Annotated in this window: 100 protein-coding genes, 4 tRNA genes, 1 other RNA gene and 1 riboswitch (1 of these 106 running past the window's edge); of the genes, 63 read left to right on the forward strand and 42 right to left on the reverse strand. The window is 36.1% G+C overall.

Annotation, left to right across the window (positions count from 1 at the left end):
• Positions 1-288: 288 nt before the first annotated feature.
• The 12 genes from CWS31_RS06875 to CWS31_RS06930 all read left to right on the forward strand — a co-directional run bounded on the left by CWS31_RS06875 (position 289) and on the right by CWS31_RS06930 (position 14,055).
• Positions 289-543, forward strand: a complete 255-nt coding sequence (locus CWS31_RS06875) for a helix-turn-helix transcriptional regulator (RefSeq protein ID WP_101345411.1) — start codon at positions 289-291, stop codon at positions 541-543.
• Entirely contained in the window at positions 540-1,751 is a 1,212-nt protein-coding gene (locus tag CWS31_RS06880) for a type II toxin-antitoxin system HipA family toxin (RefSeq protein WP_101345412.1), read from the forward strand. The genes CWS31_RS06875 and CWS31_RS06880 overlap by 4 nt, the downstream gene beginning before the upstream one ends.
• A gap of 1,020 nt (positions 1,752-2,771) precedes the next feature.
• Positions 2,772-3,938, forward strand: a complete 1,167-nt coding sequence (locus CWS31_RS06885; RefSeq protein ID WP_101345413.1) for a nucleotide sugar dehydrogenase — start codon at positions 2,772-2,774, stop codon at positions 3,936-3,938.
• A gap of 85 nt (positions 3,939-4,023) precedes the next feature.
• The gene (locus tag CWS31_RS06890) at positions 4,024-5,028 is read left to right on the forward strand and encodes an NAD-dependent epimerase (protein WP_101345414.1); all 1,005 of its coding nucleotides are present in this window, start codon (positions 4,024-4,026) and stop codon (positions 5,026-5,028) included.
• 624 nt (positions 5,029-5,652) lie between these two features.
• Positions 5,653-6,093 (forward strand): REP-associated tyrosine transposase, encoded by a 441-nt coding sequence (locus CWS31_RS06895; protein WP_101345415.1) that lies wholly within the window; start codon positions 5,653-5,655, stop codon positions 6,091-6,093.
• 227 nt (positions 6,094-6,320) lie between these two features.
• On the forward strand, positions 6,321-7,778 hold the full coding sequence (locus CWS31_RS06900) for an MBL fold metallo-hydrolase RNA specificity domain-containing protein (RefSeq protein ID WP_101345416.1): 1,458 nt from the start codon (positions 6,321-6,323) through the stop codon (positions 7,776-7,778).
• 140 nt (positions 7,779-7,918) lie between these two features.
• The gene (locus tag CWS31_RS06905) at positions 7,919-9,862 is read left to right on the forward strand and encodes a polysaccharide biosynthesis protein (protein ID WP_101345417.1); all 1,944 of its coding nucleotides are present in this window, start codon (positions 7,919-7,921) and stop codon (positions 9,860-9,862) included.
• A gap of 362 nt (positions 9,863-10,224) precedes the next feature.
• Entirely contained in the window at positions 10,225-10,815 is a 591-nt protein-coding gene (petA, locus tag CWS31_RS06910) for a ubiquinol-cytochrome c reductase iron-sulfur subunit (RefSeq protein ID WP_101345418.1), read from the forward strand.
• Positions 10,815-12,092, forward strand: a complete 1,278-nt coding sequence (locus CWS31_RS06915) for a cytochrome b (RefSeq protein ID WP_101345419.1) — start codon at positions 10,815-10,817, stop codon at positions 12,090-12,092. The genes petA and CWS31_RS06915 overlap by 1 nt, the downstream gene beginning before the upstream one ends.
• Positions 12,092-12,802, forward strand: a complete 711-nt coding sequence (locus CWS31_RS06920; protein WP_101345420.1) for a cytochrome c1 — start codon at positions 12,092-12,094, stop codon at positions 12,800-12,802. The genes CWS31_RS06915 and CWS31_RS06920 overlap by 1 nt, the downstream gene beginning before the upstream one ends.
• A 132-nt stretch (positions 12,803-12,934) precedes the next feature.
• Positions 12,935-13,576, forward strand: coding sequence for a stringent starvation protein SspA (gene sspA, locus CWS31_RS06925; protein ID WP_101345421.1), 642 nt, complete (start codon positions 12,935-12,937; stop codon positions 13,574-13,576).
• Positions 13,576-14,055, forward strand: coding sequence for a ClpXP protease specificity-enhancing factor (locus CWS31_RS06930; RefSeq protein ID WP_101345422.1), 480 nt, complete (start codon positions 13,576-13,578; stop codon positions 14,053-14,055). The genes sspA and CWS31_RS06930 overlap by 1 nt, the downstream gene beginning before the upstream one ends.
• Positions 14,056-14,245: 190 nt before the next feature.
• Here the strand turns inward: CWS31_RS06930 and CWS31_RS06935 are convergent, their stop codons facing one another.
• From CWS31_RS06935 to CWS31_RS06950, 4 genes are all read right to left on the reverse strand, one after another.
• Entirely contained in the window at positions 14,246-14,857 is a 612-nt protein-coding gene (locus tag CWS31_RS06935) for a BON domain-containing protein (RefSeq protein WP_101345423.1), read from the reverse strand.
• A complete protein-coding gene (locus tag CWS31_RS06940; protein WP_101345424.1) occupies positions 14,858-15,448 on the reverse strand; it encodes a phosphoheptose isomerase in 591 nt (196 codons plus the stop codon).
• Positions 15,449-15,770: 322 nt separating this feature from the next.
• A complete protein-coding gene (locus CWS31_RS06945; RefSeq protein ID WP_342780223.1) occupies positions 15,771-16,190 on the reverse strand; it encodes a YraN family protein in 420 nt (139 codons plus the stop codon).
• Positions 16,177-18,249 carry a penicillin-binding protein activator gene (locus tag CWS31_RS06950; RefSeq protein WP_246143411.1) on the reverse strand — a complete coding sequence of 691 codons (2,073 nt, stop codon included), beginning with the start codon at positions 18,247-18,249 and terminating at the stop codon, positions 16,177-16,179. Before CWS31_RS06950 ends, CWS31_RS06945 begins: the two co-directional genes overlap by 14 nt.
• Positions 18,250-18,349: 100 nt before the next feature.
• Between CWS31_RS06950 and rsmI the strand changes: the two genes are divergently transcribed.
• The 5 genes from rsmI (at position 18,350) to CWS31_RS06975 (ending at position 24,794) form a co-directional block, all read left to right on the forward strand.
• A complete protein-coding gene (gene rsmI, locus CWS31_RS06955) occupies positions 18,350-19,201 on the forward strand; it encodes a 16S rRNA (cytidine(1402)-2'-O)-methyltransferase (RefSeq protein WP_101345425.1) in 852 nt (283 codons plus the stop codon).
• 153 nt (positions 19,202-19,354) lie between these two features.
• Positions 19,355-19,797, forward strand: an RNA gene (gene rnpB, locus CWS31_RS06960) — RNase P RNA component class A.
• A 322-nt stretch (positions 19,798-20,119) separates the two neighbouring features.
• On the forward strand, positions 20,120-21,826 hold the full coding sequence (locus tag CWS31_RS06965; RefSeq protein WP_170252803.1) for a DUF3258 domain-containing protein: 1,707 nt from the start codon (positions 20,120-20,122) through the stop codon (positions 21,824-21,826).
• A 20-nt stretch (positions 21,827-21,846) separates the two neighbouring features.
• Entirely contained in the window at positions 21,847-23,004 is a 1,158-nt protein-coding gene (locus CWS31_RS06970) for a hypothetical protein (protein ID WP_101345427.1), read from the forward strand.
• A 446-nt stretch (positions 23,005-23,450) separates the two neighbouring features.
• Positions 23,451-24,794, forward strand: a complete 1,344-nt coding sequence (locus CWS31_RS06975) for a DUF726 domain-containing protein (protein WP_101345428.1) — start codon at positions 23,451-23,453, stop codon at positions 24,792-24,794.
• A gap of 169 nt (positions 24,795-24,963) precedes the next feature.
• Here the strand turns inward: CWS31_RS06975 and CWS31_RS06980 are convergent, their stop codons facing one another.
• The 3 genes from CWS31_RS06980 to CWS31_RS06990 form a co-directional block, all read right to left on the reverse strand.
• Positions 24,964-25,374: a DUF2787 family protein gene (locus CWS31_RS06980; RefSeq protein WP_101345429.1), complete on the reverse strand. Its 411-nt coding sequence runs from the start codon at positions 25,372-25,374 to the stop codon at positions 24,964-24,966.
• Between the two features lie 82 nt (positions 25,375-25,456).
• Positions 25,457-25,879: a DUF6641 family protein gene (locus tag CWS31_RS06985; RefSeq protein ID WP_101345430.1), complete on the reverse strand. Its 423-nt coding sequence runs from the start codon at positions 25,877-25,879 to the stop codon at positions 25,457-25,459.
• Positions 25,880-25,947: 68 nt separating this feature from the next.
• Complete coding sequence (locus tag CWS31_RS06990; RefSeq protein ID WP_170252804.1) at positions 25,948-27,969, reverse strand: AAA family ATPase; 2,022 nt, start codon at positions 27,967-27,969, stop codon at positions 25,948-25,950.
• Between the two features lie 145 nt (positions 27,970-28,114).
• Between CWS31_RS06990 and CWS31_RS06995 the strand changes: the two genes are divergently transcribed.
• The 4 genes from CWS31_RS06995 to CWS31_RS17990 all read left to right on the forward strand — a co-directional run bounded on the left by CWS31_RS06995 (position 28,115) and on the right by CWS31_RS17990 (position 30,594).
• The gene (locus tag CWS31_RS06995) at positions 28,115-28,606 is read left to right on the forward strand and encodes a hypothetical protein (protein WP_101345432.1); all 492 of its coding nucleotides are present in this window, start codon (positions 28,115-28,117) and stop codon (positions 28,604-28,606) included.
• A gap of 95 nt (positions 28,607-28,701) precedes the next feature.
• Positions 28,702-28,905 (forward strand): hypothetical protein, encoded by a 204-nt coding sequence (locus tag CWS31_RS07000; RefSeq protein WP_101345433.1) that lies wholly within the window; start codon positions 28,702-28,704, stop codon positions 28,903-28,905.
• Between the two features lie 530 nt (positions 28,906-29,435).
• Positions 29,436-30,365, forward strand: a complete 930-nt coding sequence (locus tag CWS31_RS07005; RefSeq protein WP_101345434.1) for a hypothetical protein — start codon at positions 29,436-29,438, stop codon at positions 30,363-30,365.
• 55 nt (positions 30,366-30,420) lie between these two features.
• Positions 30,421-30,594: an endonuclease gene (locus CWS31_RS17990; protein ID WP_148747741.1), complete on the forward strand. Its 174-nt coding sequence runs from the start codon at positions 30,421-30,423 to the stop codon at positions 30,592-30,594.
• 140 nt (positions 30,595-30,734) lie between these two features.
• Here the strand turns inward: CWS31_RS17990 and CWS31_RS07015 are convergent, their stop codons facing one another.
• Positions 30,735-31,289: a hypothetical protein gene (locus tag CWS31_RS07015; protein WP_101345435.1), complete on the reverse strand. Its 555-nt coding sequence runs from the start codon at positions 31,287-31,289 to the stop codon at positions 30,735-30,737.
• Positions 31,290-31,419: 130 nt separating this feature from the next.
• On the opposite strand from CWS31_RS07015, the gene CWS31_RS07020 reads away from it, so the two are divergent.
• Complete coding sequence (locus CWS31_RS07020) at positions 31,420-31,806, forward strand: hypothetical protein (RefSeq protein WP_101345436.1); 387 nt, start codon at positions 31,420-31,422, stop codon at positions 31,804-31,806.
• Between the two features lie 114 nt (positions 31,807-31,920).
• Here CWS31_RS07020 and CWS31_RS07025 read toward each other — a convergent pair whose 3' ends face one another.
• Positions 31,921-33,330 carry a hypothetical protein gene (locus tag CWS31_RS07025; protein ID WP_101345437.1) on the reverse strand — a complete coding sequence of 470 codons (1,410 nt, stop codon included), beginning with the start codon at positions 33,328-33,330 and terminating at the stop codon, positions 31,921-31,923.
• A gap of 263 nt (positions 33,331-33,593) precedes the next feature.
• On the opposite strand from CWS31_RS07025, the gene CWS31_RS07030 reads away from it, so the two are divergent.
• The 4 genes from CWS31_RS07030 to CWS31_RS07045 all read left to right on the forward strand — a co-directional run bounded on the left by CWS31_RS07030 (position 33,594) and on the right by CWS31_RS07045 (position 36,558).
• The gene (locus CWS31_RS07030) at positions 33,594-34,184 is read left to right on the forward strand and encodes a hypothetical protein (protein ID WP_101345438.1); all 591 of its coding nucleotides are present in this window, start codon (positions 33,594-33,596) and stop codon (positions 34,182-34,184) included.
• Positions 34,185-34,551: 367 nt separating this feature from the next.
• A complete protein-coding gene (locus CWS31_RS07035) occupies positions 34,552-34,935 on the forward strand; it encodes a hypothetical protein (protein WP_101345439.1) in 384 nt (127 codons plus the stop codon).
• Between the two features lie 53 nt (positions 34,936-34,988).
• A complete protein-coding gene (locus tag CWS31_RS07040; RefSeq protein ID WP_101345440.1) occupies positions 34,989-35,276 on the forward strand; it encodes a hypothetical protein in 288 nt (95 codons plus the stop codon).
• A 61-nt stretch (positions 35,277-35,337) separates the two neighbouring features.
• Positions 35,338-36,558: a PDDEXK-like family protein gene (locus tag CWS31_RS07045; RefSeq protein WP_101345441.1), complete on the forward strand. Its 1,221-nt coding sequence runs from the start codon at positions 35,338-35,340 to the stop codon at positions 36,556-36,558.
• 182 nt (positions 36,559-36,740) lie between these two features.
• On the opposite strand, the gene CWS31_RS07050 is transcribed toward CWS31_RS07045, so the two are convergent.
• Positions 36,741-37,286 carry a recombinase family protein gene (locus tag CWS31_RS07050; protein WP_101345442.1) on the reverse strand — a complete coding sequence of 182 codons (546 nt, stop codon included), beginning with the start codon at positions 37,284-37,286 and terminating at the stop codon, positions 36,741-36,743.
• A gap of 394 nt (positions 37,287-37,680) precedes the next feature.
• Positions 37,681-38,289, reverse strand: coding sequence for a hypothetical protein (locus tag CWS31_RS07055; protein ID WP_101345443.1), 609 nt, complete (start codon positions 38,287-38,289; stop codon positions 37,681-37,683).
• 70 nt (positions 38,290-38,359) lie between these two features.
• Here CWS31_RS07055 and CWS31_RS07060 point away from each other — a divergent pair, with 70 nt between their 5' ends.
• Positions 38,360-39,196 carry a macro domain-containing protein gene (locus tag CWS31_RS07060; protein ID WP_148747742.1) on the forward strand — a complete coding sequence of 279 codons (837 nt, stop codon included), beginning with the start codon at positions 38,360-38,362 and terminating at the stop codon, positions 39,194-39,196.
• Position 39,197: 1 nt separating this feature from the next.
• Positions 39,198-39,593, forward strand: a complete 396-nt coding sequence (locus CWS31_RS07065; protein ID WP_101345445.1) for an adenylyltransferase/cytidyltransferase family protein — start codon at positions 39,198-39,200, stop codon at positions 39,591-39,593.
• Positions 39,594-39,885: 292 nt separating this feature from the next.
• On the opposite strand, the gene CWS31_RS07070 is transcribed toward CWS31_RS07065, so the two are convergent.
• Positions 39,886-40,449: a hypothetical protein gene (locus CWS31_RS07070; protein WP_101345446.1), complete on the reverse strand. Its 564-nt coding sequence runs from the start codon at positions 40,447-40,449 to the stop codon at positions 39,886-39,888.
• 402 nt (positions 40,450-40,851) lie between these two features.
• Here CWS31_RS07070 and CWS31_RS07075 point away from each other — a divergent pair, with 402 nt between their 5' ends.
• The 4 genes from CWS31_RS07075 to CWS31_RS07090 all read left to right on the forward strand — a co-directional run bounded on the left by CWS31_RS07075 (position 40,852) and on the right by CWS31_RS07090 (position 45,337).
• The gene (locus tag CWS31_RS07075) at positions 40,852-41,694 is read left to right on the forward strand and encodes a hypothetical protein (protein WP_101345447.1); all 843 of its coding nucleotides are present in this window, start codon (positions 40,852-40,854) and stop codon (positions 41,692-41,694) included.
• A gap of 365 nt (positions 41,695-42,059) precedes the next feature.
• A tRNA-Asp gene (locus CWS31_RS07080) sits at positions 42,060-42,136 on the forward strand.
• Positions 42,137-42,311: 175 nt separating this feature from the next.
• Entirely contained in the window at positions 42,312-44,027 is a 1,716-nt protein-coding gene (locus CWS31_RS07085) for an AAA family ATPase (protein ID WP_101345448.1), read from the forward strand.
• Positions 44,028-44,035: 8 nt separating this feature from the next.
• Positions 44,036-45,337, forward strand: a complete 1,302-nt coding sequence (locus tag CWS31_RS07090; RefSeq protein WP_101345449.1) for an LlaJI family restriction endonuclease — start codon at positions 44,036-44,038, stop codon at positions 45,335-45,337.
• On the opposite strand, the gene dcm is transcribed toward CWS31_RS07090, so the two are convergent.
• From dcm to CWS31_RS07110, 4 genes are all read right to left on the reverse strand, one after another.
• Positions 45,334-46,626, reverse strand: a complete 1,293-nt coding sequence (gene dcm / locus CWS31_RS07095; protein ID WP_170252806.1) for a DNA (cytosine-5-)-methyltransferase — start codon at positions 46,624-46,626, stop codon at positions 45,334-45,336. The genes CWS31_RS07090 and dcm overlap by 4 nt on opposite strands.
• A gap of 207 nt (positions 46,627-46,833) precedes the next feature.
• Positions 46,834-46,908: transfer RNA gene (locus tag CWS31_RS07100), tRNA-Gln, on the reverse strand.
• 30 nt (positions 46,909-46,938) lie between these two features.
• A tRNA-Leu gene (locus tag CWS31_RS07105) sits at positions 46,939-47,023 on the reverse strand.
• A gap of 65 nt (positions 47,024-47,088) precedes the next feature.
• Positions 47,089-47,165 (reverse strand) — tRNA-Met (locus tag CWS31_RS07110).
• 548 nt (positions 47,166-47,713) lie between these two features.
• On the opposite strand from CWS31_RS07110, the gene CWS31_RS07115 reads away from it, so the two are divergent.
• The 11 genes from CWS31_RS07115 (at position 47,714) to CWS31_RS07165 (ending at position 67,016) form a co-directional block, all read left to right on the forward strand.
• A complete protein-coding gene (locus CWS31_RS07115) occupies positions 47,714-49,939 on the forward strand; it encodes a PDC sensor domain-containing protein (protein WP_101345450.1) in 2,226 nt (741 codons plus the stop codon).
• A 140-nt stretch (positions 49,940-50,079) separates the two neighbouring features.
• The gene (locus CWS31_RS07120) at positions 50,080-53,421 is read left to right on the forward strand and encodes a PAS domain S-box protein (RefSeq protein ID WP_101345451.1); all 3,342 of its coding nucleotides are present in this window, start codon (positions 50,080-50,082) and stop codon (positions 53,419-53,421) included.
• Between the two features lie 3 nt (positions 53,422-53,424).
• The gene (locus tag CWS31_RS07125; RefSeq protein ID WP_101345452.1) at positions 53,425-54,420 is read left to right on the forward strand and encodes a response regulator; all 996 of its coding nucleotides are present in this window, start codon (positions 53,425-53,427) and stop codon (positions 54,418-54,420) included.
• A gap of 46 nt (positions 54,421-54,466) precedes the next feature.
• The gene (locus CWS31_RS07130; RefSeq protein WP_101345453.1) at positions 54,467-54,940 is read left to right on the forward strand and encodes a hypothetical protein; all 474 of its coding nucleotides are present in this window, start codon (positions 54,467-54,469) and stop codon (positions 54,938-54,940) included.
• 90 nt (positions 54,941-55,030) lie between these two features.
• Positions 55,031-55,765, forward strand: a complete 735-nt coding sequence (locus tag CWS31_RS07135) for a 16S rRNA pseudouridine(516) synthase (protein ID WP_101345454.1) — start codon at positions 55,031-55,033, stop codon at positions 55,763-55,765.
• A 536-nt stretch (positions 55,766-56,301) separates the two neighbouring features.
• Entirely contained in the window at positions 56,302-56,616 is a 315-nt protein-coding gene (locus tag CWS31_RS07140; RefSeq protein ID WP_101345455.1) for a hypothetical protein, read from the forward strand.
• Positions 56,617-56,697: 81 nt separating this feature from the next.
• Positions 56,698-59,301 (forward strand): sensor domain-containing phosphodiesterase, encoded by a 2,604-nt coding sequence (locus CWS31_RS07145; RefSeq protein ID WP_170252808.1) that lies wholly within the window; start codon positions 56,698-56,700, stop codon positions 59,299-59,301.
• 332 nt (positions 59,302-59,633) lie between these two features.
• Entirely contained in the window at positions 59,634-63,488 is a 3,855-nt protein-coding gene (gene putA, locus CWS31_RS07150) for a bifunctional proline dehydrogenase/L-glutamate gamma-semialdehyde dehydrogenase PutA (protein WP_101345457.1), read from the forward strand.
• 125 nt (positions 63,489-63,613) lie between these two features.
• Positions 63,614-64,456 (forward strand): HDOD domain-containing protein, encoded by an 843-nt coding sequence (locus tag CWS31_RS07155; protein WP_101345458.1) that lies wholly within the window; start codon positions 63,614-63,616, stop codon positions 64,454-64,456.
• A 169-nt stretch (positions 64,457-64,625) separates the two neighbouring features.
• Entirely contained in the window at positions 64,626-66,050 is a 1,425-nt protein-coding gene (locus CWS31_RS07160) for a sodium-dependent transporter (protein WP_101345459.1), read from the forward strand.
• Between the two features lie 66 nt (positions 66,051-66,116).
• Complete coding sequence (locus CWS31_RS07165) at positions 66,117-67,016, forward strand: class I SAM-dependent methyltransferase (RefSeq protein WP_101345460.1); 900 nt, start codon at positions 66,117-66,119, stop codon at positions 67,014-67,016.
• Here the strand turns inward: CWS31_RS07165 and CWS31_RS07170 are convergent, their stop codons facing one another.
• Positions 67,017-67,970 carry a DNA ligase gene (locus tag CWS31_RS07170; RefSeq protein WP_246143413.1) on the reverse strand — a complete coding sequence of 318 codons (954 nt, stop codon included), beginning with the start codon at positions 67,968-67,970 and terminating at the stop codon, positions 67,017-67,019.
• Positions 67,971-68,118: 148 nt separating this feature from the next.
• On the opposite strand from CWS31_RS07170, the gene CWS31_RS07175 reads away from it, so the two are divergent.
• The gene (locus CWS31_RS07175; RefSeq protein WP_246143415.1) at positions 68,119-68,685 is read left to right on the forward strand and encodes a hypothetical protein; all 567 of its coding nucleotides are present in this window, start codon (positions 68,119-68,121) and stop codon (positions 68,683-68,685) included.
• Between the two features lie 145 nt (positions 68,686-68,830).
• On the opposite strand, the gene CWS31_RS07180 is transcribed toward CWS31_RS07175, so the two are convergent.
• Positions 68,831-69,538, reverse strand: coding sequence for a DUF3581 family protein (locus CWS31_RS07180; protein ID WP_101345462.1), 708 nt, complete (start codon positions 69,536-69,538; stop codon positions 68,831-68,833).
• 132 nt (positions 69,539-69,670) lie between these two features.
• Positions 69,671-69,976 carry a GIY-YIG nuclease family protein gene (locus CWS31_RS07185; protein WP_101345463.1) on the reverse strand — a complete coding sequence of 102 codons (306 nt, stop codon included), beginning with the start codon at positions 69,974-69,976 and terminating at the stop codon, positions 69,671-69,673.
• Between the two features lie 59 nt (positions 69,977-70,035).
• Between CWS31_RS07185 and arfB the strand changes: the two genes are divergently transcribed.
• The 3 genes from arfB (at position 70,036) to CWS31_RS07200 (ending at position 72,382) form a co-directional block, all read left to right on the forward strand.
• Positions 70,036-70,449, forward strand: coding sequence for an alternative ribosome rescue aminoacyl-tRNA hydrolase ArfB (gene arfB / locus CWS31_RS07190; protein WP_101345464.1), 414 nt, complete (start codon positions 70,036-70,038; stop codon positions 70,447-70,449).
• A gap of 88 nt (positions 70,450-70,537) precedes the next feature.
• Positions 70,538-71,389 (forward strand): DUF2797 domain-containing protein, encoded by an 852-nt coding sequence (locus CWS31_RS07195; RefSeq protein WP_101345465.1) that lies wholly within the window; start codon positions 70,538-70,540, stop codon positions 71,387-71,389.
• A 141-nt stretch (positions 71,390-71,530) separates the two neighbouring features.
• A complete protein-coding gene (locus CWS31_RS07200; protein WP_101345466.1) occupies positions 71,531-72,382 on the forward strand; it encodes an HDOD domain-containing protein in 852 nt (283 codons plus the stop codon).
• 124 nt (positions 72,383-72,506) lie between these two features.
• Here the strand turns inward: CWS31_RS07200 and CWS31_RS07205 are convergent, their stop codons facing one another.
• Together CWS31_RS07205 and CWS31_RS07210 are read right to left on the reverse strand one after the other, a co-directional pair.
• Entirely contained in the window at positions 72,507-74,180 is a 1,674-nt protein-coding gene (locus CWS31_RS07205; RefSeq protein WP_101345467.1) for an FAD-binding protein, read from the reverse strand.
• Positions 74,181-74,199: 19 nt separating this feature from the next.
• Positions 74,200-74,994: a PEP-CTERM/exosortase system-associated acyltransferase gene (locus CWS31_RS07210; protein WP_101345468.1), complete on the reverse strand. Its 795-nt coding sequence runs from the start codon at positions 74,992-74,994 to the stop codon at positions 74,200-74,202.
• Positions 74,995-75,284: 290 nt separating this feature from the next.
• Here CWS31_RS07210 and CWS31_RS07215 point away from each other — a divergent pair, with 290 nt between their 5' ends.
• Positions 75,285-76,052 carry a S1 family peptidase gene (locus CWS31_RS07215; protein ID WP_101345469.1) on the forward strand — a complete coding sequence of 256 codons (768 nt, stop codon included), beginning with the start codon at positions 75,285-75,287 and terminating at the stop codon, positions 76,050-76,052.
• Positions 76,053-76,249: 197 nt separating this feature from the next.
• Here the strand turns inward: CWS31_RS07215 and CWS31_RS07220 are convergent, their stop codons facing one another.
• The 3 genes from CWS31_RS07220 to gpmI all read right to left on the reverse strand — a co-directional run bounded on the left by CWS31_RS07220 (position 76,250) and on the right by gpmI (position 80,094).
• Positions 76,250-76,987 carry a divergent polysaccharide deacetylase family protein gene (locus CWS31_RS07220; RefSeq protein WP_101345470.1) on the reverse strand — a complete coding sequence of 246 codons (738 nt, stop codon included), beginning with the start codon at positions 76,985-76,987 and terminating at the stop codon, positions 76,250-76,252.
• A gap of 248 nt (positions 76,988-77,235) precedes the next feature.
• Positions 77,236-78,354 carry a murein hydrolase activator EnvC family protein gene (locus CWS31_RS07225; RefSeq protein WP_246143419.1) on the reverse strand — a complete coding sequence of 373 codons (1,119 nt, stop codon included), beginning with the start codon at positions 78,352-78,354 and terminating at the stop codon, positions 77,236-77,238.
• A gap of 177 nt (positions 78,355-78,531) precedes the next feature.
• Positions 78,532-80,094, reverse strand: a complete 1,563-nt coding sequence (gene gpmI, locus CWS31_RS07230; RefSeq protein ID WP_101345583.1) for a 2,3-bisphosphoglycerate-independent phosphoglycerate mutase — start codon at positions 80,092-80,094, stop codon at positions 78,532-78,534.
• 201 nt (positions 80,095-80,295) lie between these two features.
• On the opposite strand from gpmI, the gene CWS31_RS07235 reads away from it, so the two are divergent.
• The 4 genes from CWS31_RS07235 (at position 80,296) to gpsA (ending at position 82,799) form a co-directional block, all read left to right on the forward strand.
• A complete protein-coding gene (locus CWS31_RS07235; RefSeq protein ID WP_101345472.1) occupies positions 80,296-80,721 on the forward strand; it encodes a rhodanese-like domain-containing protein in 426 nt (141 codons plus the stop codon).
• Positions 80,722-80,769: 48 nt separating this feature from the next.
• Positions 80,770-81,027, forward strand: a complete 258-nt coding sequence (grxC, locus tag CWS31_RS07240) for a glutaredoxin 3 (RefSeq protein ID WP_101345473.1) — start codon at positions 80,770-80,772, stop codon at positions 81,025-81,027.
• Between the two features lie 82 nt (positions 81,028-81,109).
• Positions 81,110-81,601 carry a protein-export chaperone SecB gene (gene secB / locus CWS31_RS07245; protein WP_101345474.1) on the forward strand — a complete coding sequence of 164 codons (492 nt, stop codon included), beginning with the start codon at positions 81,110-81,112 and terminating at the stop codon, positions 81,599-81,601.
• A 193-nt stretch (positions 81,602-81,794) separates the two neighbouring features.
• Positions 81,795-82,799: an NAD(P)H-dependent glycerol-3-phosphate dehydrogenase gene (gpsA, locus tag CWS31_RS07250; protein WP_101345475.1), complete on the forward strand. Its 1,005-nt coding sequence runs from the start codon at positions 81,795-81,797 to the stop codon at positions 82,797-82,799.
• A gap of 103 nt (positions 82,800-82,902) precedes the next feature.
• Here the strand turns inward: gpsA and trmL are convergent, their stop codons facing one another.
• A complete protein-coding gene (gene trmL / locus CWS31_RS07255; protein ID WP_101345476.1) occupies positions 82,903-83,367 on the reverse strand; it encodes a tRNA (uridine(34)/cytosine(34)/5-carboxymethylaminomethyluridine(34)-2'-O)-methyltransferase TrmL in 465 nt (154 codons plus the stop codon).
• Between the two features lie 263 nt (positions 83,368-83,630).
• Between trmL and CWS31_RS07260 the strand changes: the two genes are divergently transcribed.
• The gene (locus CWS31_RS07260; protein ID WP_101345477.1) at positions 83,631-84,539 is read left to right on the forward strand and encodes a cation diffusion facilitator family transporter; all 909 of its coding nucleotides are present in this window, start codon (positions 83,631-83,633) and stop codon (positions 84,537-84,539) included.
• 24 nt (positions 84,540-84,563) lie between these two features.
• Here the strand turns inward: CWS31_RS07260 and CWS31_RS07265 are convergent, their stop codons facing one another.
• From CWS31_RS07265 to rsgA, 5 genes are all read right to left on the reverse strand, one after another.
• Positions 84,564-85,595 carry an alpha/beta fold hydrolase gene (locus CWS31_RS07265; protein ID WP_101345478.1) on the reverse strand — a complete coding sequence of 344 codons (1,032 nt, stop codon included), beginning with the start codon at positions 85,593-85,595 and terminating at the stop codon, positions 84,564-84,566.
• 88 nt (positions 85,596-85,683) lie between these two features.
• Complete coding sequence (locus CWS31_RS07270; RefSeq protein WP_101345479.1) at positions 85,684-87,711, reverse strand: M56 family metallopeptidase; 2,028 nt, start codon at positions 87,709-87,711, stop codon at positions 85,684-85,686.
• 12 nt (positions 87,712-87,723) lie between these two features.
• Positions 87,724-88,104 (reverse strand): BlaI/MecI/CopY family transcriptional regulator, encoded by a 381-nt coding sequence (locus CWS31_RS07275; protein ID WP_101345480.1) that lies wholly within the window; start codon positions 88,102-88,104, stop codon positions 87,724-87,726.
• A 379-nt stretch (positions 88,105-88,483) separates the two neighbouring features.
• On the reverse strand, positions 88,484-89,371 hold the full coding sequence (gene asd / locus CWS31_RS07280) for an archaetidylserine decarboxylase (RefSeq protein WP_246143421.1): 888 nt from the start codon (positions 89,369-89,371) through the stop codon (positions 88,484-88,486).
• Between the two features lie 10 nt (positions 89,372-89,381).
• Positions 89,382-90,443 (reverse strand): small ribosomal subunit biogenesis GTPase RsgA, encoded by a 1,062-nt coding sequence (gene rsgA, locus CWS31_RS07285; protein WP_101345482.1) that lies wholly within the window; start codon positions 90,441-90,443, stop codon positions 89,382-89,384.
• A gap of 136 nt (positions 90,444-90,579) precedes the next feature.
• On the opposite strand from rsgA, the gene orn reads away from it, so the two are divergent.
• From orn to CWS31_RS07300, 3 genes are all read left to right on the forward strand, one after another.
• Entirely contained in the window at positions 90,580-91,149 is a 570-nt protein-coding gene (gene orn / locus CWS31_RS07290) for an oligoribonuclease (protein ID WP_101345483.1), read from the forward strand.
• 514 nt (positions 91,150-91,663) lie between these two features.
• Positions 91,664-91,746, reverse strand: a riboswitch (cyclic di-GMP riboswitch).
• Between the two features lie 307 nt (positions 91,747-92,053).
• Positions 92,054-93,973: a hypothetical protein gene (locus tag CWS31_RS07295; protein ID WP_101345484.1), complete on the forward strand. Its 1,920-nt coding sequence runs from the start codon at positions 92,054-92,056 to the stop codon at positions 93,971-93,973.
• 86 nt (positions 93,974-94,059) lie between these two features.
• Positions 94,060-95,673 carry an EAL domain-containing protein gene (locus CWS31_RS07300; protein WP_101345485.1) on the forward strand — a complete coding sequence of 538 codons (1,614 nt, stop codon included), beginning with the start codon at positions 94,060-94,062 and terminating at the stop codon, positions 95,671-95,673.
• A gap of 327 nt (positions 95,674-96,000) precedes the next feature.
• On the opposite strand, the gene rraA is transcribed toward CWS31_RS07300, so the two are convergent.
• On the reverse strand, positions 96,001-96,486 hold the full coding sequence (gene rraA / locus CWS31_RS07305; protein ID WP_101345486.1) for a ribonuclease E activity regulator RraA: 486 nt from the start codon (positions 96,484-96,486) through the stop codon (positions 96,001-96,003).
• Between the two features lie 558 nt (positions 96,487-97,044).
• Here rraA and CWS31_RS07310 point away from each other — a divergent pair.
• A complete protein-coding gene (locus CWS31_RS07310; protein WP_101345487.1) occupies positions 97,045-98,904 on the forward strand; it encodes a methyl-accepting chemotaxis protein in 1,860 nt (619 codons plus the stop codon).
• Positions 98,905-99,096: 192 nt separating this feature from the next.
• Here CWS31_RS07310 and CWS31_RS07315 read toward each other — a convergent pair whose 3' ends face one another.
• From CWS31_RS07315 to priA, 5 genes are all read right to left on the reverse strand, one after another.
• On the reverse strand, positions 99,097-99,483 hold the full coding sequence (locus CWS31_RS07315; RefSeq protein ID WP_101345488.1) for a gamma-butyrobetaine hydroxylase family protein: 387 nt from the start codon (positions 99,481-99,483) through the stop codon (positions 99,097-99,099).
• Between the two features lie 88 nt (positions 99,484-99,571).
• Complete coding sequence (gene hslU / locus CWS31_RS07320) at positions 99,572-100,903, reverse strand: ATP-dependent protease ATPase subunit HslU (protein WP_101345489.1); 1,332 nt, start codon at positions 100,901-100,903, stop codon at positions 99,572-99,574.
• A gap of 97 nt (positions 100,904-101,000) precedes the next feature.
• A complete protein-coding gene (hslV, locus tag CWS31_RS07325; RefSeq protein WP_101345490.1) occupies positions 101,001-101,519 on the reverse strand; it encodes an ATP-dependent protease subunit HslV in 519 nt (172 codons plus the stop codon).
• A 327-nt stretch (positions 101,520-101,846) separates the two neighbouring features.
• Positions 101,847-102,434 (reverse strand): SPOR domain-containing protein, encoded by a 588-nt coding sequence (locus CWS31_RS07330; RefSeq protein WP_101345491.1) that lies wholly within the window; start codon positions 102,432-102,434, stop codon positions 101,847-101,849.
• A gap of 156 nt (positions 102,435-102,590) precedes the next feature.
• Complete coding sequence (gene priA, locus CWS31_RS07335; RefSeq protein ID WP_101345492.1) at positions 102,591-104,801, reverse strand: primosomal protein N'; 2,211 nt, start codon at positions 104,799-104,801, stop codon at positions 102,591-102,593.
• A 315-nt stretch (positions 104,802-105,116) separates the two neighbouring features.
• Here priA and rpmE point away from each other — a divergent pair, with 315 nt between their 5' ends.
• The 3 genes from rpmE to CWS31_RS07350 all read left to right on the forward strand — a co-directional run bounded on the left by rpmE (position 105,117) and on the right by CWS31_RS07350 (position 107,696).
• Entirely contained in the window at positions 105,117-105,329 is a 213-nt protein-coding gene (gene rpmE / locus CWS31_RS07340; protein WP_101345493.1) for a 50S ribosomal protein L31, read from the forward strand.
• 563 nt (positions 105,330-105,892) lie between these two features.
• Positions 105,893-107,266 (forward strand): replicative DNA helicase, encoded by a 1,374-nt coding sequence (dnaB, locus tag CWS31_RS07345; protein ID WP_101345584.1) that lies wholly within the window; start codon positions 105,893-105,895, stop codon positions 107,264-107,266.
• 151 nt (positions 107,267-107,417) lie between these two features.
• Positions 107,418-107,696 carry a hypothetical protein gene (locus CWS31_RS07350; protein WP_101345494.1) on the forward strand — a complete coding sequence of 93 codons (279 nt, stop codon included), beginning with the start codon at positions 107,418-107,420 and terminating at the stop codon, positions 107,694-107,696.
• A gap of 11 nt (positions 107,697-107,707) precedes the next feature.
• Here CWS31_RS07350 and CWS31_RS07355 read toward each other — a convergent pair whose 3' ends face one another.
• The 5 genes from CWS31_RS07355 to CWS31_RS07375 all read right to left on the reverse strand — a co-directional run bounded on the left by CWS31_RS07355 (position 107,708) and on the right by CWS31_RS07375 (position 111,196).
• Positions 107,708-108,127 carry a secondary thiamine-phosphate synthase enzyme YjbQ gene (locus CWS31_RS07355; RefSeq protein ID WP_101345495.1) on the reverse strand — a complete coding sequence of 140 codons (420 nt, stop codon included), beginning with the start codon at positions 108,125-108,127 and terminating at the stop codon, positions 107,708-107,710.
• A gap of 174 nt (positions 108,128-108,301) precedes the next feature.
• The gene (gene purU / locus CWS31_RS07360; protein ID WP_101345496.1) at positions 108,302-109,162 is read right to left on the reverse strand and encodes a formyltetrahydrofolate deformylase; all 861 of its coding nucleotides are present in this window, start codon (positions 109,160-109,162) and stop codon (positions 108,302-108,304) included.
• Between the two features lie 134 nt (positions 109,163-109,296).
• Positions 109,297-109,524 (reverse strand): VF530 family protein, encoded by a 228-nt coding sequence (locus CWS31_RS07365; protein ID WP_101345497.1) that lies wholly within the window; start codon positions 109,522-109,524, stop codon positions 109,297-109,299.
• Between the two features lie 129 nt (positions 109,525-109,653).
• Positions 109,654-110,382, reverse strand: a complete 729-nt coding sequence (locus tag CWS31_RS07370; RefSeq protein ID WP_101345498.1) for a glutathione peroxidase — start codon at positions 110,380-110,382, stop codon at positions 109,654-109,656.
• Positions 110,383-110,863: 481 nt separating this feature from the next.
• On the reverse strand, positions 110,864-111,196 hold the full coding sequence (locus CWS31_RS07375) for a hypothetical protein (RefSeq protein ID WP_246143431.1): 333 nt from the start codon (positions 111,194-111,196) through the stop codon (positions 110,864-110,866).
• Positions 111,197-111,385: 189 nt separating this feature from the next.
• Here CWS31_RS07375 and ccoG point away from each other — a divergent pair, with 189 nt between their 5' ends.
• The 3 genes from ccoG to CWS31_RS07390 all read left to right on the forward strand — a co-directional run bounded on the left by ccoG (position 111,386) and on the right by CWS31_RS07390 (position 114,540).
• Positions 111,386-112,849, forward strand: coding sequence for a cytochrome c oxidase accessory protein CcoG (ccoG, locus tag CWS31_RS07380; RefSeq protein ID WP_101345500.1), 1,464 nt, complete (start codon positions 111,386-111,388; stop codon positions 112,847-112,849).
• A complete protein-coding gene (locus CWS31_RS07385; protein ID WP_101345501.1) occupies positions 112,849-113,835 on the forward strand; it encodes a serine/threonine protein kinase in 987 nt (328 codons plus the stop codon). Before ccoG ends, CWS31_RS07385 begins: the two co-directional genes overlap by 1 nt.
• A gap of 63 nt (positions 113,836-113,898) precedes the next feature.
• Entirely contained in the window at positions 113,899-114,540 is a 642-nt protein-coding gene (locus CWS31_RS07390) for a thiol:disulfide interchange protein DsbA/DsbL (RefSeq protein ID WP_101345502.1), read from the forward strand.
• 160 nt (positions 114,541-114,700) lie between these two features.
• On the opposite strand, the gene CWS31_RS07395 is transcribed toward CWS31_RS07390, so the two are convergent.
• Positions 114,701-115,343, reverse strand: partial view of a trypsin-like peptidase domain-containing protein gene (locus CWS31_RS07395; protein WP_101345503.1) — the 3' portion only. It continues 428 nt past the right edge of the window; only the last 643 of its 1,071 coding nucleotides appear in the window; its start codon lies beyond the right edge, outside the window — the gene reads right to left on this strand; the stop codon is at positions 114,701-114,703.

Consider the following 115,343-nt stretch of genomic DNA (forward strand, 5'->3'; position numbering starts at 1 on the left):
GGTTGCCTTGCAAGCGAACAGGTTTTAGAAATATTTGTTCGCCTGAAGGCAGGTTTCATTAGGTCGCCTGCAGGGCAGCCTCCTACAGGTGGGGTTGATGTGTTTTTGTTGGAGGTCGCCTGTAGGAATGCTTAAACTCGAAAGATAAAGTGCGAATAAATTCGCCCCTACAATACAAAATTTATTAGTTATATCACCATAAGGTTAACATATTTTAACTTTATGGTTTGTTTTGGGCTTTAAGTTAATATATATTAACATTTATGACTGGGAGTGAGGGGATATAACATGGCATGGTACGATGGAAAAGCGCTGGCGTTACGACGTAAAGAAAAACAATTAACCCAAAATGACATCTCTAAGCTCAGTGGCTTAAGTCGCAACCAAATTATTGCCATGGAGAAAGGTCTTTTTACGGGCGGGATCAAATATTTGTATAAATACCTCGATACGTTAGGTCTTGAGATAACAATAACACCCAAGGTAAATCATCGACCTCAACTGCATGAGCTGGCAAGCTTGTTTGATGAGGATAGTGAATGAATGAATTACCAGAAAAAATCAAACATATTAATATTAATGCTTTCAATAAAGAAGCTGGCGCACTGATCCAGCCAGGCCATTTTGATTTTACCTATACTTGTGAAAACCCTGTTTCTATCACAATGGATTGTCACCCAAAAACGCATACGTATGGTGCTATGCATCCAATATTTGAACAAAATTTACCAGAAGGTTATGTTCGCCGTTATATCAGTCAAAAATTGATGAAGCACGCCACCGTTAATGACATGTACTTGCTTGCACTGCAAGGTAATAAAGGCATAGGTCATCTTTCATACACAAGTTTGATTAAACGTAATGAAGTAGAACAACTTAATCTCAATGACATCATTACGTGGCAAGGCAAAGATAGTTTATTTGGTACGTTATTAGACAAGTATTATCTAAATGGGCTAGTTTCTGGTGTACAGCCTAAAGTACTGATAAATGCCAATAACGATACCAACAAGTCGATGGAAAAATCGGTGTTTCATCAAAATGATTTTATTGTCAAAACCTTTGATGATGAATTTCCTTTACTTACTGTTAATGAGTACGTTTGTATGGAAGCTGCTCGTGCGTGTCACCTTGGGCCTTCACAGTGCTGGATCTCGAATGATATGAACTCATTTATTACTGAACGTTTTGATGACACTGTAAACAAAACGCTAGCAGTCGAGGATTTTACGGTGCTTATGGGGAGATCTGGCGATGAAAAATATAGATCTAGTTATGAAAACGTATTGAAAGCGACAAGGATTTTTACTAATTCACAAGCCCAGGTACAGAGGATGTATACCTACATTGTATTTAACTGCCTGATCGGTAATGGCGATGCTCACCTTAAGAATTTTGCGATCCAATATGATAACTCAAGAAATAATATACAATTGACACCTCCTTATGACATTACTCACACATTGATCTACGGCACGGTCGACAATAAGATGGCCTTAAAAATGGAAGGTGTTAAAACATTTCCTGATCGTAAGCGACTGGTAAAATTAGGTATCAATGAGCGAGTCGATAAGCCAGAACGTATTATTGAATACATTGCAGGCACTATCCGTGACTTCCTCGAGCAATCCCCAGAGGTTGGTATGGTGCCTGAGTTAAAATCTTCTATATTGCGTTCAGTACATACGGGCACATCGTTGCATTATTCAACGCAAGGCTTTATTCACGATAAACAGCGGAAGTTTACATAATACCAATGCCACTAATTAAGAGATCTTTTATAGCGGTCTAAATACCCAATAACATCGTTGCTTTCAATCTTGCAAGCGAACAGGTTTTAGAAATATTGGGGCGTCTGCAGGCAGGTTTCATTAGGTCGCCTGCAAGGCAGCCTCCTACAGGTGAGGTTGGTGTGTTTTTGTAGGAGGTTGCCTTGCAAGCGAGCAGGTTTTCGAAATATTGGGTCACCTGTAGGGTAAGGTTTTATTAGGTCGCCTGCAAGGCAGCCTCTTACGGGTGGGGTTGGTGTGTTTGGTAGGAGGTTGCCTTGCAAGCGAACAGGTTTTAGAAATATTGGTTCGCCTGAAGGCAGGTTACATTAGGTCGCCTGCAGGGCAGCCTCCTACAGGTGGAATTGATGTGTTTTGTAGGAGGTTGCCTTGCAAGCGAACAGGTTTTAGAAATATTGGGTCACCTGTAGGGTAGGTTTTATTAGGTCGCCTGCAAGGCAGCCTCCTACAGGCGGGGTTGGTGTGTTTTTGTAGGAGGTTGCCTTGCAAGCGGACAGGTTTGAAAAATATTGGGGTCGCCTGTAGGCAGGTTTCATTAGGTCGCCTGCAGGGCAGCCTCCTACAGGTGGGGTTGGTATGTTTTGTAGGTCGCCTGCAGGGCAGCCTCCTACAGGTGAGGTTGGTGTGTTTTTGTAGGAGGTTGCCTTGCAAGCGAACAGGTTTTAGAAATATTGGTTCGCCTGAAGGCAGGTTACATTAGGTCGCCTGCAGGGCAGCCTCCTACAATTTAGGGCTTTATATTCGGTGTCGGGCTAAAGTCCAACCTACAAAGATACGGCGGTAATTGATATTGCGCGAATAAATATTGTCTAAAGGGAGTTTATAATACCTCCTTATCAATGAGGCTATTTATTCTTATTCTTAGGGGAAAATATCATCTATTTATTTTTCAGATATTGTTATTTATGATACTCTCACAGCCATAAACCGTAAGTGCCAGTAGGCTGTTTACAATACTAAATATTATATAGAGATGGATTTATGAAAATTGCTATTGCTGGCACAGGTTATGTTGGCCTGTCTAATGCTATGTTATTGGCGCAACACAATGAAGTGATTGCCGTTGATATTATTCCTGAAAAAATTGAATTACTTAATTCTGGCAAATCGCCTATTGAAGATAGTGAAATATCTGATTTTTTAACTAATCATAAATTAAACTTTAAAGCGACGTTAGATAAAGAGTTAGCTTATGCCGGTGCTGATTATGTAATTATTGCTACGCCTACCGATTATGATCCTGAAACTAATTACTTCAACACTTCATCAGTTGAAGCTGTTATTAAAGATGTAATGGCGATCAATCCATCAGCATGCATGGTAATTAAATCAACGGTTCCTGTTGGTTATACTGCTCGTGTTCGTGAAGAGTTAGGTTGTGATGGTTTAATTTTTTCACCTGAATTTTTACGTGAGGGTAAAGCGCTTTACGATAACCTACATCCTTCTCGCGTTATTGTTGGTGAAGACTCTGAACGTGCGCTTATTTTTGCGAATCTTTTAGTTGAAGGGGCGTGGAAAAAAGATATCGATGTTTTATTTGTTCGCTCAACAGAAGCAGAAGCGGTTAAATTATTCTCTAATACCTATTTAGCTATGCGTGTCTCTTATTTCAATGAGCTTGATACTTATGCTGAAGTTCACGGTTTAGATTCTCGTCATATTATTGAAGGCGTTAGTTTAGACCCACGTATTGGTGCTCATTATAATAATCCTTCATTTGGTTATGGCGGCTATTGTTTACCTAAAGATACCAAGCAGTTGCGTGCAAACTACAAAGATGTACCTAATAATATTATTGGTGCCATTGTTGATGCTAATAGTACCCGTAAAGATTTTATTGCGGACTCAATTATTGGTCGTAACCCTAAAGTTGTTGGCATATATCGTTTGATTATGAAATCAGGCTCAGATAATTTTAGAGCCTCTTCAATACAAGGGATCATGAAACGCATCAAAGCCAAAGGCATTGAAGTTGTAATATTTGAACCAGTAATGAAAGAAGATGAATTTTTTAGTTCTAAAGTGATTAAAGATTTAGCTGAGTTTAAAGTCATGTCTGATGTAATTGTTTCAAACCGTATGGTTGATGAGTTAACAGACGTTGTTGATAAAGTTTATACACGCGATTTATTTGGCAGCGATTAAGTAAAATTAAAGCATGGCGATTCTCCTTGTAGCCGACGTATTCTAGTTTTAGGTATTCGCGCTCAGGTGATTTTTAGGAAATAAGATGAAATATTTGGTAACAGGTGCTGCAGGTTTTATTGGTAGTGCTGTGGTTGAACGTTTATGTGCTGCAGGGCATGATGTTGTTGGCATTGATAATATTAATGATTATTACGATGTTAACTTAAAATTAGCGCGTTTAAAGCGTATTGAACATGCTAATTTTACTTTTATAAAAATAGATCTAGCTGATCGTGAAGCTATGGCTGATTTATTTGTTACTCAACAGTTTGATAAAGTTATTCATTTGGCAGCACAAGCTGGCGTTCGTTATTCTATTGAAAATCCAATGGCGTATGCAGACAGTAACTTAATTGGTCATTTAACCATTTTAGAGGGCTGTAGAAACAACAAAGTTAAGCATTTAGTGTATGCATCATCTTCTTCTGTTTATGGCTTAAATGGTAAAGTTCCATTTGCTACGTCTGATACCGTTGATCATCCTGTTTCGCTGTATGCAGCTACTAAAAAATCTAATGAGTTGATGGCGCACAGTTATTCGCATTTATATGATATTCCAACTACGGGTTTACGCTTTTTTACGGTTTATGGTTCGTGGGGACGTCCTGATATGGCGCCTTATATTTTTACCAAAAAGATTTTAAACGGTGAAACCATTGATATAAATAACAATGGTGATATGTGGCGTGATTTTACCCATGTAGATGACATTGTTGAAGGTGTTATACGTATTGCTGATGTTGTTCCTGAAGCTAATAAAGATTGGACAGTTGAAACGGGTAGCCCAGCAACAAGCTCTGCGCCTTATGCTGTTTATAATATAGGTCATGGCTCACCAATTAGTTTGATGGACTTTGTTAAGGCCATTGAAAATGAACTGGGTATTGAAGCGAAGAAAAACTTCCGTGAAATGCAAGCGGGTGATGTTTATCAAACCTACGCGGATACGCAAGATTTATTTAAAGCTACAGGATATATTCCTAAAATTACCGTTAAAGAAGGTGTGGCAGAATTAATTACTTGGTATAAAGAATTTTATAACGTGTAAACTCATTTTAGGACAAGACATTTTGTAATGCTAAAAAGGCATAATCATTAATAGTGGTTATGCCTTTTTTTGATCTTGCTTTTGTAGGAGGTTGCCTTGCAAGCGAATAGGGTCACGAGAATATATTATTTGGAGTTTTGTAGAAGGCAGCCCTGCTGGCGATCTGTTTAATGGCGTATGGTGTGTTTGTTTAATACAAAAATTTCATTTTTGAGTCACCTGCAGGGCAGCTTCCTACGAGCAGAGATGGTTTTGGTGTTGTTTTGTAGGAGGTTGCCTTGCAAGCGAATAGGGTCATGAGATTATATTATTTGGATTGCCGTAGGAGGCAGCCCTGCTGGCGATGGGTTAAGTGGGGTATGGTGTGTTTGTTTAATGCAACAATTTCATTTTGGGTCACCTGCAGGGCAGCTTCCTACGAGCAGAGATGGTTTTGGTGTTGTTTTGTATGAGGTTGCCTTGCAAGCGAATAGGGTCATGAGATTATATTATTTGGATTGCCGTAGGAGGCAGCCCTGCTGGCGATGTGGTTATAGCGTATGGCATTTTGTTTTTAGCTTTTGTTATTTTTATTTTCTACTACATTTAATATATGGGTAATAGAATAATGCAAGGGATTTGCTGATGACGAATAAACCGGGTTATAAACAGTTACGAAAAGGACGTTCTTCCGAAGTTGGTTCTGCATATCATATAACTTTTGCTGTACACAATCGGCTAAAGCTGTTTTCAAATTTTTATACCGCTCGTTTGTTAATTTCTATCATGCATCGTGAAGATGTTTTGTCAAAATGCGATACGCTTGCTTTTGTGGTAATGCCAGATCATATTCATTGGTTGTTGGTTTTGAAAAGTGGCGGTATATCTGCGTTGGTACAGCAAGTGAAATCATTATTTAGTAAATGTTATGGTCGTAAAATATGGCAGGATGGATTTTATGATCATGGTATCCGTGATGATGAAGCATTAATTAATGTTGCTCGTTATATTGTAGCGAACCCATTAAGAGCAAAAATTGTTTCACAAGTAGGGTGTTACCCACATTGGGATTCAGTTTGGTTGTAGAACAACGGTAGTTTTGGTGTGTTTTGTAGGAGGCAGCCCTGCTGGCGATGTGTTTAATGGCGTATGGTGTATTTGTTTAATGCAAAAATTTATTTTTGGGTCACCTGCAGGGCAGCTTCCTATCGACAGTTTTTCGAATTAAGCTTGAATGTTGGGTGGTTTACTTGTTATAACGTTATGTATCAATTACGAATAGGATATTCGTGTTTTACTAAAAAGGATTTATTATGTATAACTCTCCTCGAATTATTCATCACGGCGCTGTTAATGGTGTAACAGGCTCGTGTCATCAATTAGATATCAATCGTGTAACGAGTATTCTTGTTGATTGTGGTCTTTTTCAAGGTGCTGAGGTTTCAGGCAAGTTTGCTGATAATGGTTTAGCCATTGAGTTTGATATTACTAAAATCAGCGCTTTGATTGTTACTCATTGTCATATCGACCACGTTGGTCGTATTCCTTATTTATTGGCTGCGGGTTTTACTGGCCCTATCTTTTGTACTGAAGCATCAGCTAGTTTGTTGCCTTTAGTGATTGAAGATGCCCTGAAAGTAGGGGTTACTCGTGATAAAACCTTAATTGCGGCGTGTTTAAAGTTACTTAAAAAATTAATTGTTCCCGTTGCGTATAAACAATGGTTTAGTCTTCCCATTAATTCTCTGTCTAACATTAACAGTCATAATACCAATACAACTATCAGTGATTATTCCAACACTCATCTTGAATATCAAACAGCAAAAGCGAAGTTTCAACCTGCAGGACATATTTTAGGATCGGCTTATGTTGAGATTGAACTGAATAAACCACAGAAGCATCGTGTTGTGTTTTCTGGTGATTTAGGTGCTCCCTACGCGCCGTTATTGCCTGCGCCTAAAAGTCCTTATCGTGCAGATACTTTAGTTATTGAATCAACTTACGGTGATAAAAATCATCAGAGTCGAAAACTACGACGACAAAACTTGCAGCGGGTGATTGATAGAGCCGTGACCGACAATGGTGTGGTGCTTATTCCTGCTTTTAGTATTGGCCGCACACAAGAGTTATTGTATGAGTTAGAGCAAATTATTTATCAGCAATCAACTAACCTTATGTGGCAATCAATTGAAGTTATTGTTGATTCGCCTATGGCTGCTAATTTTACCGAGCAATATAAAAAGTTTAAAAAATTATGGGACGATGAAGCTAAACACAAGGTTAAAGCTTGGCGTCATCCACTTAATTTTAGTCAGCTTTATACTATCGGTGATCACAAGCAACACTTGTCGGTAGTCAAGGCGCTAGCTAAGCGTAATAAGCCGGCTATAGTTATTGCCGCTAGTGGTATGTGTGCTGGCGGGCGAATTATGAATTATTTAACGCAATTCATTGGCGATAAAACTACCGATATATTATTTGTGGGTTATCAAGCACAAGGTACACCAGGTCGAGATATCCAAAAATATGCAAGTAAAGAAGGTGGCTATGTGATGCTAGGCGGTAAAAAATGTTATATCAAGGCGGCAGTGCATACCATTAGTGGCTATTCTGCCCATGCCGACCAAGCAGGTTTAATCAATTTTGTTAAACGTATGCGGCATCAACCAAGCCATATTAAAATAGTTCATGGTGACTTAGAGGCTAAAGAAGCGTTACAAAGTTGTTACAGGCGTATGTTATCTAATGCTTTTGTTGAAATTGCCACATAAAGGCTGATGTGAATTAGAGAATGGCATACCTTTTAGAGTGATTTTTAGTTTATAATGGCTCGGTCTTAAGGGATATATAACTGTCTAGGGTTTTAGTTAATTGCTAGTTGAATTGCTAATTAAGTTGTTAAAGGAGTTTTTTGGTGTCTTTGTTGAAGTCTGTTTTAAATTTACCGCGTGTATATAAGCGCATTATTACCGTATTAATTGATTCCGTATTTTTAGTTTGTGCTTTCGGTTTATCTTTAATGTTACGTCTTGACAACGTAGCTCTTGCTTTAACTGAAAATTATTGGCTTGTTTTTGCTTGCGCTTTACCTTTAATTATATTGTCTTTTATTAAGTTAGGCCTTTACCGAGCCGTACTGCGTTATGTAAATATGCAAGCTGTTTGGGCTATTGGGCTGGGTAGTATTATTTCTGCAATGCTACTTATTGGTGTTTCCTTTCTTTTACATATTGGCATTCCCCGTACTGTCCCTTTTATTTTTATGGCGTTATGTTTATTGCTTATTGGCGGCTCCAGAGTTGCTGTACGAGCAATTATTGGACACAAACGTTGGCATAAAAAAACCGCGGTTTTAATTTTTGGTGCAGGCTCTTCAGGTAGACAATTAACAACCGCTTTGTCGCAAGGCGCTGAGTATCATGCCGCCGCATTTGTAGATGATGACGTTGCTTTACAAGGCCATATTATTCATGGCATACAAGTTTACGCACCAAGTGAAATTGAAAGTTTAGTTATTAGAAAAAGAATTAAAAAAATATTATTGGCAATGCCAAGTGCCTCCCGAGATCGTCGTAAACAAGTATTAAATAAAATTGAGCCATTAGGACTTCAGGTATTAACTATTCCTGGTATGGCAGATATTGTTGATGGCAAAGCAAAGCTTGAAGAGTTTAAAGATGTTGGCGTTGAAGATTTATTAGGACGAGATCCCGTTGCCCCAAGAGCTGAATTGATGAATGCCGACATAGCCGGTAAAGTTGTAATGATTACTGGTGCAGGTGGTTCAATTGGCTCTGAGTTGTGTCGACAAATACTTCGTTTAAAGCCTAGTAAAATTGTTTTGTTTGAGCAGTCAGAATTTGCTTTATACACTATTGATAAAGAGCTTAATGAATACAAAGTTACGCATAATCTAAACGTTGAAATTTATCCTTTAATGGGCTCGGTACAACGTGTTAATCGTATTGAAACCGTGATGAAAAGTTTTGCCGTACAAACGGTTTATCATGCCGCAGCTTATAAACATGTACCATTAGTTGAGCATAATGTCGTTGAAGGTGTTAGAAATAACGTCTTTGGTACTTATTACGCTGCGCGTGCAGCAATTCATGCCAAAGTAGAAACCTTTGTACTTATCTCAACAGATAAAGCAGTAAGACCTACTAATATTATGGGTACTACTAAACGTATGGCTGAGTTGGTGTTGCAAGCATTAGCTAAAACTCAGCAATCAACACGTTTTTGTATGGTTCGATTTGGTAATGTTTTAGGCTCTTCTGGTTCTGTTGTGCCTTTATTTAGAAAACAAATTAAAGATGGCGGGCCTGTAACTTTAACCCACCCTGATATTACTCGATATTTCATGACTATTCCTGAAGCTTCGCAACTAGTTATTCAAGCAGGCGCAATGGGTAAAGGCGGTGATGTATTTGTGTTAGATATGGGCGATGCGGTAAAAATTTATGATTTGGCGACTAAAATTATTCGCTTAAGTGGTTTTTCGGTTAAAGATGTTAAAAACCCAAATGGTGATATTGAAATAAAATGCACCGGTTTACGCCCAGGTGAAAAGTTGTATGAAGAATTATTGATTGGCGATAATGTTGAAGGAACTTCTCATGAGCGCATTATGACAGCACATGAAGTAATGCTTGATTGGCAAATATTATCGCCTTTATTAGACCAACTTGATGTTGCTTGTCATGCGTTTGATCATCAGCTTATTCGTGAGTTGTTGTTAAAAGCCCCAACAGGGTTTAATCCAACAGATGGTATTTGTGATTTGGTATGGCAACAAAGCTCAGATAGTCACTCTAAAAGCGCAGATATTATTAATTTAAAAAAATCGCATTAATATTTCAGTAATCAATCTTGAATTGCCTAGTGGTATAACATAGCGATGACGTGGCTTAGCCAAAGTTATTGCTATGTTATTTTTTATACGTTAGTTATTTTAAACTGGCTTTAAACCTTTCCTTTTTTAGGTATTGCTAAATATTTCAAAGTATTTCTACTTTTACACTACCTAACTAGCTTTAGCCCTTGTAAAAAATGGGCTATTTCTTTATGATCAGAAAAATTTTTTTGTCGTTATACCCTTAGTCGGTATAAATTGAACTAACATAATTTTAATCTCTGCTTATTTATCCGGTTATTGCGGTACGTGATAAGCAGTAGTGATCTTTATTTTGTTAGTGTCCTAGTTGGAGAGTATGAATGAGCAATGTGCCTGTAAATAACGGCCGCAGACGCTTCCTAACTGCTGCTACTGCAGTTGTTGGTGGTGCTGGTGTGGTTGGAGCTGCTGTGCCTTTTATTGCTTCCTGGAACCCAAGTGCGCGCGCGAAAGCGGCGGGTGCTCCAGTTGAAGTTAATGTTGGTAAAATGCAGCCTGGTCAATTAATTCGAGCGGAATGGCGTGGTAAGCCAGTCTATATCGTACGTAGATCAGATAAAACACTTGAAGAATTACCTAAGCATGATAACCGCTTACGCGATCCAAGCTCTGAAGAACCACAACAGCCTGACTATGCGGCTAACCCTTACCGTTCAATTAAACCTGAGTATTTAGTTGCTTTAGGTGTTTGTACTCATTTAGGTTGTGCTCCAACTCATCACAATGGCGACTTTGGTGAATTTGTTGAAGGCGTTCCTAACGGTTTCTTCTGTCCGTGTCATGGTAGTACTTATGATATGGCTGGCCGTGTATTTCAAAACGTTCCTGCACCATTAAACTTAATGGTTCCTGAGCATTCTTTTGTTAACGATAACACTATCCTTATTGGTGTTGGTCAAGGAGAAGCGTAATGTTAATGAAATTATTCACCGACTTTATGGGTTGGGTAGACCAACGTTTACCAGTAACTGATGCTTGGAATAAGCATGTTGCTCAGTATCCAGCACCAAAAAACTTTAATATCTGGTATGTTTTCGGCATATTAGCTTCGGTTGTTTTAGTAAACCAAATCCTTACCGGTATTTGGTTAACCATGAACTACGAGCCATCTGGCGCAGGTGCTTTTGCTTCAGTTGAGTACATCATGCGTGATGTAGATTTCGGCTGGTTATTACGTTACATGCATTCAACTGGTGCTTCAGCATTTTTTGTTGTTATCTACTTACACATGATGCGTGGCTTAATGTATGGTTCGTACCAAAAACCACGTGAATTACTGTGGATCTTCGGTATGTTGATCTTCTTAGTATTAATGGCAGAGGCCTTCATGGGCTACTTATTACCTTGGGGTAACATGTCATACTGGGGTGCTCAGGTTATTATCTCACTGTTTGGCGCTGTGCCAATTATTGGTGATGATTTAACGTTATGGATTCGTGGTGATTATGTTATTTCAGGTGCAACTTTAAACCGTTTCTTCGCGTTACATGTTGTTGCTTTACCTTTAGTTATTGTTATTTTAGTGTTTTTACACATTTTAGCGTTACATGAAGTTGGTTCTAATAACCCAGACGGCGTTAACATTAAAAAGCCTAAAGGCAGTGTGAAACCTGAAGATTTAAGTAAGTTTACTTTCCATAAACAATATAGCGGCAAGTACGATATTGTTGATGCGGTACCTTTCCATCCTTATTACACAGTTAAAGATTTAATGGCGATTGTTGGCTTTTTATTCTTATTCTGTTGGGTTATGTTTTTTGCACCAGAAGGTGGTGGTTACTTCATGGAAGCGCCAAACTTTACACCTGCTAACGGTTTAAAAACTCCTGAGCATATTGCCCCAGTTTGGTATTTTGGACCTTTCTATACCATTTTACGTGTTGTTCCTGATAAATTATTAGGTGCCGTTGCTATGTTTGGTGCTATCGTAATGTTGTTCTTATTACCTTGGTTTGACCGTGGTACTGTTAAGTCGGTACGTTTCCGTTCTAAGTGGCATTTAGCTAACTTAATTCAATTTGCTATTTGTTTCATCATTCTTGGTATTTTAGGTACTATGCCTGCAACACCAATTGCAAACTTGATAGGTGTTATTGCAAGCTTCGGTTACTTTGGTTTCTTCATTGCATTATGGTTCTACTCGAAGAACGAAAACACTAAACCAGTACCAGAGAGGGTTTCATACTAATGAAAAAATTAATTTTAGCCTTCACGCTTAGTGTTGCCGCATTACTTTCTGCAACTGCATTTGCTGCTGGCCCTAGCATTCCGTTAGATAAAGCAAACAATGACTTGTCAGATAAAGAGTCTTTGAAAAATGGTTTTAAAACTTACCTTAACTATTGTTTAGGTTGTCACCAGTTGCAATACCAACGCTACAACCGTACGTTTAGCGATTTAGGTATTGATGAAGCTGACGGCATTGCTAACTATATGTATACAGGTGAAAAAGCGGGTGATCATATTACTAACAACATGTCGAAAAAAGATGCGGCAAGTTGGTTTGGTAGTACACCACCTGATTTAACCTTAGAAGCGCGTTTACGTAGTCCTGACTGGATTTATACTTACTTACGTTCTTTTTATATTGATGAGTCACGCCCATTTGGTGTGAACAACACAGTATTTAAAGATGTTGGTATGCCGCACGTATTACAAGGTTTGCAAGGTATCAGTATCAAAGACGAAGACGGCAAATTATCTCCAGCAATGGGTGGTAGTTTAACCGCCGAAGAGTATGATGTGGTAGTACGTGATTTAACTAACTTTTTAGAGTATGTTGGTGAGCCGAATAAACTTGAGCGTAAAGCGATTGGTTATTGGGTACTTGTTTTCTTATTCTTCTTCTTTATTCTTACTTATTTCCTTAAGAAAGAGTTTTGGAAAGACGTACACTAAGTTATTAATACCGTAATTTTCAGGGAAATTTGATAGTAAAAGATCAAATTTCCCTTTGTTAGTTTTTAAGCAATACCACTTTTACTCAGTAAATAAACGCTGAATTTGGTATTCACATGATTTGGAGGCCCTATGGCCGTAGCAGCAAATAAACGCTCTGTAATGACGTTGTTCTCTCATGCAGATGATATGTATAGTCATCAAGCACGCATTGTATTAGCAGAAAAAGGTGTTGGTGTTGATATCAACTTAGTTGATTTAGACAACTTGCCTGAAGATCTATTGGACTTAAACCCATACGGTACAGTACCAACGTTAATCGACCGTGAATTAGCATTATATGAAGCTAAAATTATTGTTGAATATTTAGATGAGCGCTTTCCTCATCCACCATTAATGCCGGTTTACCCTGTTTCACGTGGTCGTAGCCGTTTAATGATGCATCGCATTGAGCAAGACTGGTACAGCCTTACTAAAATCATTTTGACAGGTACTGACGAAGAAGCAGCAAAAGCACGTCAAGAATTAAAAGAAAGCCTGTTAAGTATTGCGCCTATTTTAAATGAAGCACCTTATTTTATGAGTGAAGAGTACAGCTTAGTTGATTGTTATTTAGCACCGTTACTATGGCGTTTACCAGTATTTGGTATTGAACTTGTTGGTCAAGGTTCAAAAGAGCTTAAAACCTACATGTTACGCTTGTTTGAGCGTGAATCGTTTCAAGCATCATTAACAGAAGAAGAACGTGAATTACGCTTTGGTCATCCTGCATAATGGATGATTTAACGCCAAGTTTAATGAGTTCGAATAAGCCTTATTTAGTTAAGGCTTTCTATGAGTGGATTTCAGATAACGATCTAACTCCATATATCATGGTGGACGTTAATGTTTATGGCGTTTTAGTGCCAATGAGTTACGTATCTGACGGGCAAATAGTATTAAATATTGCTGGCTCTGCAGTGGGAAGTATTGCATTAGGTGATAGCACTATTGAGTTTAGTGCTCGTTTTGGCGGTAAATTAGAACACCTTACGGTACCTTACGGTGCTATAGGTGCTATTTATGCTAAAGAAAATGGTGCAGGTACGTCATTTGCTATTGAGCATCCTACTGAGGAAGAAGATGAGGTTACAGTTAAAATAACTGAGAAACCTAAATCACCATTAAGTAGTGTTACCTCTACAGGTAGTGAAAAAGATACCTCGAATAAGCCTAAAAACAAGAGTAAGCCGAGTTTGAAAATTATAAAGTAAACTAGCTATTTAATAGAGTTGGTATAATTTAAAATTTTGTAGCTTTTGTTAGCGTCATCAAAAAATAAACCTATAGATATAATAATATTTATAGGTTTTTTTATGTCTAAAAACCACTTAACTTAATAGTACAGGTAACAAGCTTTAGATTTGTAGATCCTAGATCCTAAAACCTAACTTCTAATTTCTTTTATTTAATATATTCAAAAGCCTTATAAACTCGGCTAACACCATTAATATTTCGGGTGATTTCTACTGCAATATCACCTTCTTCTTTGGTCACTAAACCCATAAGAAAAACTTCAGAGTTCTCAGTGATTACTTTAAAATCAATGGCATTAATTTCGCTGTTAGCCAGCAAGGCAGATTTAACTCTAGAGGTTAACCAAATATCGTTGCTTTTAGTTAAGGCGCTGACATTTTCTCCAATGCGAAGCTGATCATGTATGGTGACTATATCAGGAACTGCTTGTATAGTTTTAATAGCAATTCCTTGCAAGTAAGTGTTTGCGACTTGGCCAACCACCAACACAGTACCATTCATACTTATTACTTGAATATTTGAATTTTTAGTTAATGTTTTTTGTTTATTTATATCATTGTGAGCAGTGATCTCGATGCTCTGATCATCTATTTGTTTACTAAAAGTTCGTCTGTCAGCAATCATAGTTGCTCCAGCAGTGATTGCTACAACAGTGGCAACCGCACAGCCATTAAGAGCAGACATTAACATTAACAAGGCAGCTATACGGGCTATTTTACTCTGACCAAGTTTTAAATGGACTGGTTTTTTGAGCACCATTTAATTCTCACCTTGCGGGAATAAGGTTGTATCAATAATTTCACACAAACTGTGTAATACAATAAGATGCACTTCTTGAATTCGTGAGGTTCTAGCAGATGGAACGCGAATTTCTACATCGTTGTCACCGAGTAAACCAGAAATGTCACCTCCATCAAAACCCGTTAAGGCAATAATAGGCATATCACGAGACACGGCACTTTCAATAGCTTTAATAATATTACGAGAATTACCACTGGTTGAAATGGCTAATAATACATCGCCATTTTGACCTAAGGCACGAATTTGTTTGGAAAAAACTTCATCATATTGATAGTCGTTCGCGATGGCTGTAATAGTTGAAACATCACTATTTAATGATATTGCAGGTAGGCTAGGGCGTTCCGTTTCATACTTATTTAAGAGTTGTGAACAAAAATGTTGTGCGTGCCCTGCAGAGCCGCCGTTGCCACAAGATATGATTTTGTTACCACCTAAAAGACATTGCACCATAATCATGCCTGCTTGTTCTATAGACGGCGCTAAAAGCTCGCTAGCGGCAATTTGTGTTTGTATGCTTTCAGTGAAATTATTTGTGATCTGCTCTAGCATGAAAAACGGACTCCGGGACGATTGTTTGAATTATTTATTGTTGTTAATTTTAAAAAATGAATGTGCTAATTGTAGCGTAAACAACAAACACAGAAATTAAAGATAATTGACTAAAAAAACTGAGTTCGGGATAAGCAAAATTCTACAACAGCCTTAATTACCCGTATTACTGCGTTTTGATAGCTACCAATAACCCGTTTATTAGACGACAATTGGCTTCGCTTTCCTGCCTTGTACTACGAATAATTAAAACTATTGTAAAGGTAAAATCCTAAGTGATTGATATTATTATTCTACTCACTTTCATTATCCCGAACTCAGGTTAAAAAGCATTTTTTAACCAAGTTACCTGTGGTTGATTAATATCACCAACGAGGGCAATCACATCAACCCTGCATGGGGTATTATATTCATTTAAGCCGGCTTGATGCAGATAAAATGTTACGCAATGTTTAATTTTATTTTGTTTGCTAACAGGAATAGCCGCAATTGCCCCACCAAAACTAGTGTTCTTGCGGTATTTTACTTCAACAAAAACTAAGGTTTCACCGTCAAGCATGATTAAGTCAACTTCACCTTGGCGAGCGTGAAAATTTCGAGCAACTGGTGTCATTCCTTGTTGTAGTAAGTATTGCTCAGCAAAAAGTTCAGTTATTTGGCCTTTGTCTGTGCTAGTAACTTGGTTGTTTTTTGATTTTTCATTCCCCAGCTCTTTATTAAATAGTCCTTTATTCCATATCAATGGGTACAACCTTATTGTTTTTATATGCCCCCCAAAGCAAGCTTCGGGTAAGGATATTATTATCACCCATCATTAGTACACCTGTTTGCCCCCAATGTTGCAGGTAAGGGGCTTGTTGCATTAACGGAATTTTGTTGATTAATTGATAGCTGTCATAACCCATAGCAAAAAGTCTTGATAAACCATCAATTCTATTTGGCCAAAGTTCTTGACTTAGATTCGCTAAGCTAGCGTTTTGTTCACCAGGTAATAACCAAGGGATTTCGGTAAACGTTAAGCCTTGTAAGTCACTATTTGTACTGTCATCACTTTGAGTGCTGTGGCTGCGCGAGCTGGCATAAACAGGAATTATTTGCGCGAATGGGCTGATGTTTACTTCAATATAGGGTTTTACTAAACGTGTTTGCTCAGGCGTGCCAACGAGATAAATCATATCTACATCGCGTCTATTTCTGGTTTGAGTTTTTATACTTTGGTTTAAGCTACGCTTTAAAGTGTTAATACGATCTGTACTGTTATCTACAGCTAAACTCGTTTTTATTTTGTTTTGCATCTGAGCGCTTGAGTCATAATAAACCACATCAATCGCTTCACCTGTTGTGAGCTTCCATTGTTTAGCAAAAGCTTGGGCTATACGTTTACTGACAACATTTTGTTGGCTTAATACTATAGGGTGTTTAAAGTTTTGGCGGCTTAGAGTTGCGGCTGCTTGCTTGGCTTCATCTTCCGGTCGCATTGACAGTACAGTGTAATTATTTGCTAAACCAGCCTTTGACGGAATGTTCAACAGTAAGGTGTTATAAGTCTTATTTTGTGGCTGCAAATAACTATTAATGGCATATTCGCTATCAATAGCGGTATTAAAATCGTTAGGGTTAGTAAATAATGGTGCAGATGGCAACTTACTGTCATCAGTATTATTGAATAAGTCAGCACTTGCATTAAGCATATAATCGTTTTGTGCCTGATTAACCGTGCTAGTGTGCATGATGTATTTATCAACGTTCGATTTAAGTAACGGGCCAATCACGTAATCAGTTTTAAGCATAGAAAGTTCATTGGTTAACCCGTACCAATTCACTGTGTTGCTATCAATAAAATGCAATTTCTTGGTTTCATCATTAGCAAAACTTGCCAAAATTCCCTGTTGAATGGCAAGTCCGGCAGACTTTTGTTTACCAGATAACGGGATGATCACCGCGACATTTTCGATAATGCTTAGTTCGAGAGTTTGCGCAATAAGTTGCTTAGCTATGATGTTTGCTGGGTGGAGCTTAAATTGCCCTTGCCACATACGAAGGTGATATTGCAGCTGGTCTTGATTGCCACCAAATTTATTTGCTTTGCTAGTAAGTGCTAACCAACCATCACTATCAGGTGCATTATCTAAAGCAACTAAACTGAGTTGCCATTGTGATAAAGCTTGAAAGCCTTGCCAAATGCTTTCAATTTGCTCTGTTGATTGTGCAGAGCTAGGTGTGGCGGAAAATTCAAGTAATTGGGCGTTTAACGCGGCAATTGGCTGTAAACCTTGCTGATAAGCGGCATGTAATAACCGATAATAAGTCGCAGGCAATATAATTTTGTGGGTTTTAGCGTATTGTTCAATGTGCGTCAATTGCTGGTAGCTTTCAGGATAATAACCTAAATGCTGCAAGCTACTTGCTTTAATTAAACTGAGTTGAACTATTTGATGAGTATAGTTGGGTGTTTTATCGTCTATTAACGGTAGTGTTTTTTCCGCTAACCATAAAGCTTTAGAATAATTTTCTTCTTGATAATAAAGCTTAGTTGCAACAAGTAATTCACTTACAGCAACTTCTGTAGATGCATTTTTAGCTAGCTCAACATGTTGCTCGGCGGTTAAAGAACCAGGCTTTAACGTTATTTTCTCTATTTCCGTAACAGGCGGAAGAGGTGCTTGTTTAGTGCTACAGCTTGACAGCAAGCCAAGTAACAAAGCAGGTAAAATCAACAACTTTAGTTGCTGAGTCGTTCTCGAAAAATAATTTAATTGGCTTGGTTGTAAACGTACCAGTAATAACGCTGTTTTTAACACAATGAAGAAATCCGTGCATATTGCTATCAGTATGGGGTTATAATAAACGCCTACGAAGTGAGTCACAACTAAATCCGCCAAATCAAGTGAAGTAAGTTAAATGAGTGAAACAACGTTAACCCCAGCTACCCTTTATATTGTGGCAACACCTATTGGAAATTTAGGCGACATAAGCCAAAGGGCGATAGATATTTTAACCCAAGTTGATGTGATTGCCTGTGAAGATACTCGTCATACGGGCAAGTTATTGTCGGCATTTTCAATTAAAAACAAAACCATGTCGCTGCATGATCATAATGAAAGACAGCGCCAAGACCAAATCGCGACTATGTTACAAGAAGGCAAAACCATTGCTCTTGTTTCTGATGCGGGTACGCCGTTAATTAGCGATCCAGGTTTTCATATTGTCCGCCATTGTCGCAGCTTAGGCTTGAACGTGTCGCCAATTCCAGGAGCATGTGCGGCTATTTCAGCATTATCGGTTGCAGGCTTACCAACTGATAGGTTTAGTTTTGAGGGATTTTTACCGTCTAAATCAGGCGCTAGACAAGTCACCTTAACTGCTTTAGCTAATGAACCGCGTACTATGGTTTTTTATGATGCACCACGCCGCGCAATTGATACAGTACGAGATATTGTTGCAACACTTGGCGGCGAACGTTATATAGTAATCGCCAGAGAAATAACTAAAACCTTTGAAACTATACATAGCGACACAGCAGAAAACTTTTTAGCTTGGTTAGAGCAAGACGCTAATCAACTTAAAGGCGAAATGGTTTTAATTATTGAAGGCTATAAAGCGGTTGAAGGTGAAATATCAGCGGAAGTTGTTAATACCTTAAAACTATTGTTAGCTGAAATGAAACCAAAAACAGCTTGTGCCATTGCTGCGGAAATATATGGCGTTAAGAAAAATGCGTTATATGAAGTTGCTCTGAGCATGAAATCATAATTAATGTTCTTGTAGGCGGGAACTTTTAGGCGGCTTTTTTTACGAAAGTATTTGCGCAAGTATTTTTTAACGAAAGTAATCGCGGTTTTTTATATTTTCCTCATAGCTAGCGATTAGCATAGACATTCTCGCTGTATAAGGTAAAATGCGCGCCGAGTTGACCAGACAATCGCTGCTTTATCGTTGTATTTTAAATTTCGGTTTGAGATAGACAGATAAGGGGGAGGAAAGTCCGGGCTCCAATGAGCAGGGTGCCAGGTAACGCCTGGGCGGCGTGAGCCGACGACAAGTGCAGCAGAGAGAAGACCGCCGATGGTTATCTTTCGAGATTTCACAGGTAAGGCTGAAAGGGTGCGGTAAGAGCGCACCGGGCGACTGGTAACAGTTCGCAGCAGGGTAAACTCCACCTGGAGCAAGACCAAATAGGGTTTCATGATTATTTAAATTCGTTTGAATAATATAAGCGTGGCTCGCGTGGAAACCGGGTAGGTTGCTTGAGCTATAGAGCGATTTATAGCCTAGACGAATGATTGTCACTTAACTTTATTTCGGTAAAGTAAAGATACAAAACCCGGCTTATACGGTCAACTCAACTATTTTAGTAACCGCTTGATCTATATGAATAGATCAGGCGATTCACTAAAAATCCTCATAAATCAAATGATTAAAGCTAAAATTGGCACACGGTTTGGTACACGGTTTTAGTAATTCACATCAAGTTTTTCATTTCAAAAAGTTCACTTAGGATTATGTTTTGGCATCATTTTTTGCCTGATACGATATCCTCACATTTTAAATATTAATAAGTAAAAAATTGGTACACGGTTTGATACACGGTGACCCATTTAATCTAATTCAATGAAGGTAATTGCAGGCACTAAATATCTTTATATCCGCCGAGAGAGGTTTTATTTTCGAATGAGACTTCCTAAGAGGTTAGGGGTAAGGGAAGTTCGGATTGCATTCAATACTCAAAATTTATCACTGGCATTACAAAAACTTCATCGATATAAACCTTATATTCAACAACTAAAACAGCTTGTTATCACGTCAAAATCATTAGACACTAGTGAAATAAAACCAACGTTGATGAAGATTAAGGACGCTATGCTAAAACAACTTTCGGTTAATGATATTGATGCTGTAATTGCTGAGCTTGAGCAAGGTTACTCTAATGGCGCACATGCAATTAACGTTTTAGGTCAAACAAGTCTGCTCGGAGATGATAATAAGTTCAAAGATGAGTTGTCTTATATTGCTCAAGCAACGGATAACGAAACTCGAACTATTAGATTACAAGAAGTCATAGGCGGTTTGTCAGAAGCTGATAAATGGCCTTTTATGGAAGCGTTATCTTCAATGGCTAAAGTGTTAGTTGGTTTGTCTGGTGATGTTGATGAAAGCGGTGTTAATGAATTGGCTAGGCAGCTACTGTTAAGTAAAGGCTTTGATGCGAATACATCGACGTTAGCATTTCGTGTTTTAGTGAGTAAACTAACCACATCGTCTAAAGTGAAACATGAATTACTACAGACTATTTTCGAAGGTGATGCAACAGCTGAACGTCAACTCCAGCAGCTCTTATCTTCTAATGTAACTAGTCCTGTTTCAGACACACCTCCAGTTAAACCTAAGTCAACTAAACCTTTATTTTCTCAAGTTTACGCTGAATTCTTAGCACTGAAGATTACAAAAGATAAACTCTCTGAGAAAATGCAAAAAAGCTACGAGCGGATGCATATCGTCTGGCTAGCCCTTACTGAAGATAAACCGATTGATACTTATACAAAACAAGACATAGGTCTATTTATTGATAGGTGCTTTGAACTACCTCGGATGAATATCAGTCCATACAATAAAATGTCGTGGAAAGAGCGCCTTAATGTTGATGTGCCTGATGAGCACTTACAATCACCGAAATCAGTTGAGCAATATCATAAGTGGCTAATGGGGATATTTTCTTATGCGAAACGAGACACTATTGCTTACATTACAACATCACCTTGTTATATCAAACGTAACTTTAAAGCGAGAATACGCGGTATTTTCAATGACAGTGAGTTACTGCGTTTGTTAAATTCAGCCAAAAATGAGAATACGCCATGGAAAAAGTGGATTATTTATCTTGGAATATATACAGGCGCAAGACGAGGTGAGTTAGTACAACTTAGAAAAAATGATGTTAAGCATGATGAAGCCACTAACCGTTATTATTTGTTGATAACAGATGATCATGAAAGTCAAAACTTGAAAACGTCTAACTCCAAACGAATCATTCCAATACATAATGCGCTAGTTGACGCTGGTTTTATTGAGTATGTTGAAGGGTGTGAAGATAGAGTCTTTGCAGCTTTGAACAATGTTGAAGTGGTAACAGGTTGGATGCCTCGTCATATGGCTAGTTTAAATATAGCACCAACGAATGAACTTGATCATATTCGATCTTTTCATAGCCTCCGCCATACCTTTATAACTAAGTGTATGAGTGCACCTGAAGTTAATATTAATCTACTTCAACAAGTTGTTGGGCATGAAATTAGTTCATTTGGTATAACGAGTAATTACACGCATAAAGTGACAAACATAAAGAATTTAATCCCGATAATTGATGCGTTTGAAGTGTAATAAAGCTTAAGGATAGAGTGTTGATACGGAAAATATTATTTATACTTTTAACTGGGTTGGCATGTGCCGCTAGCTTAATATTAGCTAACCATTTTGCAGAGGAAAAACTTAATTTACAACCGAAAGTTGCTCAAAGCATTCGGTGGTTCGAGTCCCTATTTTTAAATATTCAAGAAGTAGACGTTGTAGTCATAAAAGCATTAGAAAATAAACAGGAAAATCCTCAACCAAACGGAAATTCAGCAGATGATACAGGGCAGAATTATTCACATGCTGAAGTTGGTAATAGGCCGGTTTGTGTAGATACCTCATTAGGTGAGGTGAAATATAAAAAGGTCGGTAATATTTATACTTGGACGGATGATAATGGTATTTATCATGTTAGTGATAAAGCACCTGACGAAGGGCAATTTGAGTTACTCAGTTACGCAGGTGAGAAAGTTTTTGATTACTTTAATCTGGACTTAAATACTGAAAGCTTACCTTACGACTTCAATCAAAATCTGACTGTAAGGTTGAATAAGGTATTTGAGTTATACGGACAACTACTTGATAGGGATTCATTAAAGAAAGTCGACATCAAACTACATGTTTATCAATCTAAAACTGCTTTTAATCAAATTAAAAAGCAGCATAATATGTCAACCGCAGATAATATTAATGGGTTTTATAGCCACAGTAATAATAAGGCATATCTCTTATTCAGAAGTAACAAACGAACAATGAGAACGGCGGCTCATGAAGCAACACATGCTATTAACCGCGCTATTATTGGTTATACGCCAAGGTGGTTAAATGAAGGGCTTGCTGAATATAGTGAATTTATTCACGTGGTAGGTAACTCAGCTAAAGTTTATCCTAATAGTGATTGGACCAAGAAAAATGTTATATCTAAAGATCCATTACCTTTAAATACTCTATTTTCCGCAACTAGTAGCCAATGGGATTCAGACTTAAGGCAACGTTTGTATGCTACCAGTTGGGCTTTTATTTATTATATGATGGAGCACCCAAAACGGAAGTCTGTGCTCGCGAAACTTATTAAAATTGAACAACAAAACCTATGTAATGTTACGCCTTTAAATGAAGTTGAAGAAAAACTAGGGGTACGACTAAATATATTACAGAACCAATTCTCTCGATGGGCTAGGTCAAAACTAAGGAGACAATCGATATAGTCATTGCTTTGTTACAATGCTGGAATTAGTAGACCTGACGAGTTTAAAATCCAATTTCGAAAGAAATGATGGTTTAATTTGGTCTTGCAGTTCCATTATTAGAAAGCTCTGTTCCTAATTGAATAGGGATTTTTGTTCCAAATTTAATGCGATGATCGAATTACTGTGGTATTTATATTAAATACTTATTCAAGGATAACAAAAAGATACAAGAAATAATACGAATATAGATCGGAATTTAACCCTCAAGTATTTACCTAATAATTAACCAGATGAAAATAATGTCAGAAACAATAAAGAAAATAAAGTTAGATACAACAAGTTATTGCTCATGGTGTTTTGAAAAGACAGAGCATACTTTAGTTGTGCAAAATTTCTTTAAGAGAAATATCTATCAATGTTCAGGGTGTAAAAATAGTACGGTGGAGTGTAGGTATTGTTCACACATGTCAAAAAGTACTCCTAGTGAAGAGACCCTAAAAACCATCAAAAAAGCGCGTCGAATGGATGATAAAGAAGGGAAAATATTAGGGATTATAGGTAAGGCAACTTCTGCTTTTGCAAAGATAGATCAAAGTTGGAACAATGAACTTTGTGCAGAACATGATGGATCTATAGCATCATTTAAATCTTTAACGCTAAGCATTAATGATATTTCAGAGTACGAGACGTTATTTGTTAGAGAACAAAAGAATCTTTTAAAACCAGCTAAGCATGTTGCTTATGCTGGTGCTGGTATTGCAAGTGCAACCGCAATTATAGGTACGGGAGGCGGGGCTGGTGCAGTGGCTGCTGCTATTGGTAATCTTGGTGTATTGGGGGCCGCGGGTACTGGCGCTACCATATCAGGGTTAAGTGGGGCTGCATTGACAAGTGCATCACTTGCTGCGATAGGTGGCTCTGTAGCTGCGGGTACAGTTCTTATTACTGCAAGCGGAGGTGCTTTAGGCGGAGTATTAGGAGGGGTACTCGCAAATAAATTTCATGGTGATGATCCTAGCTTTTGCATAAAAAAATTACGAGATGTTAAAGAATCTGAAGATAAAACTATTTTCATAAATGGTTTTACTCAAAAAAATGAAACTGATTTTCATGACTGGCAAGTCGAACAGCTCTTTTTTGGTTTGAAACATTCTATATACGGAGTAACTTGGGACGCAAAAAGTAATGCAAGTTTGGGAGCTACATTTGCAGGAGGTGTCAGTAAGCAATCTGCAAAAGCAGCTTTTATGGCTTTAGGGAAAAAAGGAGGAGTAAAGGCGGCTACTAAATTGGGAGCTGCTGGTACTATTTTATTTGTTTCTGACTTGATCTCTAATCCATGGCACTCAGCAATGCTTCGCGCCTCTCAAGCTGGAGCTCAGCTAGCTGAAAGTATATCGAGAACATCAGGACAAAAATTTAATCTTGTAGGGCATTCATTAGGTTGTAGGGTTATATACTATGCTTTAGCTGCCTTAGGATCAAAGAAGCATAAATATGTTCACGACGTTATCTTGCTTGGCGGAGCCGTAGGGAAAGATGATGAGAAGGGCTGGATGGATGCAATTTCATCGATAGATGGGAAATTATACAATTGTTATAGTAAGCAAGATATGGTGTTAAACCGGATGTATAAAATAGCAAATGCTAACTTATCTGCACCTATTGGTTATTACCCGATTCCCTTTAATATAGAGAAGATCGTTAATATAGATTGTAGTGATTTCGTTGATTCACATATGTCATGGAAAAGTAATTATGCTGATATTTTGAAGTTGGTATATCCAGACGTTCGAGATAATACTTAATGATTGAAGTACTTTAAAGTCATTTTTTTGAAGGAGTGGTCAGTCATATTGACCACTGTTTTGCGATAAAGCGTGTGGTTTAGGTAAAATATTCTGTAGATCGTTAAATCACACTTTGGTTACTTCATTCGAACATTACTCATAAAAGGTCAGTTATTAAGTAACCTACTTAATCTGCTCGTTTTTGAATGGTAAATACCTTAGATACCATAGCGTAATAAACAAAGTTAGACTCCCATACTTGGAACATCTCTATTGTTTGTTCAATAGGGTATGTTCCGAATAGACTGTTGAAGACTCCAGCATCAAAGTCCCAGTCGAGCTCTTTAGCAAGTTCAGCCATATAGCCACTCCCGACATGACAAAAATCGGTTATATATGAAAATCTCCACTCGTCGCCTTCGTTTTCTAATCGTATTTCAACGGGGTGATAACCACCTCTATCTGCACTATAGTCGGGGTCACGAAAGTTAATCGTTACCGCTTTTTCATTTTCATGTGGCGCAAGCAAGTCGGCAATGTAAAGTGTGAACATTGGACTCATAGGCACATCTAGACCTTCGTGTTTAATTCGAATCATGTTAATTCCTTGGGTTTATGAATATTGATATACGGGTAGGTAAAGCCCCTAACAAAGGGGCGTGGGTTTAGCTAGTATCAAATTACTTTTTCTTAGTTAAATTAGTGGTTACGTTCTCTAATAGCGTATCGAGTTCACCATTAGCAACGGCTTCTATAACTTTTTTAATTGTGGGTACAAGCTCTGATTCCTCACCAATTTGGATACTGAAATTTCCTTTAGATAATTCCAATGGTTTATTACCATACCGAACAGAAAAATATAAAATATTGTCAACTTTAACCCACCATTTAGCGACGTTCTTTTGAATTTTTCGTTTGGTTTTCAATCCTGTTGTTTCATCAAGCTCAAATTTTTCTTTCGTTGGAACGTAAGAGCTATTGTTAATTAATGCCTCAGCCATTTTAAGTTGTACATCAAGGCGGTTGAGTAGTTTTTGCCTTCTTGGGTTACCTGTGTTTTTATTTATGGCAGGGGTTAATGTGAGTGATTTTAAAATACTCATAGTGTTTTCCTTTTAAAGGTTTAGGTTATGGGTGAAGCAATAATGCTTCGGTTAAAAACTTGGTTGGTTTAATTCACAAAGCCGATTGTTTTGGTTTGAGTTTTTCGGTTGTTCTCTTGGATTAAGATGTCTAGGTTTTGATTTTCACTTAACGGCTTTTTATTCATGCGGTTTCGCCTTGAAATAACAGCAAAATCACCGGGCGTTAAGTGCTTTAACTTGGCTAGCTCTTCTTTTATCTGACTTGATAAGCTGCCGACGTTTTCAGTAAATAATGTAAGTACTTGCTTCACTGTTAAGTATTCAAAATTCAATTTGAAATCAAAACGGCGTTGGAGTGCGATGTCGAGATTCTGAGCGTAGTTTGTTGCCGCAAAGACTGTCTGTTCACTACGGTCTAATTGAAGCAGTATTTCGTTCACTAGGACGCGCTCATGATGATTGTGTAGCTCTGAACGAGAAGTTAATACGCTATCTACTTCATCTAAGAAAACAATTGCATCACTATCACTTGCTTGTTTAAACAGCTTGGCAATATTTTGTTCGGCTTCACCCACAAATTTTGACAGTACATCACTAGGTTTAATAGTGATTAACTCTTTCTCTAAAGTCTCCGCAATGTGATGAACTAAAGCACTTTTCCCAGTACCGGGAGGACCAAGTAACAAGCACCGACTACCCGTAAAATTAGTTACCGTATCAATCACCTCGCCAATCTTGGTATGTGAGCCACTAAGATTAATAAATCGTGGGTCGAATTCCATTTCAGGTTTGTAGCTAGTTACCGATGTTTGTAACCCACAGGCGGATAAACACTGCTCAATATGATGGTCTATGCACGGCTCGGCAGCTTTGCCTGTTAAGTGTAATGCTCTAGCTATATTGCTGGCGTTAACCACATGCGCTGGTGTTAAATCAGGAATAGTGGCCAAACTGTTTTTATAATCACTTGATAAGCGAAGACCTTTCAATGGTTTGGCAAGAATATCAGCCTTGATATGTTTCGGTGGTGGCGGTACTTCAATCACATAACTCATCCTACGGATAACCGAATCAGGTAACATTTCTGGATGATTGGTTATCCAAAAGCAGGGCGGAGTATTTGTTTCTAAAACAGCATGAAGCCTATCCTTAGAAACTTTAATTCCATCTAGATATTCAGTGAATACATCTTCGACCTCATCAAGCAGTAAACAAGTTGCTTTATCTGACTCAAACAGGCTTTGCATTAAGCGGTAATGCTGTAAACGCAAATGCGCTACATTCTTGCCTGACGTTAATTCATCCTCTACCCGATATCTATTTTCACCAACCGCTTTAACCGCGACTAATTGAGCCTTTGCAAACTTACTTAGTACCTTAGATAGCTCGGTTTTTCCTGTGCCCGCCACTCCATGAAAAAGTATATTCACGCCAACCGTTTTATTCTCAACCGCTTGTTTTAAATATTCACTGACATAACTCAATTCAAGATGAGGGTAATCGGCAATACTTAATTTAGTGAGGGTAGTTTGGTGATACATTCCATCAAGTAGGTCTGAATAGGTTATTGCAGGTTTGATTAGTAAGTTACTTGCTAGCTTATAAGGCATGATTAACATCGAAAAAAATGAACTGATATCTTGTTCAAATACAGATGTTTTAGCTATTAATTGAATAGCATCAGATAGTTCATCGACTGAAATATTGAGTACTTCAGCGATAATGAACTCAATATCATCAACCCAATGCCTAAGATGCTCTTCAAATAGAGCGTAAAGTCCATCATTAAGCGTAGTTAATACGCATAATCTTAGCAGCGGAATACAGTGTTTCGGCAAATCAAGGGTTGAGGTTATTAAGTTTAAGTTGTGATCTAATGGTATGTCTGTCGGCTGTTTTCTTTTAGCTAATGCTAACGTTTTCTTGAGACTATTTAACTTCTTCTTTGGGCATTTCCCGTAGACCTTCTTAAAAGGTATTCCAGTTATTCTGGTGATAATACTTCGTGGTAAATCATCCAAAAACTCATCATCAAAGACTTCAACCTCTAATATGTTTGAAGCGATAGTTGATGCTAGATATCGCGCATGAGAATGTACTGTATTCATAGCTTTCCTATTTGGTTGCTTTGATACCATTCTAATTTATTTAGTTCCTTGTTTTAATGGAGTTTTCTGACAACCTAATTACGGTTGATGACTCTTGTGCTTAGTAATTTCTAACTAGAAAACAATTAATTACTAGGAAGATGTTATGACAGATAAAAATATAGAGATTGCCCTAAACCTTGATACCTCAAATCTTGGTTTTAACCTATCGCCTCGAGTTAAAGAGCTGCTTGAGGCGGATGTTATTCCTGAAAGTGAATTACTCATTGCGATGTTTATGGCACCCGTTATTGAGCCTAAAGCTTTACTTTCATTTGTTACGTTAGAGATAAATGATATTGCTTGGCAAATATCAGCCTTGGAAGTGTATGAAGTGCAGGGGAGCAATAAAGATGTTGAACGCCTAGGCTATATAGAGTTAGTTCACGCAGGTTGGGATGAGTTGAAAGAAGGACTTTCAAGGGATAAGCTTATTCAGCAGTGGCAGGACGATATAATTTATCAGTTAGATAAACACGGTAAGCTAATACCTAGCTCATATTTCACACAAGAGCACCTTGAACTAATAAAACAGGCAAATGTGTGTTACGCAACTCAACTTGAGGAGCAACTGCTTGAGTTAGTAAGGCAGAACTAAGTTGTGTGCTTGGATAAGTAGAAAGTGTTAGAAGGTAAGGAGGTCTTAGGTTATATATTATATATCATCCCCAATAGAGCCTAGGTAAGGATACTATGCTTCGTTTTTTAATATTTGTACTCACAATTCTGTGTTTTTCTGTACAAGCAGATTACCCAACCAGCTTTCCCAATGCTAAATCAAAAGCAGAAAAAGCTATCTACTTTGATCAACACACAACATTTTATTGTGGCTGTGATTACGTTTTTGATGATGTTAAAGACAGGGATGGTGACGGCAATACTCATGAAACTGAATAATTACATGAGTTATGCCACCCAATTACAACAACAATGCCAGGCATTATCATCTAAAACGGCCACCAAATAACATTTACTGTTGCCACTTAATTGTATTGGGTTTACCACTAATATATTAAGTGATTTTTACATTTAGCCGACATTGGCTTTTGATTAACTAACGACAAAAAATCCGACATTGCGGACGTTGTTAAGTTCACAATAGTGACTGCGTCCAAAGTGTATTTTGAAAAACGTACAGTAGGTTTTTAATTATTGAGAAAGGGGATCTCTGGAGTATACACGTAAAGTTGATATTATTACTGTAAATATGAATTAAGATGAAACATGGCTAAACAAGTGATGAAAAAGAAGCAACTAATGAACCAACGCTTTATAAAGACCATGTTACCCCCTATTCAAGTGATACTTTTATTATGGGTAGTATCGATTTGTTTTTAATAAACCCTAAATCAGCACTTAAATATGCTGTGATAACTGAAGTTGAAGACAGGATTGTTAACGAATAAACCTAAATGGAGACAGTTAAGATGAAAGTTAATGTACCTAAAGACACTGCTTGGATAAAAAATCGTCAACAATTGTGGGACGATGTTTGGGATATTCATTTAAGAAGTGATCCAGAAACTAAAGCAGAAAAAAAAGTAAGTGATGCGCTCAAATATTGGTATTTAGAAGGTGATTTAACGCCCTTGTTAGCTTGCCCCAACAATGATGAAAAATCAGAAGCTTTACGCTTGTCTCTAATTATTCAGCTTTGTCCAATAACAGAAGTTGAGCCCTTCGTTGTATTTCTTCAAGATTATTGTCTTTGGGCGTCAAAAAATAAAGTAAGTTATTGGGGCGATAATCAAGCTAAAAGAGACGAGCGTTTCATCAGTCACTTTTTAACTGTTTATCTAGGAGAAAATCATGATACTAGCAATTCTGTCTTCGAATATATGCTAAAAAGTTTACTGCCAAATGAAGATGGTTACAGTACTTTTCCATTAACTTTAGGGAAAGATAAATGGCAACCAAAGACTCAATTAGCTCTTTGTGATGTAGGAAAAAAAGTTTTAGGGGGAGTACGAAGCTACCTTTTTGATTCTAAAGCTGAGTTTCATCTTTACCAGCACGTTATGGTGGCGCTGCCGTACATCAAGTATATCAAAGATTTAGATGCAAAGTATTTTGATAAAGTAATCGAACAAAGTAAACCATCACGACCTAAGCCACCTCCGGAACCCTTGCATGTTACAGGGGCAGGTCAAAAATCACTGCGAGCAGCATTAGGTAATTTATTAGGGTACAAAAATAGTTATAATCTTTACGATGGTCCGTTGCGTCATAATGATTTGTCTTTTGAGCAGAAGTTGCAAGATTTACTGGCCGAAACGAATATGCCTAGAGAATATGACGAATTACTCAAATTTATTCATATGCATAAAGAAAATTATAAAGATTATTCTGAAGGATAATTAATAAGTTATTTTTTACAGGCTCATAAATAATCCTGCACGAACCTATTTTCATATGATCAAGGAGCATAATGCCCAAATACCATCAAATGAACTTACGATGTATTTATATTGGGATAAATTAGATCCTATCTATGAATGGGAATGTATTAGAAATGACCGAATAGCAAAAGGACAAGGACTTGGTAATTCATTTGTTGACGAGGTATGTAAAGTCAACTTGCCTTAAACCTTAAGCTAATCGGCTCAAGTAATACTTATATCTTATGGACTGTATTTGATAGTCGACCACAACTTAAGGTTATGTCTGAGGTAATATAAAGTCTTTTATTTTGGGCTGATAGGCCCCTTATTAACCTCTTTGAAACCTTATAGGCTTTCCAAGTTACAATAAGGTTTTGAAACAGGGTGCTCGTATACTTCGTCGTTTTCACCACTTGTGGGCTCAAACCCTATTAAAACTAGCTTAAACTCATCATCTACCTCTACGTTAAAAATCATTGGCTCGACAGAGAGAGTTGATGTAATTACCTTGTGAGAGCGAGATACTAAATTTAACAAGCAATAACAGAAGCCACTAATAGAACGTTCGTCAAACGTATCTTTAAATGTTATTTCAAGTTCATATTCTCTGAATTGTGGATCATAATCTATCCATAATGATTCAATACAATTCATTTTTTTTAAGTAAGTCAAAGAGCCTAACACCTTCAACTTATCGTCAATATCGTGCTTAGACGGTTCATAGTAATCGAAGAGTACAGTTAATGAACCTATAATGATCTTCTTGTCACTTGTGTTCAGAGTTAAGGAACCGGTTCCGTCACCTTTCAAATAACGAAAAATATTCTCAATTGGATGGAAATCTATAAATATATTAAAATTCGGCTTAATAGTTAGCTGAAATATAGGTGCTTTAGTCATTTGTATTTTCCTAAAATTTATGTATTAAATTGCTTTCAGAAAGGATAATAATTAATCTGTAATACTATTGTTGTGAAAATTTCCAATACGGAAACTAAAATTAAAAAAATACGATTTAAGTGGGTGTTTTATGTCTAGTTGGTTGATAAAAAAGGAAAAGTTTTTCATTAAGTTTCTGTCGGTTTTAACAGAGGTAAGACAAAATAAAAAAGAAAGTAAATATAAAGCTAAAGCGCAGCATATAGAATTGATATGTTTTTTATTAAAAAGGCATTTAGAGGAAAAAAGCTTAGATTTTAGAGATCAACTCCATATTTGCTCTAAGTTTAAAAAAGCTACGGGAAAATGTATTAGTAAGTCCACGGTGAGTATCGGCTTAAAAATTTTTCATGAATATGAAATTTTATCTTATAAATCGAAAGATGATGCAAGTGGTGAAGATTGTGACTACAAACGACCATTGAAAATTCGATTTAACAATGGAAAATATACTAAAGATTATTATGCGGAAGGTTGAGGTAAATAGAGCTTATAAAGTGGCCGATGTGGTAACTATTTAACTAGACTCAAAAGCAGATATTTATAGTCGTTTTCTCAAGTTGGGAAAGAGCGTCCTTGCTCTAATGAATAACTAGATACTTAGTGTATTTTTTAGCATACGTGGCTTTTGGATTATTCGTTGTAATTTCGTTAACTTCATCTCAATATCGCTAACAACATCCTTGCTATGGAAGTAGAGTTTATAGTCAGGATTAACTAACACTTCATTCAAAGATTTTACCTGTTTGGTCGTCAGCTTCTTTCGCACATTTGCTAGACCGTAACTCACAATTTTAGCTACTATTGAAGGGCTTAACTCTTTAAATGCTAACGGTGAAAAGAACACTAACTTATTAAACGTATGACCTCGTAACTTATGCATATCTTTAACTAGACCGTATTTACTACCTTGTTGGTGAGTGTTGATACGACGCTCAATTTTGGTTATACAATGGACAGAGCTAAGTTCATTAAATAGTTTACGAAATAACTCCTTAACCTTTATTGGTTTATTACCCTTTTTGTTCTTGTGCTGCAAATGCAGGAGTTTTGCATACATACAATAGATGATGGTATGGCTTGAATTTTTATCACCAAGATAAGTACTACCTTGGATTAATTTTCCTATGCCTTCAAACACTTTGCGTTTCAATTTCTTACCGTTGTTGGTACTAGTTGTATCGACTAGTAACATGGGTAAAGGTATTCCCTTGATTAAGAAGTACGGGTCTTTACGAGTCACAGTTGCAGAGGCTTGAAACCCATTATAGTTTCTATCGCCTAGAGCTTCGTAGATGCAATTAAAGAATGTACGAATGTTACGCCAAGGCGTCTCGCTTAGTCGAAATGAAATTAAGCAATCACCTTTACTGCCATGTCTCATACGGTGGAACACAAATGTACCACCTGTTTTAAAACGGTACTCTTTCACTTTACCATATCGTTTTAAGTAACCTTTGTTAGTGTAATGGTTAGCCTCTTTAATCTCTGGATGATAGCTTAGTTCCAGAACTATATTCTTTTGCCATTCAGTAGGAATGCGAAATGTCATTTCAAATTCATCAATACCAGACTCAATATGATTTGCAGGATCTACGAAACTAATTGTCAACATTCGATGCAAGAACATTAAATTGTCTTCTGATAATAAATTATCAAAATCATTTGATTTTAACTTAGGCGACTTTAATGCTTTTTCACGTAAGTGACGGTAATCATCGAATATTGACTGTACACGTTTCCAGTTTTCACAGAATTGATCTTCTCGCCAAAAGTAGTTGTGATATTTGGAATGAAGACTTGCTCGGGCTCTAATAAATTTTGAAGGTGTAGGATCTAAAACTTGATCATTAAAAATAGGTACTAAAGTTTTATTTAATAGATCTATAAAGTTTGTATTACCCTTACCATTGTCTCTACTAGTATTACCTATAGTATTAGTATTAACTATAGTATTATGAGTGTTATCAGTAATACTACCGCCCTTATTTTTGCACTTCATTTTGAAACTCCGTTCAATATCATTGTTTATTGTGTAGCTAATTCAAACTACGTGTATCCCAATAAAACTCTTATTTTCAAACGTTCTATTGTGACTAAAAACTTTTTACAGTTCTCAGCTAGATACGAAATTATGATTATTCAAAAAATAAAAAACTAAAAAGTTTTTAATGAAAAAAAAATCAATTTTCAATCTTGTTTTTCGGTTGTATTAAAAAATGTTTTTCGGTATGTTTTATTAGGGTTTTTAATAGGAGATACTTTATGCCCACCAAACCTAATCAACCGAAAAATCCAAGTGACTGGTTTGACTATGGAGATAAGCTAGTCAAATTGGCTCGCAAAGAATTCGATAAAGGAAATGTCACAAAGAAAGCTGTTAAATACCTAAATCGACTTTTGAAGCAACTTGCCAGCATAAAAGCTAGTGAGCAAAGGGAGTTGTGTCAGATATCAGCTAAACGGATCGAGCGGCACGTTATTGATGGTGGTGCTCTGGAAGGCGAACACATTATTTATGAATTAAATTATTTGGGAATGAATCAACTTTCTTCGTTGTGGAAACGCTTTGGCCGACAAATTGCTGATGCTAAGCATGTGGAAAAATTCTATCCATTTAAAGTCAAAAGGGAGCAAAGACAGTCGTTCGAAGATGCTTGTTTGTTTCTTGTGGATAATAATGAAGAAGTCATAAAAGATAAATATAGGCATACATACAGTAATGAGCTAGATGTGGATGGGCTAAGGTTATGGCTTAATGAAAGTATTGAAGATCGCGAAGGAAAGCATAAGCATAAATATGATATGGAACTTATGTTTCTTATTGAATACGCAATGTGGAAGGCTATGCCTTGATGAGGAATGTCTCAAGTTGAGATGTTTCTAGTTTTATTCGCACCTTGAGTTAGGTATTAAGGGGAAATAATTATTAGGAGAGGGTATTAACGTCAGCTATAACTTGTATCATTTTTTGCAACTTAATATTGTTATTCTTTAAATCAAGATGAAGAAAGCGTTCTTTGTAGCATTCTGTTGATGATATAAAGGTATATTGTAGTATTATCGGTGGTAAACACTTACTTAGTAGCAACTTTATATAAGTTTACTTTTTAAAACTAAACACTAAGGTTTACCAGTAATAACGAATTAGCCACTAAAAGGAACTTTATGAGTATTAGTACAACACTTAGGCCTATACTCCAATGCTGAAAGGTTAAACCGTATGGAATTAATCCCTATTATTAAAGAGTCACTGAAAGAACTAGATTCTAGATCCTATTCCAAGAGATTTATTAAACCAATCAGAGAGAAAGTTAAAGAAATAGCTATGGAGATTGCTGAGTCTGAAAATTGGGCTAATTGGGAAGATAATAAAGTTAGTAATGGGGTCAAAACCGGTGGAAAAATGTTAAACGGTGAGTTCTTAGCTGAATTTTACTTTTCTTATAAACATGATTCATGGAAAAAATCCTCATATTTGGCTGTATTCCAACGAGACGAAAGCAGTGCTGCGGGATATACAATTCAAGCGCATGATCAAGAACTAGTATCAGTCTTTTCATCCGAAGAGGCTATAAAACTATTTCATGATGCCATTCAAATCTAACCATATTATTAAGCCCCTTAATTGGGTACTAGGCGAATATTATAGAGGTGAACATGAATAAAAAGTCACGTAGTGTATCAGCAGCAAGAGAAAGTGCTCAAAGTTCTGAGGTTAATGGGCGTATTTATCTAATTTTATATCGAAATACGAATAGTGACCCAACAGATATATGTCCTTTTTGTGGTGAAAAGCATATTCACGGTAAACCCGATGGGCATAGAGTTAGGCATTGTAATTCAACAGACAGTGATTATGTTATTGGTCGTAAAGCAACTTTTAAAAATAGTGAAGGACAGATCTTTGATTCTGAGAATGGTTATATTTTAAAAAGTAGACGTTAGTTTTAAAAGCATAATAAGGTAGAGTTTTCAAACTACCTTTATTGAAATAGGGTGTAAAGGAATGAACAATACTGATGTAATGAATACTTATAACGTTCGAGAAAAATATAGAGAACTACTGAATAACATTGATTTTGATAAGCTAGAGCTAGGACTTAAACAACCTAATATTTTTCAAATACTTGGTATCGCAAGAGCTGAAATTAGACATTCCAATTTTCTAGGTTGGTTGCTAGACCCAAATGAAAGCCATGGGCTTGGTAAGTTATTTTTAATTAAATTCTTAAGGGGGGTTTCGACTTCACAAGTTGTTACTGATTTAGATGAATTTGATATTGAGAAATTAAATTTTGATACAGTTGAAGTACGGCGGGAATGGAAAAATATTGATTTGCTTTTAATTATTGAGGATAGTGACGACGATAAAGATCTAGTGGTTTGCATAGAGAATAAAGTTGATAGCAAAGACCACTCTGGGCAGTTAAAAACGTATAGAGACGTTATTGATAAAAACTTTAACGATAAGCGAAAAGCTTTTGTTTATTTAACCCCAAGTGGAGAAGAGCCTCTTGTAAAAGCTGAGAGTGAGCATTACGCACTGTATTCCTATGTTGAAATAGTAGAGCAAATTGAGAGCATATTAACTATACACACGGAATCAATAAGCCAGAGTGTTACCAGATATATAATTGATTATATTAGAACAATAAGAAGAGAACTTATGCAAACAGATGAACTGAACCTTCTAGCGGATAAAATATACAGAAATCATAGAGAACTAATAGACTTTGTATTTGAGCATAAAACTGATCTAGCATCGACGATTTACCCAGTATTTGAAAAGAAAATCATTGATTCAGGGTGGGTCATGGGGTCAAAAAACAAAGGGTTTGCTAGGTTCTTAACCCCAAAACTAGCAGGAATAATTCCTAAGCAAGGTAAAGGCTGGACAAATAAAGAAAATTTTTTATTTGAAATAAACTTTAATTGGGCTAAAAACAATGCTGTTTTCAAAGCAGTAATTTCTCCTAGTACGGAAGAGCTTCAGAAGATTTTTATAAAAGCTTTTGAACCTATTAAAGGTTATAAAAAAGCAAAAGGGAAACAGTGGCTTATTAACTTTGACTATTCATGGAGATGGAATATAGAAGATATGGTTGACGTCGAACATAATGATATTTTAAACGGACTTGATGAGCCTTGGAAGGAAATCAGTAAAATTGTTCAAGCAATAGAAAATGCCCTCTTACCTCATCAAGAAGAATTAGAACAATTTTTATGATCATGTAAGATTTGTTGTGTAACACCTTTCAAACGGTCTTCAATCATAAGTCGATTCAAGACCGTTTTTACAATTTCCTATCAACATCGACCAAGTTTATTATGCCTGCTCTATTGCTCTTCACAGTTTAATCATAACACTTTTTATTGTGGTAGCTCATACCTGTAGTGATTAAGTCGTATTTACCTTTTCAAAACATCTATAACTGTTTTTCTGGCGCAACCTATAGTTCGAGCTATCTGTGCCTTATTCATACCTTCAGAAAACAGTTGTTTGATATTGGTATGTAGTTCTTTATTTATCTGTTTGCCCTTATAGCGACCTTTCGCTTTAGCAATTGCTATACCTTCTCGCTGGCGCTCTAAGATCATGGAGCGCTCAAATTGATAAATTCCACCTAACATTGTGAGCATCAGTTGTTGCATTGGGTTGTTGGTGCCATCGAATATAAAGTTTTCTTTATGGAACTTTAGCGTGATCCCATCAGAGTTAAAATCTTTAACTAATCTAAGTAAGTCCTCAGTATTTCTAGCCATTCGGCTAATGTCGTGACAGTGAACGACATCACCTTCTCGGGCATATTCAAGCAACTGCTTAAGTGCAGGACGGTCAACATCTTTGCCACTGCATTTATCTTCAAATATTTTATCTAGCTCAACACTCAATAATTGACGTTCGGTATTTTGATCTACTGACGAAACTCGAATATATCCAATTTGTGCATTCATAAAAGTCACCGTGTAATTAAAGTCTATAAGTCCACAGTAACTGGATATTATATTGATTTCAAAGGTAAAAGTGACACAGTAATTACGGAAGATTATGTGACTATTTTGCGTAAGGTTAAAGTAGGCAGTCCATAGTTGACCGTCTAGAAACCGAGGTGAATTATTTGATGAAAACCAAGATCAATTCCATGGGGAAAACTGGTCATGTGTAGTTGAAACCTATCTAAAGTAAACAGCTTTCAGGTTTGGATGGTAGATTTTAACTTACCGAAAATTAAGGATAATTATGAAAAACCGTGAGTTTTGAGTGTACTTAAAGTTTACGCAGATAAGTTGTGTTTAAAAAGGTAGAGTAATTAGTATTACTTCATGTATTTAGTTACTAGAATCAATTTTATGTAAAACAACTATCCGACAATTGCTCCAGAAAAGGTGACTCTTCTACAATTTTAAAACTAGTAACAGACTCTATATCATTAATACATAATACCGTAGCGTTAGGGTAACTAGACTCTAAGATCAATTCTCTTTGAATTTTTGTTTTAATATATACATTATGTATGAGTGCTTTGTAGCCCAATACTTTGCAAATTTGATTTGTAATAATGCAATCATCCAGCCTTATATCTTTTCTTTTTTTTAATTTTAGATCTCTTCTTTTGCTAAGAGTTTCCAAATTGCTATTAATTACTTTTTCTCTAATACAGTTATATTTTTTTAAATTATTTGTGACTCTTAAATCCAATATATCGCTCTGTTTCATTAATATATTTGCTTCTAATGCCACACCATGATTTATATCAAATGTATTCTTAGACCACTGAAAAGCACTATTGTCTGGTTCTGAAATACCATCTATAAAAAAATATAAGCCGTGTCCGAGCCAATCTTCGGGGGATGACATTATTTTAAAACCATTTTCTAATATGGACTTGGCGTTTTGTATTGATGTACCATGGTATCCTTTAAATTCAACAAGTTGCTTTAGTTCTATGCAGTTCATTTTTAACTCTATCCGATTTGTCTTTTATTCTTTAGCTTTAAAGTATTGGCGAAGAAATATATTCAGTAAATTGGCAGCAATTTTTGCTGTTGGTAGTATTGGAGTATTGACTACTTCATTTAAAGAAATTGTTTTTCATGAGCTTCTAAATTTTTCTACAGGGAAAGATATTGAACCGTCATCAGCTCCAGAAACGTTTTATATTTTACTGGTTACATCAATAGTTTGTGCTGTTGTTTCTCACTTACTTGGGGTAAAAAAAGACCAAGTGTTAGTTTTTGAAAGAGGTACTCTTGAAAGCTTCCAATGTTCAAACTCAATTATCCATTGTTATTTAGGTTCTGTGACTAACATATCAGGAATTGATGTAGTTGTTGCATCAGAGAATACAGACCTTAATCTTGGGAGTATATCAGGTACTTCAGTTTCTGGGCGAATTAGGAAACTAGCTGCCGAGAAAGACATCACTGAAAACTTATTAAAAGATCATTTGTTTGATCATATTCAAGATTGGAAAAATAACCAAAATACCTTAGGACCATACAATTTAGGAACATGTATATTTTCCCCGCCATTTAATGCGCAATTGCATGGAGTAAAATCTATTGTTAATGCCGTTGCAGTTAAAAAAAACCATCACAACACATTTTCGATTGATTACGTGGCTATTGACAATATTATCGAAAAATCTATTACTTATTGTGTTTCAAAGGGGTTTGAAAGTATATTTATCCCCGTTTTCGGTTTAGGCAGCGGAGGTCTTTCTCCAGAAAAATGTATTGATATAACTGTAAAGTCGGTTATCAAACAATTGAATAAAACTGACTATGTGTTAAAAGTTTTTATTGGAGTATATAGAGAAGAGGATTGCTTGGCTCTTTTAAAATCCATTGCAAAGAGTGTGTAATATGCGGATAGGCTACACCTCAGGTGTTTTCGACTTATTTCACTTTGGCCACGAGAATTACTTAACAGAATGTAAACGTTTTTGCGATTATTTGATAGTTGCAGTTGACTCTGATTCCAGAGTAAAAAAAATTAAGGGAGTTCAAAGACCAATTGAATCGGAAGTAATAAGGTTGGGCAATGTGTCTCATCTTTCGGATAAATGCTTTATTAAGAAAAAAGCATCTATTGAGTATATAAAATGCCATAAGCCAGATTTTATCTTTATTCCTGATAACAAAAATGCTGTTATCAACAAATCAATATCAGCCACAACTATTGTAATTCCTTACACATATTCAATATCAACTACTATGGCTATTGAGAGCTTAAAAAATTTAGAAAATAACTCACAGTAACTGTTTAGGTAAATATACGTTGTTTGAAAATTATCACTCGGCTTTGACTTGCTATGTTTCCCCAGTTATCAATGAAGATACTAAAATTAGTGATATAGGTAAACTATCTATGAATTTTCTGATAATACTAATTGATAGAGAAATTACATGATTATGAGCAGGGAATATATTCTCATTAGACTATAGTTGATTGATAATTCAATGCGTCTATTTATAGTTGGCCTAACGCAGACACTCCATTGATAATCCGCTTATTCGGTAGTTGACCTCAATACTGAGTGAAAATATATTATCAATAGCTAAGCTGAACAGCTCCAGACTTAAATAAAAAGTTATCACCTATTAAAAATGGTCTGTGAACCCCTTCGATAATAACATCATTTGGTCTAATCACTTGGAAACACTTTTCGACAGGGTGATCTCCTCTTTTATATAAAATATCGAGGTGAGCTTCACTCGTAAAGTCGATTATTGTGCCATCGCTCAAAGTTAACCAGACGTGTGCTTGGATTGGTTTACTGAAATCAGGTGCTTTTAACTCATTTAAAATATATTGATAAGACATTTGACAATATATGTCGTTTTCAGCCCAATACCTGTCACCTATCGTGATATAAGTTTTGAAGTTGGTTGAGCACCCTAGGAGTCCATTGAGAAGCATGTTAACGGGAACACACTTTCCAGCTAATCGCTCTGAGTTTGTATAGCCATTTTCGTATAATGCCTGAATACAAACTTGTAAGACCTCTTTAATCTCTTCAACAGATAATAGTTCACCAAACTGTATTGACTCAGTTGTTAAAGCCAATTCTTTAGTTTTTGATAAGGCTTCTTGGAATTTAGTTGTGTATACCATTATTATTTCACTTTGCTTTTATAAAACTTGAAAATCACATTCTAGGTTGTTTTTCGTTTATGGACTTTTAACAGTCATTAGAATAATTAAATGAGGATCTTTCTTGTATTGTCACACTTGTATTTTGTAACGTGCAGAGTTCTACTTGGACCTGCACGTTACACTTAATATCTAAGAAAGATAAACCTACGGCAATTTATTTACTTTTAGGTGGATTGTTTCCACGGTTGCCACCAGATTTATTTCCTGTTTTACTTGGTCCATTAACTGGAGTGTTACCTTTAATCATGATATTTTCCTTGTTTTAAATTTATAAGAACACCTTTGTTTTCAGGGCTTGTGTACAGTAACAAAGATGAAAGGGACAGTTCGGGACAGAACTATAATTAAAGGAATTAATTTGTGGATTATTTTAAAGAATTTAAAGTTAAACGAATAAAAGAGCTTCAATCCTCGATTAAACACACAATCGCATTGCTTGGGTGGAGCTTTAAAGATTTTGTGGGTAAATACATGATTGAGACACATGATTATGTTGAAGAGGAAGATATTAATCAGTTTTATGAAACGGTTCGAAAGCAAATTGAACGTGACTCAACTAAGGAAGAACTATTAATTAAGTATCATTCATTTTTATTTGCTACAGAAGAGTATAAACATTTACGAACAATATCGGATAATACTGCAAGCCCCAATAGTTACCCGTTGATGAATATTCCTGAATTAAATTACGATCGATCAACTGATAGAGCACTGAAGGAAGAAGAGCTGTTAGTTATGGGGGTTTCATACGCTGAAAAAATGGGAAGTTGCTGGGACTTCACTATAGTAAAAAATGACTTAGTTACTAAAGGCTCATTAAGTGAATATGAAGAACCTTCATATATTATTTTATATCAGTGTGACTTTGGTTTTAACGGGGGGAGTGGTTGTTATGGTGTAGGAATAATTGAAATTTGGGCAAGAAATAGTGGTTTTGGAGGTTTCTATATTGCTGATAAAAAATGCGAAATTGATTGTGGTGGTGCTAGACTTTCCCATGTTGTTGGAATAAAAAAAGGTGAGCTCATTATTGTTGCCAAAGACTTTGATTCACTAGATCCACAATCCAAACAAACGCTATCAGCCAAAATAGTTTTATCCAGACACCTTAGTGATTCCATGGTTTGGCAGATGAAGAGTAAAGAGTATATTCATAAAAACTTAGGGCTTGATCTTAGTAAATTAGAATCAGGTCATACTTAAACGTGGATAACAAGTATGTCCATTTGAAGTAGCCTTAAACCATACACTTACCAATTGGTTTTAAATGATTCTAACTAGACGAAAACTTTAGAAAAAATTCAATAAACGGCTATTTAGAGAGTGATTTAAATTTACATGACATTTACGAATAAATGGAAAGGGTACGTATAATTAGCTATAAATTTATCAACTTAAATATGAAATCATGTAGTCCTATTTTTATGGTGAGGTAGTTAATTGATAAATAAAGTACTTAAGGATAGATTAAATAACTAATTTTATAGAATAAAGTTGACGTCGAAGCCAACTGGACGTAGTATTCAATCGAATTCAAGCCAATTGTCATTGGTTTTTGTGTTTACTGCGGAGTGGTAGTTCAGTTGGTTAGAATACCGGCCTGTCACGCCGGGGGTCGCGGGTTCGAGTCCCGTCCACTCCGCCACTTAATACAAATTTTTTTATCTACCCTATAGTAACACTTCAATATTTAGTCACCTTGTCCCTAGTAATTCTAATTACTTTTATATTTTTAGAACACTATAATTACCTTAATATTATGGTATGTTTAGGAGTAATAGTTTTAATTTTAAATTTAGATAAATGTACTAAGGGATTCTATGTACTACCTCAATTACTCTGTTGTTGTAAAAGCTTATACAAAATTATTAATAGAACGAGAAAATAAAATAGATAGTGGTATTATTGGTACACTTTTTTTGATGAAAAACTCTCAATACTCTGCAGAAATATCACCTTCTTATAGAATACCCGTTGATGAATCTAGAGTTACTAATGATATAAATCATCTTTTTTCTTTTGTGGATTCCGTAACTACTTCACTTAAACCTGAAACTTTCTTTATTTTATCTGAAGAATATGATGATCAGATATTAGAAATTTTACATAACTCTAAAATAGATATTTTATCTATTGCATGTATTTTACTTCAATCTGAAGAGTTTGAGTCTGAACTTTCTTCTAGTCAGTTAATACAGTATTTTATTGAAAAGTTTCATTTACCAAATATATTTGTTGAGAAATGCTTTGAGATGATTTTAGATTCGATCGAATTAATATTTGTTGAAAATATTGAAACTTCTGAAAACCGCAAAAAGCAATTAGAGGTCATTTTTCCTAACCCAAATCATAAAAATACTATTTCATTTAAAGAAAATAGTGGCAGTTACTGGCAAACCTCAGCAGGAGGTGACTTCGGTAGAGGAGCTTATACTCAGAAAATGAGACCATCAAGTAACTTAAAAGAATTAGTTTTTTTACCTAATGGGGCATTTCAAAAAAAGTTAAGTTACCAAGGTGAACCGGTTAAATCACATATCAATACAAACTCGCTTAATGTACTTTTTTTTGGCCCTTCCGGGACAGGGAAATCTACGGAAGCTAGAAGGGAACTTGTTGATGAAAAAGGTGTTGACGAATTACGAAATTTAACTCAAGTAACTTTTCACCCAGAGTATACATATTCAGATTTCGTAGGTAGCTTAAAACCGGTGACTTTATTTAAAAGGTTAGAAGGAAGTCGTGTATTTGACGCATTTAATGCTGTAGAAGCTAAATATGTCGATTTAGAGCCTATATTGGAGTTCAAATTTGAAGCTGGGCCTTTTATTGAAGCTTGCCTTAATGCTGCAAATAGTGACCCATCAGAGCCCCATGCATTAATAATAGATGAAATTAATAGAGGAAATGTTCCTGAAATTATGGGGGATATTTTTCAGCTATTAGATAGAGAAGAAACAAATAGATCCAATTCAAATAGTGAACTTCAAAAATATATTATGGAGTATTCCAAAACAGATGTATTTAATCGAGGTCTAATAATACCTTCAAATTTATATATTTACGCAACAATAAATCCAGCTGATCAAAACGTGTATCCATTAGATACAGCATTTAAAAGGCGATGGAAACGAAGATATTGGAAGATAAATAGTCAACATTCATCTTGTTCTAATTGGGAACTTTTAATTTGTGGAAAAAAAATATCTTGGTCAAAATTTTTAGATCTAGTAAATAAGCATATTACACATAAATTATATCTATCTGAAGATAAACAGTTAGGACATTTTTTTATTAAATTGTCAGGTAATCCAACATTAGATGAAATTAAAGAAGAAACGCTCAAGGTAATAAGTTACTTGTGGGAAGATATCCCTAAATCTAAAAGAACTCAGATATTTGGTAGCGGAATATTTTCATTTAGTGAAATTCACGATTTACTTATATCGAGTGATGGTATTAATAGTTTATTTACAAAAGCTATTGCGGATGAATTAATGGATTTATCGGAAGAAACTGAATTAGCAGCAGAGTAAATAATATCATGGATTATAAGGATATTTTGATCAAAGTTGATGGTTTAAGTATACAACCTGAAGATAAACTTGATGACAGCCAAATAAATATATTATTGACTCATAAACTGATTACTCAAAGTGTGGACTTAATATATAAAGTGTCTTTTGTGGGCTGTATTGAAGTTAAAGGGAGAGTAATTATATCTCTTCCTTATGGTGTAAGTATTAATCAGTTATCTAGACTTAGTTTTTTGGGGCTAAGGTCATACATTATAAAGATTATTGAGTGTATTCGGATTTTTGAGAGGCACTTCATAGGTGAAAATGAGATTGTTTCTTCAGGAAAAATAGCTGCTTCATTTAGCTTGATTGAAGACTTTGAAGAAAATGGTTTCATTACAAAGTTTATAAAGGAAAATTCTATAAATGGAACGGGATCTATCGATTGGAAGAGAACAATTAAAAAGTTTCAGCCATTTAAAATCAGTGATTCATGGGTTCATAAGAATTTGGTAACTAGGAGCAATACTAATCATGAAAATCATGAACTGATTTTAGTACAGAAATGGGCATTGAATCAGGCTACTAAATATTCCTCACTACTTTCAGATGAACATCAGATACTTGAAGATGAATTAGAGTGTAACTTAAGTCGAGATGAAGTTACTGAAATTGTAATGCGCTTATATCCTAAGAGCAATAAAGATAGGGAAATATATGTATTAGATTTAATACTTCAGCTTTTAGATGAGCAAGAAGGAACTGAGTTTAGTGCAATATATACAAAAAGTTTTAATCTTATTTGGGAAGAAACACTACAACAAGTGTTAGGGCATAACCAGAAATTGAAAGATAAAGCACCTCGGGTTATGTGGAATGATGATCACTCCGTTAACGAAGAATTAGAGATAAAATCAAAACCTACTGGTTCAGCACCTCAAGTGGATATAATTTTTGAAAATGAAGATAGACTCTATATATTTGATGCTAAATATTATGACATTATAAATAATGGTAATAGGCCTGGTTTAACTGATTTATATAAGCAGTTTTATTATGGTGAAGCTTTTAAAGCTATCTTGGGCTTAAGCGATTTACCCGAAAATGGTTTGATATTTCCATGTTATATGCCTAATCAAAATGATTATTTAGTTAAATTTACTGATGTTGAGTATTTAGTCAGGGGAGAAGGATATTTAAATAAAATAACTAAAATACCAGCATATGTAGCATCAATCGAAAAAACTATTGATGCATTTCTTTTCGGACAATCTTTAAAAAAATACCTTTTGGTGGTTACAGGAAGAACTGTTAATCCTTTAAGCTAATTCCCATTGCTATTTATTTTTTCATTAGATAACTCTAAGAGAGTTAACATATCTTTCACAACTGAATCTACTACCGCAACACACACTGAGTTACCTAATTGTTTATATGCCTGAGCATCTGAAACAGGAAATTCTAAATGGTCAGGATATGCTTGTAACCTTAGACATTCTTTTACACTCAAAAATCTTTGGATATCCCATAACTTGGGTCTTCTGTTAGCAATTATTGCAGGAGCATAAGTATCAGAATGAACATAGTATGATTCTTGTATCTGAGTTTTGGCTATATCTCCAATATGAAACCGTAGGGTTTTGTCTGGTTTTAAGTATGAAAAAACCCCATGCCTACCTTTTTTCGTATGCGCCTCATAGCGAGAATTGTCATGTTTAACTCGACCATTAGAGTAATTTTTCATGTTATCAAAATGAAATTTAATTTTTTGTTTTTCTGCACTTTTAATTTCTAAATGAGGGTTAGAATTATCTTGCATATCTAAAATAGTTTTTAAAGTTGTTTTTTTTGATTTGTTTCCTGTATTGAGTTGGAATGATTTGGACTCTTTAGTAATTAAGTCATTTCTTATACCGACACAAAACCACCTTTCTCTATATTGAGGAATATTAAAATGATAACTATTAATAATATCATCAAATAATGTATAACCTATCTCATGAAGAGAGTCCCTTATCGTTTTTAATGTTTCGCCTTTATTATGTGATTTCAAGCCTTTTACATTTTCAAGGATTAATGCTTTAGGCATATGGTGAGACAAAATTTTAGCTACGTGGAAGAATAATGTTCCTCGAGTTTTATCCTCAAACCCTTCATTTCTCCCCGCATAACTAAAGGGCTGACAGGGAAAGCCAGCAAATAAAACATCGAAATCAGGAATTTTATTTAACTGGTTAGTATTTTTTGTAAACTCTGTAACATCACCATAAGGCTTGTCTCCATACCAGTGTTCGTATGTAGCTTGTACAAACTTGTCGTTATCAGAAGAAAAAACGCAATCCATCCCATTATTTTCAGCGGCCAGCCTAAATCCGCCAAGCCCACAAAATAAATCTATAAACTTTAAGGAATTATTAGTGTTGGGTTTTTCTATAGTTTTTCTTTTATTTGGTTTTATACTTTTACCATTTAACCACAGCATTAAAGACTCTTCACTTAACCTCCATTGCTTACCTATTTTTTTTGCTGGTATTTTATTGTGTTTTATAGAACGATAAAGTGTTGATTCGGATATTTTTAAGAATTTAGAAGCTTCTTTTATATTAAATACTTTCATAGTGCGTGGATTATTTGTTTGTCATTTTTAGGCAATGTTAACATTTACTGTATATTCATACAATGTTTATGCGACAAATTATGAATTATAGTATTTGTACATGTTTAGATTTTAAAAGATAAAATAGACTACTTTTTAGAATGCAATTAGGTATTTTATTTTTCAGATTCTTTGAATAAATACGGGGGGGGGATTATATAAAGTAAGTGGCAGGGATAAGAGGATTTGAACCTCTGAATGACGGGATCAAAACCCGCTGCCTTACCGCTTGGCTATATCCCTGCAATATACTTCTTTATATTTACTTTGAAATGGTACGGGTCAAGAGACTTGAACTCTCACATCTTGCGATACTGGAACCTAAATCCAGCGCGTCTACCAATTCCGCCAAACCCGCATTACATTCAAGTATTTAAAGAGACTTGAACTCTTGCTTACTTAAACCTAAATACTTAAGTAAGCTGGTGGCTACACCGGGACTCGAACCTGGGACCCCATCATTATGAGTGATGTGCTCTAACCAACTGAGCTATGTAGCCTAAATCAACTTGCTAAGGAGCAAGTGCTGCGTATTATGCTAACCTGCTGCCTTCACGTCAACCGTTTTTGGCTGTGCTGTGCTGAATTTCACCACAGATAATGCTTTTCCAAACATGGGAGGGACTACATGATTTTAGTGTTGTTCAATCACCGCTACGCTATTATGCATTGTTTGGCTAGTATATCGAGCCTTATATCACTATATGTAATTAAGATGTATATGTGTTTTAAAGGTATCTTAGGATAAAATTCTATTTATATTCGGTATAAAATAGTTTTTTACAAATTGTTAATTGTTTTGAAAAGTAATTGATTGGATGAAAGCTTTATTTATCAATAAAAACAATATGTTAATATTTTCGGTAAAGCTGACTTATACGGTCAACTCAACTAATTTAAAAAGAAAGCCTCTGCAGTGATGTAGGGGCTTTTTTGTTTCTATTAAGTGACTCTATTTATGTTCAATATTTGTATGCTTTTTGTTATGCTGCTTATCTCTCAGCTCTAATTCTAAACCCTAATAAATTCTAATAATAAAGATAATTCAATGTCACTAGATGAACACTTGTCTAAAGAAAGCGCTAAAGAAAGCTCTTTAACCGAAAATAAAAAAGCAACGCAAATTAGTGCAATTAAAGCACCTTTTCGTGGAACTTTTTTGTTAGCGCCATTAATTCTGTTGTTCACGGTTGTAATGGCAGTTTATAGCGCTATTAATTATTGGACGTTGCGCGATAACACCTTTGAAGCACAGCAAGTTAGTTATTTACAAGATACGGTTAAAGCTACGGCTAATATTGAAACATTCATCGCTACTGTTGAAAGCTCAGCCCAGCGTCTTGCTTCAGCTATCAGTGATTCTCGCTTGAACAAAAGTGATTACCAGCAAGCATTATTAACAATGTTACAGAAAAACAGCATGTTTTTTGGTGGCGGCATTGCTTTTTTGCCTGAAATTATTGATGGAGAGCGTCGTTTATATGCTCCTTATTTTGCTAAAAATACACAGCTTGATGATGCTGATAGCTTTGTTTTTATGCAAATTGCCGATAGCTATGATTATACCTTAGCAGGCAATGAATGGTTTGAAGAAGCATTAGAGCAAGGCTCTCGTTGGAGTAAACCATATTTTGATACTGAGCTAGGTAATATACTTATGACTACCTACTCGGCAGTTATTTACTGGCCAGATACTAATGGCCACCCCCAGCCTGTCGGCGTTGTAACCATTGATATAAGTATTGATGATCTAGGTAAAGCGGTTCACTCATTAAAATTTGGTGGTGAAGGTTATGCCGAAATATTAACTGGGGAAGGCGTTTATATTTATAGCCCAAATAAAGCATATGTACTCGATAAACATAATGTGTTTAATGACAAGCGTTGGCGAGAAAGTAAAAATTATGAAGTACTAAAAAATTCAATTGAAGTGGGTGAGCCATCGATTGTTAAAGTTTATGATCAACATACTAAACAATATGATTGGGTTAGTACTTCAGATCTTTTAGGTTCAAATTGGCGGATGATCGTTAACTTTTCTGAGCGTGAAGTTACCTTACGAAGTGTTGAATTAAGGCATTGTTTAATGCATTTAATTTTATGGTCTGTACTGTCAATATGTACCGCGCTTCTTTATAAGCAAGTAGTCGCGCCAAAAAATGCGGTGATCAGTTGGCCAACCTCGTTATTAGTGGCGTTAGTGTTAATATTAGGTGTTTGTTCAACTTGGTGGGTTACTAAAAATTTCAATAGTGGAGATGAGCTTAAAGGGTTGGCAATCACTAACAAAGGTCAAGCTCACGCTATTGAGCAAGAGTATAGTAATCGTGCTTTGGCGCATTTAACTGAGCAAGTAGTTTTTATTCCTACTGGAATTTATATCGAGTCAATGAAGTTTACCTCTCACAATGATATTCGCGTTATTGGTAGTGTTTGGCAAAAATTTGATTTAATTGAACATAAACATGTAAAGCGTGGCGTTATATTCCCTGGCGGCGCAGGTGTTGAATTCTCTCAACCTTTTATCGAACAACAAGGTGATATCGAGTTAGTGCGTTGGCAGTTTCAAGCCAGCTTACGTTTTTCGTTAGAATACGATCGTTACCCTATGGTTAAGGATGACTTTGCTATCGGTATTTTCTCAAAAGATACCGGCGGTAATGTTTTATTAATCCCAGACGTTGAATCTTTTATTTATCTTGCGCCAACCAGTTTACCTGGGATCAGCCCTGAAGTATTTTTACCTGGTTGGAACATAGATAAAAGTTTATTTGAATTTCGTGAATGGAATCATAGAACGACTTTTGGCAAAGAAGTGACTGTAAAATATGAGAACCTACCTGAATTGTATTTTAATATCGGCTTAAGCAAAGTTTTTGTACCAGCGTTTATTTCACATCTCACTCCCTTGCTTATTGCTGGTTTGATTGCTTTTATAACTATGTTGATTTCAACGCACGATAAAACTCGATTAAAGTTTATGGGCACTGGGATTGGTTTTGATATAGGGATTAGTACCAGTATATTTTTTGTAGTAGCGTTATCTCATATTGGCCTGAGAGAGCGAGTGGTGAGTGATTCAATCTTCTATCTCGAATTATTTTATTTACTTATGTATGTCAATTTAATTAGCGTTTGTGTACATTCAATTTTGAGCGGGTTAAATCAACAGTTGTTAACTAAAATTACTTTTGGTATCGCCGCTAAAAAAGCATTTTTCCCATTGAATATGTTTGTGGTATTTATTTTCAGTTGGTTAACTTTTTATACTTAACCTGAGTTCTTGATAATATCACTTGATTAAAAATGATACGTAAAGAGGATAATTTACTTTAATTATTACTTGATGGGTGAATAACCTTCGCTGCATGTTATATAATTAATAATTGCATTCCACACTTGAGTTGAATATTTATGTTTGCAGACTTTTTTGTTGTTGATCCTGACCCGTCATTAATTATTAATGGTAGTTATGATTATAGTCTTGTTGCCTTGTCTGTTTTAACGACTATTTTTACCGCCTATCTGGCAACCTATTTACTCGATTTAGCAAAAGAAACCCCCTTTGCAACTTATCGTAAAGTAGCAAACTCTACTAGTGCACTTGTTCTAGCGGGTGGTGTTTGGAGTATGCACTTTATTGGTATGCTGGCGTTTTCATTGTGTACTACTATTTCCTACGATCCATTGATCACCTTCTTGTCTTTTCTGCCTGCGCTAGCTGCTTTTATATGCGCGGTATCAATAATTCCCAAACGTGAGCCTAGCAAAATTCAATTACTGTTGGGGGCCATATTATTAGGCTCTGGTATCGGTACTATGCATTATAGTGGCATGGCTGGTATGAAATTAAGCCCCATGCTTAGTTACGACCCATTATTATTTGCTTTATCAATTGTTGTTGCCGTAACTCTTTCTTATATAGCACTTTATGTACGTATTCATTTACATGAGAAGTTGCCTAAATTAACCAGCACGCAATGTCGCCTGGTATACGCTATTGTGTTTGGCTTGGCAGTTTCAGGCATGCATTATATGGGAATGTATGCAACGCGGTTTATTGCCACCTCGCCATTTGTATCTGAAAATAAAGTTGACTCAGATTTAACTCTTATTGCGGTTAGCGTGGCTTTTGCTACGGCTTTTTTAACGATTATTGTGGCTGTAATCAACAGTATGATTCGTTTTCGAATCTTGCTTGATGAAAAATCTAAAAGTGAATCTCGGATGGAGGCCATTTTATCTACCGCGATTGATGGCATTATCACCATAGATCATGCCGGCATAATACTCAGTTTTAACAATGCAGCCGAACACATTTTTGGTTATACACGCAAAGAACTCTTAGGCCGAAATGTAAAGTTATTAATGGCTGATGAAATTTCTGAGCATCATGACGGTTACCTCGCTAAAGCACATGACGTACGTTTTGATAAAGTTATTGGTGTTAACCGTGAAGTATATGCAAAACATAAAGACGGTACTTTGTTTCCTATTCGTTTAGGCGTCGGCGAAGTTATTCAGCCAAATGACAAATCTTTGTATGTAGGCTTTATAACCGACTTAACAGAGCAGAAAGCGCTACAAAAAAACTTGATTGCTAAAGAGCAACAGTACCGCTCATTAATTACCAATATGCCAGGTGTTGCTTTTCGCTGTGAATACAGTAAACAGTGGCCAATGATTTATATTAGCCCTAGTATAAAAGAATTAACGGGGTATGCAGATTCTGAATTTTTAACTAAGCAAGTTGCATTTGGTGATTTGATTATTGAAGCCCATCAAGACCGAGCGATGGCGGTTATTACCCAGGCTTTAGTACATAGAAATCAATACAGTTTAGAGTATCAAATTACTAATAAAAGCGGTGATGTTATTTGGATACTAGATCAAGGTAGTTTCACTTTTGATAAAGATGGTAACCCTAAATGGATTGATGGTGTATTAGTTGATATTACCGAACGTCGCCAATATGAAGATAATTTAAAAGAAGCTAAGTTAGTCGCGGAAGAAGCGGCAAAAATTAAGCAAGAATTTTTATCCAATATGAGTCATGAAATTAGAACACCAATGAACTCTATTATTGGTTTTAGTGATTTGTTAATGGAAACATCTTTAGATTCAAATCAACAAAAACATATCTCTACGGTCAATCATGCGGCGAGATCATTATTGCATTTACTTAATGAAATTCTCGACTCGGCAAAATTGGAAAAAGGTAAACTGACCATTGAGCCAATTCATTTTAATTTAAATACATTACTTGATAATACAATTTCAACATTGTGGTTAGAAGCTAAAAATAAAGACATAGAGTTAACTTTACACATTAATGATATTAATCAATACGTTTACTTTGCGGACTCTTCACGTTTACGACAAATACTGATGAACTTAATTGGTAATGCTATTAAATTTACTGAAAAAGGTACTATTGATGTAACGGTAACTGCTACAGATAATAATCAGCTTAAATTTGAGGTAGTTGATACCGGTATAGGTATTCCGCAAAATAGGTTGAAAGCGGTCTTCGAAGCTTTCGAGCAAGCAGATGGAACGGTAACTAGACGCTTTGGTGGCACTGGTTTAGGCACTTCTATTAGTAAGCAATTAGTTGAATTAATGGGCGGTAACATAGGTGTAACTAGTGAAGAAGGTAAAGGTAGTTGTTTTTACTTTTCGTTACCTATGCCACAAGGTGATGCGAATAAAATTCAAACATCCATGCTCATTGCAAGTCAGTTACCCGCATTAAATGTATTAGTTGCTGATGATATTGAGCAGAATGTAGAGCTGCTATCAATACTTTTATCTAAAGACAATCATACCGTCACAACGGCAACAAATGGTATAGAGGCCGTTGCTGCCTTTAATCAAAGCTTATTGAGTAATAAAGCATTTGATGTGATTTTAATGGATATTCATATGCCTGAATGTGATGGTATAGATGCGAGTATGAAAATACGTAAAATTGAGCAACAACAAGGATTGGTGTGCACGCCTATTATTGCCCTTACTGCCAGCGTGCTTGAGCAAGATAAGTCAACCGCAAAGAATGCGGGAATGAATGGTTTTGCGAATAAGCCGGTTGATATGCTGCAATTAAATCAAGAAATAATGCGGGTGTTAAACATTGAGGCCGTTGTGGCACAAAATGAACTTCCGATAACAGCTGAAGCTAAATGTATTGATTATAAAAAAGGTGAAATGCTGTGGGGATCGAAAGATAAACATCTGCTCGAGATCGGCCGTTTTTTAACTGAACATCAAACCAGCTTTCAACAAATTACACAAGTAAGTGTCGACGCTACTGATGACTATATGCGTTTACTGCATACCCTAAAAGGACTTACCGGTAACTTAGCGTTAACTAAATTAATGGCGTTGGTGAGTTCGCTAGAAAAAGATATTACAGCAGAGCTACGTGCAAAGTTGAGCGCGGAGTTTATTGATGAAGTTTCTGCATTAGAAGATATTATAGCGACAAATGAAAAAGTATCACCTACTAAAACTCTTACAAGTCAGCCTAAACTTACCCTGAGCGAACTACAGACTCATTGTGATAAACTATTAGCAGATGCTGAAAATGGCGAATTAGATGATATATTATTAATGACTGTTAGCGAGGGAGCGCCGTGTGAGTTCCAAGCGGACATTAATATGTTAATTGCGCAGTTTGAAGAGTTTAATTTTGATAGTGCAATTGAACAATTAACCCAGATAATTAAACAGCTTGAGAGCGAAAATAGGAAATAATTAATGACATTTATTACTGAAAAAGCTCGTGTATTAGTTGTTGATGATGAGCCCCTTAACTTAAAAGTGATACGCGAAGTATTAAATAATGAATACCGTCTGTCGTTTGCTAAGTCAGCAGAAGCAGCATTAAAGCTTATTGATAATGAGTTACCTAATCTAATTCTACTCGACATTATGATGCCTGAAATGAGTGGCTTAGAAATGTGTGCGCTTCTAAAAAAACAAGAGCGAACTAAGCATATACCTATTATTTTTGTTACCGCCTTAGGTGATGAACAAGATGAATTTATTGGCCTAGAGCTGGGCGCTGTTGACTATATATCAAAACCGATTAGCGCACCAATTGTTAGAGCACGAGTTAAAAATCACTTGTCATTGGTACAAGCTGAGCAATTAAAAAAAGCCCATGTAGATTTAGTAACAAGGTTAGGACGCGCCGCAGAATATAAAGACACAGATACAGGCGAGCACATTATTAGAATGAGCCAGTATTCAAAAGTGTTAGCGTTAGCCTATGGTATGTCCGAAGAGTATGCCGAATTAATAAAACAAGCGGCACCTATGCATGATATTGGCAAAATAGGTATTCCAGATAATGTGTTATTAAAACCAGGTAAGTTAACACCTGAAGAATTCGAACAAATGAAAACACACGCCGCTATTGGCGGAAAAATACTTGAAAATTCTAACTCGCCTTTATTGCAGTTAGCTTATGTATTAGCGATGGAGCATCATGAAAAATGGGATGGCAGCGGTTATCCTAATAATTTAAAGCATGAAGAAATATCAATTGAGGGAAGAATCGTCGCTATTGCCGATGTGTTTGATGCCTTAACCTCGAAACGTCCTTATAAAGACGCTTGGAGTACAGATGATGCTTTTGATTTGATTAATCAGCAAGCTGGCAGTCATTTTGATCCAGAATTAACGGCACTTTTTTTAGCTAACAAAGATAAAATCTTAGCGATAAAAGCATTAAATAACGATAAATTTTAAGGTCGTTAGCTGAATTATTGCTTCACCTGATCATCGAGAAATAAAAATGTCTGTTCAGTTACCTATTATAATTAATATTTATCGTGATTTAATTACGCGTTTTCCCTCTATCACCGCGGTTTGTAATAAATTAGAAGCGCAATTTAACTTTCAAACACTTACCGCAAATTGGTACGGTGATGAAGAGCAGATATTAAATATTACGTTAGCGTTAGAAACCCCAGAAAGTTTTGTAATGCATAACAATGAATTACAGGCTGAGTACTTAACAAGTAAAAATTTAACACGAGAAAAAAACTTAGTTCAACACAATAACGCTATACAGATAAAACAATTTTCAGATGATGTAATTTACGCTATAAATGAGGCGGCTCTTAAATTAGATTGTTATGTTGCTTTAACAACCTCCGAGCTTGAATTACTGGAGTTACAACCCAAATTATTGGCTGGCCTTATTCAAATAAAACTACAGAAGGTATTAAACTTAATCGCAGGTGATAGATCGTTAACGCTAATATAAAAGTTATATTGCTATTTTTATCAATAATATATACTCCTTGCCTTCCATATTATATTTTTCACATGCTATTTTTCATATATGTAAACACCCATGCCAATAAATACCACGCGCTTAGATCGTTTTATCAGTGAGCATTACCAAATTAACCGTAAATCAGTGCGTTTGATTTTAGCGCAAAAACGCGTTTATGTTGACGGTAAACTTGCAAGAGATATCGACCAGTTAGTTGATCAGTTCTCTGTTATCGTCATGGATGATAAAACCCTGCAATCTAATCAAGCACACTATATTATGTTGCATAAGCCTATTGGCGTAGTTTGTGCTACCAAAGATGACAAACATACAACTGTTATAGATTTACTGGCTGAAAAATATGGCCAAGAGTTAGTAAATAGTTTACATATTGTTGGCAGGCTTGATCTTAATACCTCTGGATTGGTGTTATTAACTAATGATAGTCGTTGGTCTGAACGATTAACCTCACCAGAGTATAAGGTGAACAAACGCTATCAAGTAACACTTGCTAAGCCGATAACGCCTGATTATATTGGTGCATTTGCACAAGGTATGTACTTTGCTTATGAAGATATAGTGACGCAACCTGCGGTATTGAAAATTATCTCGCCCTTACAAGCAGAAGTAACGTTAACAGAAGGACGTTACCATCAAATAAAGCGTATGTTTGGTCGTTTTCAAAACCAAGTTGTCATGTTACACCGCTTTGCTATTGGGCAGTTGGTACTTGATCAGACACTGAGTTTAAGTGAAAGTAGAAGCTTAACGGCCCATGAAGTGAGTAGTATAACGCATAGTTCAAGTAATTAAGGTTGCAGACACACCTGGTATTTTATTAGTTATCGTTACTGTTAGCTGCTTTTAGTTAATTTTTCAGTGAGTTTTTAGTTAACTTTCTAGTTAACCTGAGTTCGGGATAAGCAAAATGCTACAACAGCTTTAATTATCCGTATTACTGCGTTTTGATAGCTCCCAATAACCCGTTATTGGCTTCGCTTTCCCGCCTTGTACTACGAATAATTAAAACTATTGTAGATACGTGAATACAAATAGTTGATATTGTTATACTTTACAATTTCATTATCCCGAACTCAGGTTAGTTAACCTGAGTCCATACATCGAACTCAGGTTAGTTAAATTTTTAATCATTTTACTTTATATTTAAACGGTTTTAGACATTGTTTCCCCACTAGAAAAACGATATGTAGAGTATATAGTTATAGTGATGTAACGGTACTCGCAATTTGTTGTTGCTTGGGTATAATGGGAAAGAGTGAAAAAGTGTTCTTTTTTGTTAATGGTTTTTGTAAAGGTATTATAAAGGTATTATTAATGGGTATTGTTAAATGAATAAATCAAAATCACTTTTTTCCGCAATTGCGTTAGTTACCTTAATATCAAGCTGTACTAGCTCTGATGATGCTTGTGAAGATATCACCCTTGCTACTGAGCAAATTCAAGAATGCCAGGCATTGCACAGTCGTATTATTAATTTCAAAGGTGATGTAATAACTCGTACAGAATTAGACCGTCGTTACCAGCAAGACTGCATTGATATTCGTTATTATCGTGATGAAAAGCAGCCAGCTATTTGTGGCAACAAAGCTAAAGTAGACGAAATTAGAAAATCGGCTCAAGCAGAAGCAGAAGCACAGCAGTAAGCAGTCACTTTCACACATGCTTATTATATCTTTTGGCAGCCATGCAAAGATATGAATAGATAATTTAACGGTATGGTAATTTTGAAAACAGACAATCAACAAGATACAAGTATTCAAGCCGCAGATGAAATAATACGCGCTAATGAAGCAACTATTACTAAACTATCAGGTGATGTTGATTTTCTTGAGAAAAAAAACACTGATCTAGAAGCGCGATATACGGCACTGTTTAAATTAAATAGGTTGTCGCAAGAGTGTAACGACCTCGATACTTTTTATTCAGAAGTTCACAGCACCATAGCTTCGTTAATGACCGCGGAAAACTTCTTTATTGTTTTATATGATCAAACCTTTGATACCATTGAGTTTGTTTATTATATAGATGAGAAAGATGAGAAACCGGAAGGCATTATTGATTATCAAGATCTTGATGGCTCATTTACTAATTTGGTTATTGAATCAAAACAACCTTTATTATTAACGCCCGAACTTGAAAAACAACTTTTTGATAACTATAAAATCAAGCAATTTGGCACCCGCGGCACAGACTGGCTAGGTGTGCCGTTACTGCAAAATGGCTTGGTTATTGGCACTATCACCATTCAAAGTTATGATGAAAAAATTCGTTACACCGACAGTGATCTTCACTTACTTACCTTTGCGGCACAACATGTGGTTGGTGCCATGCTGCGTTTACAAGATCAACAACGTTTAAAAAATGCAGTAAACGCGCGTACTAAAGAGTTAATGACGCAAATACGAGAGCGTGAAAAATCAGAGCTACTTCAAGAATCATTATATAGAATATCTGAGTTAAGTACTGACATAGATCTCGATATAGATACATTCTATAGCAAGGTGCATAATATTATTGGCCAGTTGATCAACGCGAGAAACTTCTTTATTGCGAAATATGATCAAGAAAATAATATGCTGCATTTTTCTTATTGTGTTGATGAGCATTCAGCTGATTTAGTTAAAGACTTTAAGCCTAGAAAGCTTACTAATCGTTATTCTGAATTAGTATTACGTCGCCGCGAAACCGTATTACTAAGCTATCAAGAAATGATGAGCCTATATCTGGCGGGTGAAACTACCAAACCACAAGAAGATATTCATTCTTGGCTTGGCGTACCTTTAATTTATTCCGGTAAATTATTAGGCGTGATGGTACTACAAAGTTATCATTATAAGACTACTTATAATCAACAAGATGCAGAGTTACTTAACTTTGTATCTAACCATGTTTCCGCCGCTATAAAACGCCGAGAACTGGCTGACTTTGAAAGGCGCAGTCATGATCTACTTGAACAACAAGTTAAGTTACGAACGCTAGCGTTAGAAGACGAAATTAATCATCGTAAACAAGCAGAGACATTACTAAAACATACCGCCGCTCATGACAGTTTAACCGGCCTAGCTAATAGAAACGTATTTATTGATTTGCTTAGCCATGCGATAGAGTGCTCGAAACGAAAATCGAACTTTTCTTTTGCTGTTTTGTTTTTAGATCTCGACCGTTTCAAAATTGTTAATGACAGTTTAGGTCATCATGCGGGTGATATATTATTAAAAATTATTGCCAGAGAACTTGAGAAAATTGTTAGAGCGAAAGATACCGTAGCTCGTTTAGGCGGTGATGAATTTGTTATATTAATTGAAGATTTAGATTCTAACCAAGAAGCTTTTGAAGTAGCAAAGCGGATAACAGAATTTTTGAAAGAGCCCTTTACCATTGATAACCAGTTGGTTTATACCGGCACCAGTATTGGTATTTCATTTAGTAACGAACGTTATAATGATGCTAATACTATGCTTCGCGACGCAGATACTGCAATGTATCATGCCAAAGACAATGGCCGAGGACGTTACGAAGTATTTGATGACAGTATGCATCAAAAAGTTCAAAATGCATTAAGTCTTGAAGCCGATATTCGCGAAGCTATCGCTTGGCAAGAGTTTATTCCTTACTTTCAACCCATTATTCAATTAAGTACCTTAGCGCTAAAAGGTTTTGAAGCCTTGGCTCGTTGGCAAAGCACCAAGCGTGGTTTTGTCTTCCCAAATGATTTTATTCCACTTGCTGAAGATACCAACTTAATTGAAGCAATTGATATGCAAATTATTGAAAAATCATGTCAGCAGCTTAAATATTGGCAGAATGAATTAGGTTGCCAAGACATTTATATCAGTTGTAATTTGTTTTCTAAGCAGTTTTTTAGTACCAGTTTGCCGCAGCGTATTGAAAGAGTATTAATTAATACGGGGTTAGCGCCTTACAATTTACGTGTTGAGCTTACTGAGCGAGCTTTACTTGAAAATGCCGACATTGTGCATACTAATATGCAGGCCTTAAAAGCCATGGGTGTAAAAATATTACTGGATGATTTTGGCACTGGGTATTCAAGTTTAGGGTATTTACATCGCTTTCCAATTGATGTTTTAAAAATTGATCGTTCATTTATTAGTAATGTTCATGAGCATGATAATCATCGCGCTATTATTCGTACTATTGTTGATTTAGCACATAACTTAAATATGAGTACTGTGGGGGAAGGGATAGAAAACCTAGCAGATGCCCAATTATTACAGCAAATGGATTGTAAATACGGGCAAGGCTATTATTTTTCTAAGCCTATGTCTCCACAACATGCCGCCGATTATATTATTAATAAATTAAAATAGTCCCAATACCATTAATTAACTGAATCTATTGTATACCGAGGAAAATGCTCACATAGTTAATCGGCTTGGTATAAACGCTAGTCTACAAACTTCTCACCCGCTAAAGCTCAGGGCTTACCGCTGTTAACGCTTTAAGAGTTCGTTAGGAATTAAAACGTAACAAATCAAGCCTTAACAATTAATCACTTAGCTAGTACTATCAAAACAGTTGTTAAACAGTTACCACTTAATTACCCGAGCTCAGGTTTAGTTAACAGCCAAACAAGTAACATTATAGTAAATCACACTACAACTCAGCAGATCATTATCTGCTCGAATTAGAGGAAATATCTATGCTTTTTACTGGCACTTTAATTACCGATTGCCCAATAAGACAAAAAATTCGTGAATTTTATCGTATCGACGAAAACATCGCTGTAGATCATATTTTACCAGCTGCTGAAGTGAATGTTAGCGCCCGAAGTCGTGCTTGGGATCGTGCCCGTAAAATAGTATTAAAAATTCGTCAAGACCAAGAAGGTAATGGCGCAATAGACTCACTACTCAATGAATACTCACTCAGTAGTGATGAAGGTGTGGTGTTAATGTGTTTAGCCGAAGCATTGTTACGTGTACCTGATAAACATACTCAAGACGCATTAATTCGCGACAAAATATCACAGGGTCAATGGAGTAATCATTTAGGCGCGAGTGATTCACTATTTGTTAATGCTTCATCTTGGGGCTTATTAATTACTGGCTCTATGGTCAATTATGCAGACACCCGTAAAAAGGATCAATTTGGTTTACTGAAAAAAACGGTTGGCCGCTTAGGTGAACCAGTAATTCGTAAATCTATGAACTACGCCATGAAAGTAATGGGTAAACAGTTTGTTATGGGTGAAAGCATTGAAGCGGCAACTGAGCGCGCGGCAACTAAAGAGCAGCAAGGTTATGTTTATTCTTACGACATGCTTGGTGAAGGTGCACGTACCATGGCAGACGCTGATAAATACTATAAAGCCTATGAAGAGGCAATTACAGCTATTGGGGCTGTTGCTGTAGCATCAGGCAAAAACGATCCTCGTAAAGTTCCAGGTATTTCTATTAAACTCTCAGCTATTCATCCTCGTTTTGAATTTTCACATCAGCATAGGGTGATGACAGAAATAGTGCCTAAGTTAAAAGCATTATGTTTGCATGCTAAACAGTTCAATATTGGTTTAACGGTTGATGCTGAAGAGTCTGAGCGTTTAGATATTTCATTAGATATTATTGAAGCCGTTTTTACTGATCCTGATTTAGGTGATTGGAATGGCTTTGGTTTAGCGTTACAGGCGTACCAAAAGCGAGCAATATTTGTGGTCGAATGGCTACGTGACTTAACGGTGCGTACCAATAGAAAAATGATGGTCAGATTAGTTAAAGGTGCTTATTGGGATACTGAAATTAAAAATACCCAAAAAGATGGCTTAAATCATTTTCCGGTATTTACCCGTAAGTCATCAACCGACGTGTCATATCATGCTTGTGCTAATAAACTACTAGAATATCGCGATACCATTTACCCACAATTTGCCACGCACAACGCTTATACCGCTGCTACCATTGTTGAGCTGGCGGGAAATGACAAAGCGGGTTTTGAATTTCAATGTTTACACGGCATGGGGGATTCTTTATATGATCAAATTGTAAAAGGAGAAAGTATTCAATGCCGTATCTATGCACCCGTTGGTCATCACGAAGACTTACTTGCCTACCTTGTACGTCGGTTATTAGAAAACGGTGCTAACTCTTCATTCGTTAACGCCATTGTTGATGAGACACAGCCTGTTGAAGCCTTATTAGAAGATCCGGTTGAGAAAACACAGCGCCTAAAAGTAAAATATAATAACCAAATTACTAAACCCATTGATTTATATCGTTCTGAAAAAATTAATGTGGAAGGGATTAGTAAAGATGAGCAAGGGCGAGATAACTCTAAAGGCTTAGACTTAACTGATATTAACCAGATTACGCTATTAAAATCGGCTCTTGATACTTGGTTTGATGAACATTTATTAACTGAAAAATATGTGCCAGCTGGTGCAACTGCGGTGATGAATCCTGCTAATCGAACTGAGATTATTGGCTTTCATCAGCACAATAGCGAAGCTGAAATGTTAGCAATGATTGATAATGCTCAAACTGCTTTTGATTCTTGGTCAATAACGCCAGTGGGAGAGCGTGCCGCTTTACTTTGTCGAATTGCCGACATTTTAGAACGCCACATGGATGAGTTGATTGGGCTTTGTATTAAGGAAGCTGGAAAAGTCGCTAAAGATGGCGTTGATGAAGTACGTGAAGCTGTTGATTTTTGCCGATATTATGCGGCTCGCGCTCTTGAGTTAAATGAAGATGATCGACTAGAGCCGCGTGGTGTAGTGTTATGTATTAGTCCGTGGAACTTCCCATTAGCTATTTTCTTAGGACAAGTTGCCGCAGCAATTGCTACAGGTAATACCGTATTGGCAAAACCTGCTGAGCAAACTGGTTTAATTGCTTTACGCGCGATTGAAATGATGAAGTCAGTTGGTTTACCTGAAAACGTTGTGCAAGCGGTTATTGCAGAAGGTAGCGCAGTAGGGGAAACTATTATTCCAGATAGCCGAATTCAAACGGTTATGTTTACAGGTTCAACCCAAACGGGCACGCGAATTTCTCAAGCTTTAGCTGAACGTGGTGGCGATCAAGTGCCACTAATTGCCGAAACAGGTGGTCAAAACTGTATGATTGTTGACTCGACAGCTTTGCCTGAACAGGTTGTTGATGATGTTATTTCTTCTGGGTTTCAAAGTGCAGGTCAGCGTTGTTCGGCTTTACGTGTGTTGTTTTTACAAGAAGACATTGCCGATAATATTATTACTATGTTGCAAGGTGCGTTAGCGGAATTACATATTGGCGATCCAGCTAAATTAAGTACTGATGTAGGACCTGTTATCGATAAAAAAGCCCTTAACGCATTAAATGAACATGCCGATTATATGAAGTCTCATGGTAAATTATTATACCAATGTGAGCTATCAGATGATGTGGTTGATGAGAATGGTCACTTTTTCTTTGCCCCTCGTTTGTATGAAATTTCTGATATTAGTGTATTAACCAAAGAAGTTTTTGGACCTTGTGTACACATTGTTCGCTTTAAAGGTAGCGAAATAGAAAATATTATCGATAAAATAAATGGTACTGGTTTTGGCTTAACTATGGGGATTCATACCCGTATAGAGCAACGAGCTATTGACTTAGCTAAGTTATCACGTGCTGGAAATATTTATGTTAATCGTAATATGATTGGTGCTATTGTTGGTGTACAACCTTTTGGAGGACGTGGTCTTTCTGGTACAGGTCCAAAAGCAGGAGGACCAAATTACTTAACACGTTTAGTGAAAGAAAAAGCGACACCAGATGCGGATGCGTTTACTTTTTCACAAGCTAGTTTACCTAGCTTAATTGGTAATGCGGCAGATACAAAAGAAGCTATTCGTTTGTTAGATCAAGCCAGTAGCGCTGAGAAAGAATGGCGCTTAATCGACTTAAATACACGAATTTCGTGTGTTCGTCAGCTATTGGCTAAAATAGCTCATGTAGAAATTGTTGAGGACTTAGCAGACAACCTTAACCGAACCTTAGCAACAGCACGATCTCAGCTTATTGATATAGAAAAACGTTTGAAAAAGCCAAAAGTTCTGCCGGGACCAACAGGTGAATCGAATAAAATATACTTAGAGAATCGCGGCAATGTAATTTGTTATGCGGATAAAGATGTCAGCTTTGACTTTTGGGTTTTATCTATTGTAACGGCATTAGCAACGGGCAATACCGTTATTGCTGTTGTATCTGATTTATTCTATCAAGAAGCGTTGGCCTTTAAAGCTAAGTTTGTTGCAACGGGTGCAGATGAACACGTATTTCAAGTGGCTAAATTATGTTATTTAGAAACTTTGTTAGAACACCCAGCTTTATCAGGTGTCGTTGTGGATAGTGGTTGCGAAAATAAGCACTATATCAGTGAAAAATTAGCACAACGTGACGGTGCTATTTTACCTGTGATCAGTTCTGAATATTTTGATAATTTAATTCAGCGTTTAATTACTGAAAAAACAATTAGTGTTGATACTACAGCTTCAGGTGGCAACACATCATTGATGACGCTTGTGGAAGAGGATTAACGATTAACGAGTGTAGGTAATGTATTTATTAATGCGTTACCTGTTATCTTGTAAAAGATACTTTTTTTACTATATTTAAGGACTTATCTTTAACTCGTTTAACAATAAAAACAACAAGGATGGCTATGAACGCTCAAGATTATGCATTACAGGCTAATGGCTCATTCGCCTTACCCGACGCTTGTTTTAAAGTGAAAGCCTTAATGGCAGATGTCAATTCAGAAATATCTGACTTTGCAGATGTTATCGGCGTTGATCCGTTCATGACTTCACGTTTGCTACAAATAGCAAACAGCGCTATTTATAGTTTCCCTGGGGAAATAAGTACTATATCTCGGGCGATAACTATTATTGGTACCCAGGCCATTTATACCATGATGTTAGTTGATGTTGCCGCTTCAGCGTTTAAACATTTTGAGAATCAAGCGATTGACTTAAAACGTTTTTGGCGAATGAGTGTGTATTGTGGTTTAGCCGCTAAAAACCTCGCCATCAATGCTGGTATTCGTGATATTGAACGCTTATTTGTCGCGGGCTTATTACAAAATTTTGGTGAGTTACTGGTTGCCAAAATAACCCCTGAAATTGCGCAACAATGTGAGCACTATAATAAAAATCAGCTACCCTGGACAATACAAGAACAAACGTTAGGTTATACCTATACCGATATTTCTGCCGATTTATTACATATTTGGCAAATACCTGAAAAAATTATCTTACCTATTCGTCATTTTAATGCCGCCTCTTCCATAGAAATTAATAAAGATGTTAAAATACTTAACTTAGCTTCACGGTTAGCTTTGATTGATAGTCATCCTAGTGAATTTAGTTATGAAGATGTTATTGATGAATCATTCTGTAAGATGTTAGGTTTTACAGTCGAAGACTTAAGACGAGCTGCTGAATTTGCCGAACAAGAAGCAACCAATATTTTAACTATTATGAATCCTAATCTTTTTTCAAAATAATAATTATTTGCTATTCCTAACTAAATTTTTAACGCCATTGGCATGGCGTGAACAAGGATTTAAAGACTTATCTCTTTTTTATTATAAATTTTTTAATGATTTTTAATAAATAACGAACACAAATTTAATAACTAACCACCATAAAAATAAGAATAGACAAAGGACAAACATGACAGCTTCTAGGGAGCATTTTAGCTCACGCATAGGTTTTATCTTAGCCGCCGCAGGCTCTGCTGTAGGCATTGGTAATTTAGTTGGCTTTCCTGTCAATGCAGCTAAAAATGGTGGTGGTGCCTTTTTATTAATGTACGCTCTGTTTGTATTTCTTATTTGTTTACCTGTGATGATTGCTGAAATGGCGGTAGGGCGAAATACAGCAAAAGAGCCTGTAGGCGCATTTAAAACCTTAAGCCAAGGTAATAAACTTTGGGGAGCTGCTGGCTTATTAGGTGTATTAACGCCGTTTATGATCGCTGTTTTTTATATGGTCATTACCGTGTGGATCTTCGGTTATATTGTGCTGACATTAATGGGCAAGCTTGATTATTTAGCTAGTGGTGCAGGCTTTGGGGAGTTTATTAACAGCCCCTATTTATATGTAGCATTATTAGCCGTTGGTGGCATTGTAAGTTTTATTCTTGCCGCAGGGGTTAAAGAAGGCATTGAAAAAGCAGCTAAAACATTAATGCCCACTTTATTTGCTATGCTTATTGTTATGGTGATATTTGTGTTAACGCTTGATAACGCCATGGCTGGGGTTCGATTTTTTTTAATACCAGATATTGCTAAGCTAACACCAAAAGTCGTCAACGGTGCGTTATCACAAGCCTTTTTCTCCTTGTCCTTAGGTATGGGGATTTTATTAACCTACGGATCGTATATTAACAAGCAAACTAATATACCTAATTCAGCCAAGTTAGTTGCTATTACAGATACTGGCGTAGCATTTATTGCAGGTCTAATGATTTTACCTGCTGTGTTCTCATTTAACCCAGCTATTAATCCAAGTGAATTGAGTGATAGTTCAGTATCATTAATATTTACTTTTTTGCCTAAAATATTTTTAGCACTACAAGCCTCGCTCGGTTATGTTGGTGCGAGTGCTGTAGCTACTTTCTTTTTCTTATTAGTCTTTTTTGCTGCAATTACCTCGTTAGTGTCAATTATTGAAGTACCCGTGTCTTATTTAGTAACTGAAAAAAATCATAGCCGTAAAAAAGCATTGAGTTATTTAACCGTAACAGCAGGAATTTTAACTTTATTTGCAACAGCCTCTTTTGGTATGGTTGCTTTTTTTACAGAATTTACTTTTTATGCCGGCGGCACAAAATCGTTTTTTGATGTGATCTATGATGTGTTCTACGATACTATTTTACCGCTGAATGGATTCTTATTGTGTATCTTTGTTAGTTATCGCTGGAAGCGTAAGCAACTATCTGAAGAGTTAAGTATTGGCAACGAAAATTATAAAGGCTCGTGGGTAGAAAAATATATTAACTTTTCGTTAGGTACATTTATACCTGTTATCGTATTACTTATTTTTATTAATACCATTGCAACTAAGTTTTTTGCTATTAGTCTCTTTGGCCTGTAGCGTACTTTCTTTCTGCTGATTTACTATTTGCCCATTTATATTAGCCCATTTATTATTAGACAAACCATGATCGAACATATTACCAGTACAGACTTTACCGATGCTCAACGATTATTTCATGGTCGAGGTCATGCATACCCAAAGTTAAACCATGTGAATGTTGACTGGTTATCACCTGTTATTCTTATTACCTTATATCAAGCTGTTGACTCTGAATGGCTTATTGAGCAGGCAACAGCCTTAAAGTCTTTAATTAAAGAGTGCAGCTCAGTACAAGTTCAGCATCGTTATGAAAAGTTTGCACCAACTGAAGTGTTAATTGGCGACGCAATAGCTCACACTATTGTCAGTGAACAAGGGCTTAACTATCACATTGAGTTTGGTAAGGCGCAAAATAGCGGTTTGTTTTTAGATATGCGTAATGGGCGTTCATGGTTACGTGCGCACTCAGCAGATAAAAATGTATTGAACCTGTTTGCTTATACTTGTGCTTTTTCTTTAAACGCCATTGCTGGCGGTGCGAGTAAAGCGGTGAATATTGATTTAAGTAAAGCGTCGTTAAGTAAAGGACGAGAAAATCATCAACTTAATGAGTTAGCCAAAAAGCAGGGTAAACAGGTTGTGTTTGAAGGTGTCGATATCTTTAAATCAAACAGTCGTATTAAAAAATATGGCCCTTATGATATTTTAGTATGCGATCCGCCATCCTTTCAAAAGGGTAGTGTTAATATTGAACGAGATTACGCAAAAATAATCCGTCGTATTCCACAGTGGATGAACCCCGGCGCAAAATTAATGTTATGTTTAAATTCCCCTGATTTAGATGCTGACTTTTTAAAAGCGGAAGTAGCGCGCGAATGTCCAGATTGTCATTTTGAACAACGCCTTGATAACCCTGATGCATTTAAAGAGGCGCATGCGGGTAAAGGATTAAAAGTATTAATATTTACTTATCAGCCTAACTAATTATTCCAAAGTTCTAACCCGCCAAAATCGAGCAAATCTTGGAATACCTGCATCGGTTAATCCATTATATTTAAAGGTAATGAGCGTGCCTATTTCTGGTGGGTTAGCCCGTTCACTATCACTAAAGCCACTGCCGATTTTAAAAACAATGCCATCTATTGTTTCTACTTCAAGTGCGCCAAGCTGGCCTTGGTATTTACCTTTACCTTCAGTGTGAGCAATAACTATAGCTTCAGCATCTTGATGCTTTTTTAGTTTCATCAATGCTGTATTTCGTCCCTCTTTATAATAAGCATTAGCACGGTGCAACATTAACCCTTCACCGTTGGCATTAATTACTTGTGTCAGCTTTAGCTCTAGCTCCTCATTATTAAGTACTTTTACCTGATTTATCATACCTAGGTAGAGAGAAGGGGCTTTTTTTAATAAAGCCTGCATTTGGAGTACTCTAGCATTAAAGTTACCGTTAAATTCGGGCAGGTCAAACATCATAAAACGCACATTTTGCCAACAACTTGTACTTTTATTTTCATCAGCTTGCTGCTTACTGACGCATGACATCAGGCTTTGAAATTTTCCTCGTGCAATCCATAGTTCGCCATCTATAGGGGTAATAGGCCATTTGTTAGTAAACCAAGTTGGGCTTTGAATTAAATTACCTTGGCGAGTCATTAGTTTTTCACCATCCCAGTAACCTCGTACACCATCTAATTTTTCAGAGATAAAATATTGACTGATATCGTCAACTGCTTGGTATTCCACCCCATGTTGGATATTGGGCTTTATTTCATGGTTAATAATATCATTAGCAACGTTATAACTACTTTGTTCAATATTTTGAGAAGCATTAGAATCTATATATTTATCAGTAGATTGAATAGACATTGTTGCAGTTAAAGACCAGCTTAACGCGAGTGTTACAAGAAATAATATTGATATAAAAATTTTTTTCATCACGTACCTCCATGTGAGTGATGTTTGGTAATTATATTAATCCTAGTCTATATTTTAAAAATCGACAGCTTAAATTCTATGGAAAGAATTTAGCTCAATGAGGTCTCTACTTATTTAATTGTAGGGATCAATTTCGGCAAGGATTGCTATGATGAAAAAAATTACATCGTTGGTATTTTTAACTTCACTCTTACTTCTGTTGCTTCTCAGTTACAGCACTTCGTCTTTGGCAAAAAAGCGTTGTAAACCTTTTCAAAAAAAACTACATAATATTCAAGCGATGCAACGAAGTGCATATTCACTTAAACGCGGTCATAGTTTACGTGCTAAAGAAGATAAAGCGAGAGACAAATGGTGGCAATGTGAGAAGCTTTCCTTAGCGAAATTCAATGCTAAATATGGCATTAAAAAGCAGCAAGCAAAGAAAAGTAAAAAGCAAGCTAATGAAAATAAAGTAGTTAAAAGTAAAAGTAGACAAAAATCGACAGGAAAAAAATATAAAGCACCAACCTATTCACAACCTAGGGTAACGTTTAATCAAACTAGCGAAATTGTCATTCGCTCAAGATATCAAGGAGATAAACAATTAGCTTGGTTGGATTTTTATACGCTTCCGGTTAAATGCAAGCAACCTAAAACAATATCTGATTTTGCTTATTGTAATGAGCACAAAAGACAGCAACAAAGCGAGTTTGATAAAAGCTATTCAAAGTGAGATAAGTTGTAAAAAGAGGTAAGTTTACAACAAGAGTTATTACTAGTAGCGATAGGTAAATTAATAATGAAAGTTAAAGTGACGGTATTAACCTAATGTTAGTCTAGCAAGGCAACTATGTTTAACCTTGCTAGAGTCATAAAAATTAAGCTTTATAGTTAGCTTTACTTTCGCGATATTCATTAACCATGCTATCAATAACTTCTTGTTCATAAGAGCGTAAGCCACTTAATAACATGTGCTTTTTACCGTGCCCAATAACTTCATCGCCAGATAATAAGTCAAACTCAAGCCATGCATCACCACGTTTCCCCTCTATTGTTAAACTTGTTTTAGAAAGCTTCAAAGTAACTGATTTAGCGTCTAAAGTATGTAAATCAATAGACATTGATTGGTACATAATCATCGGACGTGCAGGGTTTATCATCACACTATTATCAAACATTAATTTAACTAAAATATCAGGGAATGTGTGACCAGAAAAATCAACATAGGCTTTAGTTAATGCATTGATAAGCTCAGGATTATGAGTTGCTTCACCACTAACGCTAACGTTTAAGTAAGTTTTATCATTGTCATCTTTAATATCAAAACTGTTATCAATTTTTTGTGGAAAAGTAAGCGCAATATTATCATTTACCATACCTGAGAAATCGAAGGTCATTTTTTTGTGAAGACCTGATTTAGCGATGATGATTGAAAATAGTAAATCGCCCGGAACGCAAAAACGTTTAGCATCAATATTATGCAGTGGGTTAAAATCATCAGCTACTTGTTTAGCAAAGTCACTACCTTGCTCACGGGTAAAGCTGATTTTATCAGCGTTAATAGGACAGTATTTTTCAATAAACATGCTTGAGTTGGCTCTTGAGTGGCATTAGTGTCATTCTATTTTTAATAAAATGCGTTCGATCCCGGCATTCTAACAGCACTTGCCTGTTAAATCGAAATAAAGTGACTTTATATTAACTGAGCAGACCTGTTATTAAGCTTGATAATCGTTTATCAATTGTTCTTTTTTGAGTTTAGTTAGATGCCGAATTTCATATTCTCGTTTACATGCGATACTTTTATTTTCGGCTTGCTCTAGGTATGCCAAAGTTACTGGTCGTCTTGCTCGGGTATATTTTGCACCTAGTTTACTGTTATTATGCTCATCAACGCGACGTGTTATATCAGTGGTTACCCCAGCATATAAGCTATTATCGTTACACCGTAAAAAATAAACCCACCAAGTGCTAATCTTGTTTTTACTGGTGTTGCTTTTACTGGCTGTGCTCTGTTTTGTCATAATGCGCGTAGATATAATGAATATCGCAAAGAATAAAGTTAAACGAATGGTAATTAAAAGTGCTTGAGATATCAAATAATGTCAGTTTAGCTGCTTGGGAAATAGAGCTTACGGGTATAAGAGCTACCGGTAACGGCGGACAAAGAGTAAATAAAGTAGAAACTGCGATACATTTACGGTTTGATATTAACCGTTCAACATTACCTGCTATTTACAAAGAGCGTTTGTTAAAATTGTCTGATAGTCGTATTTCTAGTGATGGTATTATTATCATTAAAGCACAATCGTATAGAACCCAATCGATGAATAAAGATGATGCATTAGAACGTCTTAAAGAGTTAATAGTCTCGGCCATGGTAATTCAAAAAAAACGTCGCCCAACAAAGCCAACCAAAGGCTCAGTACAAAGGCGATTAACTAGTAAATCTAATAGAAAAGATGTAAAACAAACACGAAAAAAAGTACAGTTTTAGTGTTATATGCCGTTAATAAGGTATATCCATGCTAAAACATCTCCTGATATAAAAACGAAGAATAAATGTAATAGAGAGCAATACAAACATGCCGATTAGTGATATTGGTGCAGTAGAGAAACTTACTGCACAACTTGATAGTAATAATGTCGTTCAATATCAGCTGCCATTAGCAAGCTTAAATGGTGATGAAACGAAGCAAAGCATTGAATTAAATCCTTTAATAGGCAAAGAAATAAGCCTTAATTTCTCGGGTACTATTGCCTGTAAACATTGTGGAAAACGCACCAAAAAAAGTTATTCACAAGGCTACTGTTATCCTTGTATGACTAAACTGCCGCAGTGCGATATGTGTATTATGAAACCTGAAACGTGTCATTTTGCGCAAGGTACTTGTCGTGACGCCCAATGGGGGGAGCGTAATTGCATGATTGAACATTATGTTTATCTTGCCAATAGTTCTGGTTTGAAAGTTGGTATAACTCGTCATACGCAAATTCCAACACGGTGGATTGATCAAGGGGCTTGCCAGGCTTTACCTATTTTTAAAGTAAGTACTCGCTTGCAATCAGGACTGGTAGAAACAGCTCTTGCAGAGTTTATTAGTGATAAAACTAATTGGCGCGCTATGTTAAAGGGGGAGCCAGAATCGATAGATTTAAAAGCAAAAGCGCAAGAGCTTATTCCAAGTATTGGTGAAAAACTTGCCGAACTTCGCCTTAAGTTTGGTGAAGGTGCGGTAGTAGAGTTAGATGCGGAGGTACAAGATATACATTACCCTGTAAGTGAATACCTTACTAAAATCAGTTCATTTAATTTTGATAAAACAGATACGGTTACAGGTGTTTTACTTGGTATTAAAGGCCAGTATTTGATTTTTGATAAAGGCGTTATTAATATGCGCAAGTTTAGTTCATATCAAATAAGCATTAATTATTAGCTTACTTGTTACAAGTAAATAACATAATATTTAATTTTAAGTTATGTTAATAGGATAATATAGCGAATAAAATAATTATTTAGCTATAGTTAAGAACAATATTAGAGTCGTAAAGACAGACTGAATATGTAAGGTGAATAAATGACCGTTGATGATTATGTTGAGCAAGCCAGCGAAATATTTGTTTTGTCGGATTCTTTTTTCAGGATCAGAGAGTTAATTGATGATGAAACAACCACAATAGATGATATTGCTGAGGTTATCTTGCTTGATCCTGCGCTCACAGCCTCAGTATTAAAGCTATCTAATAGCCCATTTTTTAATTATCCAGGCAAAATTGATACTATTTCTAAAGCGGTTTTAGTGCTGGGGATTACTGAAGTTTATAACCTAGTGATTGCTTACTTTACTACTGAAGCTTTTAAAAATATTGAGGCTGCTCAAGCTTATCTTGATACTTTTTGGATTAGGTGTGTCGATTGTGCTCTACTCATGAAGTATTTAGGTAGTACTTTAGGTATTGCTCATTCTGAGCGATTATTTATTTTAGGTTTATTGCATAATTTAGGTGAGTTGGTTGTTCATCAAGTTGATCCGGTAAAACAATTTGATTGTGAAAGTAATGATATTAACTTGTTACCTTGGGTACAACAGCAAAATATTTTAGGTTTTACCTTAGGTGAATGTTCAGCAGGGTTATTAAAAGAGTGGCAGTTACCTTACAGTATTTTTTCAGCTATCCGTGATCAAGATCTTGAAGACTTAAACCAATACCCCGTAGAAACACAGTTGTTATATATTGCAAAAAGAGTGATGAGTAAAATTCAGATCTTTAAAGATCAGGATATAAGTTACAGTGACTTAATCTCTGAAGAGCTGTTAACCGAGCTTTGTATTGATAATGCGATGCTAGATAATGCAGTTGCGTATTGTGATTTAGAGCGCATTACATTGCTAGGTATTTTAAACCCTAACGCGGTAATGCTCTATTAATCTAGTCTTGTAAGCTAATGAATTAGTACTGTTGTGTTTGTATACTGTTAGCCAAAGCCCGATAAACTCAATTTATCGGGCTTTTTTGTTAGTTTGACTTGTACCATCACCATCACCATTACTATTACCTTGGATTATAACGAGCTTGGCTTAATATATTATTAGGATCTAAGCTGTTTTTTAAGCTATCAACTGTACGCCAAAAGTCACTGTTTTTATCAAGTAAGTACTGTTGTTGATCAATATTGAGGCGATAAGGTACAAAGCCTTTTTTAAGTCCTAATTTAACTAATTCGGCTATGCAATTATGCGCATCGGTTGTTGCTTGTCGATTGCTCAAATCAAAAACAATGGGAATAGTGCTATCAACACAATCATGTTTTAAATTGGTGAAGGTGATGAAAGGCTCAATATTAAATTGCGGGCAGGTTTGCCTGATAAAATTGACAAACTCACGCATTTTATCTGCTTTCATTGGTACTAACGGCGCGTACCAAAGTAAGCCACAGCCATCATCGGCGGGGGATAATTTATTTGTCTCAATATTTTTACTGTTTTTATTGCGCCAATAAGCTAGTTTTAAAGCAACCTTATTTGGTTTACCTAACATTATTTCTTTACCTTGATCGAATGCGGCGAGTTGCTCTGTTAATTTTAATAAAGCAGCAGAGTGCTTGATTAAGTTGTTAGGTAAGTAATTAATAAACTTGTTGGTGAGGGTAATAGCTAAACTATTCGAATAAATACGTTTACATGGAATTTGCTTAAAAATGGCATCAATATCGGCTTTTACAGCTCTAACAACCCGTTTACTGCCATAAATACTGCCAACAATAGTCCAATTGGGAGTGGGTGATTTATTGGTTAATGTCTTAATATCACAAGCACTCATTACTTTATGGGCTTCATTGCCGTTGGGGTTGGCAGCAAACATTGATAATAATCGACGTTGATCCATTAAATTAATTGATCCCACAATTCCTTCATAAGTTTGTAATACTTCTTTAATTAAAGGAACAGCTTGTTCAAGTAGGTCATCGTTTTTTAATTGAATAAAAAAAGCTGTGAAATCAGGCTTTAATTTTGCTAAACGCAAGGTCATTTGGCTAACTATACCAAGATTTGACTGGCTAAAAAGTCCCTCTAAATAAGGCCCCAACCCCCATTTGAATGTTTTATCAACAAGTTTTTCTGTGCTTTGATCTAACTCATTAATCGCTGATTGATAAGGCGTGCCGTTAGCCCAATAACCTCGGATACTAGTAACTGCTCCAAAGTGATCTGTATAAGGAGTAATACCATAACCACGCTCTAAGGCATTAGAGAGGATAGCGCAATCTGGCCCCGCTCCGGTAACCGGAACCATATATGGATGTTGATTACTTTGTAAAAATTCGCTTAATTGCTGTTGAGTAACACCTGGCTCAATGGTGACTAAACCTAGATCGCTGTCAAAGTGACTAATAGTCGTTAACTTACTTAAATCTAATAAGATAATGGCGTTATGCAAACCTGCAGGTTGGCTGCTACCATAACCCCAGTTTTTACCACTACTGATCGGATAAAGTGAAAAGGCGAGTTGTTCATCTGTTGCGTATTGATTGGCTAAATCAAGCATTGCTTTTATTTCATAAGCTTGCGTTAAGGTGACAACGGCCATTAATTGTCTTTTTTTATACTCAAAATGATCAAAGCCTTCAGTATTTTTAATATGCTGAGCAAGTACGTCAAAGTCAAATGACACAACAGAATTGGCGGAAAGTACACTTTCAATCAGTGAGGTTAATGTTGGTGACATAAGTTAGTAAATTTTAATATTAAGAGTGTTTTGTATGGGATAGTTGTGCACTTATATTTTTCTCTATGATGTTATAAAGCTTCATAAAATCAGGTGATAATTGTGCGGTAAAGTCTGTTGGCTTGATGTAATAGGGAGCTCGTAGTCCATGATAATCAACAGCTGGGCCGAGTTGTTTAAAATTAATACCAACAAATTTCATACTACGGGCTAATCTTGGCTCCATCATTACGTATGTATGTTTTATACCTTGCTTCATACACATAATAGCGGCCGACATATAAAGCCCTATAGCAATAAAAGGAAAGCAACGTAACTCTGTTTCTGAATAGGTGATTTCGCTTATAACACCTGTGGCACAGCCTTTAAAGTTATCGGCTTTACGACGGCGAAAGCTTGATCTAACGGCTAAGCGAGATATCTCCCCAATTTCATGGCGAGCAAAGGCTTCGGGACGGAAGTCTTTATTAGTAATTGAACTTGAACAATATTTTTCTATTGGCAGTAATTCACTCTCACTATTTGAAGTGACAAGGCGAACGCAGCTAGTGAAATGCTGAGATTCTATATGTTGAATTAAAGAAAATGTTGAGCGGTAATCAAACTCATCGGTTTCTTGTCCGTTAGCCCGCATGTCTTCATAAGCAAGTTCTTCACAGTAAACGTTATGACGAATTTTAAATGCTTCTACTTTTAACGTATCATTTAAAGCTATATGAGGCTGCAAAAATTGAATGAAGTGTTCGGCGATACTATGTGTCGTTTTTTGTTTATTGATGATTGTAACCTTTTTAGTGAGGGGTGCTGGATTAATACTTGTTTATCATTGCCCATTGAACCGTCCGCTATGTTGTTCATTGTACTAATGATAATATAAAGTAAAATTTAAATAGCATAATTACTAAGTCTAATTACTAAGTTATTGTAAGTATAGATATAAATTTAGTTGAATGAGTAGTTTTTAATTTGTTTTTCTCGTTTTTCTCGTTTATTTTTTTGTTTAGTTGACGAAGAGGTGAGATGGAGATCGTCTTTTCCTTATTGATTTATTTAGCGTATTATTTAACTCATAAATAACGTCACCTTTCTCACAGAAGAAACCCTATGCATAAACTTTTACATTTGTTATTTCTTGGCTCTGTATTAATCACACCAATAGCGCAGGCGGATTTTGTTGCTGTGGTTGCTAAAATTAAACCTTCTGTTGTTGGTATTGGCACTCATACACCGACAAGTCGTCCACAAAACACCTTGCGCGGTACTGGTTTTGTTATTGGTAATGGCCTATATATTGTAACTAATGATCATGTATTGCCTACCGAGCTAGATAAAAATTTAATGCAGAAAATGGCGGTTTTTATTGGTTCAGGTAAAGAAGCTAAGGTCAGAGAGGCAGAAATTGTAGCGACTTCAAGTTTATATGATTTAGCTATCTTGAAAATATCAGGCACGCCGTTACCAGCTATGACCTTAAGTAATGGAGATATGGAGGCTGATGGTAGTGCTATTGCTTTCACCGGTTTCCCTATTGGTGCCGTGTTAGGTTTATACCCGGTTACTCACCGAGGTATTATTTCAAGCACCACACCGACAGTAATCCCTGCGGTTGCAGCAGAACAAATTACCTTAAAAATGCTTAAGCGAATGAAAAATCCTTACTTAGTTTATCAATTAGATGCGACCGCTTATCCCGGTAATAGCGGTAGCGCTATGTATGATAAAACAACAGGTGAGGTACTTGGTATAATCAACAAAGTCTTTGTACAATCTACTAAAGAGTCGGTGATGAGTACACCTAGCGGTATTACTTATGCAATACCGGTAAAGTATCTACAAGAAGTGTTGCGCAAAAATAATATTAATATTAATTAAATAACCGAAACACGGGATAAGCAATGTTACACAACAAAGCTATTTCTACTCGTTTTCAGCGTTACTTTTATTATCAATAGCTAATTATTTATTACATAAAAGTGCATTGATAACGAATGAACTATCATCATTGTCTGAAAACATAAGTTTATGTGCTAATTTTCATTTACTTATAAAATTCATTATTCAAGTTCAGGTTATTTAGGTTGCACTACGGCTATATTAGGGATGACTTTAGCTGATTTATTAGTGATTTCGGGGTGTTTAGCGGTTATAGAATACAAGCTTGATAATGGCACTAATTCAATATTATGTGATGCTAAAGTTGGAATGAGCCTATGTAACATGACGATGGTTTCAGGGTGAGGGTGAGCTATTGCTATTGCTGATTGATGCTGCTGAGCCAAGCTAATAAGTTGTGTAAATTGTTGGGTTAAATAGGCTTCAGTTAACTCATTATCTAAAAAAATCTGCCTCGTTTTTACTGGTACACCTAAATCAAGTGCGGCTTGACCCGCTTGTGATTTAGCACTAGTTTTACTATCTAAAAATAGCAAATTATTCTGTTTTAAAAACGCCATAGTCCACGCCATGGGTTGATAAAGTTGGGTGAGGTAACTACCCATATGATTATTAATACCAATGGCAAAAGGGATTTCCGCAAAAGACTTGGCTAAGCTTTGATTAATGTCCTGCTTGTTCATATCACTAGTTAACGCACCAGGGCCGAGTTTTTTGTTGTTTTCAGACTCCATTGGAATATGAATTAACACATCATGATTTTCTTTATTGGCTTGTTCCGCAAGTGTTTTCCCGTAAGTTGTGTGCGGTAAAACAGCATAAGTAATATTACCTGGTAAGGTTAATGCTTGTTTGTCTGAATCCCGGTAACCCATATCATCAATGACAATAGCAATTTGATTGGCTTTAGCCATGCTTGGGCTACAGAACAGGATAAGTATGAGTGGCAGTAAAATATTTAGCACAAGATAGTTGTTCTCATATTATTTTTTATTAGAGGTTGTTGATCTTTAAGGTTTAATTTATATGACGTTATCGTATGTTCATTTAGTCAGCCATACATGTTCTGTCTTAGGTACTCTTGATGCAAAGGAGTCCAAATAAGCTACTGTAAAAGCAATATAGAAAGTTCAACGTCTTAATGTTACTGATAAAGTAGGCGTTATTTACACCAAAGTTTAGGGTTTAGTACTTTACCACGGTGACGAATTTCAAAGTATAAGCCAGATTGATCTAGGCCTCCACTTTGTCCGACCAAAGCTATTGGTTCACCTGTTTCCACACGGTCTCCAACAGACTTTAATAAAGTCTGATTGTGCGCATATAAACTCATGTAGCCGCTACCATGATCAATTACCGTTAATAAACCATAACCTTTGAGCCAATCTGAAAATATTACAGTGCCGTTATGAATGGTTTGTACTTGTCGACTCAGTGGTGCACCAATTAGTACACCTTTCCACTTTAGGTAACCTTGTTTATTAGTGCCAAAACTATGCAAAATATTGCCTTTTACAGGCCAAGAGAGTTTTCGTTTTAACTTACTTAACCCTGTTAGATCAATTTCGGCTTGTAAAATAGCCGCTAATTTATTTAAGGCTTGGTTTAAGTTATTTTCTTCTGCTTTTAGTTTATTTAATTGTTGCTGGCTTGAGAGTAACTGATTGCTAAGTTGCTGTAATGTTGTTTTACGTTGGTTTTTACTCGCTCTAAATTCGGCGTCTTGTTGTAGTTGCTCAACTTTTAGCTGGTTTAAGTGTTCAATTTGGTTTTGATGCTCAATAGTGACGTTTGATAATTGCTCAATAATGACCTTGAATTTATCTATTTCTTTGATTCTTGCTTGATTAAGGTATTGATAGTAGCTAATGGTTCGTTGAATTTTTTCACTTTGATCTTGGTTTAATAGCAACTTAAGGTAGTCGTGTTGACCTGTGGTGTAAGCGGATCTTAATTGTTGAGCTAACAGTGTTTCTTGTTTTTGTTTAGCGATAGTTAGCTGGGTTTTTTCAGCGGCTAATTTGTTGATTTCTTGTTGAGTATTGCGTAAGTCGAGTTCTATTTTATTGATTGCCTTAGTTACTTTCGCTATGGCTAAATCATCATTTTTGAGTTGTTGTTCTAAACTACTGCGTTGTTTATTGGTATCAAAAATATTGGATTCTTGCTCGGCGATGGCTTTTTGCACGTCGCTGAGTTTGGCGCGATGTAGCTGCTGCGCGTTTTCATTATCGTTGTTTTTGGCTGCTTTTACAGGGTAAGTATATAACAAACTTAACATAATTAAGCTTGTTATAACAATTTGCAATAGCTGCTTATTAAGGAAGTGCGAGTGGATAAACGATCTCATATTTCAATTATTGGTAATAAAAATGATAGTAAAGTGATAAAAAATCAACGAATTAATATAGCACTTAGTTTATTGATTTAATATCACTTAGTTTATCCTGTTAGCAACTTACTTTGCTAACTGCATTAAGATAGAACCGGTCATTTCTTCTGGTTGCTCTATACCCATTAAATGTAATACTGTTGGTGAAATATCACTTAATGTACCTGATGCTGCAGGTGTTGCGTTACGACCAACATAAATTAGAGGTACAGGTTCACAAGTATGTGCGGTGTGAGCTTGGCCTGAAATTGGGTCTAGCATTTGTTCAGCATTACCGTGGTCGGCTGTGATTAAACATTCGCCGCCAGTTGCTTTTAATGCTGTTACCACACGGCCAATACAGCTATCTACTGCTTCACAAGCTTTAATTGCTGCGGCAAGACTACCAGTATGACCAACCATATCGCCATTAGGGTAATTACAAACAATAAAGTCGTATTTGCCACTTTCAATTGCGCCAACAAGTTTGTCGGTTAACAGCGTAGAGTTCATTTCAGGTTGTAAATCGTATGTAGCAACATCTGGAGATGGTACTAAAATGCGCTCTTCACCTGGGTATTCGTCTTCTTTACCGCCACTGAAGAAGAAGGTGACGTGTGCATATTTTTCAGTTTCTGAAATACGTAACTGAGTTTTATCTTTTTTAGCTAACCATTCACCCATTACATTGTGTAATGCGGTTGGTTCAAAAGCTGATGGCGCATCAATATCTGCAGAATATTGAGTAAGCATAACAAAGCTACTTGTTGCTGGCGTACGCTTTCTTGTAAAACCATCAAAATCAGCTTCAGTAAAACAACGGCTAAATTGACGCGCGCGGTCAGCTCTAAAGTTCATAAAAATTAACGCATCACCATCTTCAACTTTAATGGTTTCGCCAGACGGTGTAGTGATTGCACTAGCACCAACAAATTCGTCATTTTCATCACGTTCGTAAGCGGCATTTAATGCATCGAGTGCATCACTGTATTGGTGTAAGCCTTCGCCACTTACCATAACATCATAAGCAGCTTCAACACGTTCCCAGCGTTGATCTCTGTCCATGGCATAGTAACGACCGATAACAGATGCTATTTGACCTTCGCCGTCATTTTCATCTTTAAATAATTCATTAAATTTTTGTTGGGCTTTTTCAATAGACGCTTGTGCACTGCGTGGCGGGGTATCGCGACCATCTAAAAATGCGTGTAAATACACCTTTTTAGCACCGCGTTTTTTAGCCAATTCCATCATCGCAAAAATATGATCTTCATGACTGTGTACGCCGCCAGGAGAAAGTAAACCAAATATATGCACGGCTTTGTCTTTTTCTACTGCGCCATCTACTGCTTTACATAATGTAGGGTTTTCAAAAAAGTCACCATCAAGGATAGATTTAGTAATACGGGTGAATTCTTGATAAACGACACGGCCAGCGCCTAAATTAACATGGCCAACTTCAGAGTTGCCCATTTGTCCGTCAGGTAAACCTACGGCCATACCTGAGGTGTCAATTAACATATTAGGGTAATTTGCCTTTAAATCGTCTAATACTGGAGTGTTAGCTTGATGAATAGCATTTGAGCTAGTTTCTTCGCTGTATCCCCAACCATCTAGAATCATCAGAACTGTTGATTTTTTATTAGCCATTTCTTTTCCCATTTTAATTAGTGAATATTGTTTTCTATAAGCCATATTGTACACCGTCACAAGGTGTTATTCACTAAGGATTTTAGTTGGAAATGTTGAAGCTAAGATTCTCTATTTATAGTCAACGGTATATGCTCGCATTTCTAAGCGGTTTGCGTATAATATGCCGATTCTCAATTTGATAAAAAATGGTCTTTATTTATGGAACAATTATTTGCTTTTGCAAGCAACAATGGCATGTTAAGCGCGGTTTGGGTTGCCTTAGTGGTAATGATTATCGGCATAACAATTAAAATGAAAATGTCACCGATTAAACAACTTAGTACTCAAGAATTAACTTTTTTGATGAACCGTGAAGAGGGAATTGCGTTAGATATTCGAAAAGAAAAAGAATTTAAAGCTGGACATATTCTTGATGCAATTAACCTTACAGGTGAGAAAATCACTAAAAAGGATTTTACTAGCCTTGAAAAATACAAAGACAAGCCCATCATAGTAGTATGTGCTTCGGGTATGTCAGCAGCACAAACCGCGAATGATTTACATAAAGTGGGCTTTAGTCGTGTTAGTGTGCTGAAAGGTGGCATGGGCAGCTGGAGTTCTGCGGGTTTACCTGTAGCTAAATAAATAAACTAACGTTTATCTCAAACAGTAACTAATTTAAGAGTAAATAACATGGCGAAGGTTGAAATATATACCAAGGCATATTGTCCTTTCTGTACACATGCGCTTGCCTTATTAAAGAGTAAAGCGGTAGATTATACTGAAATCAAAATTGATGGTGATATGGCAATGCGTAGCACTATGATTGAACGAAGTAATGGTAGCTATACAGTGCCGCAAATATTTATCAACGATGATCATGTTGGTGGCTGTGATCAATTAGTTGCTTTAGAAAGAAGCAAACAATTAGATGAACTATTAAACGCCTAATGCAATACACTCATAGTGTACTTAAAAATTGAAATACATAATTTAATTAAGTTTAATTAAAAATATTATAAAGGAGCCACTCATGGCTGAAGAAAATCAAGTAGATAACGCACAAGAAAAATCTCCAGAATTTGCTATTCAACGTATTTATACTAAAGACGTTTCTTTTGAAACACCTAATTCTCCGTCAATTTTTCAAGCAGAATGGAAGCCTGAAATAAAATTAGATATTGATACGCGCTCTGCCAAATTAGGTGATAATACTTATGAAGTTATTCTATCAGTTACCGTTACAGCAACGGTTGAAGATAAAGTAGCCTTTTTAGCTGAAGTACAACAAGCAGGTATTTTTACCATTGGTAACTTGTCAGAAGCGCAAATAGCACACACCATTGGTGCTTTCTGCCCGACTACATTATTCCCGTATGCGCGTGAAACTGTATCAAGTTTAGTAAATCGTGGTTCATTCCCACAATTCAACTTAACGCCAGTAAACTTTGATGCGTTATATGCGTCATATGTACAACAGCGCGCTGCTCAAGAAGCTGCTCCTGCAAGTACAGAAACACACTAATAGTCAGTATTTAACCTGAACTCATATTATAAACTCGATTTCAGGTTAAATATTATATTAGCGATACTTCCAAGGTTTAGTTTACTATAACGAAACTCGTCGAGCATATTATTTCATGATGAAAGGTTTCTATAAGTTTTCCATAAGGTTTACTTAATATTATAGTTAACGTCCTCAATCAATAGGGTTAAATATGTCTTTAGCTGCAAAAATCACAGTGCTTGGTGCTGGCTCTTATGGTACTGCCTTAGCAATTTGTTTAGCCAGAAATGGTCATAAAACATTATTGTGGGGACGTGATACAGATCATGTCGCAACAATGTCACAAGACAGAGAAAATAGTAAATACCTCGATGGTTGCCCTTTTCCTGAGCATCTACAAGTTGAAGCCGATTTAGAAAAAGCGGTTAAAGCCAGTGATACTATTTTAGTGGTTGTACCTAGCCATGCTTTTGCCGATATGCTGAAACAAATTAAGCCAATGTTAACGGGTAATGAGAAAATTGCCTGGGCCACTAAAGGCTTAGATCCTCAAACCGGCGATTTATTACAAAATGTAGCGAGAAAAGTACTTGGCGATAAGATTTCGTTAGCCGTTATGTCAGGCCCTTCGTTTGCTAAAGAAATGGCTTCTGGTTTACCTACCGCTATTTCATTATCTTCTGAGGATGACGAATTTGTTGATTACATATCTAATTTATTACATTGTGAAAAGCGCTTTAGAGTGTACGCAAATAAAGACTTTGTTGGCGTACAATTAGGCGGCGCAGTTAAAAATGTTATTGCGATTGCTGCGGGTATAGCTGACGGTATTGGTTTTGGCGCAAACGCGCGCACCGCATTAATTACCCGTGGTTTGGCTGAAATGACACGTTTAGGTACGGCCTTAAATGCAGATCCTGCTACCTTTATGGGCATGGCAGGCTTAGGTGATTTAGTACTTACTTGTACTGACAATCAGTCACGTAATCGTCGATTTGGCTTAGCCTTAGGACAGGGAAATGAAGTTGAGCAAGCAATAACTGCAATTGGTCAGGTGGTAGAAGGCTATCGCAATACCAAAGAAGTGTATATGCTCGCGCAACGTAATAATGTTGAAATGCCTATTGTTGAGCAAGTATATGAAGTGCTTTATCAAGGTAAAAATGCCAAGCTAGCGGCAGCAGATTTATTGTCTCGTGATAAGAAGTTTGAATAATAAATAGACTCTAATAAGTTTAAGAATAAAAAGGGGGAGATATTAAGCAATGGCTTAATATCTCCCCCTTTTTACGTATAATAACTCACTAGTTATTTTGTTATTATACCGCGTTAGGAAAGCCTAACTGACGCCATGCATCATATACAATAACTGCTGCAGCGTTAGATAAGTTCATACTACGACTTTCTTTTAGCATTGGAATTCTAATCTTGTCTTGATCGGGTATTTGAACACGTACCTCTTCAGGTAACCCCGCAGTTTCCGAGCCAAATAATAAATAATCGCCGGCGGTAAAGGTTACATCGCCATAAAAGTTATTTGTTTTAGTGGTGATTGCCAATACGCGCTTAGGTTGCTCTTTTGCCATAAATGCCTCAAAGCTCGCATGACGTTGTAATGCGGCAAACTCATGATAGTCTAGACCAGCACGACGTAACTTTTTATCTTCTAAATCAAAACCTAATGGCTCAATTAAATGCAATCGAAAGCCTGAATTAGCACATAATCGAATAATATTTCCAGTATTCGGTGGTATTTGTGGCTGAAAAAGCACAACGTCTAGCATAACAATCTTCATCTAATAAAATTTTTGTTATTATATACTTATTACCGTGTAAAGTGCAGCGCTGTACAGTAAATTTAAGGCTAGTCTTAAATGTGTTTAAAAGCGTTATAATATTCATTAAGCGTACATTGTATTCGCTAAATGAATAATTATGCTAGGTGCTAGGTGCTAGGTGCTAGGTGCTAGGTGCTAGATGTTAGCTTTTGCTCCTACTGTTTTACTTTTGTTTTACTTTTTTTTACTTTGCTTTTCCAAGGATTGATATGACTTCCACAACCGCAACAGATGATTATGCTTATTGGGTGAGAATAGCCGCAATTTTATCAACTTCAACAGCGTTCATTTTAGTTGTACTTAAGCTCTACGCTTGGTTAGTTACTGATTCTAGCGCAATGCTAGCTTCTACTACCGACTCAATGTTAGATTTATTTGCGTCAGTGATGAGCATTGTTATTTTACGTTTCGCCTTAGCTCCTGCAGATAAAGAACATACTTTTGGCCATGGTAAAGCTGAAAGTTTAGCTGGATTGGTACAGGCTTCTTTTGTTCTGGGCTCTGCTATTATTCTTATTTTTAGTGGTGTCTCTCGGGTGCTTAATCCGCAAGTGATTGTGCATAGTGAGATAGCTATTTGGGTAACAATCATCTCGCTTGTCCTTACGCTTCTGTTAGTGGTATTTCAACGGTTTGTGATAAAACGTACAGGTTCAATTATTATCAGTGGTGATGCTTTGCATTATCAATCCGACTTATTGCTAAATTTAGGGGTGTTGATCGCTATTATTTTAAGCCAAGGAATCTGGGTGCATGCCGATGGTATCTTCACTATTTTAGTGGCTTTATACCTTGTATTTGGTGCAGGGCAGATCATGGTTAATAGTGTTGCACAGTTAATGGATAGTGAGTTAAGTGATGAAGAATTAGCGATAATTAAAAATATCGTTAAAGTACATGAAGAAGCAATAGGTATTCATGAGCTTAGAACAAGGCAATCAGGCGCAATCAAATTCATTCAGTTTCATTTAGAACTAGATAATGATTTATCGTTATTAGAGGCACATAGCATTGGTGATGAGATAGAGTTAAGTATCTGTAATGCACTAGCACCGTGTGAAGTGTTTATTCACCATGATCCAAGTTCGGTAGTTACGAGCAATACTCAGGTTAATTAATAAAGCTGAGCTTGGGTTAATAAACTAATTGTGTTGTTTAAACCAATTTAATGTTTGGCTCAGCGCTTTATTTCTAAAGTTGTCTGTTTCAAAGAATAACTCATGATATGCGTCCTCAATAACGTAAGGTAAACCATTGGGACAGGACTGTGGGTGTAGGGTATGTAATTTACGACAAAACTCAGTTTGAGCTTGCAAGCAAACAATTTTATCTTGTTTTGCTTGTAGTAATAATATTGGTGTTTTAAGTTGTCTCAACTTAGCAAAGATTTCTTTTTGTGCCAGTATGCCTTGCATAAGCCAGTGTGTAGTTACCCCGCCTAATTGTATCAGTTTATTCTCTTTATATAGTTCAACAAAAGCTTGGAATCGCGTGGTTGAATGGGTGAGTTTATTTTTACTAAATAAAGGAAGAAGGTAGTCTTTTTGCCCCCAAAAATAACCAGGCTCATTACCAGACAAGTTGTTAACGGCTAACCTAAGTGCAATTATTTTTTTAGCGATAAACTGTGGTAAATAACCAGAATTAAAACCTAACATTGGAGATGCTATTACTGCGGCTTTAATTGCTTGTGGAGAATCTTGCATAAAGCGTAATGCAATGGCTCCGCCCATGGAATGAGCTAATAAGTAGGGCTTAGCGTGACAAAGTTTGATGACAATATTTTCAATGAAGTAATGTAAATCAGTCACATAGTCTTGAAAGTTAACAACATAACCTTTATTTACGTTAGCTAATAACCTATCAGACAGCCCTTGACCGCGATGATCAATAATAAAAATATTATAGCCTTGCTGGTATAAATCAAATGCTAACTCTTGGTATTTCAAATAACCTTCGCCCCGACCGGGCACAATCACAATTGTCGGCTTATTCATTACTTTATTGCTAAGGCCATCATCATCAGATGTATGGATAAAGTACGCATAATGAATATTTAATTTATTGACCCCAAAAAATGAACTAAATTCACCTCTTTGCCAAAATAACATAATTTCATTGCTAAGTTTGTCGAGCAATTTGTTTTCTGGGGTGAAGGGGACAGAGTTTTTCATACGCTATGTCGGCTTTTACACATGATGAGTAAGTTAGGCAAAAAGGGGGTTAAATGAAAGTCTAAACCATTATAAATGTGCTACAGAGTTAGGACTGTAAATTAAAAGAGAATATCTTGCTCATTTTACTTTCGACTATATCGTCATTTCGTTTAGCGGGAGAAAAACGCCATTTTTGCATGGCAGAGCGTACTGCTGATTTGAAATAAGTGATTTTACTTTGTGGTTCAAAGTTAATATCTTTTACTTCGCCATTGCGATCGATAGTGAAATTTACTTTAACCTCAAGCTCAATGCCACGACGTTGAGCTAGGGTAGGATAAACAGGGCTAATTGAATCTAATAATTTGGCATCAGTTAGTTTAACTTGCTCAGTAAGTTTATGATTATTTTTAACAATATTTGTGTTGTTGCTAGCTTTTAAGGTTTGCGAGCTGTCATGTCTATTGTGTTTTGCTGAGATATCATTGATTGAGTTACTCGGCTGTGGTCTTAACTGTGTCGCACTAACCATTGGAGTGTTCTTGCTAGCCACTATATTATTGTTGATTTCGCTGACTATCTTATTATCTGCTATTTTAGTTGGTGCTATTTTACCTGGTGCTAATGTTGGGTTTGGTGTTTTTGATAATGTTGGCTTGCTATTCACTGCAGCTATTTTTTGCTCATTTACCCCAGCGTCAATTGTAGCCTTGATATAATTATCTTCTTCTTTAGCATTGGCTATTAGGGCTTCGCTAATAGTACTTTTTTTAGGAGCTATACCAATAATTGGCTGAGCTAATTTAGGTGTTGATTTTATTCTTAATTGAGGTGCTAATGGGGTTGGTACCACAATATTATTCACTAATTTTTGCTTAGGCGTTGTGGTTAGCGTAATGCTTTCAACCAATGATTTTGGCTTTTTCTCATCATTGCTGCGCAACAAATGTACGGCAATAGAGTTGTTGGAAAGCGTAATAAAGTCGTCTTCACTTCCTAAGTAGCCTCTTTTAGATAAGTTAAGAGCTGAATAATGTTTTTCGTTAACTATTGGGTGAGATTCTTGCCAAGAAAATGCATTACCAAGGTTTTGTGCTATTGGCATCGTTAGAATTTGATTCAGGCCTAATAGGGTGAGCCCTAATAATAAACTAATGGCAGCAAACCACTTACTAGTGGTGTTGCTTGGTGCACAATGATGATCAACAAGACGAAGTACTCGTGCCTTTAAGTCGCCACCAGATGCAGCCATTGCCATAGTGGGAATGGTGTGACAATGCTTCTTTGAACAAAGTGAGGCTGTATCGGTGAGGGTATGCGCATAAGCTATGGCATCTCCACAATGCTGTACAGCAATATCATCACTACAATATTCGCGTTCGTTGCGCATTTGCTTACCAATCCAATGGACACTTGGGTGGAAGAAGAACAGCAATTCAATAAGTGTTTGTAAAAAATTAACTAGGTAGTCATGGCGACGTATATGAGCTAGTTCATGCAATATTAACATTTCTAATTGCGCTGAATTTAAGCCAGTTACCATGCTTGCAGGTAATAAAACCACGGGTTTTAACCAACCAATGGCCATAGGCACTTCAATTTTTAATGAAATAAGTAATTGCGGTGTTTTTATTAAATTTAGCTGTTTAGCCAATTGCTCAAAACGTGATAATAATGCATTAGAGGGGAGGATATTGCCACGTAAAGGCAAACTATTGACGTTACGTACTTCAATTAATAACTTACTTGCTAATATGCCAATAGAGAGCAACCAAAGTATGGCAAGGTAAGGCAACCCATAAGCGAGTATTGAAGAAAGTAAATCTTGCTGAATAAAATCTACATTGTGTTGAGCTAACTCATTAACTAAATAAGTTAGTGGTATTGGGTTGAGTAGACCATTTCCATTTGCGCTTGATTCGGGAAAAACCATGACAAAGGTAAATATTGCAAGCAATATGTTCGACAACATGGCAAATGTTGCCATGTTATAACGAAGTTTTGATTTGTTTTTATCAATGATTAGTAATGCGGATTTTAATATAAGACCCACCAGTAAACCTTGCCATAAAAAATGCACTAAGGTTAACGATAAGCTATATAAAAAAGGGCTATTAAGTATCAATTCAAACATAATTGTTAGTTATTATTTTTCTAATGAATTTAATAATTGGCGAATATCATCAATTTCTTGAGCACTAGTTGAGTCATCAATGGCACGCATCACTAGTTTTGAAGTAGAGCCACCAAAAGCTTTACTAATTAAATCTTTGATAAGTGATGTTTGGGTTTGAGTTTCGCTATTGGCTGCCGCATAAACGTGCGCTCGATTACTTTCGTCACGAATAACTAATGATTTTTCATGCATTATTTGTAAAATTTTCAGCACCGTAGTGTAACCGGTATTTTGCGATATACTGACAACATCATGAACTTGTCTTACTGTGGCTGGCCCCATGTTCCAGAGAATATTGAGCAGAGTTAACTCCGCTTCAGTTGGCTTTACAGTAGAATTTTCATGCGTCATGTACACATCCTTCATATATTGTTTTGATTATGCTAATTATTATTATAATTTTTAATTTTATTTGTTATATGGTTTTGAGCCATATTACTTATTATGTTTTTACTTGATTTTTATTTAGAGGACTTCTTATTCCTCTGTAAATATTGTGCCATTGTATCATACAATAAATGAGCTTAACTAAATTACGAATCATATCGTATTCGGTCAAGCTTATATCGAGTACACAAATTGAGCAACTGTTTTATTGTTTTTGTGTATTTTACCAGCCAATAAACTACTTTTAGTTATCTACTAATCTAGTCAATTAGCGTTTTCTCATGGCATCAATTATCTCAGTTGCTATATATCTGTATACTGTCTATTACCTTTTTTAGCTCTTTTATGGTGTGTTGATAAATGCGTATGGTTCGCCTAAACGAGTTACTGTGCCAGGACCCGCTCCTTCAACAAATTCATTTAACATGGTAGGGGAAAATGTACTAACCACTGTAGAGCCTAATTTGAAACGGCCCATTTCATCGCCCTTCGCAAAGGTTATCGCTTCATCACCTGTTTTAGGGTATTTCCAGCGAAACACATCTTTTCCAGCAGGTGGTGTAATAGTGCCAGCCCAAGTTGTTTCAATACTCGCTACAATTGTTGCGCCCACTAATACCATAGCAAGTTGACCAAATTCAGTATCGAAAATAGCAACAACACGCTCATTTCTAGCGAATAAATCAGGTACATTTTGCGCGGTTAATGGGTTTACTGAAAATAGCTCACCAGGAACATAAATCATTTCACGTAAAGTGCCAGCCATCGGCATGTGAATACGATGATAATCTTTTGGTGCCAGATAAATACAAGAGAATTTACCACCTTGAAAAGGTGCTGCGGTTTTTTCATCGCCACCAAGTAAAGTTGTTAAACTATAATTAAAGCCTTTTGCTTGTATAAGTTGACCATCAATAATGTCACCTTGCTGGCTAATTGCCCCATCTACAGGGTAACAAAGAGCTTTTTGGTCTTCATCAATCGGACGGGCACCTTCTTCTAATTCACGAGTAAAAAAATTGTTGAATGTATCAAAATCACTGGCGTTTTTAAGCTTAGCTTCACCCATGTTAATGCCATAAGACTTAATAAACATGCTAATTAGTTTAGTGGTTAACCAACCCATTTTTGCAGCGGCAAGTTTACCTATTAAACGAGAAATAGCATGTTTAGGCATGATGTACTGCAAGGTTATTTTTATTTTATCGCTAATACTATTGTTTGAAGACACTCGGTTTTCCTTAATCATTAAAACGTGAGGTTAATTTGTTATCATTGAGGCTGGCTAAAATGCGCTGAAAGCTTGCTAAGCGAGCCGGATTAATTTTTTCATCTTCGGCTGCAGCAATTAACGCGCAACCAGGATCAGTTTGGTGTTTACAATCTCTGAATTTACATAAACCAAGAAAGTCTGAAAATTCAATAAAACCATGACAAACTTGTTCAGGCGTTAAATGCCATAAGCCAAATTCTCGAATACCTGGTGAATCAATTAAATCACCACCATCATTGAAGTGGTATAAACGGGCAACCGTTGTGGTGTGTTGCCCTAATCCCGAATTTTCTGATACTGCGTTAGTCAGTATGCCAACATCAGGCATTAGCGCATTCACTAAAGTTGACTTCCCTACACCAGATTGACCAACAAAAATACTAGTGTGTTGTGATAATTGGCTTTTTAATTCACTAATGCCATCTCGAGATTGACTACTGGCATAAAGTACTTGATAGCCAATGTCTTTATAAATAGCTAACTGTTTTTCAATAACTTCTTGTTCTGCTACTGAAATACTTGTTAATAAATCTATTTTATTGAGCACGATAACTGGTGTTATACCTGTTTGCTCTGCAGCGACAAGATAGCGATCAATAATATCACTATTAAAAACAGGTAACACGGAAGAAACAATAAGTATTTGGCTGATATTGGCGGCGATGGGTTTTAGGCCATCGTAAACATCTGGACGACTTAGTACTGAATCTCGCTCATGTACCGCTTCAATGATGCCGGTAATTGAATGTTGTGTCTCTTTGCCAATTCGCCATTGTACTTTATCACCACAAACCAAGGACTTAATAGAACGTCGTAAATTACAACGATATATATTATTAAGCTCATCCTCTACATCAGCATGTTGCCCAAAACGACTAATAATAGTGCCATGTTGAGCTGGGCCTAAATCATCGTCATCCCACTGAACTTTGTCTTTACTACCTTTGGTAGTTTTTGTCTGAAGCTTTTTATCATGATTGGCTTTAATGCGCCTTTGCTGACCTTTTGTCAGTTTTTTTACTTTAGACATGTAAATTATTCATAGGGGTCATCGGTTCCGACATTTATTTGATTCAATCTTTAATACGGTATAGTTCTGGCGTATTATACTAACAATTATATATGAATGCTTGTGCATTTTTTAAAGGAATTTTAAGGCGAGTTATATGACGAGTACTATTGCGAAAAATGAAGCGAAACATGACAGTAATTTAATTTGGTTAGATTTGGAAATGACGGGGCTTGAGCCAGTCGAAGATGTGATTTTAGAAATAGCGATTATTATTACTGATAGCCAATTAAATATTTTAGCGCAAGGACCTGTTTTTGCTATTCATCAAAGTGAAGAGGTACTCAATGGCATGAATCCATGGTGTATCGAACATCATGGTAAATCTGGTCTTACGCAGCGCTGTCGTGAAAGTAATATTAGTTTAGCGCAAGCAACTCAACAGAGCTTAGCGTTTGTACAAAAGTGGGTGCCTCAAGGAAAGTCACCCATGTGTGGTAACAGTATTGGTCAAGATAGACGTTTTATTAATAAATACATGCCCGATTTTGAAGATCATTTTCATTATCGTAATCTTGATGTGAGCACTATCAAAGAATTAGCAAGGCGCTGGAAACCAGAAGTATTAGAGTCGGTTGTCAAAACAGGCGCACATTTAGCACTAGATGATATTAAAGAATCAATCGCCGAGCTGAAAGTATATAGAGAGTTGTTTTTTAAGTTATAAATAAGTTGCTGGTAAGGAATGTAAAGTAGTAATGTACATTCCTTTTTGCGTGATGATGTAGTCTTATTTGCAATCTCATTGAGTATGAGAATATTTAACCTGAGTTCGGGATAATGAAAGTGAGTAGAATAATAATATCAATCACTTAGGATTTTACCTTTACAATAGTTTTAATTATTCGTAGTACAAGGCAGGAAAGCGAAGCCAATAACGGGTTATTGGGAGTTTTCATAACGAAGTAATGCGGGTAATTAAGGCTGTTGTAGCATTTTGCTTATCCCGAACTCAGGTTATTTATACTTGTTAAAATATCTAACTACTTTGTTATCTATTTGATGACATTGATAAATTAACTAACAAATAGCAAACTGGCTAGCTAATAGCAGTAATATAAATCTAGAGCGTATTGAATAAGGAAGTTATTTGAAATAAAAGGAAGGAAGAGGCACGCAAAGAAAACGGAAGAAAACAGATAGTGAATTATCAAATAAGATAAGCCCCCACTATATCTACACTTGGTAGTCCCGCTATCATAGGTTTCCCTTTAGACCGGTAACTTTGCGTCTCTAACTTTCATTAGATTTGCCCTTATCAAGCTTGCGCTTAACAAATTCATTATAAGATAAAAAAAAGGAATGTAAACAGAAAGAACTGTTTTTATTTAGCTTAATAAGGTAAAAGTAGATGATAATACCAACCCGATTAAATATGTGATCATTTATATGGGTTAAAATACCTAACGACTTCGTTATTTATTTAATAATTAGAACAAATAGTTATTAAAATAAATGCCTTATATCGGGGCGTTTTTACTTTGTATAAAATAGATCACCTAATTAATGGAACTGGTATAATAGAAAACGTTAACGCTACTGTTCTGTTTTTAATCATAAATGGTGTATTTATGGCGACCCGCCGACCAAATCGACAATTAAACCTTTTAAATTTACAGCCTTTTTACCTTGTCTTTTTTTTGTTGTTTACGCTAACGAATGCTAAAGCAAATACCACAACAGAACAAATCTTCTTAAGTAATCAAGTTCAACAATTATTAACTGTTAGTAATGAAATGCTTAATGCTGCAACGGTTAACAGCCTTGCGGAAAAAATCTTTAGCAAGTCAGAGCTTTACTCAAACGATGTTATTGCCAAAATCTCTTTACTATCAGCTCAGGTTGCAAGTAATCAAGGGGATATTAATAATGTCTTACTTTTTACTGAAAAAGGCTTGGCGGTTAATGGTTTAGATAAGTCGGTTAAATTATCGCTTTTATTAAAGTTAGCGGAAGTTTATGCCGCTAGAAAGCAATACACACAATTACTTGAATTGACCCAAAAAACAGTAGAAGAAAGTACCCTCAATCAGAATGTAAAGTATGGTCTGTTAGCGCTTAGCTATCGAAGTGTAGCTTTTTCTATGTTAGGTGAACACCAAAAAGCATTGGCAGATCTACAACAGGTTGAGCAAGGTTTAAGTAAAAGTGATTTGTCAGAGCATATTGAATCATTAACTATTTTAGCCTTGGCTTATCATTACTTAAGTGATTATCAAACATCACTAACCATGCAGTTAAAAATATTAAAATTGCGTTTTGAAATAGAGCAAAAAAGTAATATAGCTCAAACTTATCTATATTTAGGTTACGCCTATTTTTATTTAGGTCGTTTTGATGATGCTTACAATGCATTTTGGGAAGCTAGAAAGGCTGCTGAATTAAAGTTTGCACCTATCAATATTGCTCATGCAGAAAAGGGATTAGGCCTTGTTCTACTAACCCAAGAGGAATTTGTCAAAAGTTTTCCGCATTTACAGAGAGCTAATCAAATATTTTATCAACATAATATGTTGTCATCGCAAATCGAAAACTTAGTCGCCCTAGCCAAAGCAAAATTAGAAAATAATGAAACTATTGAAGGGAATGCTTTATTAGAAGAGATAATTACACTGCTTGATGGTAAAGATATTTCACTTGAATATGTAGGATTTTATCGCATGGTTGCAACCATGTATTATTCTCAAAATAATTTTAAAAGAGCTTATTTTTGGTTGACTAGGTACAGTCAAGGTTTGTTAGAAAAATACAGAACGATTAAGAAAAAGGCTGGTTTAGTTAGTCAATTATCTCAGCAAACAGTTAGTAAGGTTAGTAGTTTACCTATAGATGAATCGAAACGACTTGCTTTGAAATTAGCGGAAAATAGTGAATTGTCGAGTAGCTTTGTTGGCAAATATAATAAACAACGTTTAATTATTATCAGTTTGCTATCTACCGTTTTGATATTGTTAATTATAATCGCTTTATTGTTTTTTAGGTATAGGGCAAAAAAGATAAGCTTAACGTATGACGAAGTAGATAAACCTAGCTACGCTATGAGCAGTTCAAGTCAAACTAAATCTTATTATCAGAGCTTATTTAAGAAAGCTCGGCATTTTCAATACCCGTTAGGTGTTGGCTATATTATTATTGATAATTGGCAAGAACTGGCTTTTCATTTTAATAAGAAGACCATAAATGAAGTAAAGCAAGAAATAGCGATTTTTATCAACCAACACTTAGCTGAGTTTGACTATGCAGGAGTATTAAGTGCGGATGAATATCTACTGCTGTTTGAATATCAAAACAATAAAGAGGTTGATACTAAACTTAAAAAGTTGGTACAAGCTATCAATACGCGTGCTTTTGCAAACCTAGGCGATTTTTCTGTGATCATGAAATATGCTATAAATACACCAGGGTTTAAAGATATTGATCCATATCTATTTCTGGCTCGCATTACTGAATCTGTTAAAAACGAACAACCCAAAAAATTAACAGTAAGTTAACAATCTCTAGTATTTCTGTACAAAAGCAAGGATAATGATTAGATTATAAAACCGCCTTTTCCAATTGACTTAACAAGGGGTTAAATATGAGTCGTTTTAACGCCAAGTACCTTTTATTATTTATTATTTTAATTGTGATTATCGCCATCTCAGCGTTATTTGCACAACTTTATAGCGAGCACCTTCCTTTGGATGTGCTTGCAATTACATGTTACGTTATTGTTGTTATTGTTGTTACTTTTCTAGCATTGTTACTCATTCCTAAGCTATTTACTGCTGAATCATTTAAGGGAGATACTGAAAATATAAGTGCAGAAGATCTATTTTCTTTTACCCATGACCCCTCGACTAATTTACCTACCGCACAACAAGCGTTAAGAGCTTTTGACTCAGCTATTAAGGCTGATAGAGGACAGCGTTATGCTGCAATTGTTTTTAAACCGATAAACTTTCAGCATGTGAATAGTTTAATCGGTTATCACAATTCAGACTTATTGTTGTTACAACTTGCTTATTGTCTACAAAAAAGTGTTGCCGCTAATAAAAAGCTTTTAAACTTTGCTATTGCACCAGAGCCAATTCGCATCGCGCGATTACAGAGTTTACAGTTTCTAGTATTTTATAACTTAACGGATAACCGTTTTGACGACAACAGTGTACTTAATGACGTATGCCAACAAATTGCTAAATCTGTACCTGAAGCGATGAGTTTTAAAAGTTTCTCATTAAATTTTGAGCTAGCTTTTGGTATCGCCATCTCAGGTGATAATGGTGATCACTTTGATGAAATAATTGCACATGCAGGAGATGCATTAATTAATGGCTTAAAGAACAATAAACAGATTAATTACTTTGAACAAAGTAGTATTGTTTATAACACTGATTTACTTGTTCGCATGGAAACGCTTCGTCAGGATATAGAAGACGAAAAATTATTTTGTTACCTTAAACCGCAAATTAATATTACTAATCATCATATTATCGGTTTTGAATTAAAAGTACATTGGTATGAAAACGAGCAGGACAAACCATTAGGTTTGTCTGAATTTTTTGAACTAGCTGAGCACAGTGGTGGACTGTACCCATTAACTAAATTTATGCTCAACAAGGCATTATCTACAATCGCACAATTGTATAGTATTGGTGTGTATCAGCGGATTTCTGTTACTTTATCAAATGAAAGTTTATTTGAAGTAGATTTAGTCGATTATATTGAACAACAGTTAGCAAAATATGGCGTATCGGGTAAATATTTAATGATTGAGTTTAGCGAGCAAGTAATGCTTAATGCTGGTAGTCGCGTTAAAGTTATTATAGATCAGCTAAAATCATTAGAGATAAATATCGCTATAGCCAATTTCTCTGGTAGCTATGAGTCATTACGTTATGTAAGGAAAATGGCAATACATCAACTGAAGATTAATTGTCAGGGCTTAACAAATGACAGCTCTAACCGAGTAGATAAAGCAATTACCAACTCGCTGGTAACTTTAGCTCGAAGTATGAAAATCCCGCTTGTTGGTACCTATGTCGATAAACACCAAGCATCTGAAGCTTATATTTCTATGGGCGGTGAATTAATGCAAGGTGATATTATTCACCCTGGTGTAGTACCTGAAGAGCTCGAGATTTGGTTAGAAAAATGGTATTTACAACACCCCGAATCAATTCCACCAGAAGCTAAACCTTCTATTTATTAACAGTTGGTTTGTTGCGCAACAAGATGAAAAAATAAGCTCTAATTTTAATATTAACAACCTTCTAACCTTAGCTATGTTGAGAATATTGTTATTAGTGAGTAGAGCTATTTAACCTGAACTCGGGATAATGAATATGCATAACCTAATAATATCAATTAGTTATTGTTACACCTCTACAATAGTTTTAATTATTCGTAGTTCAAGGCGAGAAAACGAAGCCAATAACTGGTTATTGGGAGTTTTCACAACGCAGAACTGCGCATAATTAGCGCTGTTGTAGCATTTTGCTTATCCCGTATTCAGGTTATTTACAATGGTTATGAATAATTACTCAATATCAAGTGCGTCTGGTGATAATATAATGCCGGTATTATCAGCATAAATATGATCGTCAGGTAAAAAAGTTACACCAGCAAAATTAATGGCAATATCTTCTTCCCCCACACATTGATCACTCGCGCCGACAGGAATAGATACAAGCGCTTGAATACCAATATCTATATCTTCTAGTGCATCAACATCTCGAACACTGCCATAACAAACAATGCCTTCCCAGCCATTTTCAGCAGCAGATTGAGCAATATTTAAATCGATTAATGCTCGGCGTGTAGAGCCACCACCATCAATAACTAATACTTTGCCTATTCCATCCGTTTCTACTAACTCATTAATTAAACCTAAATTTTCGAAACATTTTAATGTAACTACTTTCCCCGCAAATGAACTGCGACCACCATAATTACAAAAAATAGGGTCAACCACATCAATTAAGTCGGCATAAAAGTCACATAATTCAGAGGTATTATATTGCATGCGGGATTCTCTCTTGGTTAAAGATAAAAGGCTAATTCAGTATATATAGTTAAATTAAAAATAAAACCTATTATATAGCTAGTGACTAATTTTAAAGCTAAATTATTACCTTTTAAAATATTAATAACGGATTATTGGTACTTTATCTCTAGAATGATGAAATTAAGTAAGTTTGTTGTAGCACTTTACTCACTCAAGCGCAGATAAATTAATGGTTCAGGCTAATTAATAACCCAGATAAGTTAATAGCGCACGTAAATTATTAATAATGTAAAGTAACGCTAAAAAATATCTAATAATTACCGATACATGTCTATACTTTAGCAAGGTAAAGCCGTAACGATAAATATAACGTTATTCGTTTTATTATTTTGTACTTTGTAACACACAAGCATCTTAAGTATGCATTACAACGAAAGTAGAGTGAATTGACTAATCGTCAACTCGATTTTTATTCAGATATTTTATATCAGGGGTAATAATCAATAGTTGTGTCGGGCAAGTATCGATACATAAATTGTTATTAGGCTTGGTAATATTCATTTTTAGGTTAGATATATGCTCATAAAACATAAATTAATTGCTAATACTACTATTTTAGTAATCGCTATGGTGTTAATGCTTTTGTTACTTAACTATCAAAGAGCAGCATTACAACATGATATTAGTATTGCTAATGATATCGGTAATATTAAAGCTTCGGTGCTTGATTTAAGGCACAATGAAAAAGATTTTATTAAGCGAAAAGAACTTAAATATTCTGATACTTTTGCTAAAAATTTAGGTGATACACAACAACGTATTATCAGTTTAGCTAATAACTTTGCTGATGTTGGTTTAACAATTCCTGAACTGAGTCGAATGGAGGCAAGTCTGAGAGAATATAAAGCGCAATTTAGTCAGGTGGTTACCTTACAGAAAACAATAGGTTTAACGGTTGAATCTGGTTTATATGGGCAATTACGCACCGCAGTTCACGATGTTGAAACCTTGATAGGTGAAAGTGATTTTGTGTTACTCAGTGAAATGTTACAACTAAGACGTACTGAAAAAGACTTTATGTTACGTCTTGATAATAAATATGTTGATCGATTAAAGCAGAATGTAAGCCAGTTACAAAACAGTGTTCAATCAAGTGACTTTTCATCAGCTAAAAAACAAGAAGTTAGTCAATTAATTACTGCATATCAAACAGCTTTTATTAACTTAGTGACTGCGCAACAAAAGCTTGGTTATCATGAAAATATGGGCTTGTTAAACGCCATGCGTAATACTGTTGAACAAGTTAATGAAACGTTAAGTAAAGTTGTTATTGATAGTGAACAAGCTGTTGAGGATAGTATTAGTTTTGTGAGTACGTTAGCTTATAGCCTGTTTAGTATTATTTTAGTTATTGCTTTAATAAGTGCGTGGATAATTGGCAAAAGTATTTTAGATAGAATTAGCACTTTGCAGTTTACTATGAACAAAATAGCTCAAACTAATGACTTGACTACAGAGGTTAACGTTAGCGGCGATGATGAGTTAGCTGAAATGGCAAAAGTTTTTCATCATATGTTAACTAATTTTCGATCACTTATTATCGAAGTTAATAACTCGGTCAACATGCTAAATACCGCCACAGGTAGCTTAGCTGAAAATATTTATAACGCCAATGAGGGCGTTGATACGCAAATGCAACAAACAGATCTTGTAGCAACAGCGGTTACAGAAATGGTGGCAACGGTTGATGAAATAGCAACAAATACTCGAGAAGCCGCTCATAAAGCAGAGCTGACTAATACTAATGCTGAAGAAGGTAAAAACGGTGTTGAGCAAACTATTAATCAAATTGGTCAGCTGTCAGCTAAATTATTAGATTCAGAAAACGTTGTTAAGGAATTGGAAAAAGAAAGTATTACCATCGCTTCAGTATTAGGAGTTATTCGTAGTATTGCAGAGCAAACTAACTTATTAGCATTAAATGCTGCGATTGAAGCTGCAAGGGCAGGCGAGCAAGGGCGAGGCTTTGCTGTTGTTGCTGACGAAGTTAGAACCTTAGCAAGTAGAACTCAAGATTCTACGCAAGAAATAGAAACTATTATCGGATTATTGCAAAAACGTACCCAAGAAATTGTAATCCTGATGGCACAGTGTCGTAATCAAGGTGAAGAAAGTGCAGAGCAAGCTAGAACAGCTGGAGTTATGCTTGATGAAATTACTCAAGATGTGGCGTTGATTATGGAAATGAATAGCGCGATAGCAACCGCTATTCAAGAACAAAGTGCTGTGGCTTTAGAGGTAAATCAACACGTAGTGATGATCAGAGATGTTACGGAGCAGTCAGGTAATTCTGCCAAGCAAAATGAACACATGAGTGAAGAGTTATCGCAACAGGCACAAGTATTAACCAATGAAGTAAGTCGCTTTACAGTGTAATTTATTTTAGTAACCTGAGCTTATTTCTACTATGTTCAGATATAAAAAAAACCTTAACGTTTAGAAACGTTAAGGTTTTTTTTATAAGTATTTTGTGGTTGTCTTGAAATGATGAAAAGAATTAAAAACATAATTAAGGAGCATTTATCCTCATTTGCTATTACAAATCAATCAAGAGTCGATACTAATATTTTAAAGTTGTTTAAAATCAATCATAGCCTCACGAGAATGACCACTATTTTTTAATTCGGTTAAATAATGTTGCCAACGATCTTCATACTCTAACGCAAGTTGTAAAATATAATCTTCACTATATATCGCACTATGACCATCATCAAAGATAAAGCGATATCCGTGTTTTGCGACACTTTCAATGGAAGTTAATGAGACTTCTTTTTTATGACAAACAATTTGTCCTTGCTTTGATTTTTGCGCTGCTTCATCAGGTGAGCTGATACGTAAATATTCAAAGCTGAGTTGCGTACTATGTTCTTTTAAATCATTTAACTTAACACTTTTTGATAATTCTATCGTCAGTGTATGCGGTGCCGTATTTAAAATAAATTGGGTTATCTTCATTTGTTAAGCCTACATACCTTGTTAAAACGCTAAAAAAACCAAGTTGCCTCTAAGGTCAACTTGGTTTCATTTTAAAGTGTGTGACCAATTAAAGAATGAAGCGACTTAAGTCTTCATCTTTTATTACTTCACCTAATATTTTAGTTACAAACGCTTGATCGATATTAATGGTTTCACCACTTCGTTGGTCGGCATTGAAAGACAAGTCTTCAACTAAGCGCTCCATCATAGTATGTAAACGACGTGCACCAATGTTTTCAGTGGTTTCATTTACTTGCCAAGCGGCATCTGCAATAGCTTTAATGCCATCATCAGTAAAGCTTACAGCAACACCTTCGGTTGCTAATAAAGCAATGTATTGTTCAGTTAATGAGGCAAAAGGTTCAGTTAAAATACGTACAAAATCATCTGCCGTTAATGCGCTTAACTCAACACGAATAGGTAAACGCCCCTGTAATTCAGGAATGAGATCTGATGGTTTAGCCATTTGAAATGCGCCTGAAGCGATAAACAAAATATGATCTGTTTTAATCATACCGTGTTTAGTGCTTACCGTTGAACCTTCAACTAAAGGTAATAAATCACGTTGAACACCTTCACGAGAAACATCACCGCCGCCAGATTGATCGGCACGTTTACAAATTTTGTCTATTTCATCAATGAAAACAATACCATTTTGTTCTACCGCTTCAATGGCTTTTTGTTTTATGTCATCGTGATTAACAATTTTAGCGGCTTCTTCTTCTTGTAATGCTTTAAGGGCATCTTTAATTTTCAGTTTGCGCTTATTCGTTTTTTCACTCGACATGTTTTGGAACATGCTTTGTAATTGTGAGGTCATGTCCTCCATACCAGGAGGAGCCATGATTTCAACGCCCATTTGTGGCGCGGCCAAATCAAGTTCAACTTCTTTATCGTCTAATTGACCTTCACGTAACTTTTTACGGAAAGTTTGACGGGTATTACTGTTACTACTTTCTTCATCGTTACCAAAAGTATCGCGGGCGGGAGGTAATAAAATATCTAAAATGCGTTCTTCAGCAGCTTCTTCCGCAAGATGTTTAACACGGTCCATCTCACTTTCTTTAACCATTTTAATTGCCATATCGGTAAGATCGCGAATGATGGTTTCGACTTCTTTACCCACATAGCCTACCTCAGTAAATTTAGTTGCTTCTACCTTGATAAAAGGGGCGTGAGCAAGCTTAGCTAAACGGCGGGCTATTTCTGTTTTACCAACACCTGTAGGGCCAATCATTAAAATGTTTTTTGGGGTTACTTCATTACGTAAATCTTGACCAAGTTGCATTCTGCGCCAGCGATTTCTCAACGCAATAGCTACAGCGCGTTTAGCATCACTTTGGCCAACAATGTGGCTATCTAATTCATGGACAATTTCACGTGGGGTCATAGATGACATTATTTATTCCTCGTTGTGATCTTAAGGAGTTCTACTCAACTTAAGATCGCATTTTAAAATAGGGTTCGATATATTGGAACATAGCTTAGGGGGCGTTTTAAAGCTCGTCTATTGTTTGTTCTTGGTTGGTAAATACACAAATGTTACCAGCAATAGTTAATGATTTTTCAACTATTTCTTTGGCACTTAATTCGGTATTTTCTAGTAGGGCTAAAGCCGCTGATTGAGCAAAGTTTCCACCACTTCCAATAGCAATTAAATCATGCTCTGGCTGAATAACATCACCGTTACCGGTAATGATTAATGAAGCTGTTTCATCGGCGACAGCAAGTAAGGCTTCAAGCTTTCTTAGCGCTCTATCACTACGCCAATCTTTTGCTAATTCAACCGCCGCTTTGGTTAAATGACCTTGATGTTGTTCAAGCTTACTCTCAAAGCGTTCAAATAGGGTGAACGCATCCGCCGTACCGCCGGCAAAGCCAGCTAGTACTTTATCGTTATATAAACGGCGAACTTTACGAGCGTTGCCTTTCATTACCGTATTGCCAAGTGATACTTGACCATCTCCGCCGATAGCCACTTTTCCATTACGTCTTACTGAAACAATCGTAGTCACATTAACCTCGTTAAATCTGAATTCGTTGATGATTCTTTAATGTTAATGTAATTGGGGTATTAGCGGCTTTTTCAAGGTGGGAGAGAGGAAATTCCGTAAATTATTGCTTAAGGGCAAAAATTTATTATTTAATAAGAGTGATTGTCGGTTGATTACTTAGCTAATAATTTAGTTAAGAACTAAACTAATAATTTAACGAAGAGCTTAACAAATAGCTGACAAAGAGCATAAGTATGAACATAACTATGGGCTTCATTGGGAAGGTAGTTGAGAGCAGTTAATCACGTAAATGGCACCTGATTAACTGTATATAATTAAATATGTTAACTATCGCCAGCCCCAAATTTGACAGCCATTAATGTTATTACTTTTACGTCTAAGAATATGTTTATCTTTTTCAGCTTCTCTTTTACGTTTGTATGGCCCTAAAACAACTTTATACCAAGTTCCACTACTACCTTTAGCGGTTCTCACTTGTGATTCTATTCCGGCAAAAGCAATACGAGCTTTTAGCGTATCGGCTTGGTCTTGTGATCTAAAAGAACCACATTGCATTTGATAAGGCCCTTTATCTTCAACTTTATATTCGCCTACTTCAATATCCTGGTTTTCTAAGTCTTTAACGTAAGTCCATATTTCTTTTGGTGGTTTTGGTAATTCTTTTGCTTTACTTGTTGGCGCTGCTTCAACCTTTGTCGGCTTACTTAATGGGGTTTTCGTACTTGGGTCTGTTTTTAATGACCATAAGCCATAGGCAAAAGCAGCAATTAAAATAACGATTAGTAAACTGATTAACTTCGCTTTTAATGAAACTCCGTTACTATTTTTTGCCGACTTTTTAGGCGCAGGTTTACCGCGGCGTTTAGCGGGTTTCTTTGGAGGAGGTGTACGGGAAATATAATCTTGATTAGCCATGAACGAGGAAAAGTCACTACAAAAAATTTTAGCTAGTGTAACCGAGCAGCGCTGAAAAAAACATGAATACCTAATACCTTTTTATGGGTAATTGTTACAATTTTTGTAACCATTACTTACAGACGAATACTTGTTGGCTAATTAATAAGCGCTTAATTACCAGTTCAGGTCGATAGGATCAATATCTAAACTCCAGCGCACTTTTGCTAACCATTCATTATTGGGGATTTGTGCGAGTAACTGCAAAATACCGCGATGTAATTCTTTACGTGTTTTAGCTTGAATAATTAAGTGATACCTAAATTTACCTGCTTTCTTTTCCATTGCTGCAGGTACTGGGCCTGCAAACTCACAGCCTTCAATTCGATTAACCGTTAATTCACGTAAAAACTTTTCAGGATAAGAAGGGTAGTTGGCATCAGCGCGTAATAATGCTTGAAAAGTAAAAGGTGGCAGTAACGCTTGTTTACGCTCGGTAAGGGCTTGATGAGCAAAATGATGGTAACCGTTGTGCACTAAATCTTGTAATAGAGGGTGATCAACAAAATTACTTTGTACTAATACTTTACCCGGTTTACTGGCACGCCCAGCACGACCTGCAACTTGAATAAGTAATTGCGCCATTTGTTCGCTAGCACGAAAGTCGAAACTAAATAATGCTCCATCAACATCTAATACGGCAACTAAGGTTACATCAGGAAAATGATGCCCTTTGGCAAGCATTTGAGTGCCCACTAATAATTGATGTTTTTTATCACTTACTTCTTGTAGCAATTTAGCTAACTCGCCTTTTTTACGGGTACTGTCTCTATCTATGCGTACAATAGAATTGTCAGGGAATAATTCTTCTAAACGCGACTCTAATTGTTCAGTACCTTGCCCTAGTGGCGCAATACGAACACTACCGCAACTAGGACATTGCGGCGGGATACGCTTTTGACTGCCACAATGATGGCAAATAAGCAGGCCTTGTTTTTGATGCAAGGTGTAAGGTTTATCACAACGTTGACAATCAGCAATCCAATGACATTCTTGACAGTTAATTGCTGGCGCATAACCACGTCGATTTAAAAACAATAATACTTGTTCACCGCGTGCCAAGGTTTGTTTCATTTCATGTTTTAGCGTACCTGATAAGCCAAATTCAACTTGCTGTTGGTTCATATCGATTAAAGCTATTTTTGCTTTATTACTTTTTCCTGCGCGATTATGCAATTGGTGATAATTATACTTGCCTGACAATGCATTATGTAATGATTCAAAACTTGGCGTGGCACTGCCAAGCACAATAGGAATATTAAGTTGTCTGGCGCGTAAAATAGCCATATCACGGCCGTGATAGCGAAAACTGTCTTGTTGCTTTAATGATGAGTCATGCTCTTCATCAATAATAATTAAACCAAGGCGATGCAAAGGTGTGAAAATAGCCGAACGTGTACCAATAATTATTGCCGCGCTGCCTTGTTGCGCACTAAGCCAAGTAGCTAAACGTTCTTTATCATTCAGTGCAGAATGATGTAAGGCAATAGGCACATTAAAGCGCTGCTCAAAACGGTCAAGAGTTTGCGGCGTTAAACCAATTTCGGGCACTATTACCAGTACTTGTTGGTTATTGGCTAGTACAGCTTCCATGGCTTGTAGGTAAACTTCTGTTTTACCACTGCCCGTTACACCATCAACTAAGTGACACGAAAATTTTCCTAATGAGTGGTTAATAGCACTAACAATAATTGCTTGCTCGGGGGAAAGCAGTAACTTATTGTTTTGATTTAAAGTATCGTCTTGCCAATTAAACTCTGTGGTTATTTGTTCTATTTCAGTGATTAATTGCTTGCTTTCTAAAGCGTTTAACTGTGCTTTGCTATAACCTAAAGTACGCAGTTCGACCCAACTAATACCGCGATGACTATTAATTATTTGATAAAGTGCGAATTGCTTGGCGGCTTTTTTTTCTAGGCCTTCGACAATCGGTTTTTTATCATTATCAAGTGCTTTCGCTTGCCAAACCATAGGTGGTGTTAAGGTAATATTCTCAATTTTTCTCAGCAGAATAGGTAAGGCTTGCTGAAAAACATCGCCAACAGGATGATGATAGTAATGGGCACATAATTGTAAAAAGCTCACCAAGGATTGACTAAGATTAAAGTTATCATTCAACCGACCAGCAATACTTTTAATTTTCGCTAAGTCAAAGTTACACTCTGCTTGAGTTTCTATTACTATGCCTATAACTTTACGCGAACCAAATGGTACAGCAACACGTTCACCAACATTAATAGTGGGTGATTTTAGTGCATCAGGTACTCGATAAGTAAATAACTGTCGCATTGGAACAGGAATGGCAACTTGAATGTATTGTTCAGGCAAGGTGATTAACAGGTATAGTTAGTAATATTTGATGCCTATTTTGCCTACTGTAAGTAATGCTGCCAAGTAACAATGGCGCTTTCTTTATAAATAATAGTAATTATAGTTTTTTTGCTGCCTTTTTGTTTATTTATGTTGCAGTTAATTAGGCTATCCTTTATCATTCGCCACCATTAATTTTAACTACGTATGGTGCTTGGCATTTCAGTTATTTATTAACTTATTTCGAAAGAGATAGGCGGATAAAATTAACAATAAGTAAGTGGCTAAGTGGCGATACGCCCAATTTCTCTAAATATAGAGATAGAGGTCCCCATGAAAAAAGATATACATCCTAATTATGTTGAGTTCAAAGCAACTTGTACTTGTGGTAATGTTATTACTACACGTTCTACTCTTGGTAAAGAAATTTACTTAGACGTATGTTCTTCTTGTCACCCGTTCTACACTGGTAAGCAAAAAGCTGCTGAGACTGGTGGTCGTGTTGATAAATTCAACAAACGTTTTGCTGCACTTAGTAAGAAGTAAATTCTTCTTAATTGTACAAAACATAAAAAAGCGCCAATTGGCGCTTTTTTTGTGCCTAAAATTTTGTGTATAAAATATAGCAAGGTTCAGAGGGATAATTTATTTTTAAAGGCAAACTTTTATATTAGAGTTAGACAAATTCTGCTACATTAACACTCCATTTTTAAGTAATCTGAGTTCGAGATAAGCAAAATACTACAACAGCCTTAATTACCCGTATTACTTCGTTATGAAAGCTCCCAATAACCCGTTATTGGCTTCGCTTTCCTGCCTTGTACTACGAATAATTAAAACTATTGTAAAGGTAAAATTCTAAGTGATTGATATTATTATTCTACTCACTTTCATTATCCCGAACTCAGGTTAAGTACTCTATTTTAGTAACATTTTCTGATACGTAAGTAACTTTTTCGCTAGGTATTACGTGATCTATTAGTTAATGATAAATGCAAAAATACGAGTGTTACACATAGCAGAAAAATAAGAGTAGGGTTAAGGTAATGGCCGAACAAAAGCCGCGTAATTTTTCAAAAGATCGACAGTTTTCAAAAAACCAAGAGTTCATGAAAGATAGACAAATTGATGAGCTAAAAGTGCCACCGCATTCTTTAGAGGCCGAGCAATCGGTATTAGGTGGTTTGTTACTCGATAATGAAACCTGGGATCGTGTGGCCGAAAAAACGGTTGCCGCAGATTTTTATAGCCGCTCTCATCGTCTTATTTTTGAAACTATTGGCGCGTTAATTGAGTTAGGCGAGCCTGTCGATTTAATTACACTTTCTGAAGCGTTAGAAAACGATCAAAAACTAGAAGATGCAGGTGGTTTTGTTTACCTTGCTGAAATGATGAAGAATACGCCAAGTGCAGCTAACATCACCGCTTATGCTGATATTGTGCGCGAACGTGCAGTAACACGAGAAATGATAAGTGTTGCAAATGAAATTGCTGAAGCTGGTTACGATACACAAGGGCGTAGTAGTGCCGATTTACTCGATTTTGCTGAAACCAAAGTTTTTGCTATTGCAGAAAAACGTGCCAGTAAAAATGAAGGCCCAGAAAGTCTTAATTCAGTATTAGAAAAAACAGTGGACCGTATTGAAAAGCTTTGTTCAGCGCCCTCTGGTGGTGTTACGGGAGTACCAAGTGGTTATGCTGACTTAGATAAAATGACTGCCGGTTTGCAAAAGTCTGATTTGATTATTGTTGCTGCACGTCCTTCAATGGGTAAAACAACATTTGCGATGAACTTGGCCGAGCATGCGGCTATGACTCAAGAGCATCCTGCTTTAATCTTTAGCTTAGAGATGCCGTCAGATCAAATCATGATGAGAATGCTGGCCTCGTTAGGCCGCATCGATCAAACCAAAATTCGTACCGGTCAGTTAGAAGATGAAGATTGGGCTAGGTTGTCTTCAACCATGGGCTTGCTCATGGAAAAAGGTAAAATGTTTATTGATGATGCTGCAGGTTTAACACCCACTGAAGTACGTTCAAGAGCACGCCGTATTCATCGTGATCATGGCGGCATAAGCTTAATCATGATTGATTATCTTCAATTAATGCGTGCGCCACAATTCTCTGATAACCGTACGTTAGAAATTGCCGAAATATCTCGTTCACTTAAAGCTTTAGCTAAAGAGCTTCAAGTGCCTGTAGTTGCACTTTCTCAGTTAAACCGTGGCCTAGAGCAACGTTCGGACAAACGTCCAATTAACTCCGATTTACGTGAATCTGGTTCAATAGAGCAGGATGCTGATTTAATCATGTTTATTTATCGTGATGAGGTTTATCACGACGATAGTGAATTTAAAGGTATGGCAGAAATTATTATCGGTAAGCAACGTAACGGGCCTATTGGGCGAGTACCATTAACTTTCCAAGGTAAGTATTCGCGTTTTGATAACTATGCAGGTCCGCATGTACTAGAAGAAGATTAATAGGCTAATTTGTTGATGTTACTAAGGATGGAAATATATTTCTTTCCTTTTACATTGTAGCGTAGCATTATCTTAATTATTAGCATTTAAAAGTAATAGCGTTAACTAAAACAAAATTACTTTTAAAATTAAAACTCTAAGAGAAATAATAATGAAAAGTATAGTATGTGGGTTAAGTTTATTAGCGCTTTGTTTTACAGTTACAAAAAATGTAGCCGCTGATGAAGATATTGAAAGACAATATGCCTCACAAGAGCACATTGAAGAATTAGCTAAGTCTTGCGCGTTTACAATAGGTCAAGATATACAGTCTGATGCTGAAATTAATCGCTCTATTTTAGTTTGTGTAAATGAAGAGCTTAATGCGGCTTTTTATCGTCCTATTACAAAACTACCTGCTGCGTCTCTTATCTCGGAGAGCAACGAGTAAAACGATACTCTTTACTCGCCATTAATCGTCGCGACAATGCTTCTCATCCCCGCATGATTTCTATGTTCGCCCAAGTATATTCCTTGCCAAATTCCAATGTTCAATTGCCCTTGGTTAATGGGTAAACTCAAGCTATTCCCTAACAAACTTGCCTTTATGTGAGCTGGCATATCATCGTCACCCTCATAGGTATGTTGATAATAAGGAGCTCTTTCAGGTACAAAATGATTAAAATGTGATTCCATATCTATGCGAACTGTGGGATCTGCATTTTCATTAACTGTGATAGAAGCAGAAGTATGCTTGATAAAGAGATGTAAAATACCGCAACTTACTTCATTTAACTCAGGTAATTGACTCAATATTTCATCGGTAATTAAATGAAAGCCGCGTTTTCTCGCCTTTAATGTTAATTCAGTTTGATACCACATTACTAGTTCTCAGTTGTATTTAGGCCAATCAATATCTGCTGTTAATAAACGGTAATCGTGTTTAGCATGCCGCGAGTAATACCAATTGAAATAATGAATCAATCACCTTCAAATGGTATAATCCGTTTTATATTGAATAAATGTTAAACCTCAAACCTCAAAGAACAACAGCTTCTAAGCTAAAATTACAGTTTTATCGCCATTAATACAAACTCTTTGTTCAGCATGAATACGAACAGCATGGCTTAATGCGGTAGCTTCTAAATCATGTCCCATGTGTACCATTTGCTCAATAGTAAAGGTATGATTAATTGGCTTAACTTCCTGTGCAATAATAGGCCCTTCATCAAGGTTTGCGGTTACGTAATGGGCAGTTGCTCCAATTACTTTTACACCACGTGAATGCGCTTGGTGATAAGGTCGTGCACCTTTAAAACTTGGTAAAAATGAGTGATGAATGTTAATCGCTCTACCTTGTAACTTCTGACATAAATCATCAGACAATATTTGCATGTAACGCGCTAATACCAACAAATCTACATTTAATTCTGTCATTAAGTCAGTGATTTGTTTTTCTTGCTGTGGCTTAGTCTCTGCAGTAATAGGCAAGTGATAAAAAGGTATGTTATGCCACTCGCTTAATGCTTGGCAATCAGTATGGTTTGAAATAACTCCAACAATGTTTATTGGTAACACACCTGACTTATATTTTGTTAATAAAGAAACTAAGCAATGATCATCTTTAGAAACCGCAATTAAAATGTTCGGTACGTCTTCACGTTTACGAAATTGGTATTGCATACCTAATGGTTTAGCAAGCTCTTCTAAAGCATCAATAAACTCGTTACTTGAAACCGTTAAATTACGATCGTCAAACGCAATACGCGAAAAGAACGTTTCAGTATAAGGGTCACTGTATTGTGATGTTTCGGTAATAAAAGCGCCATGTAAAAATAGGCTTTGTGAAACCTTAGCTAAAACACCTGTATTATCAGGACATTGCCAAGTTAAAATATATTGTGTTACTTCAGACATAAGACGTTTTCTATAGGTGGATTGTAATTTTTAGGGTATTAACTAGCAGCTTTGTTACGATTGAACAGCCAGTGAACCATGAATTTGGCTATATTATAGAATTTTCAATCTATTAGCCAAGAACTTATGATGATCTATTTATGAATTTTGTTCTTATTCTTAATATAGAGTTGCTCTACTTTCTCTCTTGCCCAGGGCGTTTTACGTAAAAACTTTAAGCTGGATTGAATACTTGGATCATCAGTAAAGCATTTTATTTTGATAGTTTTCCCTAAGGTTTCAAAACCAAAGTAAGCTTCAAGCTCTGTTACTATAGTTTTTAACGTTAAACCATGCAGCGGATTATAGGGTTGGTTATCCATTTTTAATTCCAGTTAAATATTAAAAAATGCACATAAAAAAAACACAATAATGACAATATATCATTATTGTGTTTTTATCGATAACTAGCCAGTGAATAACTACGCTAGGAGATGATAGTAACCGCTAAATTAACTATATAGTTGAGTTAACTCGTCGTTACCACCGATATGCTTACCATCAATAAATATTTGTGGTGTTGTATCGCGACCAGATACAGCACGCATTGCACTGATAGTTGTGTTTTCGCCTAATACTAGCTCTTCATACTGTATGCCTTTTTCAGCTAGTAACGCTTTCGCTTTAGTACAATGAGAGCAACCGTGTTTAGTGAAAATAGCGACTTCATTTTTTTGCGCTGCTTCAGGATTAATGTAGTTAAGCATAGTATCGGCATCAGAGACTTCAAACGGGTCGCCAGGAACATTTGGCTCGATAAACATTTTTTCAATGACACCATTTTTTACTAACATCGCGTAACGCCAGCTGCGCTTACCAAAACCAATTGCGCCTTTATCTACTAATAAGCCCATGCCTTCTGTAAATTCACCATTACCATCAGGAATAAAGTTAATGTTGCTTGCATCTTGATCTTTTGCCCAAGAGTTCATTACAAAGGTATCATTAACTGAAACACATATTATTTCATCAACGCCGTTAGCGAAAAATTTAGGAGCTAATTCGTTGTAACGTGGTAAATGAGAAGATGAACACGTTGGTGTAAAAGCGCCAGGTAACGAAAAAACTACAACCGTTTTATCGGCAAAAATGTCGTTATAATTACGAGAGGTCCAGTTATCATCTTTAAAAATTGGAAAGGTGGTTTCAGGGACTTTTTGGCCAGAAATATCGTTAAACATAATGAGTTCCTTTACTTTATTAGTTAGTTAATTGTCGTATTTGTGTAAATCTTTGAGAGGCTCAACTAAACAGTGTCAACGTTAAATTAAACACAGTCAAGCCTACTTTGTAACGCCCTATTTGTGAAGGCCTTTTCGATTGAGGTTAGTATGATAGAAGAATGTACTAAGGTACAGTTGATAAAATCTATCATGATAATAACTAAATCCTATCACAGCTTTATTGCAATATAAGTGACAAAAGAAGTAACAGAATGTACAGGCAGCTAAAACAGGTGTATTTGTGTTTTATTAATTAGATCAAGCTGATGAAATATTTTTGTTTTGCCACGAAAATATCGAAAGCCAACCCAAGGGGGTAGTTAATTAACTAGGTCAGGTGGTCAATAGTTTAACGGCTTTGGTGTGCACTAAAGGATTATATTTAAAGTTTATCCTTTAGTGAAGGAGAGCGCGGTGTATGTTAGTTGATGTATGTTAGTTAAAGCAGGTTGGTATACTTGCTGATTGCAGCACAAACCATTCTTTCATTATTAATATGAAAAACAATATCTCTTTTTTCAGTTTTACAGATACTAAAATAAAAATTTTTCACATTATCTCTTGAAGACGTGATTTCTTTTAGGTGTTGAATTTCTTTGTCTGAAAACTTGCCTAATTTACTTTCTAAATCGGTATAAATTTTATCAGCTTTTAACCGTACCTTAGTGTCACCAAAATCAGAAAACATTGATTGTAATGCTACTTTTTGTTCGTTATAAAATTTAGTTACTTCCTCATTTGGATAAAAATGTAAATAAACTGAGGCTACCACGATCAAGAATAATAAATGCTTCATAATATGTAATATAATAAATAAGGTGAGGCGATTTTATATCAATTAACACGCTTAAGGGAATAAATTATTAGCTATTGCATGGTAATGTTAATAAAATCACCTCTCTTGTTGATCCATTAGTTACTTAATTTATGGTAACTCTTTTCCGCCAATCAAGGATTTATTGTGACAATAAACGACAAATCATCAGCTACACCTAATAAAAGTAAAACCGTGGTAGAGCAACATATCCCTATTAAAAATGTCAAAATTCACGGTGATAAAAACACTGGCAAAGCCCGTTATGCGCCAGGTGATCAAATTTACGTTCGCAAATTTTCAGGCTTTTTTCAAAAGCTAAGACAAAGAATGAACCTGGTTTATTTTGCTTTCTTTTTGATCTTACCTTGGTTGCAATATGATGGTCATCAAGCTGTATTATTCGATATTAGTGAGCAACGTTTTACTTTATGGGGGTTAACCTTATGGCCACAAGATTTAACCCTATTAGCTTGGTTATTTATTATTAGTGCCTTTTTACTGTTTTTTGTTACGGCATTTTTAGGGCGGGTTTGGTGCGGTTATATGTGCCCGCAAACGGTTTGGACATTCATTTTCATTTGGTTTGAAGAGAAAATTGAAGGTACCGCTAACCAACGTCGTAAACTAGACGCTCAAGAAAATAACGCCAATAAAGTTATTAAAAAAACAGCAAAACACACCGCTTGGTTACTTTTTTCATTATTAACCGCGATGACTTTTGCCGGTTATTTCTCACCGATGCAAGATTTATTCGTTGATGTTTTTACTTTTAATACCAGTTTGGCAATGGCGGGTATATTAATTTTCTTTACCTTAGCTACCTATGGTAATGCGGGTTGGATGCGTGAAACTGTTTGTTTACACATGTGTCCTTATGCGCGCTTTCAATCAGCGATGTTTGATAAAGACACCTTAACCGTTTCATACGACAGTAATCGTGGTGAGAGTAGAGGGCCTCGTAGTCGAAAAGACGATCCAAAAGAACTTGGACTGGGTGATTGTATCGACTGTAATTTATGTGTTGAAGTATGTCCTACCGGTATAGATATACGTAACGGCTTACAATATGAATGTATTAATTGTGGCGCCTGTGTTGATGCTTGTAATGGTGTAATGAGTAAAATGAATTATGCTCAAGGACTTATTCGCTATACAACCGAGCATGAACTTAAAGGGAAAAAAGTTCATATCTTACGGCCTAAACTGATTGGCTATGCAGTGCTATTAATTATCATGAGCAGTATGTTGTTGCTTGAGATAGTTAATCGCGTACCGTTATCGTTAGACATTATTCGTGATCGCACTGAGCTGGCGCGAGAAAACTTTAATGGCGAAATTGAGAATGTTTACACCTTGAAAATTCTTAACATGTCACAAACCGATAACACCTATAAATTGTCAGTTAAAGGTATTGAAAATGCTCGTTGGAATGGTGATCAAGAAATTACCGTTAAAGCCGCAACTGTTTCTACTTTACCTATTAGTATTGCCGTAGACCCTTATGATCTGGAAAACTATATGAGTGACATTACTTTTGTCGTTGAACAAATATCACCTGAATCTGATGCGAAAGTCGAGCAAGAAAGCCGATTTTTTAATAAACGCTAATGGCATCTTTTGACTTTAGCGCACTGTCGCCTGATTTAATTATTGATGGTTTAGAAAGTGCAGGTTTTACCGTAGACAGTGGTTTATTAGCACTTAACAGCTATGAAAATCGAGTTTATCAATTTCATGATGACAACTTAGTTAAATATGTGACTAAGTTTTATCGACCGCAGCGTTGGCAACTTGCACAAATACTCGAAGAGCATAAATTCTCGTTTGAGTTAGAAGAACAAGAATTGCCCATTGTTGCGCCCCTACAAATAGATGGCAAAAGCTTATTTGAATACCAAGGTTATCATTTTGCAGTATTCCCTTGTCGTGGCGGGCGTATTTTTGAAGTTGATAATCTTGAACAACTCGAATGGATGGGACGATTTTTAGGGCGTATTCATGCTGTTTCATCACAAGACAAATTTCTATGCAGACCAAGTTTTAATACGGATGAGCTATTGCTTCAAGCCCGTGAAACTATTATAGCCTCGAACTATGTGCCTAAAAGCTTGTCTACTGCTTTCTTTACTATTTTAGATCAAGTTATTGAAGTAGCAGTGAAGCAATATAAACCTGCGAAATACACGCCGCAAATTCGTTTACATGGTGATTGTCATGCAGGTAATATTTTATGGCGTGATGAAGGTCCACACTTTGTTGATCTTGATGATTGTCGAACTGGGCCTGCAATTCAAGATCTTTGGATGATGCTTTCAGGCGACAGGCAGCAACAGTTGTTACAGCTTGATACATTATTAATGGGTTATGAAGAGTTCTTTACGTTTGAAAATGACCAGCTTCTCTTGATAGAATCATTAAGAACTATGCGGGTTGTTAATTACATGGCATGGTTATGCAAACGTTGGCAAGATCCCGCGTTTCCACAAAACTTTCCGTGGTTTAATACTGAGAAATATTGGGAACAGCAAATACTCATGCTTAAAGAGCAAATGTCAGCATTACAACAGCCACCACTTAGCTTACAAAATTTTTAGTGTTCGTGATTATCAGTGATGATTAACGACGCGACTTTACTTTTACTTTAGGAAAAAATAACAATGAATAAATTACTAAAATCTCTATTATTAATACCGCTATTGGCTTTATCAGTAAGCGCTTGCGCGGAAAAATATAACGAGGGAGAGCAATTTACTATAGTAAATGAAACCGTAACAAGTAAAAAAGAAGTTCGTGAATACTTCTCTGTGTATTGTCCGCATTGTCTTCAGTTTGAGCCTATGATGCACGCACTCCAAAAAAATCTACCTCAGGGCGTACCATTAGTTCGTAACCATGTTGATTTTTTACGCGCGGCTAGTCCTAAGGTTCAAGAGATGATCACGAAAGCGACTATTGTTGCTGGGCAATTAGGCGATGCTGATAAATATATTGGTGCGATTTTTAATTATGTGCAAGTACAACGTGGGGTGATCACCTCAGAAAATGATTTACGCAATTTATTTGTTAAAAATGGCGCAGATGGCGATAAGTTTGATAAATTAATGCAGAGCTTCAGCGTTAACGCGCAAGCTAAAGCATTAAAGAAAAATCAAGATGAAATGACAGCTAAACGTGCAATTACAGGTGTTCCAACTGTGATTGTTAACGGTAAGTATAAAGTTAATCCGGCCAAATTAGATAAAAATAACTTTGAAAAAGATTACGAGAACCTAGTTAATTACTTACTTGAGTTAAAATAAGCTTAATCTCTTAAAGCTTAAAACCGTAAAGCTCAATGAATATTGCGAGTTTTAAACAGTAAAAAAGGCAGATTGTATTTTACAGTCTGCCTTTTTTGTTGGTTTCAATTTAGCTAATAGCTAATAGCTAATAGCTAATATTTAGTTGTTATTAAAGCCATTAATTGGTGAGTTCAAGGATCTTAACTTCAGTTTCAATAGCTTTGCCTTGACGATATATTTTAAAGGTTAATACTGTATTTGGAGGTGTTTCAGCAATAATATCTAGTGCCGCAGTTACACTTGGGATCAAGTCATTATCTATTTGATAAACTACGTCGCCTATTTGTAAGCCTGCGGTATGAGCTGGGCTATTTTCCATTATTTCATCAATAACAAAACCTTTTAACTTAGCATCATAATTATTTGTGGCTATACCTAACCAACCGCGAACAACTTTGCCATTTTCAATGATCTGACGCATTACTTTGTTAGCAAGTTGATAAGGTACAGCAAAGAAAATACCTTGAATAGATAACTGTGGATTTGATTGGGTAAATTTTCTTGAATTTATCCCCACTAAAATACCATTACTATTAATTAAAGCCCCACCTGAATTACCTTCATTAATAGCGGCATCCATTTGTAAAAACTCTAAATAACTGGTGTTACTTAAACCGTTACGGCCAGTAGCACTAATAATACCTTGAGTTACTGTTTGCCCTAAATTGAGAGGATTACCAATAGCTAATACAATATCGCCAACCAGTGACGTTTGCTCTTCTTTATGAGGAATAACGGGTAGGTTGATGGCATTAACTTTT

It is taken from the genome of Colwellia echini (genome assembly GCF_002843355.2).
GTDB lineage: Bacteria > Pseudomonadota > Gammaproteobacteria > Enterobacterales > Alteromonadaceae > Colwellia > Colwellia echini.

Bases quoted from the DNA above. Each gene is read 5' to 3' on its own strand.
- CWS31_RS06875 (WP_101345411.1), top strand. From the start codon at position 289: ATGGCATGGTACGATGGAAAAGCGCTGGCGTTACGACGTAAAGAAAAA.
- CWS31_RS06880 (WP_101345412.1), top strand. From the start codon at position 540: ATGAATGAATTACCAGAAAAAATCAAACATATTAATATTAATGCTTTC.
- CWS31_RS06885 (WP_101345413.1), top strand. From the start codon at position 2,772: ATGAAAATTGCTATTGCTGGCACAGGTTATGTTGGCCTGTCTAATGCT.
- CWS31_RS06890 (WP_101345414.1), top strand. From the start codon at position 4,024: ATGAAATATTTGGTAACAGGTGCTGCAGGTTTTATTGGTAGTGCTGTG.
- CWS31_RS06895 (WP_101345415.1), top strand. From the start codon at position 5,653: ATGACGAATAAACCGGGTTATAAACAGTTACGAAAAGGACGTTCTTCC.
- CWS31_RS06900 (WP_101345416.1), top strand. From the start codon at position 6,321: ATGTATAACTCTCCTCGAATTATTCATCACGGCGCTGTTAATGGTGTA.
- petA (WP_101345418.1), top strand. From the start codon at position 10,225: ATGAGCAATGTGCCTGTAAATAACGGCCGCAGACGCTTCCTAACTGCT.
- CWS31_RS06915 (WP_101345419.1), top strand. From the start codon at position 10,815: ATGTTAATGAAATTATTCACCGACTTTATGGGTTGGGTAGACCAACGT.
- CWS31_RS06920 (WP_101345420.1), top strand. From the start codon at position 12,092: ATGAAAAAATTAATTTTAGCCTTCACGCTTAGTGTTGCCGCATTACTT.
- sspA (WP_101345421.1), top strand. From the start codon at position 12,935: ATGGCCGTAGCAGCAAATAAACGCTCTGTAATGACGTTGTTCTCTCAT.
- CWS31_RS06930 (WP_101345422.1), top strand. From the start codon at position 13,576: ATGGATGATTTAACGCCAAGTTTAATGAGTTCGAATAAGCCTTATTTA.
- CWS31_RS06935 (WP_101345423.1), bottom strand. From the start codon at position 14,857: ATGGTGCTCAAAAAACCAGTCCATTTAAAACTTGGTCAGAGTAAAATA.
- CWS31_RS06940 (WP_101345424.1), bottom strand. From the start codon at position 15,448: ATGCTAGAGCAGATCACAAATAATTTCACTGAAAGCATACAAACACAA.
- rsmI (WP_101345425.1), top strand. From the start codon at position 18,350: ATGAGTGAAACAACGTTAACCCCAGCTACCCTTTATATTGTGGCAACA.
- CWS31_RS06965 (WP_170252803.1), top strand. From the start codon at position 20,120: ATGAGACTTCCTAAGAGGTTAGGGGTAAGGGAAGTTCGGATTGCATTC.
- CWS31_RS06975 (WP_101345428.1), top strand. From the start codon at position 23,451: ATGTCAAAAAGTACTCCTAGTGAAGAGACCCTAAAAACCATCAAAAAA.
- CWS31_RS06980 (WP_101345429.1), bottom strand. From the start codon at position 25,374: ATGATTCGAATTAAACACGAAGGTCTAGATGTGCCTATGAGTCCAATG.
- CWS31_RS06985 (WP_101345430.1), bottom strand. From the start codon at position 25,879: ATGAGTATTTTAAAATCACTCACATTAACCCCTGCCATAAATAAAAAC.
- CWS31_RS06990 (WP_170252804.1), bottom strand. From the start codon at position 27,969: ATGAATACAGTACATTCTCATGCGCGATATCTAGCATCAACTATCGCT.
- CWS31_RS06995 (WP_101345432.1), top strand. From the start codon at position 28,115: ATGACAGATAAAAATATAGAGATTGCCCTAAACCTTGATACCTCAAAT.
- CWS31_RS07000 (WP_101345433.1), top strand. From the start codon at position 28,702: ATGCTTCGTTTTTTAATATTTGTACTCACAATTCTGTGTTTTTCTGTA.
- CWS31_RS07005 (WP_101345434.1), top strand. From the start codon at position 29,436: ATGAAAGTTAATGTACCTAAAGACACTGCTTGGATAAAAAATCGTCAA.
- CWS31_RS17990 (WP_148747741.1), top strand. From the start codon at position 30,421: ATGATCAAGGAGCATAATGCCCAAATACCATCAAATGAACTTACGATG.
- CWS31_RS07015 (WP_101345435.1), bottom strand. From the start codon at position 31,289: ATGACTAAAGCACCTATATTTCAGCTAACTATTAAGCCGAATTTTAAT.
- CWS31_RS07020 (WP_101345436.1), top strand. From the start codon at position 31,420: ATGTCTAGTTGGTTGATAAAAAAGGAAAAGTTTTTCATTAAGTTTCTG.
- CWS31_RS07025 (WP_101345437.1), bottom strand. From the start codon at position 33,330: ATGAAGTGCAAAAATAAGGGCGGTAGTATTACTGATAACACTCATAAT.
- CWS31_RS07030 (WP_101345438.1), top strand. From the start codon at position 33,594: ATGCCCACCAAACCTAATCAACCGAAAAATCCAAGTGACTGGTTTGAC.
- CWS31_RS07035 (WP_101345439.1), top strand. From the start codon at position 34,552: ATGGAATTAATCCCTATTATTAAAGAGTCACTGAAAGAACTAGATTCT.
- CWS31_RS07040 (WP_101345440.1), top strand. From the start codon at position 34,989: ATGAATAAAAAGTCACGTAGTGTATCAGCAGCAAGAGAAAGTGCTCAA.
- CWS31_RS07045 (WP_101345441.1), top strand. From the start codon at position 35,338: ATGAACAATACTGATGTAATGAATACTTATAACGTTCGAGAAAAATAT.
- CWS31_RS07050 (WP_101345442.1), bottom strand. From the start codon at position 37,286: ATGAATGCACAAATTGGATATATTCGAGTTTCGTCAGTAGATCAAAAT.
- CWS31_RS07055 (WP_101345443.1), bottom strand. From the start codon at position 38,289: ATGAACTGCATAGAACTAAAGCAACTTGTTGAATTTAAAGGATACCAT.
- CWS31_RS07065 (WP_101345445.1), top strand. From the start codon at position 39,198: ATGCGGATAGGCTACACCTCAGGTGTTTTCGACTTATTTCACTTTGGC.
- CWS31_RS07070 (WP_101345446.1), bottom strand. From the start codon at position 40,449: ATGGTATACACAACTAAATTCCAAGAAGCCTTATCAAAAACTAAAGAA.
- CWS31_RS07085 (WP_101345448.1), top strand. From the start codon at position 42,312: ATGTACTACCTCAATTACTCTGTTGTTGTAAAAGCTTATACAAAATTA.
- CWS31_RS07090 (WP_101345449.1), top strand. From the start codon at position 44,036: ATGGATTATAAGGATATTTTGATCAAAGTTGATGGTTTAAGTATACAA.
- dcm (WP_170252806.1), bottom strand. From the start codon at position 46,626: ATGAAAGTATTTAATATAAAAGAAGCTTCTAAATTCTTAAAAATATCC.
- CWS31_RS07115 (WP_101345450.1), top strand. From the start codon at position 47,714: ATGTCACTAGATGAACACTTGTCTAAAGAAAGCGCTAAAGAAAGCTCT.
- CWS31_RS07120 (WP_101345451.1), top strand. From the start codon at position 50,080: ATGTTTGCAGACTTTTTTGTTGTTGATCCTGACCCGTCATTAATTATT.
- CWS31_RS07125 (WP_101345452.1), top strand. From the start codon at position 53,425: ATGACATTTATTACTGAAAAAGCTCGTGTATTAGTTGTTGATGATGAG.
- CWS31_RS07130 (WP_101345453.1), top strand. From the start codon at position 54,467: ATGTCTGTTCAGTTACCTATTATAATTAATATTTATCGTGATTTAATT.
- CWS31_RS07135 (WP_101345454.1), top strand. From the start codon at position 55,031: ATGCCAATAAATACCACGCGCTTAGATCGTTTTATCAGTGAGCATTAC.
- CWS31_RS07140 (WP_101345455.1), top strand. From the start codon at position 56,302: ATGAATAAATCAAAATCACTTTTTTCCGCAATTGCGTTAGTTACCTTA.
- putA (WP_101345457.1), top strand. From the start codon at position 59,634: ATGCTTTTTACTGGCACTTTAATTACCGATTGCCCAATAAGACAAAAA.
- CWS31_RS07155 (WP_101345458.1), top strand. From the start codon at position 63,614: ATGAACGCTCAAGATTATGCATTACAGGCTAATGGCTCATTCGCCTTA.
- CWS31_RS07160 (WP_101345459.1), top strand. From the start codon at position 64,626: ATGACAGCTTCTAGGGAGCATTTTAGCTCACGCATAGGTTTTATCTTA.
- CWS31_RS07165 (WP_101345460.1), top strand. From the start codon at position 66,117: ATGATCGAACATATTACCAGTACAGACTTTACCGATGCTCAACGATTA.
- CWS31_RS07170 (WP_246143413.1), bottom strand. From the start codon at position 67,970: ATGAAAAAAATTTTTATATCAATATTATTTCTTGTAACACTCGCGTTA.
- CWS31_RS07175 (WP_246143415.1), top strand. From the start codon at position 68,119: ATGATGAAAAAAATTACATCGTTGGTATTTTTAACTTCACTCTTACTT.
- CWS31_RS07180 (WP_101345462.1), bottom strand. From the start codon at position 69,538: ATGTTTATTGAAAAATACTGTCCTATTAACGCTGATAAAATCAGCTTT.
- CWS31_RS07185 (WP_101345463.1), bottom strand. From the start codon at position 69,976: ATGACAAAACAGAGCACAGCCAGTAAAAGCAACACCAGTAAAAACAAG.
- CWS31_RS07195 (WP_101345465.1), top strand. From the start codon at position 70,538: ATGCCGATTAGTGATATTGGTGCAGTAGAGAAACTTACTGCACAACTT.
- CWS31_RS07200 (WP_101345466.1), top strand. From the start codon at position 71,531: ATGACCGTTGATGATTATGTTGAGCAAGCCAGCGAAATATTTGTTTTG.
- CWS31_RS07205 (WP_101345467.1), bottom strand. From the start codon at position 74,180: ATGTCACCAACATTAACCTCACTGATTGAAAGTGTACTTTCCGCCAAT.
- CWS31_RS07215 (WP_101345469.1), top strand. From the start codon at position 75,285: ATGCATAAACTTTTACATTTGTTATTTCTTGGCTCTGTATTAATCACA.
- CWS31_RS07220 (WP_101345470.1), bottom strand. From the start codon at position 76,987: ATGGCTAAAGCCAATCAAATTGCTATTGTCATTGATGATATGGGTTAC.
- CWS31_RS07225 (WP_246143419.1), bottom strand. From the start codon at position 78,354: ATGTTAAGTTTGTTATATACTTACCCTGTAAAAGCAGCCAAAAACAAC.
- gpmI (WP_101345583.1), bottom strand. From the start codon at position 80,094: ATGGCTAATAAAAAATCAACAGTTCTGATGATTCTAGATGGTTGGGGA.
- CWS31_RS07235 (WP_101345472.1), top strand. From the start codon at position 80,296: ATGGAACAATTATTTGCTTTTGCAAGCAACAATGGCATGTTAAGCGCG.
- grxC (WP_101345473.1), top strand. From the start codon at position 80,770: ATGGCGAAGGTTGAAATATATACCAAGGCATATTGTCCTTTCTGTACA.
- secB (WP_101345474.1), top strand. From the start codon at position 81,110: ATGGCTGAAGAAAATCAAGTAGATAACGCACAAGAAAAATCTCCAGAA.
- gpsA (WP_101345475.1), top strand. From the start codon at position 81,795: ATGTCTTTAGCTGCAAAAATCACAGTGCTTGGTGCTGGCTCTTATGGT.
- trmL (WP_101345476.1), bottom strand. From the start codon at position 83,367: ATGCTAGACGTTGTGCTTTTTCAGCCACAAATACCACCGAATACTGGA.
- CWS31_RS07260 (WP_101345477.1), top strand. From the start codon at position 83,631: ATGACTTCCACAACCGCAACAGATGATTATGCTTATTGGGTGAGAATA.
- CWS31_RS07265 (WP_101345478.1), bottom strand. From the start codon at position 85,595: ATGAAAAACTCTGTCCCCTTCACCCCAGAAAACAAATTGCTCGACAAA.
- CWS31_RS07270 (WP_101345479.1), bottom strand. From the start codon at position 87,711: ATGTTTGAATTGATACTTAATAGCCCTTTTTTATATAGCTTATCGTTA.
- CWS31_RS07275 (WP_101345480.1), bottom strand. From the start codon at position 88,104: ATGACGCATGAAAATTCTACTGTAAAGCCAACTGAAGCGGAGTTAACT.
- rsgA (WP_101345482.1), bottom strand. From the start codon at position 90,443: ATGTCTAAAGTAAAAAAACTGACAAAAGGTCAGCAAAGGCGCATTAAA.
- orn (WP_101345483.1), top strand. From the start codon at position 90,580: ATGACGAGTACTATTGCGAAAAATGAAGCGAAACATGACAGTAATTTA.
- CWS31_RS07295 (WP_101345484.1), top strand. From the start codon at position 92,054: ATGGCGACCCGCCGACCAAATCGACAATTAAACCTTTTAAATTTACAG.
- CWS31_RS07300 (WP_101345485.1), top strand. From the start codon at position 94,060: ATGAGTCGTTTTAACGCCAAGTACCTTTTATTATTTATTATTTTAATT.
- rraA (WP_101345486.1), bottom strand. From the start codon at position 96,486: ATGCAATATAATACCTCTGAATTATGTGACTTTTATGCCGACTTAATT.
- CWS31_RS07310 (WP_101345487.1), top strand. From the start codon at position 97,045: ATGCTCATAAAACATAAATTAATTGCTAATACTACTATTTTAGTAATC.
- CWS31_RS07315 (WP_101345488.1), bottom strand. From the start codon at position 99,483: ATGAAGATAACCCAATTTATTTTAAATACGGCACCGCATACACTGACG.
- hslU (WP_101345489.1), bottom strand. From the start codon at position 100,903: ATGTCATCTATGACCCCACGTGAAATTGTCCATGAATTAGATAGCCAC.
- CWS31_RS07330 (WP_101345491.1), bottom strand. From the start codon at position 102,434: ATGGCTAATCAAGATTATATTTCCCGTACACCTCCTCCAAAGAAACCC.
- rpmE (WP_101345493.1), top strand. From the start codon at position 105,117: ATGAAAAAAGATATACATCCTAATTATGTTGAGTTCAAAGCAACTTGT.
- dnaB (WP_101345584.1), top strand. From the start codon at position 105,893: ATGAAAGATAGACAAATTGATGAGCTAAAAGTGCCACCGCATTCTTTA.
- CWS31_RS07350 (WP_101345494.1), top strand. From the start codon at position 107,418: ATGAAAAGTATAGTATGTGGGTTAAGTTTATTAGCGCTTTGTTTTACA.
- CWS31_RS07355 (WP_101345495.1), bottom strand. From the start codon at position 108,127: ATGTGGTATCAAACTGAATTAACATTAAAGGCGAGAAAACGCGGCTTT.
- purU (WP_101345496.1), bottom strand. From the start codon at position 109,162: ATGTCTGAAGTAACACAATATATTTTAACTTGGCAATGTCCTGATAAT.
- CWS31_RS07365 (WP_101345497.1), bottom strand. From the start codon at position 109,524: ATGGATAACCAACCCTATAATCCGCTGCATGGTTTAACGTTAAAAACT.
- CWS31_RS07370 (WP_101345498.1), bottom strand. From the start codon at position 110,382: ATGTTTAACGATATTTCTGGCCAAAAAGTCCCTGAAACCACCTTTCCA.
- CWS31_RS07385 (WP_101345501.1), top strand. From the start codon at position 112,849: ATGGCATCTTTTGACTTTAGCGCACTGTCGCCTGATTTAATTATTGAT.
- CWS31_RS07390 (WP_101345502.1), top strand. From the start codon at position 113,899: ATGAATAAATTACTAAAATCTCTATTATTAATACCGCTATTGGCTTTA.